Raw genomic sequence first — 115,343 nt, 5'->3', positions numbered from 1 at the left:
GTTCACTCACTGGCTTAAGGTTCAGGAATTTGCACTGGCTAACCCGTGTCAGCCACTCTCTCCTGACGAGCTTTCACTATATCAAGATATAATCAAAGAACTAGATAGGTACACAGGAGCGGTATTTGTACAACTATTTTGGCTCTACCTGAGATTGCTTACTATACCGGCTGAGGATCATAGTGGATATAAGTACGACCACTATACGATCACGAGCTAGCTTGGAATCTTTACACTCGAAGGCTCCGACCTGTGCATCTTACGATCAAATGTATACACAGTATCATTTCTGCCCAACTGGGCGTGTGCAACAATATATGAATCGGTAAACGACAGCGCGCTGGATTGGTAGATGTCAATTGACCTAAGTATAAGCGTCCTGTCTAGGTCAAATTTCTTGAAATTAGCGATACCACTTATGATTTGAGCGATCTCACCTCTATCTTTCCCGTAAGCGGAAGATTGGAGAATGAAGACAATTTCGGCAACTACGAGATCCGGTATGAACAGTGACCCATCCTCACTGCTCTCGAAAAGTCTCTCGGCTGCATCTGCCTGACTTTTAACATCTTGAGTGAGAAAGCGAAGGAGAATGTTAGTGTCGATTAGCGACTTTTTTCTTCTGCTCATGGGCGACCTGTTCAAGTATCAACTTATCTAATTCAGAATCTGTATACTTGCGCTTACTTTTTAGAGTGCCCTTAAGCTGCAGAAAGTCCTTTGATGGCTTTATATAGACTCTACCATTCTCTTTTAGGAACTCGACCTTATCAGATGGCCTTAATCCCAAATGCCTTCTGATACTTACGGGAATCGTTACTTGTCCCTGACTTGTTATGCTTGTAGCTAACTCCACAGTATTATGACGTATATATTAGCATTAGGTATCGTAGCATATTAATAGGTACCCGTCAATGCTAATACAATATGCCCTCACCTCCAATCAATATTCCGAATATACTCAAAAAGAAACTGCCCAGCCCAACCCGCATACTCCCCAAGATAGCTCTCCGACCACTCTCGCATCTGTGAATACTTCGCATTTTCAGGTAGTCCGTAATACTTCTGCACAAAACGCTGCCCCCAGATATCAAACGGTGTGACTTCATGAAATTGCAGCCCATAAACGAGCACGCAGTCGGCCACTTTATCCCCTACTCCTGGGATTTTCATTAATTTTTCACGTGCTTGGGAGGCTGTCCCGCTTTTGGTAATTTCTCCTGATAGATCATGGTCTACCATCTGCTCAGCTGCTGCTTTCAGGTATTTCGCCCTGAAGCCTACCTTTGACTCGCGCAATTCAGCTTCTGAGATTTCATGAAGTCGCTCTAATTTCGGAAAGAGTGAAATTTCATTAAAATATTCATCATTAATAACTACTTTCTCTCCATAACGTGATGCCATTAGCCGAACACACTGCCTGATTCCTGGAATGCTTTTGGTGGATGAGCAGATAAAGCCAACCAGAGTGTCTTCAAAAGGCTGTTCTAACAGTCTCAATCCTGGATAGGCTTCGATCGCGGCAATCAAGTGCTCATCTTTTGCGATCAATTTAATGATCTTTTCATAATTTCGGCTCAAGCCTAGATAATTGCTCAGCCATTCCCAATTGTCGCTTACAGGATATGTCTGCCAGATAAGATTATCTTCATGAATTTTTAACTTTGCAGCACCCTCGGTAGTGAAGCCGTAAAACCACTCCCCGACCTTATCCCAGCCGAAAGATTGCCCACCAAGCAGGGTGGATTGTAAATTGTAATTCTGTATCGGGGTCTGGTTCATTAATTTTTAACGCTCGATGACCTTTTCGAACAGATAGTAAATTTCACCATCATCATCTTGTTTACCTAAAAGAAAACTCCGGCTTTTATCCCGGAGTATTCTATAGCTGAAGAGTCCCTATTCAAGAATTTTAATGAAAAAGCTCCCCAATCTCAAACCTATAATCCACCTTTCACACAAATACCTCTGCAAAAGCAGAATAGACAACACAGTGCGTCGGCAGAACAATCTAGTTTAAATAGGCGGGGTCTACCATCAGACTAGTATGGAAGACCTGCTTTAAATTCTTCTAAGAATTTGTTGTGATACTCGAAGAAGTGGTTGCCATCCTGCTCAGATTTGAGGAAGCAGTGAATGGCGCTTAGCGCAATTGACGGACGCACCAGCCCATCGAAGGCAGATTTCTCATCATCGCTGAGCTTCTCTTTAAACTTACGTATAAGATCCTTTGCTACGTCGGGCAATCTTCCAGCGACATAAGTCTTGGTAAAGAAGTATGCAATGTCGTAATACTTCGGCGAATATGCGCTCGCCTGCTCTGCATCGATCAGAACAATCTTGTCACCCTCTGGAATCATCTCTTTTGGCTCAAACGAATTGTGACAGAGCGAGAAGTCAAATGCCTTCTGGTATTCATCGACAATAGCTAGTAACGGTGCCATATCATTCTCTTTTATCTCGGCAGCATACCCTTTTGCCACATTGAGGAAGCCTTGCATCTCATGCTCTTTTAAGCCATCTTTCTGCTTGTGCTGACTATCAATCGATAGAGGTACAACTCCACCATCATTTATCAGGTGCGCAATGTCGATAATTGTGTCCGCATACTTGGCTATATCCCCGACTTTTGTATAGTTCTTATTGGCTAGCGGTGTGCCAAAGTAGTACTTGGTCAAGAAAAATACACTACCCTCATATTCACCTTGATCCTCTATCCCTGGGACGATAAGCCTGTCGAAGCCTTTTTCTGTGGCTAATTTGTGAATTGTCTCATTCCAGGAGATCTCGTTTTTGATAAGCTCGGAGCTTGCACCGCTGTTCGCCAACTTAAGATAGTACTCAACACCATCTTTCTTTAGGTGGCCGGTGACGCTTTTCCATATCTGGTTGATGCCCATTACTTCATAGCCGCGTTTAATGAAAAATTTGGCAATATCACGAGAATTGGCTGGCTCACCTGGTGATGCCTGCGTGCCAGTTGGCTCGAGAAGATTTGCGATTGCTGGGTCGTTGTACATTTTCCCATAACTAAACTTATTGACTACCCTGCCCCATACTTTCAGCCCGAAGAGCTCACTCTTCCGATTCAGATGTCCCTTCCGACACACTTCTACCGCTGCCCTGTATAAGCAATTCTAGCAGATTTTTGTTCGGGAATAGATTCTTTACAATAATCTGTATTGTGAGAAATGTTTTCACGATTATCGACTCCGCCACAATCAGCACCAGCCACTGCTCTAGCTCGAGCACCCCAAGCCCTGCCAACATTACAAACAAAAACATTACCGCAATCTCAAAAACCAGCAGTGCATAAAGACGGTTAGCATACTTGTCGCGGAGCTGGATGATGCTTCGTAGATATTTCGAGAAATCCTCCTGGAAATATTGAAGGTCGTTGGTACGCTTCGTTTTATTCACAACTGGTAGCGGAGGTGCTACTGGAGTTGGAGCCGACTGTTCAGTCGCAACAGCCATGACCTCATCGCGTATCTGTGGCAATATCTTCTCGGCTACCTTCTGCTTTTCTCTCTTTGTTTCCCCACTAGTTTCTGCCATATATTTACACTCTTATATTAACCCCAATGCGTCAAGGCGTACGACTGCAAGCTTTTTCGGCACTTTAAAGTATTCTGCGATAATGTCCACATTTTTATATTTTCCCCAGGCACTTACTACGAGATCATGCGGCAATAAGATAGCTGCCGCCAATAGTATAGCCTGCATTTTCTCACCATATTGGAGTGTGTCGGAGACCCCTTTATACCTTGGGCGATACTCGACAAGATACTCGTTTGACTGGAGGGAAGCGTGGTGATTTAACACGACATGTGCGACCTGATTGGCAATATTAAAGCGCTTTTCTGACTCGTCGAGCTTCTGATTTACATAGATTGTCTTTTCGCCCTCGTCATCTTCATCGCACAGGGTGCTGACAATATCGTCTACCTCGAATTCTGCATCATATACATCATAACCGAGCGAGTCGGCTAGTTCAGTTACATCTACGAAATTGCTGCTGGGTATATTAAATCGCTCACGCACCTTTGTGGCGAGCTCCTCGATCTGATCCAATGTGTAAGAGTGATTGTTGTCAGACATCCTTAAGTATACTCCACTTCAGCAGGTCAGCCCAGTGTTGCTCCGAGATTAAGAGCTCAGACCCTCCGACCACTCGCCCGACCCACTTGCGAAGCAAGTGGTCGGGTGGTCGGAGGGTCTGAGCAGTTTAGGGCTGACCCAACCAGGGCGTCCCGGTTCCGGGACGCCCCATTCTATATAGCCCTCGAGTACAGGGTAAACATCGCTACAGAGGCGGCCACAGAAAGATTGAGCGATTCCACATTCACAGAATGAGGTATATAAACCGGTGTACCCACCTGCTTATACTCATCACCAAGTCCATTCGTTTCATTACCAAAAATCAGCGCATATGGCGACTTAATTCCAACCTCAACAAGATTTGCCGATCCACCCAGCACAAATGGATAGAGCGCATGTCCACCAAACCGCGTCGAGTACGCCTCAAAGTCCTCGAAATACTCAAACCGATGCTGAAAAAATGCCCCCATCGACCCACGAACCGCCTTCGGGTCAAAGATATCTACCCCAGGGCGGATTATTGCGAGATCATGAAATCCAAATGCCGCCATACTACGCATCACAGTGCCGATATTTCCCATATTCATAGGGTTAACTAGCACCACATGATTGTGCGAAGGGTCTAATTCGGGCTGATACTTATGATAAATCCCAATTACTGAAGTGGTCTTGATATACGAAATCTTATCGATCGCCTTGTAGTTGAACTCATACTCAATCCTATTTTCCACGCAGAATTTCATTACATCTCTCCAACCAGGCTCGTTTTCATCTGCTCCGTCGCGGAAAAGCACTTTCATAACCCGGTCGGGCTGGTGCTTCATCAGATCGAGGGTAGGTTCAATCCCTAATGCATATGAGTAGTCCAGTTTCTTCAGGTATGGCTTTAGTTTGGGTGATCCGCGATTTTCAAATGACATCTACTTGTGATACTTATTGATTAGGTCAATGATAGAAATTGCCACACAATCCTTCTTCGCATATCCAAGCCTTTCTGCCCATTCATACACCTCATCTTCATCATCCGCCTCGATAGTCATAAACTCAGGAATTTTATCGTAATCGCCCTGGTATTTATCAAATGAAACCACAACATCATCCACTTCATAGTCGTATCGATACTTTGAGAATACTTTAAATTCCTGATATCCGAGAGTCTTTAACATCTTGAGCATCTCGTCGTAGTTGCTAACTTCAACCTCTACCTCATGCACAAAGCCCTTTAAACTTTCCAGATATTTATCTCGGAGTGAAAGAGTTGCAACATCAGCCTTCTTTCGTAGCCTGAGCCTTCGACCAGACCTCACAAGATTTTCACTTGGCTTATCGAAATAAGTTGTTACAATTTCGCCTTCAAATATCAGCTTAGCGCCGCTTTTTGCGAGCACACCGGCTATCCATTGGCGATCGACTTCCAAGATTTTGAATTCTGTCCTTTCCTGCATGTTTGTAGACTTGATCTAATTAGCACCTCAACCTCCCGTCACCTCTAATAATATCAAATAGAGGTCTGTTAAGTAGCCACCTATAGCAAATGAGAATGTGAGGAGAAATGCTGATATTAAAACATCGGTGTAAAACATGATTGCTATGCTATCCATGCTTTTATTGCGGTTGGTACGGGCGATACCCCAAATTACACCGATCAGTATGGCGAGCGAGATAAGCAGGAGGTAGCCAACAGACCTCACCTGCTGCCACTGCTCGTACAGAGGCTGTGCTATCTCTATACCGCTCATGCCAGATACCTCGCCGTTCTGGATCAGTACTCGATTGTGATGGAAAACCCATATCGACAAAGTAATAGGCAAGAAGGCAATTATATATCCAACCACCTTAATAACCTCTATCACCCTAGAGAGTTCTTTTTCTTCTGAATTCATAATGCAATTGTATCATACCTAAAGGCTCGGCAACTCTCGCTCAGACCCGATCGGGTCTGAGCACTTAAGGTCTGACCGATTGTGCTCCGAACGATAAGGGTCTGAGCGCTACTGCTTCCCGACCGCATTTAGGAAGAATGCACTGTTGGTAGAATTTAGCAGCACTGGGTAGAAATTAGAATAATCCAGCGGTAGCCCAACAGCCAAATCATGACTATTCAAACTTCCATAATCTACTCCTGACACCACTCCACCCGCAGGATCAATACCCGAGTTATTTCTGGCTATCACATCCCGTATAAGCTCATGCTCCTGTGTCGCTTTACCCAGGGTGAGCTCGGAGGGCAGTCCAATGCTGCCATTTTCAGTGATTACCACCTTCATCCCATTGTCCTCAGCATACTTTAGCACAGGGTTTACGGCACCCTGACTCCGTATATCTCCAGATGCCTGTACCGGACCGCAGTTCATAATCGGGCCACTGTATTCGAAGCTATCGCGTAACTCCCACCATCTAAACCTTGCCTGCGATGCATTAACCACCGCACAGGTTGAGATATTGAAACGGCTTGTGGAGGTCGCACCATTATTGTCGGTTACTGTCAGAACTACACTAAATGACCCAACAGTTGTGAAGGTATGCGTCGCCTGAGCACCGCTTCCATTAGAGGTTCCATCGCCCCAATTCCATGAATAGTTTACAATTGTCCCATCGCTATCAGAAGAGCTGGATCCATTAAATGTCACGATGAAAGGCACAAGCCCAGCACGCTGGTTTACGCGGAAGGATGAAGTCGGAGAAATATTGCTATCTGAGACAATTATACCTTCAGAGTCCGTGCCTATACCCCCGGCATTGTCTGTAACGGTTAAAGTTATCGTATATGTTCCTGGGTTCGTGTACTGATGGGTAGTAGTACTGCCACTCCCGTTTGGTGTGCCATCACCCCAGTTCCAGCTATAGCTAGAAATGCTGCCATCACTATCAGCTGAACCAGTACCGTTAACAGAGACCGTAAGTGGTGAAGAGCCGCTGGTCGGGGATGCAATGAAGCTAGCAACTGGAGGGTTATTATCACCTACAATATATACGGTTCCGTCTGTCACATCTTGCTCACCGTCGATAGCGGTCACTCTCAGCTTTACATTGTAAACCCCAACACCAGTGTAAGTATATGTTCGCGTCGCAGTAGAGCTTGTTGACACATCATAGACACCATCTCCATTAAAATCCCACTCGTACAAGGTAATTCTGGCTGAAGACGGTACCCAAGGCGAAGTTGTTTGCAACATATCACCTGAATAAGGGTGATGCATAAAGTTCATCGTCACAGAGCCATTAACCAATTGCCCATAGTCCAGAGTTGAATTGGCCGCAGAGGAGATATCATAGTTGGCTATCGGGTAGTATAGATGACCACCAACAGAGTTCCGAATAAATGTGAGCGTGTCTATATCCTCCCCACCATCATCGTCGGTCACTTTCAGCGTGACAACATATGTTCCGTCAACCGTTGTTGTGAAGTTTACCGAGTTCCCAGTTGCATCAAATGTCCCATCATTGTTAAAGTCCCACTCTTTTGTGACAATAGTCCCATCTGGATCAAATGAACGGGTGCCGGTAAATACGGTGCGATTATTTGTGGTGCTGTAATTGGCAAAGTATGCTTGTGCTGTGGGATGCATATTTTCACCAGTGGTTGAGGTTGCGGTAACGTTCGTCGTTGCCGTATCTGTGGCACCTCCGTTATCCGTAACTGTCAATGTTATTGTATAACTACCAGGGTCTGCGTATTCGTGGCTTGCATTTACCCCGCTTCCGTTAGATGTTCCATCACCCCAATTCCATGAATAGCTTACAATTGTCCCATCACTATCTGTTGAACCACTACCATTCACCAATACTTCAAGTGGGGCTGTACCACTTTGCGGGTTTGTAGTAAAACTGGCATTTGGGAGCTGATTACCGGCGTTGTTCACAGTAATACTTATTGCAGCTGTATCTGTAGCTCCGCCATTATCTGTTACTGTTAAGGTAATTGTATACGTCCCAGCATTTGTATATTGATGAGTGGTGCTAGCTCCAGTTCCATTGGATGTACCATCTCCCCAGTTCCATGAGTAGCTTGATATCGTTCCGTCACCATCAGTGGATCCACCACCATTCACTGTTACAGTAAGAGGTGCCGTCCCCGATTGTGGATTAGCTGTAAAGCTTGCGTTAGGCGACTGATTGCCACCTCCTCCGCCCTGTGTGACAGTTATTACAGTCGACGATGAATCTTGAATACCTTGATTATCTGTTACGACCAATTCAAGTAGATATGTCCCCGGAATGGTGTAGGTGTGAGAGGAGGTCGAGCCCGAGCCTGCAGACTCACCGTCACCCCACCTCCACTGATATGAAGCGATTGAGCCTCCTGTGTCATATGATCCGGTTCCATCAACATTAATTGAGAATGGAGCAGTACCGCTTGTCGTCGGACTTACAGTGAATACTGATGTTGGATAGCCAACATCGGTAGGTGATACTATTGAAGTAGTTGTATGTGTCGCCCCATCGTCATCAGTGATTGTCAAACGCACTGTGAAATCGTCAATGTGATTATATGTACGTGAGGTGGTAACCCCACTGCCGACACCACCATCACCGAACTCCCATGCGTACGAGACAACAGATCCATCACTATCTACAGATCCAGATGCGTCAAATTGTATAAGCAACGGTATGAAGCCACCAGTAGGAGTTGCAGTAAAGCTTGCTACAGGTGGGATATTATCAACATTTACAGTCACATCATCATATGCCGTGACAGCACTGTCAGACACAGTTAAGCGTAGTACATAGGTACCTTGCTGATCAAAGGTAACCTTGCTATCAGCATCATTTATATTTGAGAAAGTAACTGTACCCGGACCGCTTTGCTTGCTCCAGGTAAAGGTAGCCGTGCCTGGGTAATTTGGCAGACCATCGTCAGTAGCATATCCTTCAAGCTTATACTCCCTGTTTATAGCAGCACTAAATGTACCACCTGCATCGACTTGGGGAGCAGAATTAGAGCCTGGAATCGTATTATTCGTCTCCAAGACTGTAATAATGTTATCAATATAGAACATATCACCGACAGCGAATGCAGGGGTGTCAAGATACTCGTATAGATCAGATGCTGTTGATCCTTCAATATAAGCCTTCGCTTTGAACATCCCTTCATAATTGAACAGTGCGGACCGAACCCCCTCTCCTACCATTCCTTCATACTTTGAAGCAAACCAATATGCCCCAACGATGTCATATTCATGGATTGCTTCCTTCATCTCAATATTTCCTTTGAGATAGGTAGCCATTTCAGGGACCATCCATACGAAGTTACGTGATACATCAAACTCCTTTTTCTGGTAGTTTCTGGTTTCAGTTGGAAGACAGGGCATTGCACCTGGTACATAACTGTTGTCTATCCACCAGCTACCGCGTGTAAATGTATCCTTCTTGTGCTGGATGAGAGCATCCAATTGACTCTGGATATTTGCTGCGGGATACTGCGAGTCATTTGTTTGACCTGCTAATATCTGTAGTTCTCTAAATCCGTAGTACCCTGCAAGATCCTGATTTAGCTCATACGGGTGTTCTCCGTAGTAGTGCCATATCGGTATTGACACATTGTATGAAATCCCAGTCGCTCCGTTTACACACCCTAGAGAGTTCATATAGCTAAACGGATAGCGAATTCTCGCTCTGGCATCATTATAGACGTCAAGAATATCCTGAGAGTCGCCTACCTCTGTATCATCGAGCCATTTTGCGTATTTATACATTGCATATATATTCCTTTGCGGGAAAGTTGTTCGCTGAGTAGTTATTGCTGATCTTAACGAGGCTGCATTCGCATTGATGCTTGCTTGGAAATCATCGGCAAGTGCAAAAGCCTCTCTTTCCGAGCCTTCAATCCATCCGACATCGGTATATGTATTCGTAGCAAAATAAGCAGTGTAGTAGTCTTGAAGGTAGTTGCTAAGCCTCAATTGCAACGGCTCGGATACATGGGGGTAAGCCCTTATCAATGTCACAATGTTGTCTGCAGGATTTTGGAAATATTCACCAACGATACTTTCATAACTCCACTGTGACATAGTGTAATCGCCTGGTCTCAAGAACCTTGCGTTCCCAACCTTGCCAAGTGAGTCGTATACATTGAGTATTTTAGCGACTTCAGTCTCGAGCTTGATCTGCAATGCTGAAGTATTTACAGCCGTAGTAGTCTCAACATCCACAGCTGTAACATGTGGATTTTCAGTAGCAGATCCGCCACCCGGGCCAAAAGCGATGATGGTATTTCCGCGGTGGACATAAAGCCTGCCATTATACGGAATGATTGGATTCTGGTCTCCATGGTTGTTATAGATACCGTTTGTCGCGACATATGTATATTCATCATAGGAGTTGTCGACATATTCATCCTCATAGCCTTGGTACCAATTGTAAAGACCTGATGTAAACGGATATCGTTGCCAATATGCAAGATAGCCATCGTCTGTTTGTAAATTAAGCGAATTATTGTAGTCCCATAATGTTCCAGATTGCCTAGGTAGGTTGCTCGAATTGTATATTGAAGACCAGTCGCCGATTCGATCGCAGCAAAGATTGCGGTATATTACATTCCCACCCCCAGAAAGCGCTTGAGGCTCAGCCATAGCATGCCAACCAGCTCCTTGCCAAGTAATGCCTGTAAATAGCATATTTATTCGCGCCCATGGAGGTTGATTACCCGGGCTACTGCCCACAACTATCCTACCTGTAGCGGTGTCTGTAAGTCCTTCGGGATCGGTTACAGTTAGCGTTACATTGTACGTCCCATTTGATGAGAAGTTATATGAAGGTGCCGAGGCAGTCGAGTCAGTTATAGCATCACCGTTAAAGTCCCAAGCATATGTAAGTGCGTTTGTGTTTAGAGGATCCCAAGAGGTTGAGCCGTTAAAACTTACATTTAGTGGAGCGCTGCCAGAATAGCTATTGGCTGTGAATCTTGCGATCGGATACTGATTTTCACTGGGGTCGTACGGGACTTTGAGCATCTGTGTATCTGTTGAGGAATTACCCTGTGAGTCAGTCACTGTGAGTGTGACATTGTACGTATGCTTTACCGGCTTGTACCCCTTGCTTGGATTTTGCGAAGTAGATGTAGTCCCATCATCAAAATTCCATGAATAGGTCATCGTATCGCCATTTGGATCCACAGAGGTATTACCGCGAAATGCGAAATTTGACGGATACCCAGCTGTCATTGAGAAATTATACGGATAATCTTTATCCCAGCCGTAGATCATTCCCTTCGCATCTGAGCAACATAAAGCAGACTGGGTTGAATAGAAAAGATTTCCTCCGGGGTCAACAAGACCGGGCTGTCTGTTACCCGACCCCGTGCCATCCATGATCGCTGGGAAATACTCCAAGAATCCATCGCTATCATGATCCCACATCCTCACTTCCGTGCCGTTATCCATATCAAGCACTATATAGCCTCGTATATGACTCTTGTGCTGATGCCCGCCAGCAGATGGGTTTGCATTATTGATGTTATCTTCCAAGCACTCAAGAAGCGTATTACCAAATGAAGTTATTGGGTTGCCATTGCTCCAATTTGACGGAGTGGTAATTGTCCCGAGCATTTTCCCCGGAGCGACAGTTCCTGGGTTGTCCTCATTTACATTCCATGTGCAGCTTACACGATTTCCAGTATCTTCATAAACTTCATCATGAGCACGGCTCAGGAAAAGCATGTCATCATAAATGACTGGAAAGTAAGATTGAAATCCATCACCTCTTAGCTTGGGCGATTTCCAGATCTGTGCACCAGTTGAGACATTGTATGCATAGGCATAGTTATCTTGAGCCGCAAAGTAGACGATCCCATCTTTATAGGCCGGTGAAAATGACATCGGAGCACCGATATTTATTGTACGGAATGAATCGCCTTCGTTCGGATGATTCTTCCCACCGATAAAGTATACATATCCATCTCGATTTGGAGCTATTATTACCGTCTGGTTGTTTGTGTGTGAATCTCGGATAACTAGCGGATTGGCGCTGTACCCGGCAGTAGCGTCAGCAAAAGGCCAGCTACCCGATGACAGCTGTGTACCAGTTGAGACATCCAGTGCATATAACTTTTTATCATATCCACCGACATATACTACGTCGTCAAATACCGTTGGCGAATTGCCAATCGGCATCTCGGTATTAAACTTCCATGCAACCAAGCCTGTTGTAGCATCTAAAGCATACAAGCCCTTAGCAGTACTGATGAAAAGCTTCCCATCGCTGGCAATTATTTGCGTATGTTGCGTTATATATGCTTGAACCGGTGTATACCAAAGCATACCAGTTGAGTTTGTAACGCTTTCTCCAACCCACGATGTTCGTTGAGAATTAGCCCCGACTGTATACCAGCCATCGGTATATGTTTCATCTTGCACTACAATTTTCACCGTTCCCGGGGTCGAGGTGTATGTACCGTCAGATACAGTCCATGTAACCGTGTCGGTACCTGAGAAATTGCTACTCGGAGTATAAGTTCTTGTTGAGCCTGTGCCGGAGAGGCTACCATTAGATGGGTTACCCGTAATATTGAATATTCTGTTTGCGCCTGATGAGCCCTCTTTGTAATCAACGTAGCTAAGAGTAATAGACACCGCCTCGTTCATACTGGTGACGGCAAATGTATTGTTGGCCTGCGGTACATCGTTTGGTATATCTACAGGAGCACCCTCTGGACCGCTCTCTCCACGGCCACTGCTATTGCCTGAATCTGAATTTGGTACCCCAGAAGGCACTGGCTCAGCATCGGGCTGAACTACACCACTTTGGGTGTCGTCACTGTTAGATTCACCCTCCTCGCTAGGGTTATTTAGTCCTAAAGTTGATCTGATAAAATTTGAATTAATCCTTGATTGGGTAAGTAGAACACCCCCTAGCGTTACCACGAGCAGGACAGCAATCAGAAGCTGGATTTTTCGATTCTTCAACAGTTTGTTGACCATTATAAGCTTTTCCATACTATCATAATCTAGGCGGTTGAACTAACTCATTAATAATTCTGGGTGAATAGAGTACTGTATAGAAACTCGAGTAGCGAAAATCTTTGGAACTCCTTTCCTCCTTATTTATCAGATAGCTCACATCAGAGGCGGAATCACTGCTTGCACCGACCAGATTTATCATTGCAAGAGTATTCTCTGCGACGCTTCTATCTTCACTATCAGTAGGCTCCTCCACCAACTCAAGCGTCTTAATTATCTCCTCAACATCCGAGCTATTAATAGCCATATTCTCACCATCAGCTGAGCCCATTACTGGCCCACAATTCAGCACATTCCCACTGAACTGATAGTTTGGTCGTATCTTCCACCACCGTCCGCGAGCCTGATTTGCAGGCACTACCTGACAGGTCGATACAAGATAAGTCACGGTTGATTGGGCTCCATCATTGTCGGTTACCGTGAGCGTTACATCATAGCTGTCTGCCCCGTTGAATGTATGGCTCACCTGCTGCCCTGTCCCACTACTACCATCGTCAAAATTCCAACTATAGCTTGCAATCGTACCATCACTATCTGTCGAAGCAGATGCATTGAATGTCACCTGGTATGGTGAGATGCCTACCCTGCCGCTTTGTGTAAATTGAGCGGTCGGAGCCTGGTTTGGAGTTCCCGGCTCACCATACACTATGGTTAATTGAGGCCTAAAATTAGGATCAGACGTTTCAGAGCTCCTAAAATACTTGCCAGAGTGTAGAGGCAGATCGGCTGTATAGACGGCAAATTTCGCGGGTGATCTACTATCTTCATATGCTTCAGCGACAAGCCTTGTCACATCGATGTCGATTCTCGCATGAGCTACACTTCCATCCATCGCCATAGTGAGGTTTGAATTTTCACATTGTGGCTGGTGCACCTCCTGATCGTCATAACCTGCATTATGATATTCACGGATGTCACACGCATAGGCTGCAGCGGCATTCTGGGTAACCTGTGGGGCATTGTTCCAATTCATCGTTGTATCCTCAACATCTCCATTGACCTCATACACTTGCAGCAATGAGACAGCAGCCCAGAGGCCATTGTTCATCGGATGATACTTCAAGAGTTGCCACTGATTCGAGCTGTTAAACGAGTATATGTAGTACTGGTCATCTTGTTCCCCGACAAGAAGGTATTCATCGCTTCCCGACCCATCGTTATGGACGAAGTAATCGGGCTTTGCCTCATCTCCGACATCTTGCAAACCCGAAACTATCGCACTACTTGAAGACCAGGCTGTCCCATTAAATTGATATCCCGTCATCGTCCCATTCTGGTTTCCTATGATCATATAAAGTGTGCCAGAGAGGGTAAATACATCTGGGTCCATCCGGCCTGAAGAGCTGACCGATTCAAGTCCATTAATCATACTTGAGACACCAGTTTGTGCCTCCCAAGTCTGCCCAACACTATTCCATCGATAAGCAAGGAGGCCGTAATTGGAACCACCCGAATTGTAACGACTTACTATCGTGTAAAGGTTGCTGTTGTAGGTAAACAGTGTCGGTGATGTGTACCCACCTAGATCACCTAAACCGGCAATTATCGGAGCCGAAGCCCATGAGTCTCCATCCCACTCAGCGCCGTAGAATGTACCATCTTCTCTGCCCACTAGAAGGAACCGTCCGTTAGCCCCGTCAAAGAGCGTGGTTCTAATGAAGTCGGGATCCGCTTCCTGGCCAAATGTCCCACTCGCAATTCCTGCAGTGATCGGCCCATCTTGATCCCACACACCTCCCGATCGATAAAATCCGCTGAACTCCCCATCCTCATGCCCGGCCAAACCATATGTCTCTCCGTTTAATTCTACAATCGTCGGGGAGGTTTTTGGCGCGCCATAAAGCGATGGCCCCGCATTTCCAAACTGAAATAGCTTCAAAGTCGCCGACTCGATCACTTTGCCGCTAGGTACAGGTGTGGTTGGAAATTTAAAATATGGTCGAGAGAAGCATGGCCAATCTGCGACATTGTTCTGATTTTGTATATTCAGAAATTCGTATTGTGCTGGCAGGGTTGCATCGTCGTAGATACGATAGCCCCATCCATCTGCCGCGAATGCACCACTCGAATACCTGAAGTCATCGACATTCTCCTCTTGGGTGAGTGCACCGCATAGACTACCACCACCTACAGCGATATCTTCTGTGACCGCACCATTCACATTGTTAATGATTGTTACAGTGCCGCTCGTCCCTGCTGTATCCGGCACATACACTTCATCGTCTGCTGTTAAATTGTCATCGCCGAAGCGCATCTGTGCCCATGTCGAGGGGTTAGTGAGATTGGCGCCTGTAGGCCATCTTTCCTGTGACACACTGCCACCAGAGCTATCCTTATCGTTTACCTCTATAGCCCAGCGCCAGATATCACCTGGATCCGGCTTATACATGATGTCGTTCGCGAAGAAATTGAATGGGAGGTCGATCTGCATACGCCAACCACGGTTATCCGATGCAGCATTCGTACCATTGCCCTCGTAATTGCTAAAAACTCTTATATTACAGCCATCCGGACAGTATCCATCAATTGTTTTTGGCTCCCATAAGCCATCATTATTAGCATCTTGCCAAGCCTTCAGATGATTTGTCGTATAGAGGGTCTGATTGCCGTTAAAACCTAACGTTATTTTATATGCATTGCTGTTAAGCGTGCTTCCAGGTGAATTGCTCTTATAGAAGTAGTAGCTAACTGAGTCCCATAATTGTGGATCGTCATAGGGGTTGGTAGTATCGTAATAAAGCCTCCTGTCAATTACATGCGAGAACATCTGCAATCCTCTGTCAAACTCATCATCGCCGTTGGCTCCAGCCCCTTTATCGTAATAGTAGACCCTTGTAAGTACCGAGTTATTCTGTATCGCTTGCGAAGGATCTTCGTGAACATCTCCAAACCATGTCACTGCAGATTTGTACAAGCTATCGTCGGGAAACTTATCAACAACAAATGGTACATTCAATCCTTGAGTTGTCAGAAACTCGCTCACTGTGCCCAATCCGAGGCTCTGCTCCGGTGCCTTCATAAGCTCAGGAGAGTCTAAAACCAGTGAAGGATAAGATAAAAGATAAACAAGAAAACCCAGCGATATTACAGCGGTAGCGACTTTTGCTTTATTATCTAGTCCAATAACCTTCATCCACATGGGCAGAGCAAATAAACCTAGTCCTATGCATATACGGTAAGAAATTTCCCCGATTTTTTCAACCTAGTTAATCAAATCCCTAGGTCCGCACTCCGTATAAGCAGTTATCTGAATATCACGCAGTGTCAATCCAGAATTGATCACATGGTAGAATCTCGATGAAGAAGGTGATACATTGCCACACACGCTTACAGCACGCTGGAAGGTATCTGTATCGCTATCGTTGTCTGTAACTGTGAGTGTGATCAAGAACCTTCCTCCACTTGTGTATGTGTGCGCTGCCGGAGTCACACCACTACTGTTGGATGTGCCATCACCCCAGTTCCAGCTATAGCTAGAAATGCTACCGTCACTATCTGTTGAGCCAGTACCGTTTACTGTAACTGCTAGCGGTGCATTTCCAGTAGTTGTGTTAATCGTAAAGCTGGCTGTAGGAGGTACATTCGGTATCGCTGTTACATTGATATTTGCTGTCTGTGTATCGGTCGCACCTTCATTATCTGTCACGGTCAGAGTGATCATGAAGTTGCCCGCGTTAGTATACTCATGACTCGTGCTTACACCCGAACTGTCTGGCGTGCCATCACCCCAATCCCAACTGTAGCCCGAGATCGTGCCATCACTGTCTGTTGAGGCATTAGCATCTACAGAGACTATTAGAGGCTCCATCCCAGAGGTGGGATTTGGTGTAAATGCCGCTACTGGTGGGCTATTATATTCACTTACTATTATGGTTCTTGAAAATGTACCCGTTGCCGCTTCATCATCCTCCACCGTAAGGGTAAGTAGATAAGTTCCGGCAGATGAATACTGGTGTGTTGCAGTGGCACCACTTCCGTCTGGAGTACCATCACCCCAATCCCAGCTGTATGACACTATTGTGCCATCGCTATCTGAGGAAGCCGATGCATCCACATCCACATCGAGCGGATCATATCCTGATGTAGGCGTTGCAGTAAATGAAGCTGTTGGAGATGCATTTCCGCCTGCATTTGGATCGATTATGTAAAGAGTTCCGGAAAGGATTGATTGATTGCCACTGTTATCGGTTACACGAAGTGTAGGTGTATAAGTTCCTGCAACTGTAAAAGCCACTGTGCGAACTCCAGCTGAGTAACCGGACCAATCGTACGTCCCATCCCCTTGATAGTCCCACTCATACAGAGTGATACAGTTAACCGAAGTTCCCTGACATGTTGTACCGTTACCAGTAGCAGTAGGATTTGCATTCCACGCATCGTTTGCTTGGTTCTGATTAATGTCTGAGGAGTATGGATTGTGCGCGAAGGCAATATTTACAGTACCGCCTACGAGCTCTCCATATCTCACAACAGATGCAGGTGGGCTAGTCGGATAGGCAGGGTTATATATAAAGAAACCTGGTGAAGGGTAGAAGTCGTGCTCCGCAGAAGTCGCTCCTAACTCAAAAGTAATAGTCGTTGTATCTGTAGCCCCTTCATTATCAGTCACCTTAAGCCCTACTGTATGTGTGCCAGCGCCAAGCCCTACCAGATTTACAGTCGTAGTTGTCGGCTCCGCAGGTGTGTCTTCCGTTCCATACAACCCATCATTGTCACGATCCCAAGCCCTACTTGTAATAGATGTACTGTCAGAGTCATATGAGTGGTTCGCAGCCAGTGTCACAGTATTAGTCGACACCGTATATGAGTTTATCGATATTATTGCCGTGGGGAGCATATTTCCCACCTCGCCGCCACCACCACCTCCTCCAGCTGCGTTCACGGTAATATTACTGCTTGCTGTATCTGTAGCTCCATCATCATCAGTCACCGTTAGTACAATTGTATATACACCAGGGTTTGAATACTGGTGACTTGTATTCTGACCTGTACCTAGAGCTGATGCATCACCCCAGTTCCATGAATAACTTGCTATCGTGCCATCTGAATCCGAGGAAGCACTCGCATTGACGTTCACAGTCAGGGCAGCTGTACCACTGCTAGGCGAAGGTGTGAAAGCTGCTGTTGGAGCTTGATTTGCTCCTGCACTACTGACACTGACCTGCACACTTCTTGACGAAACACTTCCATCGTCGTCAGTAACAAAGAGAGAAAGTGTGTAATTTCCAGCCGAATTGTATACATGAGATGTACTTGGACCAGTCCCGTTTGCAGTGTTATCACCCCAAATCCAGCTATATCCTGCAGGATTAGCGATTGTCCCATCTGGATCGGAAGAGGCTCCACCATTAACATTTACAGTAAGTGGGGCTTCACCAGATATCGTATCGATAGTGAAAGATGGTACTGGGACTTGATTCCCTCCATTCTCTGTAACAGTTATCGTTCTATAAAAAGCATCTTGCGCTCCATTGTCATCAATCACGGTCAAAGTGACTGTATATGTACCAGGCTCAGTGAACTGATGAGAAAGGGAACTACCGGTCTGCATCACTCCATCATCAAAGCTCCATCGGTATGTCACAATAGTACCATCACTATCTGTGGATCCCGAGCCGTTAAAATTCACCGTTAATGGAGCATCACCTGTAAGAGCACTTGCTGTAAAAGTCGAATTTGGAGGATTGTTTGTAGAAGTCTCCACAACAGGGCAGAGCGACCACCCATCTATACAAGCCAGCATGAGCCATATAGACTGAGCCGCCCTCTGACCTCCAAGGCCATTAAGGTGACCTGCATCTGTCGAATAGTTCGGACACATAGCTTCGTGCTCCAGGCCATCTGCCGGATTTAGGTATGTGCAAGGCGACCCATCGTCGGGTCTATGTGAAAATATATCCGCCACATCGAAGAGAAACTTATCATTCGTTATCGCATAATTGCGAAGCTGCGCATTAAAAGAGTCGCTAACAGATGTGCCTATCTGTGTACCTAAGCCGAGGGTCCAAAGCGCAATAGTCGCATCTGAACCAGCTGCATCCAAGTCATCATAAAGCTCTTCCAGATCTGAGATATTTGTCTGTGCATGGTTGGGGTTCCAAAAGTTGTCAACAGTATTGCTTCCTGTAATACCATCGACATACCCTAGCTTATACGAATATACATCGTAATCATCTGTCAGATCGCCATCAAGCTCTAGCCCCCTTACACCTCCATCAGTTGTGTCAGCATACAGGTGACTATAATCTTCAAGGTTTTCATCAATTGTACGGCCTGTACCCTCTATAAAATTACTTGTCTTATTATACCAAGGTGGATTCTGTCCACCTTGCGGACTAACAGCAGCATCAGCTGGGTACGGCCATGAAACAATACCGTTGTGCCAGAAAAACATAAAGCCGCTGAGGTCTGCGAAATCACTGTCCCAGAAATCTTGATAGTTTTGATAGGTTATTGTGAATGAATCTCCCACATCCCAGTCATTATCAGTTCCACCTGTAAGCGCCGTAGTCAGTGTTGTTCCTGTGTTTGAGATTACTACCCCACTACTTCCATCTGTATTATTAGTTATTGTTGCAGACCGAAAATAATCTATAATCCCGGTATTTGCTGTCCCAAAATAACCAGAGCTAAGAGTCAAAGTCTGAGAGTTTGCACTCCCCCCGTGTGTACCAGTACGGGTATAACCGATTGTACAGCTATTTGACCGATTACCATTAATGAGAGCTGTGTTGCCGAAACACTTCAGCCCTCTATATATCGTCTCCCCAACAGAAGCATGCCTAAAGTAAAACCGCTTCGTCGCCGCACCATTGATTGCAGACTGGTCAGCATAGAAATCGTCCCAAAGATTATCCACTGCGACGTGGTCGATCACAACAGCATTTGAAGCAAGCGAGGATACTATGTTTATAGTAACGGACACTGTTCCCGAATCAGAATATCCATCATTCACCTTCCATGTAAATGAATCTGTATTTGGTGCAGTAGTTGCAGGATTAGGAGTGTAAGTAACGAAAGACCCTGTAACATTAATAGATCCAAGTGTGGGTTGAGTAACAATAGAGATAGTGTAAGGACCTGGCCCATCAGAATCCGTATACTCAAGAGCGATGTCTACAGCAGTATCTTCAAGTGTATTCACGCTCTTACCCTGAGCAGATGGAGCGATGTTCGCTGGAAGCTCAATATAGAAAGTATTTGAAGCAATTGCACTTGGATCATATCCATTAGCATACGATCTAGCCTTCACAGTCATCGATGTACTGATCTGAAAAGGACCGGTATAGAGAGTAGAGGATTCGGTTGGATCTGTGCCGTTGGTTGTGTAGTATATGCTGTCTTCAGGCTGTGTAGTATTCATATCTATCGTAAGTGGATAGGTTAACGCAACAGAAGGCGTACCAGGTCCATTAGCAGAAGGAGAGTATGTTATCGCTGGCGTCTCTGACGGGTCAAATACTCCGCCTACAGGGTTGTTACCTCTATCGATAAAACTGCCTACTCGTTCGAGAAAACTACCTTCAGCAGTTGCCGAAAGTATAAAGGCGGTTACAAAAAAGATTGCCACAACAAGTAGTGAGGTTGTTACTGCCCGTTCCCTCTTTGAAGAACGGCCATAAAAGGATTTGAATTTACTCACAAATTTCATTAATTGATACTTAGCACAAGTAAACTATTACATGAGAATCATTAACCCTGCTTTGATATCAACTTTTTAACAAATTATCGATCCCATATCTTCCCTTTTTAACATACCCCATGTTCTCCAAATAAGATAGCATGGATAATGAGAAAGATTCAATGATATAGTTGGAAATTATTGAGGTTTAGTCCAGCTTATTGAGTAGTGCCTCTTTAACCGTCGCAGCATCTGCCTGACCCTTCATCTCACGCATCACTTGACCGACCAAGAACATGATCGAATTAGGATTGCTGCCAGATTTATAATCCTGCACTGCCTTCTCATTTGCGGCTATGACTGCATCAACCACCTCTGCCAACTTCCCACTATCTGTCTCAACAGGCTTTGACTGCTTTGCTATAACTTCAACGATCACACCTACTTCTTCCTCCCAATCCACCTTCTTATTTACCATAAGCTTCGCGACAAGCGCACCGGCCTCATTTTCAGATATACCAACCTTCTTCGCATATTCTGTAACAACAGCCTCAAACTTCTCCGCCTGCCCACGATCTCGTGTAATAATCTGAGCATCACTCTCTCTCACACCAAATTCATTTATATATCGCTCAACTTTGGCAAAAGGCATCTCTGGCATTTCAGCACGAATTTCATCTAGCTGCTCATCGGTATACACAAATGTCGGGATATCCGGGTCTGGGAAATACCTATAATCTGCTGCCTCTTCTTTTACACGCTGGGTTACAGTTGTACCAGTGGCAGAATCATATCCTCGAGTTTCCTGCTGTGGAGTACTTCCTTCTTCAAGTATCTCAATATGCCTTGCAGTCTCAAATTCAATTGCTTTTTTCACAAACCTGAAAGAGTTGATATTTTTCACTTCGACTTTGTACGGAGGTAGCTCTGGATATTTCTCTGCGAGCTGCACCGAGATATTTGGCTCGAGACGCATATCACCCTTCTCCATATCTGCATTGGCAATCCCCAAATAGCGGACGATCACCTGCAGCTCTTCCAAAAATGCTTTCACATCCTCACCATTGTCAAAATCTGGCTCCGTCACGATCTCAACAAGTGGCACCCCGCCACGATTAAAGTCGATTAACGACTCCTCACCTTCGTGTGTTAATTTCCCAGTATCTTCTTCAAGGTGTACACGCTTGATTCTAAACTCTTTCACACCACTCTCTGTCTTGATCGGTACGGTACCATGCTCCGCGATCGGTTGGTCATACTGCGATATCTGATAGCCCTTTGGCAGGTCTGGGTATGTGTAATGCTTACGGTCAAACTTGAACTCGTTATTGATGTGGCAATTTAGTGCCTGCCCGAGGAGGATCGTTCGCCTGATAGCCTCTTTATTTGGTACTGGTAGCCCGCCTGGCATGGCGAGACAGACTGGGCACACATGAGTATTCGGATCTTTGCCGAAGTAATCAGCTGGACACTGACAGAACATCTTCGACTTCGTGTTGAGCTCGACATGTATCTCAAGTCCGACGATCGTCTTATATTTTGGATTTGCGTTATCTGCCATTTAATCTTTCCACTTATCTAATCCCTGTTTAATTACACCGTTAAAGTCAGTCTCTTGCTCATACTGGTATGAAATGTCCAATAGATCTGATTCACGGATATAGTTCGCAATTAGCTGCAAGCCAATTGGCAGCCCCTTGCTATCAACACCAACCGGCAAGCTCACTGCTGGAAGCCCTGCGATTGATGAAGGCTCATTCAATTTATCCATCAGTTCACCGAAAAATGGGTACTGCTCGAACTCGCCAAGCTTAATTGCTGTAATTGGCGCAACTGGCCCAGCGATCAGGTCTACTTCTGTAAATGCTCGTTTGAAATCTTCGACAAGCAGCGTCCTCACTTTTAGCGCTTTCTTATAGAAAGCATCATAATAACCATGTGCAAGCGTATAGGCACCAAGCATTATTCTCTTCTTTGCCTCCATACCCATCTTGTCTCGACCTGAGTCGTATCTGACACCATGGAATCCTGCCAAGTTTGAAGATACCTCCGCGCGCTGGATTATTGTATAGATTGAGATCGCGTAATCGGGTGACATCAGGTCAATATCCTTAACTTTGTGCCCCATCTTCTCGAGTGTCTTGATCGATGCTTCAATTGCTGTTTTGACATCGTCTGTAGCACCTTCGAAGTAGGCTTTTGGTACGCCGATTGTAAATTTCTTACCATTTTTCATCTCTGTAGTGTAGTCATCGGTTGGAGCATCGAGCGAGGTGCCATCATAAGGATCTTTGCCTGCAATCACCGAGAGCAGGAGCGCTGCATCTTCAACTGTAGTGGTAAGCGGACCAGGCGAATCGAGTGATGAGCCCATTGCTGCCACTCCATATCTAGAGACTCGACCATATGTCGGCTTGAGACCTATTACTCCGCTCCATGACGCTGGGATTCTGATCGAGCCGGCTGTTTCAGATCCAATAGCTGCAGGAGCTAGGTATGAAGCTACTGCCGCTGCAGAGCCGGATGAAGAGCCGCCAGGTGCATAATCTGTATTCCATGGGTTCTTTGTCGGACCGTAGGCTGATGTTTCCCCCGATGAGCCGTGAGCCCATGCATCCATATTTGTCTTACCTAGAATATCTACACCTGCCTCTTTTAATCTTCTTGCGACTGTTGAGTCATATGGGGGGATGAACTGCTCGAGCACTTTGGATGCCGCTGTAGTGCGGAGATTCTTCGTGCTGAAGTTATCTTTGATTGCGATTGTTAGGCCTGAAAGCGGACCACCTTCCGTGAACGACTGGTCTTCATTAAGCGTGAGATAGATGTTGAGGTCGGGGTTGTGCTTCTCGATTCGTTTCATGAAATATTCACGAAGCTCAGATGGTGAGATCTCTTTTGAATCAATAGCCTTCTTTAGTTGTGTGAGCGACTTGCCGTGAATGTCCAAGCTATTTGTTTAAGATTTTAGAGACAACGAAAAATCCGTTCTTTTTCTTCGGTGCGTTTTTAAGTGCTTCCTCTTGGGTGAAAGTGCGATCTGGAGCGGCGCCATCTTCAAATGTGACGTTCTGCACCGAAACCGCATGCGAGGTTTCTTTAACATTGGATGTGTCTAATTCGTTGAGGTTGTCGATAAAGTCGATCGTCTCAGAAAGCTGTACCTGGAGCTTCTCGACTTCTTCATCTGTGAGCTCAAGCCTGACTAGGTGGGCAAGGTGCAAGACCTCTTCTTTGGTCAAAATCTTCTTATCGTTTTCCTTTTTTGCCTTGCTAGCTGTTGCCATAACTGAAAGGAAGTATAGCTTATCCAAGGCCTTTTGTGAAATATTATTGGGTATATGCAATCGTGTGGGTGGGTTGTACGATCATTTAATGAAGACTGGGAATTCGGTATCATTAGATATTTAGAATTCTTTTAATTTTATCTTCATTAAATCGTGAAAATTAGCTCAAGTTTTTCAAGCTTTGTTAACAGCTTTTCAAGAGTAAGTATCTTTGTGATATATGCTTGGTTCGGGCTGCTAAAAATCTTGCAGCTTAGCCCGGCGATAGAGCTTGTCGAGCAGATGCACAATATGATGCTTCCATTCATCCCATTTAACAGTTTTTACCCAATCCTTGGGCTTATCGAGATTATTATCGGAATCATGTTCCTCGTGCCGCGAGCGACAAAGCTTGCGGTCGTGGCCTTACTACTACATATGGTGGTGACAATGTTGCCATTGATACTACTTCCAGGAGTAACATGGAGTGGCTTCCTTGTGCCGACTCTGGCAGGACAGTATATTATTAAGAACCTAGCGATAATTGCGCTGGCGCTTAATATATACAAAGAAGATGCTGCCTAATGTTGGAAAATCGGGACCTCATCGAGCGTATCGAAAAATTTGGATTAGAGCCATACAAGGTTGGCGAGGAGATCACTGTCGGAAGCCAGCACCTAGTGATGAGATACGGATATGAAAAAGTTATTAAATTGCCCCGAAACAGCCTACGCACACATATAACAGGGAGATTTAATGCAAGTGCTGTCCGCCACCATATTGATCTAATTGATAAGTACTTCACTCAATTTTATGTAGATACTGAGGTACTTTCTACTACTGATGGAAATGATTATCTTATCATTCAGGACTATTTGAGCGATGGAGAATATTTTGGCAAAAGTAATTTCCATCTTGTTAAAGATCAGTTCAGCGAGTTGTTAAAGATTAATAAAAATCTGATGAAAAATGAGGGCAAGAGCCTAGATTTCTTCGGATTTCATGGACTGATGATGACCACTTCATCTTTTTTAACTGGAAAGGCGAAAAACTACCTAATGAGCAATCTTTTCCTTGATAGCCCACATAGCAATCCAAGGCTGCTTATAATGGACACAAACCTTTCAGAGTTGAAGCGTGATCACGACGACGGATATATGAGAGTAGTGTTAGACAGTTTAATGAATAAGGTCTCCTACAATTATATTGGAAAGCTGACTATATAACTCCTTGCGCTAGCATCGCATCCGCGACTTTCTGAAAGCCGGCAATATTTGCACCATCAACATAATCAACTACTCCATTCTTCAATCCGTGCTTGTAGCACTTCGCATGGATATCAGCCATGATTTCAGCAAGTTTCTTATCAACCTCATCATCACTCATGCTCAGCCTCTGACTATTTTGAGACATTTCGAGACCTGAAACCGCGACGCCACCAGCATTCGATGCTTTACCGGGCGCGAACAGGATCTCTTTCTCTCGATACACTTCAATCGCTTCTGCTGTCGAAGGCATATTTGCACCCTCAGCGACGAGCTTCACTCCATTTTTAACGAGGCTGTTTGCGTCCTCGGCGAAGATCTCATTCTCAGTTGCACATGGCAAGGCTATATCTGCCTTCTCCCCCCACGGTTTCTTCCCTTCAAAATATTGCACCTTAAATTTCTCGGCATATTCATGAATTCGGCCACGATTTACATTCTTCAGCTCTTTAATGAATTTCAGCTTATCTTCATTAATTCCTTCATTGTCATATATATACCCATCCGAATCAGAAACAGTAAGCACCTTCGCCCCTTTGGCTATCGCCTTCTCGATTGCATGCTGCGCTACATTTCCTGACCCTGACACCAGAATCTCCTTACCTTTTAGCTGCTCTCCTGCCTGTTTTAGCATCTCTTCAACAAAGTAGATCAATCCATATCCGGTCGCCTCAGTACGTATTGCACTACCGCCCCACCCCAAGCCTTTCCCTGTAAGCACGCCCTCAAATCTTCCTGTGACCCTCTTATATTGGCCAAACATAAACCCTATCTCACGAGCACCGACACCTATATCACCAGCTGGCACATCAACATCGGCGCCAATATATTTGTAAAGCTCACTCATAAATGCCTGACAAAATTTCATTACCTCAGCATCAGATTTGCCATGTGGGTCGAAATCGCTTCCGCCCTTGCCTCCTCCCATCGAGAGCCCTGTGAGGCTGTTCTTGAATATCTGCTCGAAGCCTAGGAATTTTAAGATGCTCAAGTTGACCGACGGATGAAATCTCAGCCCCCCTTTGTATGGACCAATAGCATTATTAAACTGTACACGGTAGCCGCGATTTACCTGGACCTTGCCTTCATCGTCAACCCAGCTGACTCTAAATGACACCACTCGATCTGGCTCGCACATGCGCTCGAGGATTTTTGCGTCAGTATATTTTGGATTGTCGTTTAGAAATTGCGAGAGTGAGCCAACCACCTCTTCCACCGCCTGTATGAATTCGGGTTGGTGGGGATTTTTTGCGTTAATTTCTTTTAGAAACTGTTTTTTGTCGAACATAATTAGGTAATTATAACATTCGCAATCTGTGTGCAACGTCGTGGAACCAGACAACTATGGTGTATAATTTCAGTGACTATGGGAAAAACAGCCGTGAACGGCCGCACAATAGCAAACTACTCACTTTACGCATTTTTCTGGTTAGTAATAATTTTCATGCTCTACTTTGCCCGAGACTCTATCTGGTATTTCGCACTTGGGACACTTTTCGCTTACCTTGGCACCAATTTGGTCACAAGAGCAACTTCTGAACTCTCGCGGACTGGCCTCCCATTAAAAGCATCAAAGGTTACTTCCATCCTGCTATACATTGTAACCTTGTACGCTCTGTTCTTTGCACTGGCATTTGGGTTCGGACACATACTGATAACTCAGATTAAAGGTATCTTAGAGCTTGTAGGGACATCGGTCATATTTGAGGAACTTGGAGAGCTTCTCCCTGAAAGTGGCAACCTGCTTACCCTTACCTTGGACAACAATGTCTATATATTGTCCAACCTGCTCTCAGGTGCTTCTGAGCTACTTGTCGCACTATTCCTCCTACCATTTTGGATGTTCTACCTATTGTATGACCCTAAATCGATCTCAGCTGGCGCACTCAGATTGCTGCCGTCAAATCTGAAAGAGGATGGAAAGGCTTTGTACTATCTGACCGATCGCACGATTAGACGGTATCTGATCGGCGAGGCAAAGCTCGGCTTTGTAGTTGGCAGCATGACCTTCCTGCTCTATTCATTGATTGGTATGCCATATGCGTTGGCGCTTGGGGTGCTCGGGCTGTTTCTAGAATTTATCCCGATTTATGGACCGTGGATACTTTACTTCATCTCGCTGATCGTGGCGTTTGCACAAGGATGGGAGACAGTGGTGCTTGTATCGATCGCTGCAGCAATTATCCAGTTTGTCGAGGGCAACCTGCTCGCGCCAAATATAATTGGAGGGAAGACAAAGCTACGAAATTGGCAGGTGATGCTGCTCGTCCCTATTGGTGGTGCTTTCGCGGGGATGATCGGGATGCTATTGATAATTCCAACTGTAGTTATAACGCTCAACTTCATTCATTACATTCACTTGAGATTGCGCAATCCGAAGGGCGGTACTGTCAGCCCAGAAGTGGCGAAGAGGATTGTACAGGATGAAAGCATTTCGTTCGACGACTTTTAGTTTGATGACTCTTAGTTTGATTTTGCGGTCATAAAGAATGGGCCACTTAAATCTGTCCATCTCACGGGGTTTCACAAAATAGCAGATAACTGAACTCTCTGCGAGCTACATTCAACTGTGACCCCAAAGTGTATCTTTGTAAATCGGGTCGCGTGTGAAACTGACTCCGCCCTTCCCAAGTCGCACTTTATAAGTGCGACTTGGGTGCCGGTCTGTCGCCCTGTCGTTAAAAACAATTCCCCTGCTCGGGCGATGCCGTCGCAGGGGAATCAATCTCAACAAAAACTAGGCTTAGTACCTATTGTTGTCTCGACCACCACCGTAACCACCTCGGTTACCGTATGAGTTTCGAGGTCTCTCCTCTCGAGGTCTTGCGATGTTTACCACAAGTGCTCGACCGTCAACCTCCTGGCCATTCATCTCTTCGATTGCTTTTTGAGCAGCCTCTGGAGAATCAAAGGTAATAAAGGCAAAGCCCTTACCCTCTGGCTTGTATGACTCTACAATCTGGCCATACTTGGAGAAGACTTCCAACAATGTCTCCATTGCAGTTGCATAGGCGACATTGCCTATGAAAATCTTGTTGTTATCCATTGGATTAGATAAAAAATTAAAGGCGTTATCTTTCACAAAGTCACTGTTTGTTGTCAAACTAAGCTTCCTGTTCCAGTAACGCCTTAATTATCGCATATTTGGAGAAAATTGGAATAGTTGACTGTTACATAGTCAACCTAGCCTATCCTGAGTAAAATGGTGATATTTTACAAGGCCTGTAGTATAATCTCAAATCTCCCAAAGCCTTACCTGTACTCATTTCGTAATGTATTGATAGCTCGTATTGAGAGGTGAAATAATAATGTAACTGAAAATCGAGTGGACACATCAAGCCATCAACCGAGAGAAGCTCTTGGTAATAAGGAATGCTTTGAAGTCGAAGAAATTCTGAATGATTGTCGCGCCCTGGCTATTGAATACCCTGGCTATCTTTCCCACCATGCTCCGCAGGATACTACTTATTATGACTACTTCACTACAACTGTCGGTTTCCCAAAAGAGCTTGTGGACTTCTATTTAACACAAGGTGCACAACTACTACAATTTGTTCTTGGCTCCAATAGCGATTCACTACTTGTACCAAAGCCAACCGAAATACAGTACCTTGAACAGCTACACCTCTCATACGACATCCCAACCTTGATTGATTTACTAGTGGAAGGAACCGCTAATCTCGAAGATCCTAAAGAACTTCTCGGACTAATAAACGGAGTCTTAATCGATCAGGAGCGGAGTCACAGGAAGAGAATGAACGAAGTAATGATGGCAATCTTCTGCATTGCTGCTCCAGCTGCCATCTATCTGAAACGACTTGAGAGGAGACTGGTTTGCTCGGAAAACTCAGATACCACTGCAGAAGAAAGGGTTATGGCAATGTCTGTTGGAAGAGATATTCTTGCCCCAATCTGCTATGGAAGGTTGGGAGATATCTCCGCAATCATCTACACTGCCTCGGAGGCAGCAATAAATCCAGAAAAATATCAGGAATACAGATCTTCGTTAGTTGAAAAGTTCTTCGAACCAAACCTTGGCTCAGCTGCGAAGAGATATATCTCTACGCTAACTGTGGCTGAGCTATCTTTGATGATAGCAAGGCATGCATCGTCGCTCCTATCAAATGATAGTAGCACTGAGCCTGAGGCTTCTTTCGCATTTCTCGGATCCAGGGTAGCAGCATTAAGCCCATCTAAGGAAACCATGAAAAAGAGGAGGATGGCTTACTGGATTAGTCAGACTCAAGGGCTTAAGGAGCTGTCGCTTGAGTATTTAGTCGGACCTTTTAACAGAGTCGTAGATTCCCGTAGAAAGCTGCCTCCAATTCTCTCCAGCTTAGGTTATAGTAATTTTGAGCTTCCACTTGACCGAGATATTTGGACCCGGATTAACGAAAGACTAGAGTTGTTCACCAGCATGCAGCCTACGTTGCTTGGTAAGTTTGGACGGACGACATGCTTCCATAACTTGCTTAATATAATGGAGGGAATAGAGAAGATCCCTTCTCATAAGAAATTACACATAAGTGAATTGCGACAGTTGTGTGGTGGAACAATACACCCCCACTTTGCAATGGCGCTTGGACTTGTAAATACGGTGACTCGAGAAACCATATTAAATGCCGTGACCATAATTGGAGAATCATCATATGATTATGATAGATTTGGGATTAGATTTCGCTATAGTGGAGCTCTCTCTAGCAGTGCAGAAGCTTCGTTGGATCAATATTTGTACCAACGTAGACTGGGTCATGTCGTCTCGAAAATAGGTGTACACGATGAAAACTCTCAGGTAGCCAGGTTCATTGGAGCAAATTTCTTATGCGCTTTCTGCATGACGCCACTTACAGTTCTCACCGATGATAATGAAAAGATTGAGCTCAGATTTAGGAAGAATATACCAATCGAGGCACAAATCGTCACCCCTGAAAGTCAGCTGCGAGGGCAAGAGAACAAAACTGCGAGGCACATCAGACAGACTGATACAAGGACGATAATATACCTTGGGAAGCCATGGCGTGTAGACGCTACTCCAAGTAGTACATCGTTTAAAACCTTAGCGGATCTAATAATCGCCCTTCATGGCCTTATGGAAGGGAAATCAGGCTCGGACTCAGATAGAGAGGATGGAGAGTACGGTACCCCAGGAACCTTGTTTAAACTCTTTGGCGAGTGCAGGGCTGATTATCCGAATCTAGGTGCGGTTGTAAATAATGAATTTGGTCAAATTGCGATTCGACATATCGAGCCGCCCACTAGAGCTATGATTGAAAGAGGACTTAAGGAGGCAATTAGAGTAGCAGGAACCGGCCGAATACTGGGACAACCGGTAGGGAGAGTTACGGCTGATCATTCCAAGTATATACTTGAGGAACTCCTGAGATATTACGAGACTGTTGGGTTCCAAATGGAGCGATTGCCAGAAGAATACAGCCATTATCCAGAGCTTCTACTTCTTTCAAGATTGTGTGAATCTTTGTTTGACATAACATCCTTCCGGGAGATATTGGGGAGAAACCCGTATACTGGAGAACTAGATCCAGATGATCCAGATGCAGACAATCTAGATCTTAGAAAAAATGTCATCATCTTAAATACGATAATTTTCCTTGGGCTAGAGAATTTAATCGGTCTGTGCAATGGAAAGATTCGAAGGTATCTCCCGGCTAAGTCGCTTACTGACTTCGATACCGCAATAGATACCTACTATAATAGTACAGGTAATCCAGTACGCATAAATGTATTGGTGAATGATATTCAAAATTCTCTTCGCAGCAACGACCCGTACAAAATTCGAGACGAAAGTCTACTCCTAGATCATTTAAAAAATATGAGGAGTCTTGCTTGGGGTGGGCAAGGTTACGAAGATCTCCATAAATTGTATCATCGCAATCCACGAAGTTTCATATTAAAGATAATAGGAGATTTAAAATCAGTAGTCATTTCTAAACTTATTAGTGGATACTTTGGGAGTAGTGCTGTAAATGATTTTGCGCTATTCACAATAGTGGCGCTGGGGATAAATGAATACAGAGAGAAATATGATCATACGATCTGTGACCCTGTCACGATTAAGAAGGATCACTGGTTGGTTCAGCACTTAGGCAAAGAAGTTTTTGAGCAAATATTAGGTGTTGCAGTTGTATAGGAAGTATTTTGTGAATACTGTCGATAACAGTGACATACACAGGCCCACTTATGCGATAATACAGTGGGGTGCACTAAATCATTTAACCTGTCCAAAATGAAATACAAGACACTCCTATTCGACCTCGACGATACACTTTACGATGGCTCAGGCCCATGGATCTACTCAATAGATAAAACTGCGAAATACCTCTCAGAGAAGTATCCCAACAAAGATTTCTCAGATCTAAACGATGTAGTTAACCAGCTAAAAAAGGAAGCCCGGGCCAGAAACCCAAATACATATGCCTTTGCGATACGCTCCTTACTTCTCAGAGATGCTCTGAACTACTACGACATTGATTACTCATGGGGGGAGCTTGTTGAGATTGAAGGTAAATACTGGGAATATTTCCACGAGGCCATTCAGCCAATCGACGGTGTGAAAAGTTTTATAGCGGAGCTATCAAATGAATACCAGCTATATGTGCTGACTGATTTTACTTTTACACACCAGATCAAGCGCATAAATAAGCTTGGGCTTGGAGACTACTTCGAGGATGTAATCACAGCTCAAGAGGTGGGTGAAATAAAGAAGACGGGAAAGATTTACAGGTACACCCTTGATAAGTATCAGCTTGATCCTGAAAAAACTGTAATGATCGGAGACACAGTTAATGCAGACATTCTTCCTGCAAAGGAGCTTGGGCTTACCACGATACTTGTGCCAAACGCTTTCTTCCCACCCACAGAGGAGGATAAGAAAAGTGCAGACTACTTTTTGGATTCAGTGCTAAACATTAGGTCAGTGCTGGATAGTTGAGAGCTTTACAGTAGGTCGCGGAAAGACTCAACGACAGCATCAGCCGTATCGATGTAATCATCATTTAGTCCAGGGTTATGAAGTCCTATGCAGTAGATGCCTGAGGCTTTGGCTGCTTTGATGCCATTTATAGAATCTTCGTATATCACACACTGCTCTATCGGGTTGCCTGAAAGTTGACGTGCTTTGTTGAATATCTCCGGATCGGGCTTATTTTTCGTAATATCCCGCTCGGTAAGGATAATTTCGAACTTATCGTATATGTGGAATGCTTTCAGAATTTTCATCGTGAAGTCATAGAAGCTTGAAGTGGCGAGGAGAAGTTTCTTTTCTTGCTGCTTGAGATTGTTTAGATACTCCTCGGCGCCATCTTTAACCGTAACGACTTCATAGATGCGGGTATTTAAGATCTCTTCTTTAATGATGCGGTAGCTGTTGACGAGCTCATCGATCGGGTAGTTCAGGTTGTGGTGCTTGGTGTAGGCAATAAAGCCGTTTCGTGAGCCAGCGCCGGAGAAGTATTCTTGGTACTCTTGCTGGGTAAATTGTTTGCGGAATTTTTGCTGGATGGTTTGCTCGAAGGTTGTGAAATTGAGCTCTTCGAGGTTGACTAGTGTGCCGTCCATATCGAAGATGTGGGTGGTGGCTTGTTCTAGCTTCTGTTTGAGCAGTTGGTTGTTCATTAGTTTTTAACAATCCACATAACTATTCTATTGATGGGAAACCTGTGTATTCGCATTCCAAGAGGATCTTTGCTACTATAGGTGTGGGTCAAGAGCCTAGCAAAGTGTTTCTATTTTCATTAAATCCTCTGATGTCACAGATCTGCACAGTATATAGTTTACCAGACGAGAATTCTATTCTCTCTCTTGCGAAGCAGAGTAAACAGGGCGATCTACTCGTTGAGTACCTCCGAGACCCTTCTAGTAAGTCGCAACAGGACAAGGTTGCTGTGGATCCAAATGACTCTTATGAATATCTCCTCTCTTTCCTACAAAGGATATCCACTGTCAAAAGGCTGCAAGTAGATAAATTTTGGTTTGACTTTGAGTACCTCTTTAAATTTCTGACTCCTGGCAAAATTGGATCGGGGTATCTTTTCCCACGCGAAGGGGTAATTGATCAGGATCTAAGTAATACATATATTGTTGATTCAATCCCACACACATCACTGTTTGCTTTCTTTTATAACATACCTAATATTGCCCTGAGTCTTGCATCAACGAAATTTCACCCAGTCAGCCAGGTTGACAATGGTAGGAAAGCAGCAGAGTTTGTTTCAGGTATAAATTTTGTATCTGTCGCTTCGGGCAGCTCGCTAATCCGCCTACCAATGCCGGCAGATTTCACAAAATTGGTTAATGAGTTTAAAGAGATATGCATAAAGGAGTATGAGCAGAACAGTAGCAAGATCGTAGCCTCGAAGCCTGAGTTCGATGCTGTTTACTGGGGTGAATTGGTTGATACGTACGGGGAATTTTTGGAGTTTATGTATGGTGAGTCGGTGGGGATTGTAGATGGTCTACCTGTTTATAAGCCAGTCTCTTTTATTGGGGTGACTGATAAGTAGGGTATTTCTTAATCAAGGGAGCGATTCACTAGTCGGACTCGCATAAATGCTCGTTTCCTCCTAGTATGACGTCGTATCACCCACTCATTCCATTCGTGGGATACGTCCTCACGAACCGACGGTTTTCCATTCTACTCCTCCGATTGCCACCGATCTTCGATCGGGGCCAATCGGAGAGGGAGGGATAACGCTTCGTCGCTCCGCTCCTAGCTAGACACACGAGAAGTAGATTATGCTCGTGTGTTCCGCCCCCTGCCTTGCTTCGCAAGCCATGAGGTTCTCACATAACTCCTCTCCGTCCGACCACTAACCAAAGGTTAGTGGTCGGACGGAGAGGGAGGGATTCGAACCCTCGGTACAGTTGCCCGCACAACGCTTTTCGAGAGCGTCCCTTTCGACCGCTCAGGCACCTCTCCATACAGTTACAACGGTGATTTTACCAGAAATGGCCTGATCCTACACCTTTTCTTGCAAATGAACACTCTTAGATCTTCTCCATCGGGATATACTCCCCATAGGTTGTGCGCTCGATTGAGCCCTGTTTGCGGACGTCGCGGTAAAGCAACCTATCCTGAAGCAATACAAAGATTGCCGACATCTCCTCGCGATTGGCCAGCATGATCAGATTCGGGGGCATGCGCAGACGGGTGCTCACAATTAGCATGTATTGACCATTTTTATTGGTGAACCAGAAATTTTCGAGCATATACCATTCGTACAACTTATCCATAGTGTCGATTCCTCGAGTGGTGATACTGTGCTCAACGTTGATCGGCTCGGTTGTACCGGCTACATATATGAAGAATAGCAGAGCAATTATGGCGAACATCAGGCCATACTGGCCGAGAACCGCGAGGTAGAGAACAAATCCTAAAGCGATCGCCACAACGACCAGAAACAATCGCTTATCAAATACGAATTTGGTGCGGATTGGAGCCTCCCAGCTATACAGCTCGATCTTCTGGACGACTTTCTCAGGGGATGAGATAGGGTTCACATACTGCTCGGGATCGAGGATAAGCTCGCCGCTCTTTACCTGCGAGCGCTGCTTTGCCTTCTGCTTCTGCACTGCTTCCTTCTTCAATCGCTCTATTTCGGCATTCTTCTTCTCAAGTGCCGCTTCGCCTGAAAGAATTTTTGCCAATTCTGAAATTTCGGTTTTGGCTTTGTTGGAAGAGCTCTTCGTTTTTTCTGTTTTTGCTTTAGTTTCGGTTGCCATTTGCTCCTATTTTATCACCTAAAAGTAAAAAAGGATTGCTAATAGGAGTATTACCCCAAAAATTACCACTCCCCAGCTAAGCGTGACAAGTCCAATAACATTCAGCAAGATTAGAGCCACAATTATCAAGCTGAAAATGATTCCTGAGTTTAATGAAAGCTTGCGACCCGGAAATTCTTTCCACCCGAATGCCATAAATTTCTGCAGCAGATAAACGATAGTTGCAATCAACCCCTCAAAGAACATGAAGATTCCGAACAGTACAACCGTGACGTTATACCAATTTACCGTACCATCCGGGTTAGTCGGAAGAAAATAATCCAAGGTGGACAAATAGTACAGAAAAGTTACAGAAACAATTGCTATCAAAATTTGTACCAATAAGTATTTCATCTACTTCGATTATATAGGATGTAAAAAGCTTTTGGCTTGATCGTATGATCATGATTGCCGTTTAAATTATACGTAGAAGCCTATGAAGATAGCAATAATCGAAGATTCTAGAATGTTGGGATCGATACTCTCGACCTGTCTAAAATCGAGCGGCTACGCTCACAAACTTTACTCAAGCAAGCAGATTCAGAGCGGAACTTTCTTCAGTCAGACATTCAATTTACTCATTACCAATACCGAGCTCCAATTTGCAAACGCCCAACGATTTGTCCAACGCCTCCGCAAGGTTGAGAAGAGGGTCTACATTCTAGGCATCTGCAATAAAGGCGACTGGCAAACAAAGGTAAATATTTTGAATTGTGGCGCGGACGACGTGCTCTCATATCCATTTCCATCCCAAGAATTAATCGCACGGATCGAAGCCCTAGCGCGTCGTCCGCGCGAAAGTGTGATGCCTCAACCAATGAAAGCAAAGGGTGTGGTCATCAATCCAGTCCAGCGCAGCGTGAGATATAAAAATATCCCTCTGCCAATTAGAAATAAAGAGTACACCCTGCTCGAATATTTAATGAAGAATAAAAATCGCCCAGTGAGTCGCACGGAATTGATCGGCTCTGTTTGGGAGTACCGCAATACCTCAAACTCAAATACAATCGATGTCCATATAAGTAAGCTGCGAACTCTCTTACCTGTATCAGATATTATTGAGACAATTCATGGAGTTGGCTACAAGCTATGTGACGCACCATCAAAGGAGAAGCGATACAAGCAAACCGACGAGGAAGATCCCCTAGATGTAGATCTAGACGAAATCTGAGCGACTGAGTTGCCCAAAGATTAGAGACGCATCGGCATTATCAGGTGCAGGTATGAGTTGTCACCCTTGATCTTAAAAATGCCGGCAGAGGTGGAAGATGAGCTCTCAAACTGGATCTCTTCACCACCGATATGCGAAAGCATGTCGTTCACAAGCCTAGCGCTGAATGCCATGGTGATTGCTTCACCCTCAACTTCGGCTGCAAACGAGCTCTCATTGCTTCCAACTTCGGCTTGAGATGCTGAGAGAGTGATCACATTCTCTTTCGGGTTCTGGTCTACTACGATCTTATTTCCGACCACAGATCTGGCGATGATATTTGTAACTTTGAGTGCATTCTGGAACTCGCTTCGATTAATTGCCGCCTTGGTCTGATACCCAGTTGGGATCACCTGCTGATATGTTGGATACTGACCATCAATCAATCTTGATGTAAGGTCGATATCGTTATATCTGAAGACGACCTGGTTGCGATCCTCGATAAGGTAGAGGCCGACGGTATTGTTGCTATTCTCGCTGCTAAATTCAGATACAATATATGCAAGCTCCTGGAATGCCTTGGCTGGGATGAGCAACTCTACAGAATCGGTCGCAGGAGTTGGCAGAGTTACGATCTGCCTTGAGAGTCGATACCCATCGGTCCCAACAAATGCGACTGTGTTGTCTTTAACTTCTAGCTTGATTCCTGTCATGACCGGCTTAATATCATCGCTTGCAGCAGCAAATGCTACACGGTTTACTGTGGTGAGCACATCTTCCATAGTCAAAAGCAGAAGCGGCTCATGGTCTTTGATGGCTGCGACAGAAGGATAATCATCTGCAGGAATTGTATTGAACTGTGCGGAGTTATTGAGTGTGCTTACTTTTAATGTCTGCTTGTCGAGCTCGACATCAACTTTCTCTGATGGGATTGAATTTACAAACTCGGAGAGCTGCTTTGCAGGAAGTGTAATCTTGCCATCTGCTTTTACCTCAGTACCGATCCAGCATTGTAGGCTGATCTCGAGGTCTGTAACGGTCATCATTAATTTACCCTGCTTGGTTTCGAAAAGCACATTATTGAGGATTGGTAGACCTGGCTTGCTGCTAACGACTCGGCTGACAACATTGAGGTACTTGGCAAATGTGTCCTGGTTACAAGAAAACTGCATTTGGTAAGGGTAAATAAAGATTAATCCACTTCTGAAATCGAGCTAAGTATACAATATATAGGCTATTGAATTCAAACTGAATTGTACTGAAAAGTGTCGATATTTCGCCCCAGAAACGATATAATATTATAGGATTAAATTACATAGTTTTGGGATTATGACTGAGTTGGTTCAACAAACAACACAGGATGCAGTGACTTATAATGAGTTTCTTCAGGAAATGCTTGCTGGTAAGGGACCCGAGGTCATTATCCTTGGAGACAAGGAAGACGCTGGCCCAGAAGATATAACTGCAATCGTTTGGCCTCCGGAGTCAGATCTTCCACCTATCGTTCAATACGGGTGCAAAGAGCGCGCACAATTCTATCTGATTGCTGCAACGATACTTTTTGTCATTTTTGCGTATGGAGCTGCTGACATTGCAACTGCATACAAAAATGGTCGGTTTGAGAAGGAATTCTTTGAGCGCCTTCCTCTTGTAGATAGTGCTCTTGTTATTGCAAAGAACCTTATTGAGCATGGTAAACCTATTGTAATCTCTCCAATGGATATTAATACTCTATGTCCTCCAGGCGATTCTAGTGAATGTTAAATACCCTTCTTAATATTATTTTTTAGATTTAAATATTTAGTAGCAGTATTAAGTAGTAATGTAGACAGTTTGGATAATTCCACCGCGAGTTCTCATTTAATCCCGCCCCACCCGACTTTCTCTTCTTCACAACCGTGTTGACAACTTTTTCATTAAATTTTCATGAAATTCATTAAAACCCTCGAAGCCTAAAGCCTTTTTAATGAAATATTAATGTGCATAATAAATTGGAATAAGTGACCAACAACCTACCCTACTCCGTTGATAATCTTGCCTCATACAAATCCCTTTACATCAGGATATATAGCACACCTCCGCAGAGCTAAAGGCTTTTTGCTTGTGTAAAAGTATCCAACTTATTCTGAGATATACCCTAACTATCCACCGGTTATCCACAACCGCGAGCGTCGCATTTAAATCATTCTCAAAGGGAAATTCTATTTTGGGCCCAATAAAGCCTTACACCTATCGACTTTCTCCTTGTATCGACTGTCACTCTCCATTAACTCTTTAACTTTGTCGCATGCGTGCAGCACTGTCGTATGGTCTTTACGATTAAGCTCGTGTGCAATCTTTTCCAATGGGAGCTCGAGCTCTTCTCGCAGCAGGTACATTGCTGTCTGTCGTGCGAGTGCAATATATGCGGTTCGACGCTTACCTTTAAGCTCGCGCACAGATATATCGAAGACATTGCATACAGAGTCGATCACCATATTGGGCTTGATTCGTTTGCGCTTAGAGTCGACATCAACCTGGAGCATCTTGGCAACCTCCTCATCTGTAGGCTCAATTCCGGTATACCGTTTCTTCGTGATGACTTTGTTAATCGCTCCTTCTAGCTCTCGAACGCTATTTTCAATGTTGTGTGCAATAAAGCTCAGTACCTCATCGCGAATCGGAATTCCTGACATCTCGACTTGCTGCCTCAGCATAGCTACGCGGGTCTCGTAATCGGGCGGCTGAATATCCACCACCATCCCCCCTTCGAATCTCGTACGCAATCTATCAGGAAGGTTGTCGATTTCTTTCGGTGGGCGGTCGGAGGCAATCACGATCTGTTTATTATTCTGATATAGAGTGTTAAAAGTATTAAAAAGCTCTTCCTGTGTCTTCTTATAGGTGCTAATGAATTGGATGTCGTCGATGATTAGCACGTCGACTGGGCGGTATTTCTGGCGGAACTCTTCATTTTTGCGGGTACGGATTGCCTCGATCATCTCATTCATGAAAGTCTCGATCGATACATATAGTATTTTCAGATTTGGGTTTTGGGCGAGCACATGGTTTCCAATAGCTTGCATCAGGTGGGTCTTCCCTACTCCACTCGGCCCGTAATAGAAAAGAGGGTTATAGCTTGCACCAAGATTGGAGACCACTCCCTCTGCGACTGCGTGGGCGAGCTGGTTGCTGCTACCAACTACGAAGTTCTCTAGCGTGTATTTCGGATTTAGATTGTTGTTGTAAATCTGTGCGGCCGGCTGCTGAGGAGCGCTTTGGAGTGGTTGGCCAATTGACTGGCTATCACGAGGCACGCTCTGAGCTTGGCCGCTAAAGATATTGGTCTGGTCTCCTGAATTGCCGCTTTGGGTTGGGTCAAAATACTCATACTGTCTCCCCTCCCCTTCCTCGCGTTTGACCGACTTGCGGACATTTATCATTAATTCCGGCTTATAGCCTATTACCGACTCGATCTTATTGCAGACTAAGTTGCGGTTGTTGTCCTGGATCCAATCTTTCTGGATTGCGTTACTTACAGAGAGGTATGCTACCCCATTCTCGATTCTCTCGAGGTAGGCATCTCGGTACCAGAGGCTCATTGTGCGCTCAGAGTTGTGCATCTTGATCATCTCATAGACGATCTTCCAGATCTGATCTACCTCGGTGAGTGGAGAGGCAGCTACCTGGATATCATTCACTGAATAGTTGTCTGAATTTTGTTGAGTAGTTTGCTGGGCGTCTTGGGCAATTGGAGCTTGCGGAGAAAGCTTGTCGGACATAGGGCTGGTGCTGCCAGTTGTAGTTGGCTCATCCACGAGATTGCTGATATGTGCCTTTAGGTCTACTCTATCCATGCCAGATTTAATTAAATAGATTTAATATCGCTTATAGTGTGGGGCGTGTATGAAATTGGTTTGTAGGATCCCGCTACTCGTATCTAGATGGTCGAAAGTTGGAATAGATCTGCCGATTATATTAGATCTCTAGTTGAGTGTGGATAACTTTTATTGCAGGAGGTATTAATGCCAGACAGAAGGCACTTCTTAAGACTAGATAGGAGTATTATTTGAGTAGAGCCGCTATTTATTTCTATTTATAACAAACTCGCAAATACCAAGTAGGAAATTGAAGTATTTCTCATCCCAATGACCACCTTTGCCTTTCTCAAGAGCCATTTTTGCCTTCTCTGTATAATCGCGTGCAACCTGTTCAGTGTATTCTTTTGCCCCTGTCCTTAACATAATTTCTTTAACCTCTTTATGCATATCTTCTGTAAGTATCCGATTTCCGATTGCCTCTTGAAGGACTCTTCTGCTCCGCAGAGTTAGCCATCTCAAGTGCTTTAACCGAAAGCAGAGTCATCTTGCCTTCTCGTATATCATCCATGTTTGATTTGCCGGTCTCATCAACCTCTCCAAATGTTCCCAAAATATCGTCTTTAATCTGAAAGGCTATGCCACCCCAGTAGGAGTACTCCGACAGAGTATCGAGTTCTTTTAGACTTGCCCCTGCAAGAATTGCGCCTGAATGAAGTGGGTTCTCGTAAGTATATGCGGAAGTTTTCCAAAGTAACACATTTATGACATCTTTCTCTGTAACCTGATGGAGGCTCTCATTGAAAACATCATTGATCTGCCCTTGCGAAGTAACCACAAGCATTCGATTCAGGTTCTGAGCAAGAGCAACTCGAGTCTCAGGAGCAACATTCAGCTCGCTCAACCATTGCATTGCCATGTGCGAGCCCATAATGCCTGCTGTCACTGCAATCGCATTGCCGAAGTGGGTTGAGTCATGTTTTAATCTCGCATCTACATGATACTTTTTAATAATCTCGTGTGCAGTTGGTCCTCCCCTTCTAGTTGCTGAGACATCCATAAAATCATCTTCTACTAATAGATAGGCATGGATAAGCTCAATGATTGCTGCCAGCTCCAAGGAGTGAGATGTATCTGTACCTGCGAGCATCTGATATGCGTAATGCACAAAGGCTGCCCGAAGTCGCTTACCACCCCGCACAGATATGTCATGGAGAGCTTCGATGGAGAGTTTCGAGTGAGGTGTATATTTATCCTCTGCTTCAGCGATCTGCTTGGCAAGAAAAGTGTTTAAGACATCTTCTACTTGGGGCTGAAGGGTTTTCAGCATTGAGTAGGCTTTTTGGTCTAATGGCTCCATGTTGGCGGGTCAATAAGTTATGACTGTATTCTTTCGGGTACAGTATTATAGCGCCAAAAAGAGAAATGTGTACTGCTCCTTAAGATTTTGGTCATGTTGGCGTTTGGTGATCTGTTTGAGCAAATGACTATGCGACAGTGGGTGTCGCCGGTGGTTGTCAGAGGTGACGCTGTATCCGGCCAAGTCGCGTACGCATGGATTTCGATAGCGTTTCCAAGGGCACTTGGCTCAAAAGTAATATCATGTCGGCGTTTATGGTCGATGCGAATCCTGCCTCTGTATTAATAATTACTACGATAAGAGAAGTTTGAGGATTCAAATGACGGCGATATGCGCTTGATCTGATGGGTATTATAGGGTATAATTACTCATTAGCTCTTTACATCTGAGCTCATTTGAACCAAGTTTGCACAAACCGTGCCAAGCGAAGGTTTAATGAATTTCTTTTTATTTTTGGTGTGCAATCGGGCGTCCGAGTAATTATTCAATTCCCAAATCTTAGAGGAATTGAAAAATTATGGGGCGCCAAGGGGGTCGCCCAAAAATGTTAAAGTTTAAAATTTACATTTGGCTAACGCCTGCAGTTTTGGCGTTAGCCATTTTAGGGGCGTTTGCCCTGTTGGTTTTGCTGCAGCACATGCAGCTAGCCACAGGGTCCGTCATTGGCCCAGGTCCCTACGGACTTGGCCGATGACAGCCCCACCCCGCACAACTCTTATCTCCTTCAAGGAGAAATCCAAAAAAAGAGAGATGAGAAAGTGTGCGGGGTAAAAATTTTTATAGAGAGTCCCTTGAGAGAATATCACCCCAGCAGTTAATCAATAGGTATCCCTTTTGCAGGGACAAAATCCTCGTTAATTAGGTAGTTGTAAATGTCTCTTTGCGGAAGTGTAGCACCAGGTATCTTTTGATCGTTGAAATACACGCACGATGCATTTGGACCAAGGCCACCGTATGGCAAGAAGCCGCGCTCAACAACGTGCAGATCAGTATTGTGTAAGATGTTTTCCTTGTTGTGTATCTCCTTATTGGCTAGTTCGTTGACGTACTTACTTTCTCCAAAGACTGTTACATACATAGCGTTGGGATAATATTGCTGATCTTCGAAGTATAGCTGAAGATCAGCGTCTGATTCGTAAGGCTGCAGCATTATCACAGGGGCATAAAACTCGTCGAAATTCCCACCCAACTCAAGTCGCTTCTCAAATACTGTTGGCTTGATTATATTCGTAATAATATTTACCTCCCCGCCACGTATACAATAGTCCTTGTCTCTATAAAGTAACTCGAAGATCTCAAGCAGCCTGCTAGGATTGCTATTTGGACCAAGAATATTCTTCCTATCTTTATAATCGCCGACGAGCATTTCAATCTCATCAAGCTTTGGCATTAACTCATTCTTTAGTTCGTTCAGCTTCTCTTTGTGTACTAGTATTGAGTTAGGAGCTGCGCAATCTTGCCCTTGGTTTTGTAAGCAAACTCTCAATATACTTTCAGTCGCCTTTTTAACGTCAGCACTCTCACTGACGACAATCGGGTTATGACCTGACCCGTTGAAGATAAATAACTTACACTCGTACTCAGAGTAAATCCGTTTGGCATTCTCCGGTCTTCCGGTAAAAATCACGACATCGATATCGCCTTTTGTTAGCTCTCGATAGCTTGGTCTGTCACCAAGATGTACAGTAATGTTAGGGAAGAACTCTTGTATATTTAATGTGTTTGCGAGCTTCACAAAATGTGGCTGGACAATTTCCGGAGGCCTCACAAAGGAAAGCTCCGACATAAGTGATGGAATTACACCAAAGCAAACAAAGGCGTAAAGTGGCTGATTTAGGGGTAAGAATGATACTGTTTTGTAGACCTTCTTTTTGAAGTACTCTCTGTTTTTGGAGATGTTTCTAAGGTGGTCTACTGATCTTGCTATCTCATCTAGCACGACGTTGTAAGTCTCGAATCCTTGAAGGGCAGATGCAATCTCTTCTCTATTATTCTCTAAGAAATCGCAGAAGTCTGAAGTAACTTTTTCTACTTCAGAAAATTCGATGGGCTCGTCGTAAAGGTAATTTCTTATCGGGCGCACATCTTGTAGTTCAATTGGTTTCGAGATCTTCCTGGCGATCTCAGGATATTTATCCCAAGGTATGCCTTTAAGAATCAAAGTGGTGAACCCATCTTCTTCTACATATTCTAATTCGCAACTGGAAATCAAATTCAAAACAGCCTGTTGGATCGAGGAGTCTAACCCTGAAAAGTTGAGTATATATAACCCCTGGTTTCGGTACACCAAACGACCTGGCTTTGGTGTCTTTTTATTTGCCATCAAAAATATGGTACCATATTAATGTGGGCCCCCTAGGATTCGAACCTAGAACCTTCGGATAAAGGATCCGATGCTCTCCCAAACAATTGAGCTAGAGACCCATACCTTCTGCCCTATAGTAGTTAAATGAGTTAACCTTGTCAACACTATAATGACTACATACAACATTACAACACCTGGTACGGTTGGACAACAGATGGGGGAATCGGTCCAATCAAGTGAGAGATCGAAAAGAGTAATCGATGTGAAGGAAGGAAATAATGCTCACTTATCTACATTAAGTGAGAGTGATTGGGGGTATATTAGACAGAGTGCTCACGAATCTGGCGAAGGTATAAACACACCGTTATGCTACGTGGAGTTACAGAACGGTGCCAAAGTTTACTACGTAAACTTCGGGGCGGATAGCGAGGAGGTACAATCGACGTTAAGTAGTATTTCGACCGTGTCATGGCTCTCGAAAAGAGCACTAGGTTTAGATCAGATCAGTGATGGTCCTTCAAATATATATCAAGGACTCACACAAACTGATAATAGACTCGTCAAGAAGCTAAGGAGCCCTTACTATTTTGGGTCTGCCGCCATTACCGTCTTAGCACCGAAATTAAAAGGCATTGGCGCAAAGCATGCTCGATTAAACAAGATTGTTGATGGGTTAGTAGGTGCTTCAGGTGGGGAGGTGTTTCGTCCTGGTGAACTAATCTTTCGTAACGAGAGCAGTTTCCCCGAAAAGGCACAGCTACTTTATGACGGGAAGTTGGCATATATTGTGGGTCTTGAAGGCGGTAACAATGGAGAGGTAAATCTGAAGGATGTACAAGAACGAATAGGTAAACAGTTCGATGGTGACTACCTGCTTGGATGCGAGTATAGCCTTTCTCAAATTATGCGACCTAATACACTTGATGATCGTCTTGCGGTAGAAATAGCGGGAGATACAAGCACAGATGTACTGTCAATACAACACTACTTCTATCTGAACATTGGACAACTGGATCTTATTAATGGTGCTCGAAACTTAAAACTTGTTCTGAATAGCGGGAAATACGATAGATATAGAGAAGCCGTAAAGGGTGTAGCCAATAAGGGACTTATTAAGGCGCAAAGAGAGCAGGAGAAAGATGGTGTCATATTAAATCTTGTACTAGAGGCAAAGCCTTACGATCCTTTAGAGTTTACAGAAGAGCTTCAGTTGAAAGTCTTGGACGCGTACAGTAAAGCCTTTCACGCTGACGCTGGGATGAGGGACACGCTGTCAGTTCCTGATCAGAGTATGGATGAAGAGACTTTGCGCGATATCATGATAGATCCTAAATCGATTAAGTATCTTGTAATCGACAAGAGTGATCTCAACAACCCTAAGGTAGTATCTTTTCTTTTCCTGAACTCTGATGTTGGACATAAAGCTGGGGTATGGCACACTGAGAATCCAGGCTATGTAATTAATAACAGTGAGATTGGTGAAAGACGTGATGTAGCCATCACCCTTACTTTTGGTACTCACCCAGACTATCAGGGAACCATAAAAATGCAAGATTATGCCGCGTGGTTGATTACAATTGTAAAAACGTTTGGAATCAACTGGTTTGGTGGAGATCTATCTGCAGCGATGGGAAACACCTCGCTACTTTCCCTCGGTAAGATTTTACATATTGACACCCAAGTAGGCGACGTTCATTATTATTGCATGAAGCATGTGCATAATAACGATGTTAAAGAGGGATGAATGAATTAACTGCCACAAATATCGGTTATCTTATTTCGTTAGCCACCAGTGTTGTGCTGGGAATGTACCTCTTGATCGTAGGTAGGAACAATATCTCAAAGTTGTTTGCTCTTATTATTTACACGGTCTCTTTCTGGATTCTTGCAAACCTCATGAGTGAGATATTGCGGGATGAGCAGCAGGTACTATTTTGGACTCGAGCAGCCATGATAGGCCCCATTCTTCTCATGCCTTTGATGTACGAGTTCTCAAAGGCATTTCCCGATGGAGAGAAGAAGTTTAAGTGGACTCAAGTTGGTAAGAGTTTGTTATTTTCAATACCGCTACTAGTTCTAGTGCCAACCTCATACAATGTGAGTTCGGTCGAGTTGAAGCCAGAAGGTGGGGCAAACTTTGAGCCGGGCTTTTTGTATGCAATCTTTCTCGTCTACTCAGTCATATTTGTCGGTCTCACGATTCGAAACCTATGGAAAAAGTATGAGACACTTCACGGATTGGATAGAGTTAAAGTGCTTTATATCTTCGTGGGTTTTACTCTATCCTTCTCCTTGGGTCTAATATTTTCAGTAGTATTGCCCATATTAGGAATCCCAGGAGCTGCTGTATTTGGACCGATATCGTCAGTTATCTTCTTCATTATTGTAGCCTATGTGTTGATTAGGTATAGGCTGTTTGGAATACGGTTTGTGTTAACAGGGCTACTGTATATTTTCTTAATCTCAGTGTTTGTACTTGTAAGCTTCTACGCAGCGTTCTTCATCCAGTCATATATATGGGGATCAGTTTACGATCCTAGAGCCATCATATCTGGCTTCTTTATAGCGGTTCTGTTCTACTTTACATTCCAGGCGCTTGAAAGCTATTTCAGAAAGATTGCTTTTGATCTCCTCGGTGGTAGGAAGCGTTTGGATGATGCTAGAAATAAGTACCAAAAAAGTGTTTCAACATCTCTAAGCCTCGAGGATATAGAGAAGCAGCTGGGCGCAATGCTTTCCGAGATTTATGATGCGAAGTTCATGCTGTGGGCTGATCCCTCACAAGAACTTTTTCTCTCAAATTTTGAAAAGAGCGTAGATGTTCAGAGTTTACGCAGTGGCTTTGCGAACCTAAAAGAGGCGGTGATTATTGATGAGATCAACGCACTCGATTATCTCTCGACAGAGGGTAAAGACACACTGGAATATGCGATGAGGCTGCATGGAATTAATCTCGCAATACCGTTCCAGTACGGAGAGGGAACCTTTGGATGGTTGTTCATTTCAGAAAGCTCTAATGGGAGCGCTTATTCTATTCAAGATTTGGAATACTTGACATCTATTGTAGAGATGACCTCAGTTGCAATAAGCAGATCTATACTTTATTCCGAAGTGCAGAAGTTCAATTTAACCCTTCAGAAGAAGATTGATCAGGCAACAAGTGAGTTAAACGAAAGATACGACGAACTCCGCGAAATCCGCGCTAAAGAACGAGACATGATGGATATTATGGGTCATGAACTACGTACCCCCCTCTCCATCATCAAAATCTCCCTCGGCGCCCTCGACATGCAGGCCGAAAAACACCCCGACAAATTCAACGCTGAGACCTATCTCCACCACCAAGAACGCCTACGTGACGCTATTCATAGAGAGATCAAGCTGCTCGAGACAATGCTCACCTCGACCAAGATCGATGCGGCTCGTATTGAGCTAGTCAAAGAGAAGGTAAATCTTGTGACTACAATTAATGATGCGATCCTCAGTCAGAAAGAGAAAGCCGACGACAAGAAGCTTGAGCTTAAAGTGGAGGGATTGCCGGCTGAGTTGCCTGTCTTTGGTGATAAGGTGAGGCTTGGTGAGGTCATGGATAATCTGGTGAGCAATGCGGTTAAGTATACTGAGCAGGGCTCGGTGATTGTTAATGTAGATGTGAACGATCCGAAGATGGTCGCCGTCTCAATTACTGATACAGGCCCTGGAATCCCCAAGGAAGCCCTCCCAAGGTTGGGTGAGAAGTTCTTCAGGGTTGGGCAGTATCTTGATCGTCAGGCGGGTAATGGGACGCCTAAGAGCCCCGAAATTGTGCGGCCAGGTGGTACTGGTCTCGGTCTATATGTGACTTTTGGTTTGGTGAAGCTGATGGGTGGTAAATTGAGCGTGACCAGTGAGGTTGGTAAAGGCTCAGTGTTCACCTTTACTATTCCTAAGTTTACAGGTCAGAAAGAGGATGTGGGGTATGGTGATGAGAAGGATCTATTTAGCAGGCTTGGCTTGATGAGGAATGCTGATGGTGAGGTTGTTGAGAGAAGTAAGGCTGAAGAAGGTACTACGGTGGTTGAGGAGATAGGTGCAACTAAGGTTGATTCGGGTGAGGTAGTTGCGGAGGCTGTGGATCCTGCTGCGACGTTGGAGGGGTCTGTAGCAGTTATAGATCCAGTTAATGCCGTAACCCCTACAACACCTGCCTCTGTTGCCCCGGTCGATACAGCTCCAGTCGCTGATAACGCAGTAAGTGAGCGGGTAGCCGCTCCTAATGCTGAAGTTCAACCACCTATCGCTGATGCCATAGCTCAGGCTGCGGCTGCAAATCAGCAGGCTGTCGGTCAAGAGACAGCAGAGGTTGAAGAAGAGCCTGCGGCCGACGAATCGTTGCTAGATAAGGAGAGTTAGTATATAATCCGAAGGATTTCAACTTTGCATGCCATGTCGGTAGCGAGTTGCACATCTAAAGACTTTGACGTACAAATTTAGGCGAAATGAAGAGAACATACCAACCAAAAAAGATGAAGCGAATCAAGAAGCTTGGCTTCAGAGCTAGGATGTCCACCAAAGGTGGTCGAAGAGTTCTTAGCCGAAGAAGGGCCAAGGGTCGCAAGAAGCTCACAGTAAGTAGCGAATTCAAGCTTCTCCGTAAGAAGCCAAAGTCAAAAGCCCGCTAGTTTATTCATATTACTTCACTTTGATTGCTCTCCTTTGTGGCGGTTTTGTTGACCATCACAATAGTAGCGTGTTTAATTGGGTATATTTAGGTAACTATCTCTGACTATGCTTCCAAAGCAGTACCGTCTCAAGTCTACAGCTGATTTTCAGAAAATTTACAGAAACGGAATGAAATACCGTGGCAAATATGGCATGCTGATTGCCCTGTCCCCCGCTCCGCATAATGAGTCTTCGACCGACGTACCGCCTCAATTTGGCTTTGTTGTAAGTAAGAAAATTGGAAATGCTGTGACGCGGCATAAGATGACCCGCTGGCTGAGAAGCATTATCACCGAATTTATGGCAGAAAATCCTGAATATGGAGCAAATTGTAAGTACTCATATGTTGCATACGAAATGCCACAAGAAATTGCAAGTCTTAAAAAAGAACTGATTGAGTCTTTAAAATTGGCTTCGTAGCGAGGTTTCCTTTGCGTTTTTGCTGTGGTTAAAACTCCACTTCGTTACACGTGGAATGGCGTAGTAATTTAAAATAGATACGAACTGGTATAATTAGATATGAAATACCTCCTTATGGGACTGATAAAACTGTACCAAGCTACACTGTCGTTCGATCATGGTTTCACGGGTAAGCTGTTTCCTAACACTCGTTATTGTCGATATACCCCAAGCTGTTCACAATACGGCTATGAGGCTATTGAGCGTTTTGGGGCTGTGCGAGGTGGTTGGTTGGCAATAAAAAGGGTTGGTAGTTGTCATGAGTGGAGTACTAGGCCTCACTACGATCCTGTGCCGGAGAAACTGTAAGTTGTTCATTAATATTGCCTGTTTGTGTGGTTGAAGGCTGCCTTGATGAGAGAGCACTCCCGATGTATAATCCATGCAGATATTGATAGCAGCGAGACATTAGCTCAGAGCTTGTAAGAACGCTTCTGAACTGTTCAGACATCTTATACCGAGTTCTGAGATCATCCTACCCACTTGAGAATATCGGGTGCGCGTATCATAGTCGGATATTTAACGATTAATGAAATTTTAATGATAGAGTTTTTAAGCACGGCTTGGCATACATTAATAATCGGCCCGTTCCTGAACGTAATGCTCCTGTTTTACGCTGTTTTGGGTGATAACCTCGGGTTGGCTGTTATTGCTGTTGCTGTAATTGTAAGGGTGGCCCTTATCCCGTCAACGAAGAAACAGATGGAGATGACCAGCAAGATGTCCGAGATGCAGCCACGCCTGAAAAAGCTTCAGGAGCAGTATAAGCATAATCAGCAGAAGCTAAGTCAGGAGCAGATGAAGCTTTATCGCGAGGTTGGTTACAATCCTGTTGGTTGTCTTGGCTCGATGCTTCCACAATTTGTAGTTCTGGCAGCGATGATTGGAGTGATTCGAGCTGTGACAGATGGTAATACTGATGGAATTTACCCTTGGGTAGAGAATTTTGTATTTGGCAGTGGTGATATAAAGATTAATACACAATTCCTTTTCCTTGACCTTTCGACTCAGTACACAACCTTGGCTAAAGAGGTTGGGTATTTCTCACTTCAATCGATTCCATACCTGTTGCTAGGTGTAGCAGTTGGTATTGCTCAGTGGTTTAGCACCAAATTTATGTCGTCGATCCAGAATGCTAAAAAGCCTGCCGTAGCGGAGAAAAAGGGTAACAAGAATGAGCCTATGGATCCACAAGAGATGCAGGCTCAGATGATGAAGTCAATGAATCTGATATTCCCACTTCTTACTGTGTGGATTTCATTAAGTGCACCAGCGGTGCTTGGATTATACTGGTTGGTACAATCATTAATGATGTTTGTGCAGTATATAGTGGTGGATAAAGATAAGAGCATTGAAGTTATGAAAAAGATTGTGAGCAGAGTTCGTCCCGCCAAGAAAGCAAGTAGTAAAGAGTAAAGTTGGATGTTGTGCCTTCTGCCCTAGAAATCATATCAGGTACTTGTATAAATTATCGAGAATTGACCTTAGGTCACTTAAAGAGAATTTATACAGGTACCTGAGAGATGAAAAATTTTTAATTTAATATTCATTAAAATAATTATGAATGAGCAAGAATTGTTAAATAAGGCTCAGCAGATTGTAGGAGATCTTTCGTCAATGATGAACATTGATGCAAAGATTACCTATGCTATTGAGGCTTCAGACGACGGTGACGCCAAAGTCATCAAGGTTGAGTTTGAAGGCGATGATTTGGGCTATATGATTGGCCAGCACGGTAGGCATCTAAAGGCCTTGCAGTATATTGTCAGCCTCTTGATAAATCGAGAGCTTGCGGACGGTGGAGATAGTACGGTGTATGTAAACGTCGATGTAGGTGGGTATAGAAGGTCGCGCTTCGACAAGATCGAGAGAATTGCTCTTCAGAAAGCTGAAGATGCAAGAATCCTTGGCGATTATGTTGATATGGAGCCTCTTCCACCAGCAGAGCGAAGGGTGGTTCATATGATTTTGTCACAGTTCCCTGATATCCGAACTGAGAGCCAGGGAGAAGCCCCAGATCGATTTGTGCGAATCATCCCAGTTATCGAGGGCGCTAGTGAGGAATCAAATGCAGATGACGCAAACAGTGAGTCTGAAGCGGACGATGTGCTGAATGACGAAGCATTAGAATAGCTTATTAGACTGCTATTTCTTGGACTCAGCCGATTTAATCGCGCCATGAAGTTGCGGATGCGCTACAATAGTGCTCATGAAAACTATTTCATTAATTCATAGATATCTTGTATGGGTCGTTTTAGCTCTTGGTCTCACGCTTTGTATCTTTTTAATGAAGGAGAGTTATGAGCGAGCAGCCATTGTCGCATTTTCACTTATAGGATGGGCATATATTGTATGGAAGGGAAAAAGCTATGCTTTTGCTGGCCTGATAACTCTATTCTTGGCTCTACCCTTCAATATCACCTATCAGCTACCTCAAGGGATTTTCGAATACGACCCATATGCAAATTTAATAATTAGTAACTACCTTATTCCGACTTTATCAATTCTAGATATTTTTCTTTTGCTTGCACTTATAGGTGTTCTCGTGGATTTTGGACGCAGTTTATCCCGTTGGAGTGTTTTTTTAGTGGTTATATCGCTTGGATACCTACTGGTGCACTACCTTCTACACCCAGAATGGATAACCTTTATTTCTGGAGTACGCTATTTAGTGGCTGTCAATCTTATCGGACTTGCTCTGTTTGATAAAGATGAAATATTCATGAAGTTTAAAAAAGTTAATGAATATTTCATTAAATATCTGTTCGTTTGGCTTGGACTTCTGATTTTGCTGTTCGAGGTTGGACTTGGGCTGGCACAGATAAATAGAGGGGCAGATATGGGATTAAGCTTTCTTGGAGAATCAAATTTAATGACTGGAATAATGGGTGTGAGCTTCTGGAGCTATAGCGGGCAAGATTTTCTTAGAGCTTATGGCACTTTCCCTCATCCTAATATTTTTGCTGGTTATTTACTGCTTGCAGCCTATCTGTTTGGGCAGAGCAGTTTTAGGCCGTTTAAACGTGCTGATATTTCATTAATATTTAATGTGGCTGTTTACTCTATAATCGCACTCGGAATAGCTATCACATTATCACGTTCAGCAGCTTTAGCATTTGCCGTTTTTGCATTTCTAATGTTAATGAAATTTACATTAGAGAAAGTTAATGAAAAGAAAGTTAACCTTGCTGTAATAGGAATTCCTGTGTTTATGCAACGACTCTCGCCATCGAATATACAAGACGAGAGCTTTGAAGATCGGTTGAAGCTTTCTCAAGCAGCAATTTCGGGCATTAAAGAGAATTGGCTTGTAGGCACAGGAATTGGAAGATCGGTTGAAATTTACGAGAAGATTAAGCTTCAAACGACTGGTGGATTTACATTAAACCAACCTGTTCACAACATCTTCTTGCTCTTGATCTTAGAGAATGGATTGTTCGCCGGGGTCGCTACGATCCTTTTCATGATCGCCTTTTGGGGGTACAGTCTGTTGAGGAGTAAAGACTTCTACTACACAGTATCGATTATTTCATCAATATTAATAATCGGTCTTCTAGATCATTATCTTTTAACCCTACCTCAGGGCATAACAATATTTCTTTTCATGAATCTTTCGCTTGTTTACCTAACTATAAGTAGGAAATCTTAAGCGAGCCAGGATTTCATAACTTTGTGAAGCTCAGTTGACCTGTAAACTGGCTGGGCTGGGTACTCAAACTGCTTTGGAAACATGATGAACGGCTTTGTCTGACCACCACCTATGCCACCATGGCTGCTAATAAACTCTTCAAACGCTGCTACTTCATCGGTGTTTCTGTAAAGTGTGCTGTTAATAATAATGTCCGCAGCTGTATCGTAAGTATTTACCTGCTTAAGCTGGTCAACAGCATATTTATCAAAGTTTAGGAGTGGATCTTGGCCTTTAAGCTTGTCGGAATCTAGGTATCTTGTACCTTTTTTGCCAATCACTAGCGGGCCATCTTTCTCGCTGACTACCGATATAAAACCGACGCCTGGGTGGCTGCTCAGCAAGTTTATAAGCTTAGGATATTTTTCATTAATCTCCTCTACTGTTACTCGCTTTTTATTGCCTTTAAAGTAGAGCTCGGCTTGGTTGCCCGAGAAGAGGCATACGATCTTATTTATGTCAGCACGGCTACTTGACCCATCACTCAACACCTTTTTCACTTTCTTATTTGATGGTAGTGGCCTTGTTTTTTGCCTGAAAAGCTTCCCAATTGCCTTGTGAATCTTACCGCTTTCATAGGACTGTTCAGTCAATATGAGGCTTAGCTGATCAACAGCTTCAGGCTCTGAAAGCTCCAATGCCTCGATTCCTGCCGAATGACCAACAATCTCAGAAATATACTTATCAATAGAGTAGCCGTAGCGCTGCTTAAAGCTTGCTCCCTGGCTTTGCCCATGATCCGACAGAAACACAAACCGATATTTTCTAGGGGTCGTTTGTGCCGCTTTCATTATATTGCTGATCTTTCTATCGGTCTGCGTCAAGGCCTTAATCGCCTCACCTCTCTCCAACCCGTTTTCATGGGCAATAAAATCGTACCCAGCATAAACGATATATACATTTTTAATCCCTTCATACATCTTCCCAATAAGCACGCTGGTAAGCATATCCCTCATAAAGATAGAGAGAAAACCTCGTATGAATGGCATAGTCCACTGTTTTCTGATTCGAGGTTGAATGTTATAAGCCTGAAGATATAGCTGATCTTTAATCTCCGAGAGAACATCAATCCAGAAAAGTACAAACGACCTTAAGTAGTTATCAGGATTTAGGAAATAGTAGTAAAAATAATTTAGACCTCGATCTTTCTTATTTAGAAGCGTACTAAATGTTGCAACACTCTCTTCTGCGTCACCTGTAAAAATATTACCGATGCTAATTCCATGATCAGCTAACAGCCCTTTACCATTCGATATCTCTTTTAATACCTCTGCAGAGTGCTGAGGATTGTTTCCTGTCTTCACTTTCTGCTCGGATCGGTCGAACCACCTGAATGCTGGTAGATTTTTATTCTTTCCTTGGAGTATTCCTGCCTGGCATACCGGTGTGGATGCACCGTACTCGCAGACCCATTCACGAATCTTATAGCCCTGTTCCATCATCAGCTGTTGTAAAGTTGGCATATAGCCATTTCTGACAGCAAATTTAAGGACATCGGCGGACAATCCGTCGATCTCTATAAAAATTGTCCCATCATCTAATTCTTTTGACGACTCAAGCTGTTCTTTTATAGGGCTATTCTTATAGGCGACACGCTTGGTGTATAGACGGTAAAACGAGCCCTCTTCATCTATATTTAAAATAGCGTCGGCCAACATACGAAAACCCATTATTAAGATACTCACCATAAAGGCACTCCATAGTGTCTCAATTTGAACGCCAGGGAATAACTGGGCGAGTAGCCAGATGATTAATGTATTAAGTAGGAGGTTTAAGATGCCAGCGGAGTAGAGAAGGATTGTTAAAAGATACTTCGCAATGATTGGCCAAATCAGTGCAAAGACAGCAGAAGTTAATGTGATAAGAATGGCTAGCTGCAGATAGCTATCAATTGACACACCGGGAAGAAACAGCGCAACAATAGGGATTGCTATCAACTCGAAAAACAGCTTATACAGCATTCGGGCGGGTTTGTACTCCTTGAGAAGAATTCCTTTCATTAAATTCCTGCAAAGCTAAATTTTAAGTTCATTAAGATTTCATTAATATTATCGCACAAAAGTCGCTTGGTAGGGAGGATGAAGGGGGTAGTTTTGAGTAGAGAGAGAATGTTTTAACATGGAGTACAAATTTCCCAGATTTCACAAATTTTTAACATCTACTTTTTATAATCGAATATAATCAACTAAGTTTATATTGATTGCGATATGGCTCTTACAAAGAAAGACCTACAATTAATTGATGCTTTGATGGAGAAAAGGTTTACAACGCAGGACTTAAAGTTTGCAAGTATTGACGCTCGTTTTGATGAACTAGAAGAGAGATTTGATAAACTTGAGACTGCATTTGCAGACTTCAAGGTCAACTTCGGAAGCCTACAGGATCTTGTAATGCAGATCCACAGTTACGTAATGGCAGAGCTGCCACTAACCCAAGCCCAGGTTGATGGGAATAGTGCTCGCCTCGATAAGGTTGAGAAGCATCTCTTCAAATAGTCGCAATTACCACGATCCAAGCTTCTTTAAGCCAAACAGTACTTTTGATATACTCTTGATGCTCTTTCTAAGGCTCAAATGAGCTAAAAGAAAGCAAAGGAGAGATGCCTGAGTGGTCGAAAGGACACGCTTGGAGTGCGTGCGCGCAGGAAACTGTGCCAAGGGTTCGAGCGGACATGCTCCGCGAGCGAAGTGAGTGGGAAGCATGACGGACAGCGAAGTTGCCACGAAGTGGCACACGTAGATATCCCTTTCTCTCCAAATCCCCAAAACCAATCCTTCATCTCCGCCGTGATATAATCCAGTAATAATAAATTAACACCACACAATAATGGGTAGATTATTAAGAGCAGCAGTTACTGCACAGGCGGTTAGCAGTGCACGAACAAACCGAGCAATCCGCAAGAATATCGAGGGAAGTAACCAGGCGCAGCAGCAGGCACAGGCTGCACCACAAGATCCGCAGATGCAGCAAGCACCAATGCCAGCAGCAGACGCTCCAGTGGCAGATGCTCCTGCAGTTGATTATGCAGCAGAGCTTCAGAAATTAGCAGATCTTAGAGATAAAGGAATCCTCACAGAGGAAGAATTTACACAGAAGAAGCAAGAAATTCTTGCGAAGATGTAGTATCTAAACGGTATAGATCTTAGGCCCAAGATCTTCTTGGGCTTTTTTCTATTGATACAATCGGAACTTGCGAAGCTCTCTAATGATTCAATGGCACTATTGTGCAGCCTCGATAAGGTTGAGAAGCATCTCTTCAAATAGTTGCAATTATCATGATCCAAGCTTCTTTAAGCCAAACAGTACTTTTGATATACTCTTGATGCTCTTTCTGAGGCTCATATTAGCCAAAAGAAAGCAGAGGAGAGATGCCTGAGTGGTCGAAAGGACACGCTTGGAGTGCGTGCGCGCAGGAAACTGTGCCAAGGGTTCGAATCCCTTTCTCTCCGTTGACCTGTAACCCATCGGGTTGCAGGTCAACGGAGAAGATTATTGTGAGAACCTCTGCTTCGCGAAGCGAGCAGGGGTACGTATATCAGGGAGCAGTTTAACTCCCTGATATCTAGAGAGGGAGCAAAGCGACCGAGCGTCCATCCCTTTCTCTCCGAGTTCAAAAATTATTTATGAATATTTATAAACATGATCAACGAGAAATATCTTAAAAAATTTAATGGCAACCCAGGAGTCGATAAAAAACTCCTATTAGATCTAAACTTGCCGGATAATACACCCTCTGATTATTTATCATTTCTACAGCTACATAATGGTGGGGAAGGATTTATTGGTGAGGAATATTTAATACTGTACAAAGTCGAAGATCTAAAGCAAATGAATGCCAATTATGAGGTAGAAAAGTTTACTCCTGGAATCTTTTTAATAGGATCAAATGGTGGAGGTGAAGCTATAGCCTTCGATCTAAGAGAAAATCAATCGAAAGTTATTCTTATTCCATTTATGTTCGAATACGACGCAATTATTGAACTAGGTAAAAATATGGAGGAATTTTTTCAAAAGGTATATGAAAAGGGTTATTTCGGGTAACGCATCAAAATCTTACTTTGAGCTATACGAACTGTTGTATCTTTTGCACTAACTATAAGAGTAGTTTTGCATTTAATCTCCGAAAGCCTCTGGATGGTTGGAGATCAATGAAGAAGATTATTGTGAGAACCTCTGCTTCGCGAAGCGAGCGGGGGTACGTATATCAGGGAGCAGCTCAACTCCCTGATTTATTGAGAGGGTCGAAGTGACACGCATAAACATCCCTTTCTCTCCGTAGGATAAAGTGTATAAGCAGTATATAATACAAAAATGGTAAGCAATATTGTCCCAGATAACTGGGTTGAACAAATTGAAAAATATACATATGAGCGAACGGGCCAGGCACGTAAAACCTTAGAAGCGACTGATTTTGACGCTAATAGTACTGTTGAGGTTTTATTCCCAGATGACTCAACTATGAAATTGAGATATGCCTTTTATATTAAGAATGAGCTCTTAGGGGAAATAGGGATATTTACAGAGCACTGTGGGTATTTTTTTTACAAATCAGAGGATCTGAAGGTGTCCAATGTTCGGTCAGAGGATTAGACCAACCTTTTTACACACTAGATTTGTTAAGAGTAATCGATAGTTGGGCATCGACCGAGCGTCCATCCATTTCTCTCCGTGTGAACCTAAGTGCCAACCTACATCTCCAGTTCGCTCTTCTCACTAAATTTCACAAAAAATAGATCCAGCCTCTCAATAAGCGCTTTGTCACTAATTTCACCGTTCATGTACTCCTTAAGAATTGGAGAGACTCGCCTAATCGCCTTCCACAATTTAACCATGTGTCGGTTTACTCCTCAGTCGCCTCACTCGTATTCTCCTCGGCAGGTCTCTCAACTTCTTCGACTACGAGCTTGATCCGGCCCTGCTTTGATGGGAATCTCCACAAGAATCCTGGGAACCAGGTAGGGGAGAACTCATATTGAGGGTCCTTAGATGTGAAGTTAAGATCTTCAAGATACTTTGTACCATTTTCCCAGCCCATGCCCTTTAGGTCAGCAATGATCTGATTCTTGTCGACGTCGGGCTTAACTGAGCCGGAAGATTTCACTTTTATTGTCACTGTCGTGTCCTCGACTTTTTCCACACTTACCTCAGTTAAAATATCATCACCAAGCTTCAGCTCAAGATCTTCATCTGAATCGAACAGATTCTGCTCACGAGCAGCCTCGAGTAGAAGCTCTTCACCCACATCTTTTATCTCATCCTCCTTATAATAAAGCGCGGTTGATTTAGTCTCCAAAGACACATTAACTATTTCCGCCTCTGCACCGACAGGGTAATCGCTTTTCACACCACCAACAACCTCGTTCTTGATCGTTGAATCAATAATTTTCCAGCCATCTTTTGCCATCTCTTGAAGCTCACTATTAGCCTCTTCGAAGGCTGATTCCTGTAGATCTTTGCTGGCGTTGTCGATGTCGACCTGTCCAACCACCTGGTACTCCTCGCTTGAGCCACCTGTAAATGCCGAAAGATCATTTTGCATAACCACCTGGTTTACATTGTAGTTTGGTACCGAGAACAGTGTACCCGATTGCATGTTGTATTCGCTTCCAACAGCCAGTGCTTCGACTGCGACAGTTTCCTGCCATGGGCAGATCATAGTCACTGTGGCTAAGGTCTGGAACTGGAGACCGTTTGGCGCAGTTATCACTGTACCCTCGGCTAGCTCTAGAGATCCATTTAGATAGCATCTCACATTTGCTATACCATCGGCCTTCTCACCACGACGTGCTGTCTGGGTGGTCTCACGAGAGTCGGAGCGACCCTTTTCTACCACTTCCTGCTTGATCTGGACCATTCTATCTTCGACATTAAATTCTGTGACATCTGGCTTACCGGTGAATGATTCCTCGACCTCGACTGGACGACTCTCAATATAGATCTTGGCAGAAGCAAAAGGAGCGTTTGCATACACGATGTAGACGATGAATAGGGCAACTAAAGCAATGGGGATCGCAACAATAGGACCTTTCTTCTTTAGGGCGGCCATATTTATCTTTGGTAGCTTCAAATTTGCGAAATTGAACTTGGCTCCAGATGTAGCTTTGCCACCAGGTGCTTTAAACATCTGTGCGCCAGACATTGCAGGGATCTTTGATGGTGCCTTTGCCATCCCACCCGGCGTCATTGCATTGAAATCTTTACCGACCATAGAATTTGCACTACCAGCTGATTGATCGTCAATGTCGCTGTCGAGTGCGATCGCAACTCCGCTTTCGCTTACAACCTTCTTGCTGCTGCTCTTGCGGATTAGCTCTTCCTGTGAGCGTTTAATCGCGCTGTTTACTCGCTTGCTAAATGCTGTCTCGGGCTGATTTGTCTGGCTTTGCATGTCCGGTGTATTCTCCTCACCTGCAACCTCTTCAGCTTTATGGCTCATATCATCTACCTGTAGATCGCTCATCTCATCTGGAGACGATTCAGTGGTTAGCTCCTCAACATGGGTCAGCTCAGGGTTCTGATCTTCAAATTCAATCTCGGTGACAGGATTTTTGACTGTGTCGGTGAGGTCTACAATAATATCTGCTTCAGGATCAGCATGTGTATCTGTGTCCTGATGGGTTGTACGGTTTGACTTAAGCTGACTCTGAAATGCTGCGACACGATTTGAGAAGGTCTCTTCTGCTTTACTCCACATATCCTCGTCAACTGCACCAGAGCTGTCGGTTGTGATAATTCCCGCCGCTTTCGAGTTGCGGATACCGGCCGGGTTTTGGATGATCTGGGTTACAAGTAGCTTGCTATTTGCATCGGCCTCTTCGAGAAGCACCTTCATATTGATAGGGCTAACAAGCATGTCAGATTTCTCTGTGAATGTGAGGACAATGCGATCCTCCTTCGCATTCTTGACTTGGCGAATCACATCCGTAAGCTCGTGATCGGGCTTTATTACAATTTTTTTAACATTCGAATTCAGGTTCATGATCCTCTATTATTCTTGCGACTTGGCGAATTAATACCAAAGTAGCGTTAAATTCTTAATTGAGCATAGTAAATTCTTTAACCGTTGGCAATCGTGGGCAGGCTGTCGCAATTAATGCACTCACTTGGAATCATTAATTGTGCTGAAGTAGTAGTTTTCGGGCTTTGTTATCTTATCATATGCAAAACGAGCAAGTGCGGCTGGTGTAACATCAAATGCATTTTTCAGCTCGCCAGACTCATCTGTAATCTCATAAAGTCTCTCAGGGAGGAAGATATTGATCTTCGGTACTGTCGGGAAGGGTAGCAGCTGAGTCCACGGATACTCTAGCATACTATTCTTAATATCTGGTAAAAGTGCGCCACCACCACAGAGATAGATCTGGGTCGGCATCACCTCTACATCCTCGATGCTCTCGATTGCAGCCTTCAATCCTTTGATCCACACTGAGGTTGTCTCTCTCATATGCTTTTTAACCTCGTTTTTAATCTTGTCGTCTAGCTCATTATTTGAATATTTAATCTTGCGCATCTCTGCATGCCTATAATCGAGGTTCATGGCTGCGGCAAGCTCTTTAGTAAATACACGCCCACCAAATCCAAACATTTGGGTGTCTAGGACATTTCCATTTTTAACGACTGCGACATCGGTTGTGCCACCGCCGATATCGACAAAGATTGCTGAGAAGTCTTTGTTGCGCGCGCCTGCATAGGCGCGCGCAACAGCAAACGGCTGTGCAACGATCCCCATTAGTGACATGTTTAACCCATTAGCCACCGATTTCAACGCTTCGATATATGTCTTTGGTGCGAAAGAGGCATAGAAGTAAAGCCTGACACTTTTCCCACGGAATCCCTGGAGTGATTCTACATTCATCCCACCGATTTCCATGCCGGTCACGGTTATATGTAGAATCTCAATATCTTCACGCATTAGGCCTGTGCGGCGTGCCAGATCTTCTTTGCCCTCTTCGGATATTTGCTGGTGTACTTTGCTAATTATGCGTGCCTCTTCTTTCTCCGTAACTTCGAAGTCATACTTTTCTTCCCGTTCATAGTTCACAATGATTGAAACGCCTTGAACATACTCGCCTGCGATGCCCATTACTGAGTGCTTTGGCAATTGTTCTTCGGGTAACTCGTTAGTGAGTTGGTTTATGGCAAGGTTGCAATTCTCCATTACCGTGTTTAGGTTTTGGATTACACCTTTGCTGACTGCGTTTTGCTGCTGGTTGATGCGCGCCACTTTTTTAACGTGGACGCCGAACTGATCGATCGTGAAAAGTATCGTTTTAAGCGCTTCTGTCCCGATATCAATCGCAACAAGATGTGTATCAGGCGTTATCTGGATTTTCTCATCTTTCTGGCCAAGGAAAGGCAGCTTGAACATAACTTAGTATATCATGCCGCTAACTTATAGCCAGTGGATAGGTGAAATTTTAATCGAATTTAACACCTCTCCTCCATAATTAAATGTGTACTTCGTATATGTGCTCAAATCAATTAAACCAAGGCGGTATCCATTTTACATTGGTGTAACATCTAATCTTCTACTACGCCTCAATCAGCACAATTCATTATTAAACAGAGGCTACACCAAGAAACATAGGTGGGAGCTTGTATATGTGGAGGGTTACATGATAATGCTTGCCGCGTACGACCGCGAGAAGAAACTGAAGCAACATGGGAATGTCTGGTATGCCGCGATGAAAAGAGTTAAGTAGAGCCTACCGATTTCCCACATTTAATACTCACACGGGTTATACTTGCCTATTAATTATGCCAAATGAGCCGTGAAATGCTACGCATTATAGGCTAGCGGCCTACTTTTTGATTGCAACTTTCTCTGTCGCGTAATACTTCTTATTGAACCTGTTGAGCAACATCTCAGTTTGAGCATGAATTTTCGGGATAAAGCCGATTGTAAGCATGTTGATACTTACCAATACAACCTCAAAGAAATCCAAGATTTTCCTCCACAGCGGCCAATTAGAAGGGGAAGGGGTGATTTTCTGCCTAATCATGAAGATAGGGATATTGAAGAACATCAAAACAGTAAGAATGTAGCGCATCATTCGTGCGAGATTGTATGAGGCGGCGCTGTACTGATACTCAATACTGAAGATCTGCAAAATAGGTAATGAGAGGGTGATGGTATATACAACGGTTAGAAAGAGTAGCTGATTCTCAGTTACTCGGAAGATCATCCGCATCTTTGTCATAAATGGCACATCCTTATTCTTGTAAAGCCCCGCAAAAGTCATTGGGAAGACGATAATTCCCCAGCCCCAACGGTGCTGCTGTTTATACAGAGATTTGTGGCTTTTCCAGAAGGTCTGGTTCTCGACAGCATCATTATATGTAGGGATGTAGACCTCTTTTCCGCTGAAGTCACCAGCGAAGCGTATCAAGGCATTCCAGTAGAATGTAGTGTCGTCGATTCCGATCTGCGGATCCCAATAGCCGACGTCGTGCACTGTTTGCAGGTTCACAACATATGATGAGAAGGTCTCACGCTTCTTTCCGCGGACAACCCAGTCATGGAATAGGGCCATGGTTAATGAAATTGAGAATACACGATTGATTGGCGGAACTCGCCATACATTATTATTGAATGTGTGAATCGCGGTAGAGTAGAAGCGTCGGAGCGGTTTGTCGTCTGTTAGGTATTTCCAGGTGATTGCTGAGAGATATTTTGGATGTGGTCTCATGTCGCTATCAGCTGTGATCAAAAGGTAATCTGCAATATCCTCTCCTCGAGCTTTCACGATTTTGACGAAATTCCTTGTCGCCCAGTTAATATTTGCACCTTTAACTCCCAGCACTTCGCCCTCGATATCATTTGGATGTACCGAAATCATTGATTCCCTAAAATTGCTTCCAAACTTCTCGATAATTTTCTCCGCATTCGGTTTACTTACAGCTTCGAATCTTTCCTCAAGAGCAAATACAACTGAGATTCTTTTGGGATCTATATCCTGTTTGGCAAATGCCTCAAACGTGGGTTCGAGGACGTCCATTCCTTCATTTACAACTGGGCAGATATAGACATAGTAGGGTAGTTCTTGACCCGACTCTTTAGCCACCTTCACCATCTCTCCAGCAAAATCAAACGCCATATCGTGCTTATACCTGCTATATCCCATAAAAAGACTGACCAGAAATTTCACACCTCGATATGACCAGTAAATCGTTAAAAACGATACATATATAATAATGACCTGCGGGTAACCCATTAGTGCCGTTATAAACGGCAGTAGGATCATAAGCCATGTGAATATTCCGGGCACAATTTCAACTGTCCTAGTAAACCAGCGTGGCACATGTGTAGGATAGCCGCTGTTCCTGTCCTTTGGTTTGGTGTCTTCAATTGTAGCCTTACCTTTTTCAAGTAGAGCTAGCTCATCCAGCTCCTGCTTGGTCTTGTCGATAGCCTCGTCTATTGGTTTGTCGAAGTCAGCGCTCCTCATTGAATTGCTCTGTTTTAAAGCGGTTTACCCTTATTTAAATGCGAAAGTTTAATGATTATCACTAATTTAATGAAATTTAACAAGGATGTGTGTGGCATTCACGACTTAAGTGCGTATGAAAATTCGTGGGGGTGCCGCACCCGAACTGATCAGCCACCTGGGGTAGAGGTGACTGCTACGTGGGGTACATTCGGGCGCAGCACCACAGACTACGCCCGTCACAATCTAATGTAACAGAACTGTCACAGCTGGGTTAAACAACCCTTAATTGGTATCGTTAAGCCCATCTCCTGTAATCATTTACAATGCTACGGCCATCACGATCGGCTCGCGCTCAGTGCGCTTATAGAGCAGCTTCCCAATCGCATCTTCAACTTCACGGGTCAATTCACGAGTGTCTTTCGAACCAGCCCGTCCGATCCAGTCGCGGTGAATATCGCGAACCATCTGTTCGACCTCGGCGAATAGCTCGCCCGATGTCTTCACATATACGAAGCCCCTCGATACGAAGCGGGGATTTCCAATCAGCTGCTTATTCTTCGAGCTTAGGTTCATAATCACTGTGAGCATGCCGTACTCTGCTAACTGCTGGCGATCTTTGATAACTGCGTCACCAATATCACCAACACCGAGTCCGTCGATCAATATCGGCTTGGAAGGGATCTGCTTGCCACGCCTCCAGCTACCGTTTTCGCCATTTCCAGTGTGGATCCATACCTGGCCATCTTTGGTGAGGTGCACCTGGTCGTCGCGCATTCCCCAATTCACATAGTTGCGCTTATTCTTGTAGCGCATGGTGAGGCTGCCGTGGATCGGGATGATCTCACGTGGCTTTACCATGTCGTACATCATCTGCATATCCATCTGAAGCGCGTGACCGCTCTCATGGATCTGCTCGTAATCTTTCTGGATCAATACGACCCCCATGCTGATCAGGCGGTCGGTCATCTTCTCAATCTGAACCACATTTGATGGGATCTCCGATGCTGAAAGCACGACCATATCGCCCTCTTTCGCTTTGAAGTACTTATGCTCACCAAGTGAAATCCTGTTTAGTGCGGCATATCTTTCGCCTTGACTGCCGGTACAAAGGAATAGCACCTTGTTATCAGGGAATTCGGAAAGCCTGCGCTCGTCTAAGATCAGCCCATCGGGTACATTTATATATCCCTGCTCACGAGCGATCTGGATAGATAGATTTATACTTCTACCCGAGATAAATACTTTGCGACCAGTCTTTTCTGCGATTTTAATCACAGAATAGAGTCGTGACACCAGTGAGGAGAATGCTGCCAGTACAATTCTACCGTCGTGGCCGGTGATCACTCTCTCGAGATTTCCTGCGATCTCCTGCTCAGATTTTGACTTGCCAGTTGAATCGGCATTTGTGCTTTCCATCAACGCTAGGTCTACTTTTCCTTGCAGCTCTTTCAATGCAGTGTAGTCGGTCTCCGGCTCGTTGGCTGGTGCCTCGTCAATCTTATAGTCTCCTGAGAAAAATACATTTCCGTCAGATGAGGATACGAAGATTGAGAATGCATTTGGGATGCTGTGGGTCACACCGATGAATTTGGCCTTTAAGCTGCCAAGCTCGATCTCGGTATTCCTGCCAATGTCGACAAACTTCACTTTCTGATCCAGATTAAATTCTTTTAACCTAGCCTTGATCAGGGCGTTTGCAAATTTCCCACCATATATAGTTGGGAAATCGAGCTCAGGCAAGATGTAGGGGAGTGACCCAGTGTGATCTAGGTGGCCGTGTGTGATCAAAATTCCACGTATCTTATCCCTATGCTTGCGTAGGTAGCTGATATTTGGGATAAGGTAATCGATTCCGTACAATTCTTGTCCAGGGAATGAGAATCCAGCATCGATCATAATGATGTCGTCGCCAAACTCTACGAAATTACAGTTACGACCTACTTCGCCTGTACCTGAGAGGGTGCACACTTTGAGGTGTCGCTTGCTCTCTATATCGTCAGGGGCAATTGGCTCATGCTCGATAAATACCTTTGGAGTTATGAATTTACGTTCGCCATATACCCGTGGGTTGTTTCGGCGGTGAGCCGGTCGTGGGGTCTGGAAGTTGCGCGAGCCTGAATAGCCTGATGTAGATCGGTTTGAACTACGCGATCTGTTTCTATCACCAGAGTGACCTCGATTACTACCTCTTCGATCGCTGCCACCTTGTGGACGGCTAGAACGACCGCGAGGATTACTCCCTCGATTAGGGGAATAGGTACGCGGACGATCGTCTGAATACCGATTCTCAGTTGGTCTGCCTTCCGTGGGACGGCTCGTGTAGGAGCTGTGCCTTGGCCGGCTACTGTTGTTGTCTGGGCGCCTATTGCGGCCAGAGCCTCCGGACCTATGTCCAGAGTTATTTCTGGGTCTACGCCCAGAGCTTCCTCCGGATCGATATCCGGAACTATTGCCAGGAGCATTTTGCCCTGGTCTTCTATTTCTATTTTCCATATTTAAAATTCTTTCTTAATTACTAAATTAATTTATTGTAGGCTTATGCGACAATTTCGCCAAGCCTTAATTTATAACCACTTACAAGAAGTGGTAAGTTTCTGACACGTGAAGTGAATTTGTGCGTAACTCACATTGATGTCTGGGAAATTCATGCTTTTGCATGAGCTTTCAAAGCAACTTCACTTTAAAGTTGCAATCGGTGGACTCAATAAGCTTGAAGTCTATTCGATACTCCATAATGATCTTAGATGATTATACTTTGCTCTTGAGTCATTGTCGAGGAAAGTTATAACCAGTGATCTACGGTCGTATACTATCTAACATTTATTCCAGTACATGTGCTAGAAGGGCTGTCTCCTATCGCTAGAGGATCAACTGATGTATAAGTTATAAGTGGAGGTTGAAGGTAAGAGTCGGCAAGTTCATCAAGATCGGGTATCTGATTAGGGGGATTAGGGGGATTAGGAATGGTTGGATTAACTTCTAGATCGAGAAATCCGGATGAATGTTGCCCTATCCCTCGACTCGGAGCACGTGGCGAGATATCGATTACCCATCCAGAGTTACCTGGTAATCCCAATGTTAGGTTTGTACCTGGTGGTGCAGTCAGTTCGCGCCTAAACCCCCCAATAGTTCCCGTGCCTGTACCCTGTGTATAAAGGGTGAGCTCATAACCGTTACTACAAACAACATAATTGTATGGAGGTGTAGATGGAGTTGCACAGGCAACTGCTATCAATAGCACCATTGTCAATGTGCCAAGACTTTTAGCGATATGAGGGTAGATTTCACGAGATTGACTTACTGATCTCATAAGCTTCTTTTTATCCATCGGCCAGATATTGGAGACCGAGAGCGTATTGATCTCTATAGCGGAGATAACTGCTAATGATAGGGCAATCATATTTGATTCATCTGGGTCGCTCAAAGCACTTCTAAATTGCTCTGCCGCTTCAAATCCAAATAGCTCTTGGAATACCTCTCCCTCGTGTATTGAATCTAGGTACTCCAGCCATTCGAGTGTCCTGTAGGCTATAGCTTTGTGTCTCTCTGCATGGTCATTGAATTCTTGGTGCACCGTGCCGAGGTCGTCTGATCTAAAATGTTGGATATTGTTCGATGCTAAAATCGCCTGCTGTTCGAGGTGTGGGTATTTTTGAATAAGCATAAGCAAATTCTCGGGGAGTTGGTTACAGTCGTTATTATTAATCTCTTCTCTAATTGTTTCGGTGGTCATTACTGATAGATTGTGTACTGTTAAGGTAGAGTTGGTGGAATCATCACACCTACACATTTTTTGCTTGGATCATCAGGGCTAACAGTCGCCTCAAATACGACCTTTTTTGGATCGAATAGATACTCCAAATAGCCAAGAATTCTTCCTAATGGGTCTGTACTTGTGGATCCTCTGTGTGCGACCACTCCTTCGATATTAGTACCTTGAGGTAGAGGTGGTGTGCCATTGCCAGCGGGTGTTAAGTAAAGAGGATGAGTTGTGCCTGATCCAAAGCTTAATGTTATCCATGGGTCTTCAATCCCACTTGATGTGTAACTCACTGTCCCGTCCGATCCTTGCACTGGATAGAAATCTTCCAAGGAGTCGCCAACTCTACAAACTATATGGTCAAACTCTGGTTGTGAGTCGCCACTCGCGCATGAAGCAAGAATTAGCGCAAGGCAGATAGCTGTACCCACTCTTAGCGCATGCTTTGTGAGAGTTCTATTACCCTTTCTCTGATCGAAGAGTATTCTTGATCTCTTGATTGCTTCATGCACTGCTGAAAGATCGCTTCTCCATATATCTGCACAGCTGAGAGTGTCAATTTCCTGAGCTGAAAGCCGAACCAATGTATTGAGAAGGATAGCCTCGAATTCTTTATCACCTTCAAACTCCTTAAGCTTCGACACTAATGTGAAAGAGCCTGCAGAGGACTGATCCTCTGATGTAATGTATAATTTCTCCTCCTCTAGATAGTCCAGCCATTCTTTTACCCTGTAGTGAATTGCTTTTGCCCGCTCGGATCGTGTAAACGGATTATCAGAACCGTATTGGTAATTCTCTGTAAAAGGGTCTAATCCATGATAATGCGGTGCCTCGTCGATAAGTCTGTATATTAGTGAGTCGATGGGATCGACCTCAGGCTGTGCTGTTGTATTGCAAGGGTCGTTTTCAGGCGAAATTTGTTCGTCGGTTATGCTTTGTACTTTGTTGGTAGTCATTTATTTAGTATATCGTTATTGACGGGGTAATGTTTATAAGTGGTTTCTCGTCTTGTGAAATTGTTTAGGCACCCGGAATGGAAATTGTATTTTGATAAGAAGACTCTTTTGCAAGAGAAATTTTATAAAATATTTTCCCAAACCGAGTGCCCCAGCCCTAGGCAGGCGTTAGCGCTATCGCCACCGCAAGCCCTAGGGCTGTAAGAGTAAGTCCCGCGTATATTGATGGGCGGGACTTACCCATTATGCCGACAGCGACGACTATAACCCCCGAAAGGGCCGCTGCCGCGCCGGCGATGAATAATCCTTGCATGTTTAACCTCCTTGTTGTTAAAAGATTTAGCAAAACAGACAACCACGGTTATCTATTCCCGCTAAATCTTCTTATGCAGGCATAAAGCCTGATGGAGGTGAAAATGATCCCTCATATTAAAGAGCAGATTTTCGATGAACTTTCGTCACATCTACAATCAATTGAGCGAGATTATACTATAGGGTTATATAAATGGCAACACGCCACGCCGCCGCACACTTGAGGCCGCTAATAGATCGATCCCTGCGCTAATATATGGTATAATTCATGAAATTTAAATAGAGAACCGCTTGAGAGGGCTTGTCACCCTCGAGGTCCGGAAGGAAATCTGATAGGCACACTGTAGCTTCAGAAGAGAGTAGAGTCCGGCGGAAACTCAACCGTAAATAGAGGGTGTATGTTGAATTCAAAGTACACATTAAGCCTGTGTGGGCAACCGTGCAGGGAAATAAGGTGGTACCACGGTGAAGACCGTCCTTAGAGAATAAAAGAGTTATGCTTTTTTATTTTTCGAGGACGGTTTTTATTTGACCGTTTGCAAGAGATTAAATTAAACAGACTGAACAGTGGAAAAACAGAATAAAGCGGAACAGATCCCAAAAGCATTCGACTCCAACACGATGGAGCCAGAAATCTATAAAATGTGGGAGGAGAACGACCTATTCCGCCCAGAGACGCTAGAGAAAAAATTAAAAGAGCAAGGCATGGAGCCGAAAACGCCTTTCACGATCCCGCTTCCACCTCCAAACGCCAACGGCAATCTTCACCTAGGCCATACATGTGGTTACTCTTTCCAGGACGCGATGGGGCGATTTAACCGAATGCGCGGACATCCAACCCTTCTGCTACCGGGCAAAGATCACGCCAGCATCCAGACCGAGTCTGTCTTTGCGCGAATACTTGAGAAGCAGGGCGAGAGCAAATGGGAGCTGGGTCGCGAGGAGTTTTATAAGCGATGCTATGAATTCTGTATGGAGGCGGCGAAAAATGCTCAGGAGCAGGAGAAGCGCATAGGACTTTCAGCCGATTGGAGCAGAGATTTCTTTACCCTCGACCCGAGGCTGACTGAGATAATTTACGATACGTTTTATAAATTGCTCGACGAGGGGCTGATCTATCGAGGCAAATATATCATCAACTGGTGCTCGTACGACCGAACTGCGCTCGCCGATATAGACACAATCAAAGAAGAGCAGCGTGGAATTTTCGCATACATTATATATCCGTTTGCCGATGAGGCTGATAATGATGCCGCCGATAAGAAGCTGGGATATCGCGGAATTATGGTCGCAACGACGCGACCTGAGACGATGCTGGGTGATACGGCTGTTGCTGTCCATCCGGATGATGAGCGATACAAAGAATTTGTTGGAAAGATGCTTAGATTGCCGATCGCCGATCGGGAGATTCCACTGATTGCCGATGAGGAGATCGATCCTGAATTTGGTACCGGTGCGTTGAAGGCGACTCCTGCTCATGCGGCTGTAGACTTCGAGATGGGGGAGAGGCATGGGCTCGAGATTATCAATGTAATAAATGAAGAAGGGAAGATGGACGGCCCGATCCCTGAGCGATTTAAGGGTATGGATACGATTGAGTGCTCAAAAGCCCTGGTCAAAGAGCTTGAGGAGCTTGGGTTGCTTCATAAAATGGAGAAAATTAAGCATGAGGTCTCTGTCTGCGAGCGATGCGGTACAACAATTCAGCCAATTATCTCGCACCAGTGGTTTCTAAATGTAAAGCCGCTAGCCGAGAAGGGCATTGAAGCAATCAACAATGGTGAGACTACGATAATGCCGGCTGGAAAGCAGCGTGCGCTGATTCATTTCTTTGAAAATATCAAGCCGTGGTGCATCTCGCGCCAGCTTTGGTGGGGGCAAAGAATCCCTGTCTGGTATAGCGGTGGAAAGGCTTTGTACGACTGGATGCAGGAGAATCCAGGAAGGAGCTTGACCGCTTATGAGGCTGAGACTGGAGAGAAAGCTCGAGGAAGCGGGAAATTGATCAAGGGGCTAGAAAAGCCTGATGGCGATCCAGATTGGACGGGTAGTGCAGACGATCTCTTGCTGGAGCAGGAAGAAGATATCTTTGACACATGGTTTAGCTCGGGGCAGTGGCCATACTCGACTTTGGGTGGTCCAGGAGCAGATGACTTTGAGAAGTACTATCCGACCCAGGCTATGGAGACTATGCACGACATACTGTTCTGGTGGGTTGCACGTATGATGATGCTCGGGATATATCGCACAGGTAAGACGCCTTTTTCGAGGGTATTTCTGCACGGGATGATCTTGGCTCCTGATGGAACTAAGATGTCGAAATCAAAGGGTAATGGTGTTGAGCCGGGTGAGATATTCGAGAAATATGGTGCTGATGCATTGAGAATGTGGTATTACAGCGATGCATTGCCAGGCTCAAATACTCCACTTCAGGAGGAGAAGATTAAAGGGCATCGATTCTTTGTTAATAAGATCTGGAATGCAAGTCGGTTTGTTTTAATGAATCTTGATGACTCAGAGATAGAGGCCATTTCATTAAAAATTAATGAAATCCATGAAAATGATAGCGAACGGCTTAGGCAGTTTGCGGATTATAAGACACGCATCATTAAATATATGGATGATATGAAATTCCACCTCGGTGCAGAGGCAATCCGCGAGTATTTCTGGGGTGAGTATTGTGACAAGCATATCGAGGCTGTCAAAACCGAGATCGCTGACGAAGAGATAGGGTCGAATAAACGAATTGCAGCCCTCGCAGAGATGATCCATTTAATGAAAGAGAGCATGAAAATTATGCATCCGTTCATGCCGTATGTCACAGAGGCTGTCTGGCAGGAGCTGAAGAAACTGGAGCTGGCGGATGGTTGGTTGACGGTTGAGCAGATAGGGGAGTAGAACTATAGAATAACTTGCGAAAGATCTAAAAGATGTCGGGAGAAACGAGTGGTGGATCCTATATGCCCACACAGAAACTTGAAACTAGAGCTACGGCCGAGACATATAATGGTCTTATGATTTTCACGGTGAGTGGTTTGCGCCTGCCTGAGTTAGCCGGGGTAAATGATGTGCCTGTAACCTACATTAATATTGGGATCGAAAAGAAGGGATCTCCAATCGAAGAGGCAGAAGTGCATGGGATAATAAGGCGTGAAATATCTAGGGTAGATGATACTGCAGATCAAATGTGGCAAGATCTACAAGGCGAGCCGGTTAAAGAGATAATCGTTGGTTTATTTAAGCCGAAAGGAGTTATTAACGAAAAAGCTATGAGAATGCTGGAACAAGATGTACGGTCTAGTGATAAGCCACTTCTAGTGGTATCGGGTCATGGTGGTTCAATTGGTGGTTTCTTAGGATTGCCTTCGACTGTCCTGAAAGTAGGTGCGACTGATGGTCCGCTTGTCAGAGTTGATGATTTGCTAAATAAATTACTGGAAAAGGGACAGTATTGCGCTGTTATTTTTCAACTCTGTGGAGGTAAGAATTGGGGTGATAGATATAAAGGTAGTACGCCTATATATGGTTCAACAGGAGTAGTTCGCGCACATGTGAATCTTGGAAAAGTAGTGCGAATACAATCTAATAAAATGTCGATAATAGAGAATTGATTTTGCTATTCCCCTTTGTCCTGCTTCTCTAGCTCCTCGCTATACTCAAACTTCGGGAACAAGATCTCAGCCTTCCCAATCTGATGGCCGACAGGTAGATCGTTGGTATCTTTCTTAACAAACCAGGTATCGATAAGGTGACTTACTTTCCCGGTTCGCTCAAGATCGGCGTTGGCATCGTAAATATACTCTTGGTCACGCTTTATATTGGTGTAGTTCAGCATATCTGAGAGTTTATCAGCAGCAAATGGAGTAAATGGCTTTAGCAGCACCCGGAACGCGTTCACAATCTGTACACAATTGTGAATGGTCTGAGCGGCTTTGCTTGAGTCATCTTTCACCGCAACCCATGGCTCGCTGTCATTAAAGTATTTATTTGCAAAGAAACCCAATGCTAAGAGCTCTTCTGTGGCTTTCACAAACTTGGCCTTCTCGATTGCACCACCAACTTCATTAAATGCAGATCTAACTGCTTTCTCGACTTCTGCATCCAAGCTCCCTTCCGGCACTCGACCCTCAAAATACCTCTCCACAAATATCAAAGTACGGTTAATGAAATTACCAAGATTTGCAACCAGCTCATTATTATTTGCATCAATAAAGTCTTTCCAGATAAACTCGCGGTCCTGATTCTCGGGGGCATATCTCGCAAAGAAGAACCGCAGCGCATCCGGTCCAAAGAGATCCAAGATCTGATCTACTGTAATTCCTGTTCCATCACCCTTTGACATCTTCTTGCCGCGGTAGAAAAGCATATTGTTCGCAGGCACATCAAAAGGCAGCTGCAGAGGCTCTTTACTATCCTCGCCTGGAAGCTTATTGGCTTCATATAAGGCATCATTCTGATATTTCTCGTTGTAGCCGATGATTTCACCTGGCCACATGATCGTATGGAACGGAACATTGCCGCCTGCGATGAAGTAGTAGTGCTTAGCCTCGGGATTTTTCCAGAAGTCCTGCCACTTGCCAGGCTCGCCCTGATTGTCTGCCCACTCGATAGCGGCTGACAGGTAGCCGATGACTGCCTCAAACCAGACATACATCGATTTCTTCTCCCAGCCCTCGACAGGTACTGGAACTCCGTATGTGGTATCTCGTGTGATAGGGCGGGGCTCTAATCCCTGCCTTAGCCATCCAAGCGAGAACTCGCGAACCCATTTGCGCCAGTTTTTGCTTGTTGCGTCTGCATACTCTTGTAGTTTTGGCTCGAGCGATTTAAGGTCGACATAGAAGTGCTCGGTTTCTTTCATAATTGGAGTGGCATCGGATAGGGTGCTGTATGGGTCGATTAGCTGCTCTGGCTCTAGGTATGTGCCACACTCTGGGCATTCGTCGCCGCGGGCGTTTGTTGCCTTGCAGTTTGGGCATGTACCACGGACATAGCGGTCGGGGAGGAAGCGGTCAACCTTCGGGTCGTAGTACTGTTTCGAGGTCTGGGTGATTAAATATCCGTTTTCTTTGAGTACCGTGAAAAGATTTTGTGCGACGACCTTATGGTTTTCTGTAGCGGTTTTTGTGTAACACTCGTATAGGAAGCCTAGTCTCTTATATGTATCAAGGATTGTGTCGTGAGATTTCTGCGCCAATTCTTCTGGGGAAATTCCTTGTTCTTCTGCTTTAAATTCGACCGGTGCTCCATGGCAGTCACTCCCTGACACCATCAACACCTGATTTCCTTTTAGCCTGTGGTATCTCGCAAATATGTCGCAAACAACATACTGCCCAGCGAGGTGACCCATATGGATGTTGCCGCTGGCGTATGGCCAGGATACACCTATAAATATCTTCTGCGGGGTAGTTGGGGCTTGTGATAAATGGTTATTTTCTGCGGGAGGAAATTTAATATTTTACTAGGAGTGATTTTACATTACTGCAGAGCTTTTTTGAAGGTGCTGCCAGTCGAGTGACATTTCTGTTCAAAACTCGTAGTATGAAGTAGTTAAGATTTCATTAATTAGCATATGGATCCGAAAGAGAGTACAAAGCAGGGTGGTACAGTTGTAAATAGCGCAGCGCCAGTCTCAGATAAACCTCAGATGGACAGTGTAAAGGATACAGCTGTAGAAACTCCAGCTTTCGATGCAGATACAAACACTCCAGCAGGAGATGTTAAGACACCTACCGATGATGAAGCTAAGAAAAAGAAGAAAATGATGGTTCTATTGTTGGTGATTCTGTTACTTCTGCTTGGATTGCTTGGCTACATAGGTTACACGATGTATCAGCAATCTCAAGAGGATAATAATCCCACGATTGTCGTAGATGTTGAGGATGACGAAGACGAGAACGAGGATACAACAGATGAGGGTACAGATGAAAGTACGGACGATGAAGATGACGAAACTACACCACCGGTGGATGAGCCAGAACTTACTGCCTATGATTATACATTCTATACATATGAGCTCGGCACGGGAGAAGCATTGGGTCAATATGATGTAGTGTTTACTTCGTCCCGTTCTGACTTTGTGGTACAGCAGAATGGGCCAGACTCAGATAGCTCCCCAGAGGTAGGAAAGTTGCTTCTTGGCGCTGGTAATACAGATTTAAAATTCTCTGTCTGGTATGAAGGCTTTAGTGGCTCATTCGAGGGTGTCGCGTTGACTGAAGTAGCACAAAATCCGAACATAGGGATAATCCATAGACATGAGTCTATTGGAACAGCAACTCTGGATACAAATTATGTTTCCGACCTAACAATGTCTGGCACATGCTTGGTTATGGGAGAGAACGTTCCAGCACCGTGTGGTCCGAGTGCACTCCAAATTTCTTATGATGGGGATGCTAAGTGGGTTTGGATGTCTTGTGACGATGATCCTGGATATACGATATGCGATGAAGTAGCTAGAAGTCTTGATATTACATTCACCCCGGCTGTAGGTGTAAACCCTCTGTAACTAGCTCAGACCTTAATGCTCGGACCCGATCGGGTCCGAGCAATTCTAGATCAGGCTTACTCCCGAACTTTTTCCTCTTCCTTTTGGTGACTTTCTGATGGTTTCAGCTTCCAGCCTAGCGCGAAGCCGATCCCAAGTGTTACCGCAAAATAAAGTAGGTGATCTATTATTAAATCCATTTAAGATTCTTAATCAGCTTATTAATTCCATTGTAACAAACCCCGACTTTCCAGCCCAGAGTAGCGTAATACGAACCAGGGCGTCCGACCACTTTGAAGTGGTCGGACGCCCTGCGGAGGGCTGACCCGTATAGTTGTTTAAATCTCGACTTTTCTTTATACTTTTTATAGTTAGATTTCGTACTGCCCAGACATGGCCAATGAGGTCCCACAATCAATAAACCTGCTCACCCCCGTAAACACCCCGGAGGACTCTTGGGAGAGGCTTTACGAGTGGCTTTTTAGCTTCGGCAAATATATCCTAATCGCAGTTCTAGGCATAGTATTGGTAGTATTCGGATTCAGATTTGCGTTTGACCGCATTAACAACGACCTCACCGGCGAGGTTAACACAATGTCTGCAACACTTGCTGACGACTTCTTCAGAAATAATGAGATTAAATATAACAACTGGCACAGACTTCTCTCGGATATGAATAGGATTTCGGCCGAGCAGCAGAAAAACTCTACCGTGGTCGCTTCAATTACAGAAAGCGTGCCGTCTGATGTTGAATTAGTGGACATGTCGTATGTTGGAGGTAGGGTGTCGATGAATTTCATCGCTAATGATTTCCAGGCAGTTCAAGGCTATGAATCATTGCTCAAGAAAAATCCAAATTATGACCAGAGTAGTCTCAAGGTGTTGCTCAATAAATCGGGTAGCTCAAGCAATAAGATCGAGTTCTCGGTTGGTTTTAATATAAATCAGGAGGAGGCTGCAGAAAGCGCTGCTGCTGCAAGCGACACCTCAGCTCCATCGGAGGCATCAAACTAATGGCAATTGAAAAAGACCAAAAAATAATCGAACAGGTTGAATCCATCAAGGATTCCAAGAAGAAGGTGTATGGGTTTACAGTCTTTACCTTTATTGTTGTAATTATCTGCGTCGTATTCGCAATCCGCCCATCGGTGGCCACGATCATCCGTGTTCAGAGTGAGATCAAGACCAAAAGGCAGTATAAAGAGCAGCTCGAGGCAAAGATAAATGCAATTGGCTCACTTTATGCTCAATTTACACAATTCGAGGATACAGCCAAGGAAGTGACCCTGATCTTCCCGCACACCGGCGACTTTAGCCTATTTATGTCCAATATTGAGGGCCTGGCCGAGAAGAATAATTTCGTGCTCAACAATATCAGCTTCGACGAGCCCGACCGCGAGCCTCCAATCCAGACCGTGGTTCTTGAGAACTGGAGGGCAAACATAACTGTGATTGGTAAGGAGGAAGACATCATCCCATTCATGAAGGATATCGAGGCGATGCCAATGTACCCAATCATCGACAAAATCACCTACTCGACAGAGGAGGATTCCGATGGAAATATCCGCGCCTCTATATCGATTTTGATATATAAGATTGATGACCCGCTCTTCTATGAATAGAGTCTTTTTGACACTCATAATTGTGCTCCTGACAGTCGTGGCTATCGCCTGGTCAGGAATCACTTTGTACGATACTGTTTCTTCTGTTGAGGTGACTCCGGGTGTTGAATCTCAGCTTCGCCCGATTAGCAGCAGCTTCGACTCGGAAATCTTGGACGAGATTGAAACCAGAACGGATAATTTAGAGGTCCCCCCAGAGGATCTTCTGAAGATTGAAGAGGAAACGCTGCAGAGAATCGAAGAACTTAAAAGTGAAGTGGAGTAAAATTTTCTCGACGTTGCGAGCAAAGTCTCGAAAATCTTCCCCCACGTCACTGATGAATACCTTGTTCGTATATCCCTCTGTTAACCTACAAGTCTTGTGAGTGAGAATTGAGCTCACCTCGAATGAAGCTTCGTGGAAGCAGAATTCTTCGACGTGGTTCCCAAGTCTCGTGTATATTACTCCTCTTCGCTATGGAGGTCATTGCCCTCACGTTACTTGTGTAAGTGAGCCACCATTTATGCAACGGCATGCTAATTTTGGTGACTTGTGAGCGAGACTTTTCGTTCTGCAACCCATGTTAGGTTTCCTGAATTTAGAGCGAGAATTGAGCTTGGCATTTATATTTCGACCCAAGCTCACCTCGAGCGAGAAAATCAGGAAACCTAATCGATAGATATATAATCCTCCAACTGCTTCTGCATAGACCTCTCTTTAAGCTTCTTCAGGGCTTTTGCTTCGATCTGACGAATACGCTCACGAGTTACACCGAACTCGCGGCCAACCTCTTCCAAGGTTCGAGTCACACCATCATCCAGACCAAATCGCAAAGACAACACTCGGCGCTCACGATCTTGGAGAGTGTCCAAGATAAGCTTCATCTGGTTTCGGAGGTACTCGGTAGTTGCTATCTGCTCAGGTGATTTTGACCAGTCATCTGACAAAATGTCTGCAAGCTCGTTTTCCTTATCCTCGCCGATAGGGGTAGAGAGGGAGGTTGGGTTTTGAGAAATCTTCTTAATCTCGGCGACCTTTGCGAGGTCGATGCCCATCTCTTTGGCGATCTCGTCATCTGTAGGCTTGCGGCCAAGCTTGCTGGTTAAAGTCGCTTGAACCTTGTTGAATTTGTTGATTGTCTCGATCATATGTACAGGGATACGGATCGTGCGGGCCTGGTCGGCGATTGCACGGGTGATAGCTTGTCGGATCCACCAAGTTGCATAGGTGGAGAATTTGAAGCCCTTCTTATAGTTGAATTTCTCGACGGCTCGCATCAGGCCCATGTTGCCTTCCTGGATCAGGTCGAGTAGCTCGAGGCCACGCTTTGCATATTTCTTGGCGATGCTCACTACCAATCGGAGGTTGGCTGTGATCAGCAATTGGGTTGCCTCCCTGTCGCCGGCTTCGATTCTCTTGGCTAGGATAACCTCTTCTTCAGCGGTCAATAGAGGGATCTTGCCGATCTCATGCAGGTATGAGCGGATTGCGTCGGTTGAGATGGTTGATTGGATTGTCTTGAGGATACGGATCTTCTTCTCGAGTGTTAATGTCTCCTCGTCGCGGCTGGTCTCCTGGACCTCTTCGCCTTCGAGGACGGCTATCGACTCATCTTGTAGCAATGTGAAAATCTCGTCGAGGAGCTCAAGATCATCTTCAGCATGAGGAACCTCCATCAGGATATCATCCTGAGTTAAGAAACCCTGGTCTCTTCCTTTGACCAGTAGCTGCTTGATTACTTCCTCTTTTTTTCTTTGCTGCATATTAACCTCTCTATGATATAATTTTAAATAGTATGGAAAATAACGATAAGACCCACAAAAATAGTAACAACTTAAATGGTTCTGCCTCCAATAGTAAAAAGAAATACTTTATAGATACGGTTGCGAAATTCTGTGACAGGTGCGGTACTGAATATGGTACTGACGATGTTCATATTGTTCAGGAGTCAAATTTCTCGAGTATTATACACTTCTCGTGCAGCAATTGTAAATCTAATCATATTGCCACGTTTATTAGGCCGATGGGCATGAGCAGCCGAGTTCCTGTTAATTGCGATCTACTAATTGACGAGATTGGCCGATTTGCCAAGCTCCCCAAAATCTCAAGTGACGAGGTGCTAGATCTTTTTGCACAGCTCGAAGAGATCGATAGGGCAGTTAGCTTCTAATATCCTTTAGCGCCATTTCCACGCGATCCCAGACTTGTCAAAGTTCTCAGAATTCCCAAATTCAAGAGCTTAACGGTACTCCCACAGTAGATCTACCTCAATGTCGCTCTCCAGTTCATATCTATTGCTCAGCTTAGAGACTCCCTCCTGCATATCACCATTTTCAATAATTGCCCAAGTGTCAGGGTAGCTTACGTCTAGCTGGTATACATCATCGAATATCCCAGGCTGTTTATACAGCTTGATCTCGGTACTGATACTGTTGTTTGCTATATTTATCGGGAATGGGTCGGTTGAGCTTTCATCGCGGGTTAGTGTGTAGTTAACTTCCACCTGGTTTGTTGATTGAATTTCGGTAGTAAACCAGCCCGCGACCACCGTAAATCTATCCTCTAGGTATACGGTGTAATCGTCGTCGTCAAAGCCAATCACGCTCTTAACGTCGGCATTCTCAGGTAGATACACCCTAAACCAATTTCGATACTCACCCTCTGGATACTTATCCTCTTCTGACTCGTTCTTCACCGCCAGTACATATGTATAGTTAACAGTGTCTTCATTTTTAATATCCATATTTAGCGAGTGGGTTTTCTCCAGATAGAGGTTGGCCTTGTTGGCTCCCCAGTTCCACTCGACAGGGATCGGTGTGCCCACATACCCCTCGGTAATTGTGCCGCTCCAGCCCTGGTCAGAGAAATATTGGTTGGCCTCGCGGTTATTCAAGGTGATCAAGATATTTTTCTGATCTAATGCCTGCAGGAATACTTCTGACATATCTCGGTATCCATCTGAGCCCGATGAGATCACTTTCTTCAGCACTGCATCTGCCAAGTTAGCGATAAATGTTGCCTTCTGCCTTGATCCCGGCGTGAACTCATCGTGGATTGCAAAAATCTTCGAATAGAGGTTGTCAGCTGTGACCTCTTCATCTTCTCCCTGTACCTCAATTCCTCCCCATTTCTCCAGAAGCATCTGTATAAATGTAACGTCTAGTGCGATTACACCATCAACTTCATATGCTTTGCCAGATTCCTGGATGAAAAACTTGGCATTTTCAGCTGTAGTGGGGAAGTGAGGACTCCAGTTTGAGGTGGACATGCTCCATTCATCGATGTCGAGAGCCTCTTGCATATCTTCTGGGGCGCTGTAGCTCTTATCTGCGAGCGATAGCTGACCATCCAGATTGTAGATGTCATCGACATCTAGCTGCCTTACCTGACCGTTCTCGATCCCGAGGATTGCATAGCTTGAAAGCCATCCACCAGTTGAGCGGAGCTCTGAAGGATTTTGTAGCAGTATTAGGTATCGCTGTCTTCCTTCACTGCCAAGCAGCTCTGGCAAGAAGATCAATGTCTTCTGGAATGGGGTAATTAGTTCGCTTGCCTCGCGGTTCATTGATTTCAATTCGGCGACTCTTGGCTGGATTGCCTTTGGAAATTCCTGTATCTCAAGAGAATCTACGATACTAGATGCCAGAGTGAGGTTGTATGAGGCTGTCTCGAGCTTAGACCTGTTCTCTTTCATCTGCTCTAGATACTGGGTATATTCGACCGGGTTGGTTCTATTCTCTCCGCCAAACGAAACCGCTGGCTCAAACTCTTTCATATACATGGCAAACGGCTCCAATGCCGAGACCATATCTTCAGCTCCCTGCAGTGCATAGCCTGTCGCAAATAGTAGTTGATTTACATTTTTATACAGCTCTTCCTGTCGCGTTACTATAAATACCCATTCAAGCCTCTTAGTGCTTGTTTCCACGCGCTCAAAGTCGTTGCTCATAGAGTTAACAGTCTCCTCTGCGCCTTCGAAGTCTAATTCCTGAATCTGTGCATAGGTCTGCTTAGTATTTCTGGCGATACGGTAGCCGTCGATGCCTAACACAGCGACTGGAGTTATAAAGAAGTATGACACCAAGCCTAGTAGAATCACTCCGACTGTGAAGAAAGCTATATTGCGGAAGTTGAAAACATCCAGCTCATTGCCACCAATCTTGGCAAATAGGGCTCGAAATGGAGAGAGTATCTTGTCGAAAAATCGACCCAATGATGTCTTCTCAACCTTAGCAGTATGCTTAGTTTTTATCTTGTCGGCCTCGGCGGCGCTTTCGATCTCGATCTCTCTATCTTTCTCAATATCCCATTTCTTATTCTCGGCTTTGTAGAGGGCTTTAATTGCCTCTGTAAATGATTCATCAATTGTTCTTTGAGCAGACCATCCATACTCAGTAGCGAATGGTGCAGGTGTGTATATCTCCTGGAATAGAAAATCGTTATCTTTTGACTTGGCAAATTTGATCTTCGTCGCAGAGACATTTAATTCAAGCAGCTTATATGCAATCGAAAGAGTGGTAAGTGGTCTCTCCTGTGCCAATGTGATAACCTCACCATTGGTCTCTCCGGTGAAGGTAAGCTTCAAAATGCCGTAAACGGCATCCTCTGGGTGTACAAGGTAATGGTTTGTCAGTCCTTCGCCCTGGATTACGATCTCAGATTTAGTTACACCTTCATGGATTAATGTGCTTAGCTCTTTATCCTCGGTTGTATGATATTTGTCACCCAAGAGAGCACCGAGCCGCAAGATTCTTACATTCAACTTTGATTTATCGTGAAATTCAGCGGTGACCGTCTCGGAATATTTCTGAATCTCCTCGGCGGAGTAGGGGGATGGATGGTAATCTTTGTTACGGAAGCTATTTTCAATTGCAATCTTGTTAAAGTGCACAGTTGTGACAAGACTCACCTTTGCCTTATATTTTTGGGCATTCTTGAGTACTATGTTTAGGTTGTTTGATTCGGCAAGGAACTGTGTGCTATTGAATTCGGTTGTGTTATTTAGATACTGATTCTGCAGGTAGAAGAGATAATCGAATCGCCCAAGTGTTGTGAAAAGCTCTTCAATACCCTGGAAGTCTACGAAATCGCACCTCTCGAGTCGCTTCAGCTTGGTGACCCAGTTTTTGCTATCTTTATTGAAATTATCAACGACAATAACCCTGCTGCCTTGCTCGGCCAATGTTCGAGAAAGCTTGTATCCGAAGTCATTTGCCCCGTGAATAACCACAGAGATTAGCGTAGAAGTTTTTACATGTTTAAATTCATCTTTTGCCATTTACTCGGCACCTCCTTCATCCTGCGCTTCAGCATCCGAGTCGCTATTCTCGCTTTCTGGCTGGGCAGGCTTCTCTAAATTAGTTGGGATAGGTAGTAGAAATGTACTTACATTCAGATTGTATCCCTGTCTGATAATAATAGGAACTTCAACAGATTCATACCCTGTTGATTCAATTTTCATTTTATACTCACCCTCCTCGAGCTCATCAACTGAGATCGGGAGGTCGCTATAATAATCTCCATCTAGCAGCATTCTGCTCTTAGAGCTGTTTGATTCCACAGTAATAAATCCTGTCTGTGCCTCAGCTTGTGGTGCGGGAGTGTAGTAAAGTACATATCCTGCCTTGTAACCACCCGGTGCAATCTCTAGATCGATGATAGCCTCAGTATTCCTGTATAAATCCAAGAATAGTGCAATCGGCTCATAAAATGAGCTGTCATCTTCTGAGCTTTTCTTTTCTAGGATTACCTCATACCTGCCCTCTGTTAGCTCTTCAATCGCCAGCGGGGTCTCACCATACTCTTTGTCGTTTATCATAATATCGGCAACGCCATTTCGCGATGTGATCGATAAAGATGTGTTTTTATAAGACTCTTTGAAATAAGGGAGGTTCTTTAATAGTGACTCCTGCGACCTTGTGAAGAGGACCACGGATAGGAACAGCGTCACGACTATTACAATTATTAGTAGTGGCAGATATTTTTTCATCGGTTCATTATATATGAGCTGGCTGGCTCTCTCAACTCGCGGTGGGTTCATGTCGAGCCTCTGACATTATTGATGAACCCAATGCTCTTTTCGAGAGCCAGCCAGCTCAAAGAAATTACTTATAAATGAGTCCAAATCTCGTAGTCTTATAAAGAAGCCTACCTGAGTATATATTTATCTTAAGTATTGTTCACTCTCAACTCGCGGTGGGTTCATGTCGAGCCTCTGACATTATTGATGAACCCAATGCTCTTTTCGAGAGCCAGCCAGCTCAAAGAAATTACTTATAAATGAGTCCAAGTCTCGTAGTCTTATAAAGAAGCCTACCTGAGAATATGTATCAATCCGTGCGGATAATACTGCATAGCTGATTAATAAATGGCAAACTTCTTCCTCAGGCTTGCGGCTGATTTGTCATGTGTGCGAACGAACGTTGAGCTTGGCATTTGTATAGCTCGACCCAAGCTCACAGTGAGAGAGCACACATGACAAATCAATAAGAATACCGCGACTCCGGGGATCCCTTTGGAGGCTCAGGTGGTCTCTTTTCCGGCTTGTCCTCTTTCTCCTCGACCGGCTTCTGGATCTTCGAAGTCTTCACATGAAGAATGGTAAGGAAAAGCAGCATTAAAGTACCACCCACGAGGATAAAGAACAGCCTATACGCCTCTGTCGTGAGCACCGCGATAGAGCCAGCCAGCAAGGTGATGCTGGTTTCGAGCAGCAAGATCTGCTTTGTCGAGAAGCCAAGCTTAAGAAGCTGGTGGTGGATATGGTTTGTATCAGAGATTCTAAGCAGTCTGAAAGGTGTAAGAATGGTCTCCTTGAAAGATTTAGGACGGTTGACGATAAACCTCTTGGTTACGACAAATAGGAAGTCGACCAGTGGCAGCAGCATTATCAAAATCGTAATTGCGAGCTTAGTGTCGTTAAGCAGTGCTAGGGCAGCGACCAAGAAGCCGTATACAGTCTTGCCAGTGGCGGCCGACATAATCTTGGCGGGTGGGAAGTTGTAGAAGGTAAATCCGGCAAGCCCACCTGTGAGCATGGCGCTGAGCAGGAGCACTAGTGCAGCCTCACCACGCGCAGCAATGATAAATATCATAAAGAAGCCTACTATCAGATTTGACTCCATGAGCGCGTCTAATCCCGATACCCATTTAATAGCATTGATAGCTACAACTACCCAAAACATTGCGATCAGATCTCCCGGGAACACGAATTCCCATGGCAAGCCCATGATATTGCCGTTCCAAGTGTACATGGAGAGGTCGATAAACCCATCAAAAGGTATCTTGATTACTTCAAGATTGACTACAGAGGCTGCAAATATGAAGGCGGCTGCTAGCTGTGCGAGCAGCTGAATGCTGCCTGGAAGATTGTAGATATCGTCGATAATCCCAGCAATTGTAAGAATAGATATTGCTATAAGTATAGGTATAGTAATTTCATTAAATCCGAAGAATAGAGGAATTAGAACCAGGAGCGGGAGAATAACCGCAAGCCCTCCTAGCAGTGGGATCCGAGTCTTCTTAACCCTTCTGGAGTTATTTTCATATCGATTGAGCTTATTTTTCGTGAATGTTTTTGTATCGTTGCGAATATCTAGGTCGTTGGCAATCTTGCCGATGATAGGGGTGAGGACGAGAGCAAGTAGGCAAGGGATTATGAAGAAAAGTGCGTACTGGAGATAACGGGCATATTCGACTGGAATCTGTGGGTGCTGGAACTGAAGAATGAGTGATTGGGCTATTTCGGTTATCTGATCGTTATACATTGTAGTATGCGATTATCTGGAATAGGCCGAGCGTTAGCATTGTGATTGAGAGGATTGCTATGACAAAAGTGTAGTTAGATAAAATCTTGATAAGATAATAGAACTTGGAGGTTACTATAAATGAAGCTACAAAGATAATTCCAGAAAAGATTGGGAATATGTAGATATGCATCTTTGGGGCAAGTCTTTCTGCGAGATCTCGCTGATTTAGGTAGATTGGCACCTGCGAAGGCATTTCCGGAAGGGCATAGTATATCCAGTAGACCTGCACAGCTATTAAAGCAATCGAGAGAAATATAAAGAACCATGGATAAGGACTGCGCAGATATCCTTTGGTCTCGAGGAATCTGAGCTTTAACATAATCTTCTGGCGGTACTGTCTGAGTGCGTTTGTCTTGGGCTGTTTAAGTCCGAGGTCGTATTGCGGTTGTTCTTCTTCTTTCCTAAACATTTGGGCGATTATATCAAATATCTCTTAAAGGTTTGCTTGTCTGGTAGTTTAGTCGGTCTGGATTATCTTTTCAACTGATTGAATAATTCTACATACTGGTCGAGGGTAAGTTGAGAGGGTCGCATCTGTAGTAGCTCTTTGTCATGAATCTCTTCTGAATAGTTTTTAAGGTTGTTGTTTAATGTTTTGCGCGGGTGGGAGAATGAGCTGCTAATGAATTTGCAAAGCTCCTCGGCATTTTCATGAATTTCACCTGTTGCGTTTAATGTAAATTTAATGAAGCTGCTGGTGACTTTTGGCGGTGGGTTGAAGGAGCCTGGGCTAATATCAAAGAGTTTGTTGCATTGTGAGTACACCTCTGAGGTTAAAGAGAGGATATTATTTTGTGGGGCATTCGCAATATATTTCTCAGCGACCTCTTTCTGAATAATGTAGTACTGGTTTTGTATTAGACTAGACCTTAAATTGTTGGCGATAATCCGTTTAGAGATGTTGTAGGGTAGGGATCCAAAAATCACAACTTTCTCAGCCTCGAGTTCCCATTTCATTAAAATTTCATGAAAATCAGTCTCTAGGATATCTTGATACAGCACCTCTAAGTTATCAATCTGACTCAGCACCATCTCAAATTGATGATCCTTCTCTATCGCAATCACCTGGGCTCGTTCGGCGAGCAGATTGGTAAATGTGCCTGGCCCGGGCCCGATCTCAATGATATGGCTTGGGTCACTCTCGACTACAATATCTACAATCTTTCTGGCAAGCGATGCGTTTGTGAAAAAGTTCTGTCCGAGCGATTTATTGGGTGTAATGCTTTGCATTTTGGCTTTAGCTTACTCTAAAATCCCAAACAGTCGAATGCTTCTTGTACTCCATACCGCATTTGGAGCAGCGAGCCTGGTCAAGCTCAAACTGCAACTCTCCTTTGCATTCTGGACATACGAGGATTTCATTAAAACTTTTCTCTAGATTGTTCTTTTCTGCCTCTTTCTCCATTCGTGCTTTGTAGAAAACACTTGGAGCAATATTGGTGCCTCCGATAATGAGCTGTGCTGCCTTCTCTAGACCCATCATCATGCTCAGAGGTAACATCTTCTTTAGCTTGGGTACACGCAAAAATGAGCTGCTACTTTTGCCGACAATCTTGAAGTCGACATCTCTCAGCATCTCCTTAATATGATTTGGATGAAAGTTCATGAAAATGCCTCCATCTTTCTTTGCCTTATCGCTTCCTTCGAAGCTCTCCTGTGTGGGCTGCTCATACGGCTCTTCGCCAAGCATTTTAAATTGCCCTTTCAACATCCACTTTAGTCGTGCCTTGAGGTGAATCTTGTTTGCGAATTCCTGTACATAAATCCCCTTGTCGGCCATTATTTCCGCGAGCTCCTCGTAATAGATCTCTGGGTCATTGACGTGGTGCAGAACTCTGACCATCAGGGCGCCATCAAAAGAATTTTCCCGAAATGGCAGATGGTAAACGTTTGCCGCGACCAGCTTTGTGTTGGGGTATTTTTCAAGGATACCTTTCTCATATTTAAGTAGAGTATTTAATGAATAGTCGAGAATTACTGGCTGCTCGAATTTGTCATAGTAGATCGGAAGCAGTCGCCCATATGAGCCACCGATGTCTACGATTCGTTTGCCGCGGACTTTCTTGAGAAGCCGCGATAGAGCTGAGTCTTCTGCGAGATTCTCATACTCGCGACCTTGCCAATACTCTTTATAGTCGTAATTGTACTTGTCGTACTCTGCTACATCTGCCTTGCTGTCTGTAGAGTCGGAAACATCATCTATAACAGCGTCGCCCTGTCGACCGTTTACTTCTTCTTCGGTGTTGAATTCTTCTGCCACTCCTCAAGCTCCCTAATATTACTTGTTACCTGGATTATTTTATCAGTAAATCGATCTGCTGTATTGGTGTCACCAGCCTCCTCTGCGATTGCCTGCTGCTTGCGGTAATGGTTTCGCACTCGCTCGTAGTATCCGATCCTGACTAGGCGATAGATATTGTTTAGCTCCTGTTTGTCGACAAGTCTCGCACTCGCCAGCTCAGGTGAGAAGTAGATTCTCTCTAGCTCGGCGACTACCTCTGCTGGCGTCTCATCAGACTCATATATTGCTTTCACATCCAGGTCCGCATCGGCTTCCAATGAGCCTTGTATCAGTTCAATCAACTCTTTAAGCGCCGGCTTGGTGAAATATTTCTTGTCCATCTTTCGGAATGATTCGTCAAACTTTTGCACCAATGCTTGGCTGACCAGATACTCCTCGCGCGAGAGTACCGATTGCTCAACTTTGCCTGTGGCGGCCTGTGGAGCATCATCTGCAGGCTTCACATTCTCTGCACTACCATCGACCGAGATTCCTGATAGTTTCTTTACTTTCTGCCTGTAATATTCACCTTTCCGCTTATCGGTAACAAAAGTTAGCAGCCCTTCGCAGTAGCTTATAAACTCCTCGCGTCCCTTCAGTCCAGTGGTATCAAGTCGGCTCAGCTGCTGCGAGATGAGGAATGTGAATGCATCAACCTTCGGTTTGACCAGCTTTACAACCTTCTCTGGCTCGGATTGAATAAACTCGTCGATATCCTTGTATGGCTTCGGTGCAATCATCGCAAACAGGTTGAGGCCAAGAGGGGAGGCAAGCTCAAATCCACGCTCAACAGCTTTGTGCCCAGCGGTATCATTATCAAAAAAGAACAAAATATTTTTAGTGTAGCGCGATATCAGCTCGAGCTGCTGGAGTGTGAGCCCCGTCCCAAGTGGGGCAACGCAGTAATTTAGCCCGATTTTATGAGCAGAGATCACATCCATCTGCCCTTCAACCATGACGCATAGATCTTCTTTTCGCATATAGTTCTTGCTCTCAAATATCCCGAAAACAGTCTCCCGCTTATGGAATATCGCTGTCTCTGGAGAGTTGAGATACTTTGGCCCGAAATCATCGCCCGGGAGCTGTCTCCCAGAGAATGCAATCACCTTGCCGGTAGAGGATTTGATTGGAAACATTAGGCGATTGATAAACCTGTCTTTTAATCGCCCACTTTTATCAGTAAACAGACCCGATGCGGCCAGATCGGCATTGCTATATTTGGACGCGCGTAATTTCCCCAGCAAAGTATCGCGCCCATAAGCATATCCAACCTGAAATTTCTTTGCCTCGCTATGATCAAGCCCGCGCTTTACGAAGTACTCTTTGGCCTTCTTGCCATTAACTGACTCAAGCTGCTGTTGGTAAAACTGTGTAGCGATCTCGTTGAGCTCCTCGAGCTTGGCATACTTGCTGTTTTTCTGGTGGGTGGTGATCTCTACGCCGACCTCCTTGGCCAACTTCTGGAGCGCCTCGAAGAATTCTATATTCTCAATTTTCTGGACAAAGCTGATGACGTCACCAGACTCGCCACAGCCGAAGCACTTGTAATGCTGAAGATCGGGGCTGACCATGAAAGACGGGGTTTTCTCTTGGTGGAAAGGGCAGGGGGCTCCATAATTTTTCCCCATCTGTCTTAATTTCACGTATCGCTCTACGACAGCGACAATATCTGCTTTGCTTTTTACCAGCTCTATTGTATCTCGATTATCCATCTACTCTTATCTACGCTTAATCTAGTCTTGGCAAGATAAAGTATCTCCACTAATTGAGCAGTTCAATTTGGCAGTCCCCGACTCAGAGTCGAGTACCATCTCTCGCGCTTCACCATTTACATATACATTGGTAATGGTCGGGCGGCCGGAGATCACCTCGAAGCTGGATTTTACAGTGAACTCTTCGCTAAAGCCAGGAGGCAGGATCTGGGCATACTGCTGAGTATCATCAACCACGATTTTGATCCAAGCCTCGTCGTCGACCACTTCGACCTTCAGCTTGTACTCGGTAGCTGGTGGTGGCGCCTCTTCGGGTGGAGGGTTTTCTTCTGCCTGCTGTGCTGCCTCTTCCTCTGTGATATATTTTACCTCAAGCACCTTGAGGGTCTCGCTTCGCTTATTGTTATTCCTAACTGCTTTTACGATGATGGTGTTGTTGCCTTCTTGCAGATCGTACTCATACTCGAATTTGTCCTGATCATCCAAAGGTACAGTATCTTCATTTACGGTAAGTATAGTTCCACTCTCTGTTTGACCTTTGATAAGTAGGATCTCATCTGTGGTCTCAAATGTAAGCTCGGTAGGGGAGGCGATTATCAGGTATGGCTCTTTTTGGAATCTATAAAATTGCACCCCGATATAGCTGAACAAGCCAACGATTGTCGCGGCAACCAGAAGCAGCACTAATGTCTGCGGGGTGAGATAATCCTTCAGGCTTTGCGTCTCGACCTCTTTTGCTGCTTTCTTTGCCTGGTCAGCCTTGGTGCTGCTGTTTCGTCTGTAGAGGGCGAGCACTTTATCTACATTAAGAGAGAGGTATTCGGCATAGATTTTAATGAATCCAGAGATGAATACAGTGCTCTCGAGCTGGTCATAATCATCGGCCTCGATGATCTCAATATATCGCTTCTGAATCTTGGTCTCGGCGGAGACGCGGTCAATGCTTAATCGAAGCTCTTTACGGCGCGATTTAAGCACCTGGCCTGCGGTGAGCATATTGGCAGTGCTTATTGGCGCTGCCGGTTTTTTCGGCTCTCTAATTTTGGTCTTTTTTCTTAATTTCATATTTCATCTATTCTAATATTCTATGCAGGCCTTGCGATTGTATCATTTTGCAGATTTGCATTTGATGAATTAATCTCTATCGGGCAGAAATTTCAATGTAGAGAGTCTGATGACCTCTAGAAGTCGGACTTGTCGTCCTGGTTGTCTGCAAAATCATCAACGTCACTGCTGCCTGCGCCTAAGATCTGATCACTGCTGGAGACTAGCACTTTTCGTGGTGAACTACCCTCCTGTGGGCCTATTGCTCCTGCCTCATGCAATTCATCAATCAATCTGGCAGCCCGGTTATAACCGATCCTCAATCTCCTCTGGAGTAGGGAGGCCGATGCCTTTTGAGCATTTACAACTACCTCGAGTGCATCTGCGAACATTGCGTCATCTGAATGACCCGAAGCAGCTCCTCCGCCTTCTGACTTCTCTTCTTTCGGCTGGGTGATTGCGTCGCTATACTTAAGCTCTTTCGTCTGGTCTTTGATAAAGCTGATGATCGCCTCGGTGTCGACTGTGTCAGTCCAAGCACCCTGCATACGGATAGGTCTGCCTGTAGAAGGTGATTTAAACATCATATCTCCCTTGCCGATCAGTGTCTCTGCGCCAGTCTGGTCGATGATTACTCGTGAGTCGATAGCTGTCGATACGCTGTATGCGATTCGACCCGGCACGTTTGCCTTGATCAAGCCAGTGATTACATCTACAGAAGGTCTCTGGGTTGCCAATATTAGGTGAATACCCACTGCTCGTGCCATCTGAGCTAGTCGTACAATCTTTGACTCTACATCTACTCCAGTCGTAAGCATAAGGTCAGCCATCTCATCGATTACTACTATTATGTATGGCATTGTTAGATCGCCAACCTTGTCGTTGTACTCGGTGATATTCCTGGCTCCGATCTGCTTCAATACCCTATACCGCTTCAACATCTCCTCGACAGTCCATTGTAGCGCATTTACTACCAGCTCCATATCTGTGATGACCGGAGTGAGTAGGTGAGGGATGCCATTATAAGGCGCCATCTCAACCATCTTTGGGTCGACGAGAATAAGCTTTAGCTCATCAGGAGACTTGGTCATAAGTAGACCAGTTAGTAGCGAGTTGATACCTACAGATTTACCGGTACCAGTCGCGCCTGCGACCAAGAGGTGGGGGAGACTTGTGAGGTCTTTGATGATTGGTTGGCCAGCGACATTCTTACCAAGAATGATAGGTAGTCTATATTTGTCGTGCTCTTCATTCAGCTTCTCGACCAGCTCACGGATGAATACAAAATTCGGGGTAGGGTTGGGGATCTCGATACCAATTAATGAGGTGCCAGGGATCGGAGCCTCGATGCGGATTTGTGACTCAGGTGTCGCTAGAGCCAATGCGATGTCATTTGAGAGGTTGCGCACTTTTGCGACCTTGGTGCCTACGGTAATGCTTAGAGCGTACTGGACGACTGTTGGGCCGATTGTGACTTTGCTGATACGTGACTCAATATTGAAGCTGCGCAGAGGTTTTCTCGATGACGCTGGCGTTGCGCTTGTGTAGGTTTGGGTCTTGCGGGCTGACCTGTGGCTTCTGGAGCAGGTTTACTGGTGGGAATTTCCAGTTTGGATATAGTGGCTCGCTAAGTGTACTGCTTTCCTCTTCACTGCTTTCTTTGCTGTTTGACTTTGGTGATTCTACGAACTCTTTGCCTGTTGCTTCACGGATCTCTGCCTCGACGTTGGCACTCATATTTGGCTCGGTTTTTGCCCTCATATTCGCGATCGGCTCGGCTCCATTTTCAATCTCTGGCTCAATTGCTTCATCTATAGCCTCATCGTCGTCGCCGCCTTTGAACATACTATCTACAATGCTGATTCCGTCGTCATCCTCACCTTTTGGAAGCTTCAGTTTATTGCGGCTTTCAAATAGCTTGTCGAATAGGTTGCCCACACTATTTGAGATCCGTTCGAGGCTTACACCTGAGATGAGGGAGAAGGCTACAATTATTAATACAATAATAAGTACAAATTCGATGAAGTCTCCTACCATGGCATTTAGCTGTGTGTGCAATATATATCCGAGTTGGCCACCTTCATTGGAGAAGTCTGTCTGGCTGCTTAATATCTCCTCGGGGATCCAAAATGTGAAGAGGATGTTGAGAATTAGAGCGATAAGAAGCGTACCTGTAATGGTTTTCCAGTTTGTAAACTTGCTCGGGCCTTTGATGACGCGGATTGCCATGAGGAGTATGAGGATTCCCCAGGCCACTGATGGTACCCCAAGATAGAATACAATCGGCTCGAAGACAGCCTCTGTGCTGAACGGTGCAGCGATAAGCGTAAGCGCTATAAGTATGAGGAATAAACCAAGTATAATCCTGGTTTCTTTACTATGAATAGTTATTTCCGATGTCGCTTTTTTTCGTCTTCCCATTTTTGTGATTTAGTTGATTGTACAGATCTTTCATGCGATTGGGAAGGTGACTCAATATTGTAGTTAATAATTTCATTAAGTGAAGATTAAGGTGGCTCAGATTTTATAGACTTGGATGGTCAAAAAGCTTGTTAGTGGAGCCGGAATTTGTTATTATTACTGAACCTCTTTGAGGCTCGATCGTATTGTTAAAAATGCCCGTTTGACATCGGTGGCGTACTGTGCTAGTATCCATTCGATTTTTAGCGATTGTACTTATATTTAGGCCAAAAGTTCATCTTCATTATGGTGGCATTGACCCATCAACCCGATAGTAGTTTGAGATAGCGTTTTCGGCGTGGAGCTTTTTCTACGCTTTTTTTATTTATCTTAAATAATTAGGCTCACACAAAGTATGGCAGCAAAGCAAATCTTGAGTAACCGGGCGGGCAGAGTCAACCTCGGTGCTACAGATCTGTCAAAGATTCAATTTCCGAATCTTATCGAAGCACAGATCAAATCGTTTGAAGAATTTAAGAAGGATGGCCTTGAGTACCTCTTCTCCGAAATCACCCCGGTGAAAGACACTATGGAGAGGATGTGGACCCTCGACTTTAAGGATTTTCGATATGGGAAGCCAAATCGCACAGTAGAAGAAGCCTCTGACAAGGGGCTTTCTTATGATGCGCCTGTATACGTGACTTCGCAGCTGCTGAACAACAGGACTGGTGAGCTCAAGGAGCAGGAGATATTCGTGGCAGATATGCCTCTAATGACTGAAGATGGCTACTTTGTTATTAATGGTGTACGCAGAGTAGTTACCCATCAGGTAGTGCGAGCAGAGGGAGTGCTTTTCGACATCAGTGATAAATCTCCAGCAAGAAACCTTTACTCGGCAAAGCTGATGCCAGCACGAGGACAGTGGTATGAATTTGAAGTAAACAAGCACGATGTAATCTCAATTAGATTGGTACAGAAGAGACCAAAGGTACTCCTTACCGAGCTTCTCCGTATTTTGGGTTATGAGTCAGACGATGAGATAAGGGATCTTTTCAAAGATGTAGATACAAGTGAAGACCACAAATATATAGAAGCTACATTGGCAAGAGATTTCACAAGATCACGAGAAGAGGCGGTAATCAATGTCTACAACAAGCTCCGACCTGATGAGAATGTAACCCTGGAGAGTGCAGAGAAGTATGTTAAGGGACATTTCTTCAATGACAGAAGGTTTGACCTCGGAAAGGTTGGTCGTTACCAGCTCAACCGAAAGCTTGGCACAGAGTATCCTCTTGAGGGTCCAGAGTGCAGGCTTTACACAGATGATCTGATCTTGATAATCAAGAAGCTTATCCAGATCAACAACGGCGTTGAAACAGCGGACGATATCGACTCATTGTCAAATCGAAGAATTCGAAGCGTCGGTGAGGTATTGATCGACCAGCTCAGAGTAGGTGTACGAAGAGTAGAGAAGAATATTAAGGATAAGATGAGCATGTACGGTGAGGATTCAAAACTTACACCATCAATGCTTGTCAGCACCAAGCCTATCTCGGCTGCGATCCTCAACTTCTTCGGCTCAAACCAGCTTTCAATGTTCATGGATCAGGCAAATATCCTTTCAGAGCTTGAGAATAAGCGAAAAGTAACCGCATCAGGCCCAGGTGGTATCACCAAGGAGAGAGCTACATTCTCAATCCGTGAGGTTCACCACACACACTACTCACGTATCGACCCTATCACCAGCCCAGAAAGCGCATCGATCGGTGTTGTAAACCAGCTGGCAATGTTCGCAAAGATCAACGACTTTGGTTTTATCGAGGCTCCATACTACGTAGTCCGCAATCATGTAAAGAACAATGGCAAGGATGCAGTTGGAAGATTAGCCGCAGAAGATATCAAAGAGGCTGGCAAACTTATCGTAAAAGAGGGTGAGGTAATCACAGCCGCAATTGCGACAAAGTTGGCTAAGAATAAGGATATGAAGGAGCTAGAGGTTCGATCGTTCATCACAGAGTCGATCGAGTATCTAGATGCAGCAAGTGAGAAAGATGCGCATGTTACTTTGCAAGGCATCAAGGTGGACGGAGATGGCAACATCCTTGAGAAGATCGTACCTGTAAGGTATAGGGGAGACTTCTTGATGCAGGATGTACAGATGGTGAACTATATCGACCTGGTTGCTGCACAGCAGGCAGGTGTAGGTATGGCTCTTATCCCATTTGTTCACCACGACGACTCGAAGCGAGCGCTTACCGGTTCAAACCAGCAAAGACAGGCTGTCCCTCTGCTTAAGCAGCAGGCACCTATGGTTGGTACAGGATATGAAGAGATCGTTGCTCGACAGTCAGGTTGGGGTGTATTCGCAGAAGATGATGGTGTAGTACTGACACTTGATGCAGACCATATCTTGGTTGATTATAAGAAGCTTGGAAAGAAGGAGTACAAGATCACCAAATTCTTCAGGTCGAACTATGACACAGCTTTCTCAGAGAGGCCACGTGTCGATGTAGGACAGAAATTTAAGAAAGATGATGTGCTCGTTGACGGTCCAACTATGGACAATGGTGAGCTAGCACTTGGTACAAATATTCGAGCAGCATTGATGTTCTACGAGGGTTATAACTATGAGGACTCAACAGTTATCTCAGAGAGCATTGTGCGTGATGACACTTTGACATCAATCCATATCCGAGAATATATGCAAGATCTCCGAGATACAGATCTCGGACCTGAGGTACTTACTGCAGATATCCCACATGTGAGCGATCAGAATCTTGCACAATCTTGATATCGAGGGTGTTGTACGAGTAGGTGCACGTGTAAATGGTGGAGATATCCTCGCCGGTATCGTAGCACCAAGAGGTGAGCAGGAGCTTACAGCTGAGGAAAGGCTCTTGAGAGCAATCTTCGGAAAAGCTGCAAGCGAAGTAAGAGATGTATCACTCAGAGTTCCCCACGGATCGAAAGGTATTGTTGTTAAGACGCAGATGCTATCAGTCGAGAATGACGATAAGTTGAAGCCAGGCGTGCTAAAGCAGGTGAAGGTATGGGTCGCAGAGACCAAGAAAGTAGACTACGGTGATAAGCTGTCGGGTAGGCACGGAGACAAGAACACAATCGCAGCTATCAGGCCAGTTGAGGATATGCCTTTCACGGCAGATGGACAGCCAGTTGATATTGTCCTGACACCTACATTTGTAAAGCGTATGAACATGGGTCAGGCGCTTGAGGTGCACTTCGGGCACTATGCCGAGATGCTTGGAATCAAGCTCTCAATCCCAACATTTGAGGATGTAAACAGCGAGTGGATTGCAGAAGAATTGAAGAAGAACGGATTTGAGATGGCAGAGAAGGTTGATCTGTATGACGGTAGGACAGGTGAGAAGTTCCCAAGGAAAGTAGCCGTAGGTATGAAGTATGTGTTGAAGCTGAAGCATATCGCTGACGAGAAGGTACATGCTAGATCTACAGGACCATACACATTGGTAACACAGCAGCCTCTTGGTGGTAAGGCACAGATGGGTGGTCAGAGATTCGGAGAAATGGAAGTATGGGCTCTCGAGGCACACGGGACACCGTATGCACTTCAGGAGATGCTCACTATCAAATCAGACGATGTCCAGGGACGTGCCCAGGCTTACAAAGCAATTATCCATGGTGAGAAGATTGAAAATATCAACTTACCGGAGTCATTCAAGGTACTCGTAAAAGAGTTGAATGCACTCTGCATAAACCTTGATCTAATTTCTAACGCGAAGAGCGAGGAGACCAATGAAAACCAAGAAGAACTTTAGACAGGACTACTCCGACTTCGATGCATTGAAGCTCACGCTTGCATCGCCGGAGCAGATCAAAGGGTGGTCATATGGTGAGGTTACAAAAGCCGAGACCATTAACTACCGAACATATAGGATGGAGCCAGAGGGTCTCTTCTGTGAGAAGATCTTCGGTCCTACCAAGAATTATGAATGCTTCTGTGGTAAGTATAAGAAAGTACGATACAAGGGCATTATCTGTGATAAGTGTGGTGTAGAGGTAACTCGAAAAGATGTGCGACGCGAGCGAATGGGTCACATCGACCTCGCAGTACCTGTAACACATGTATGGTTTGCATACGGTGTCCCAAACAAGATGTCTATCGTTCTCGATATGTCACACAAGAAGATGCTCTCAGTTGTTTACTACACCAGATATATGGTTGTTGAAGTGGACAATGAGTCCCGAGAGGTGAAGGTAAAGGCTGCTGAAGAGTATCTCGCAGAAGATCGAAAGACACTGGATACAGAATTGGAAGCTGCGCTTAAGGAAGTGAACGATGAATTTGATGGTCAGATCAAGCAGAGTGGCAAGAAAGAGAAAGATAAGTCAAAGGCAGAATTTAAGGCAAGTCAGATCGAGCATAAGAGGAGCCAGAAAGTTGCGAAGGTTCGACGCGAGTTTGCAGAGCGAGAGGAGTCGATCGAGACCTTCTATACAAAACTGATGAAGCTTCTAAAAGAGGTAACAGTAGGCACAATAATTACAGAAGATGAGTATGTTGACCTTGAGGATCGTGACCTGCTCTTCTTCAAAGCAAAGATGGGTGCTGAGGCTATTCAGGAGCTTTTGGATAAGATTGACCTCGATGGAGAGGTCTCAAACCTTAAGCACCAGATCAAGAATCAGAAATCAAAGGCAAAGAAGATGTCTTTGATCCGAAGATTGCAGTATGTTGAAGGCTTCTACCAGAACAAGATCGATCCATCATGGATGATAATCAAGACATTGCCAGTCATCCCACCAGAGTTGCGACCTATTATCGCCCTATCAGGTGGTAAATTTGCAACTTCAGACCTTAACGACCTCTACCGCAGGATCATCAACCGAAATAATCGTCTTAAGAGACTTATTGAGATTGGTGCGCCTGATGTAATTCTCCGAAACGAGAAGCGCATGCTCCAGGAGTCAGTAGATGCATTGATCGACAACAGTCACCGACCAAGCAAGCCGATGATGAACAACAAGAAGCTCCCTTATAAGTCATTGACAGATGACTTGAGAGGTAAGAAGGGTATCTTCCGAAGAAACCTCCTCGGTAAGCGTGTTGACTACTCAGGTCGTGCTGTTATCGTTGGTGACACAAGATTGAAGCTGCACCAGTGCGGTCTGCCAAAGGCAGTCGCATTGGAGATGTTCAAGCCATTCCTGATCCACGATCTTATTGAGACTGAGCTTGCACCAAACATCAAGGTTGCAAAGGAGATGATCGATGCAGAAGAAGATATTGTATGGGACATCCTTGAGAAGATTATCAAGAATAAGCCTGTGCTTCTAAACCGTGCCCCAACATTGCACAAGTATTCAATCCAGGCATTCTACCCAGTATTGGTAGAGGGAGATTCAATCCGAATCCACCCATTGGTATGTAAGGCTTATAACGCCGACTTCGACGGTGACCAGATGGCTGTGCATGTATTGTTGACAGAAGAGGCTATTAAAGAGGGTGTTGAGAAGATGCTCTCTACCTACAACATTATCGACATCAAGAACGGTGGTGTTCTAGCTAGCCCAACCAACGATATGTTGCTTGGATACTTCCTGATGACTGACTATAAGGAGAGCGATAAGCCAAGGATGTTCGGAAGCTTCGAGGAAGCAGTACGTGCATACGATAGAGGCTTGCTTGAGATTGACGAGGCAATATTTGTAAAGGGTAAGGGCAAAGTTCACAATACTTCGGTAGGGCGAGTAATGTTTAACCAGGTACTGCCAGAGGATTACAAGTTTATCAACCAGAGAATCGGCAAGTCAGATGTAGATGAGATTATCCGCGAGATCAAGGATCAATACTCACTCGATGAAGTTGTGCGATTGCTCGACGACCTGAAGATGCTTGGATTCAAATTTGCAACGACACTAGGATTCTCATTCTCGATGGAAGACTGTAAGGTCGACATCGATCTTAAGAAGAGGATTCAAGAGGTTGAGCAGAAAGATTTGCATCTCCAGGAGAACTACCTACAGGGTTTGCTAACCGAGCAGGAGAAGACAAATCTCTCGGTCACAATGTGGAATGAGTTCACAGACGAGCTTGCTGCTGAGGCATGGGCAAGTCTTGATAAGAACAACCCAGTGTTTGAGATGGTTACGTCAGGAGCAAACGGTGGTCAGATCCAGGCTCGACAGATTATGTCGATCAAGGGTATGGCAAGAAATGCTTCAGGTGATTGGATCAAGCTTCCATTGAAGGGTAACTACCGAGAGGGTCTTGGTACATTTGAATACTTCGTGGCAACAGGTGCAGGACGTAAGGGCGTGGCTGACACAGCCTTGAGAACTGCATCATCAGGCTACCTCACAAGGAAGCTTCACGACGTAGCACACGATGTAATCGTAAGAATGGAAGATTGTGGTTATGATGGTGATGGTTATATTATCCGAAGAGCCGACGAGCGAAGGCTTTCATTTGAGAAGACAATCGAGGGTCGCGTGCTCGCACAGGATCTTAAAGATGGGAAGGGTAAAGTAGTCCTGAAGAAGAATGAAATTATCTCCCGTGAGGTTGCCGAGAACTCAGAAGAGCTTGGAATCAACGAGGTATTCGTCCGATCACCAATCGTATGTGAGGCTCCACTTGGTATCTGCCAGATGTGTTATGGACACGATATTGAGCAGAACAAGCTGGTGGAGATCGGAAAAGCTGCAGGAGTAATCGCTGCGCAATCGATCGGAGAGCCAGGTACACAGATGACGTTGAAGCAGTTCCACTTCGGTGGTGCTAAGAAGGTAGACATCACACAGGGTCTCCCAAGAGTCGAAGAGTTGTTTGAAGCACGAACACCTAAGGCAGAGGCAGAGATTGCTTCAGTTGATGGTAAGGTAAGCATCACAACAGCAGACGATGGCTCATCACAGATCTTGATCACTGGTAAGAAGTTGTCAGAGCGCCACTATATTGTTGGAAATGCAAAGAAGGTAAGTGTAGCCGATGGTGACAAGGTGACAATTGGACAAACACTCTTCATTGACTCGCATGAGAAAGAGAAGCAGGCTCCATTTACAGGTGTCGTAAAGATCGACCACGGCATTATGACCGTAACAGGTAAGTTGGATGCAGAGGAGCTGATCTCAGTGCTCTCAGGATTCGATATCCTCGTCATTGATGGCCAGGAGGTCACAGCAGGTACACAGATCACAGTAGGCTCAGTTGATCCTAAGAAGCTCGCAGAATATGCATCGATCACTAGGGCACAGGAGTATGTGATTCGTGAAGTTCAGGGTGTGTTCTCTGAGCAGGGTGTAACCATCGACGATGTACACATTGAGGTAATCGTGCGACAGATGGCCAAGCTTGGAATGGTAATGGATGCTGGTGATTCAGAGTATCTGATCGGATCATTGGTAAATAGGTATGGTGCTGAGCTTTTGAATGATGGATTGCGAGAAGAGGGCAAGAATGTTGCACTGATCGCACCAAAGCTACTTGGTATCAAGACTACAGCTTTGAAGACCGAGAGCTTCCTATCTGCTATGTCATTCCAGGAGCAGGTAAGAGTGTTGACCGAGTCGGCAATCACCGGTCGAGTCGATACTTTGCAGGGTATGAAGGAGAATGTGATCATTGGACGCCGAATCCCAGTTGGAGACGAGGCAAGGATCGATATTGAAGAAGCGAAAGAGCTTTATGCAGAGCCGGAGGTAATTACGGCAACGGAGTAGGAAAACTTGCCCCGCTAACTCATAGTCTGATCCGGACTATAAGTTAGCGGGGCAACAAAAGGTAGCGCGAGTGGAGTTTTTATTGTATAATCCGAAGGATTTTAAGACTCCCACAGTAGATATTTAATAGAATTAAGAGTTATTCAGGCAATGCCAACAATAAATCAACTAGTTCGAAAACCAAGAAAAAGCAAGCGACAGAAGAGTCGACATATTGCTTTGGCGACAAACTTCAACCCATTGAGAAATCGCTATTCAACAGCAAACAACCCATTCAAGCGTGGTGTATGTCTTCAGGTTAAGACAATGACACCTAAGAAGCCTAACTCAGCTTTGCGAAAAGTCGCAAGGGTAAGGCTCTCAAACGGTATGGAGGTAACAGCCTATATCCCAGGTGAGGGTCACAACTTGCAGGAGCACTCAGTAGTAATGGTGAAGGCAGGTCGAAAGCGAGACCTCCCAGGTGTTAAGTACACAGTTGTAAGAGGTCGATATGACACTCAGGGCGTAAAAGGCCGCAAGAAGGCTCGATCTAAGTATGGAGCCAAGGTTGACGCTCAGTAATTTTAAGTAATGAATTTGTTCTGATATGAGAGGTAAAGCCGCAAAACAGAGACAGTTAAGAAAAGATCCTAAGTATGGTAGCCAGCTGGTTACCCGCTTCATTAGCCAGATCATGCACGATGGTAAGCGCCAGAAGGCTGAGAAGATCTTTTATGCAGCGATGGAGAAGGGTGCAAAGAATGTGAAAGTTGACCCTATGGACTTCCTCAACCAGGCCGTCGACAATGTACGTCCTTCATTGGAGGTTAAGTCACGACGAGTAGGTGGTGCAAACTACCAAGTACCAGTTCCTGTAAGTGGTGAGCGTCAAGAAGCATTGGTTGTTCGATGGATCGTCGGCATTACCCGCAAGAACAGTGGTGATAGCTTTGACAAGTTGCTCGAGCGACAGCTTATGGATGCCTTCAACAACGCAGGTGAGGCTGTAAAGAAGAAGGAAGAGGTCGAGCGTATGGCCGAGGCCAACAAGGCGTTTGCGCACTTTAGGTGGTAAGAGTCTCTGTAATGGATTTGTAATTGGACCCTCCGCAAGGAGGGTTTTATTTGAGTGTTCAACTGGCTATGCTCCTATGCAGCTGCTTGGTCCTTACAACTCACTAAACCGCGTACGGGTTTAACCTCTTCAGCTCCTCAGAGCCAAACCTCTCCAACAAAGCGTTTACCGCATCACGATCGACTAACTCTTTGTAGAATGCATAGTTGACCCTGTTCGCCGTTCCTGCTGGGGCTTCAGATAAGCCGAGCGCTCCAAGTATATGCATTGCTTGCTCCTCGGTACTCATCCGCTTGTCACCATTATGCTGGTCGTATAGATGTAATCTCTCAGGGTGAGCCTCGGCGACGATTCTATACAATTTTCTCGCTAGACCCTGCACGCTTGCAGTCTCATACATATCTACTCCGCTTCTGGATTGGTCGTTTAGTAGACTTTCCATAGAAATCCGCTCGTCTAACATCGGTACAAATACTACTGCATCGCTCACCCCCAATATTTGCATAAATTCTGCGTCTATCTGCATCATATGGTCGTACATAGGCAGGATCCAATCCTTTAGGCTGCTCTGCTCGTCAGCTGGATTTTCAAGAGGAAATGTTCTCCACTTGTCTTGCACCAGTTTGTAGTAATAGGCGGCAGTGATAATATTAGAAGTCGCAAATCGGTCAAATATCAGATTGATCTTTATATCAGGTACGATCCTAGTCTTCTCCATATGCCACCTGAGTTGATGGGCTGTCTCGAGCCGGTTGAGTGCATATACCAACATGCGATCATTAATGCTGAGTCCCTGATCATTCTCGTGGAGAAGGCTGTAGAGAACTTTACCCCACGGCAATCCATATTGTGGATAGTCTACGATGAAGTTGTATCCCTCAAGTCCACGGTTGGCTAGATATTCAGCAAGAGTTCCTTTTCCTGAGCCGTCAAGACCATCAATCACAATGCATATGTCGGCTAGGCTTGGAAGCTCTTTTTCTGGCTCAAAATCTGCACCACCTGGCTGCCCAGGTTGTTGTGTCTCAATATCCATACTCATGAAAATTTTGGGGGTTACTCCTCTGCTGCTGCTTCACCCTCTGGAGCTGCTTCTGCTGCGCCTTCAGCGCCCTCTTCACCTTCAACAACCTCACCAGCCTCTGCTGCTGCGGCTGCCTCTTCGGCAATCTCTTCCTCAACAGATTTCTGGAGATCGGTAATTGTGGCGATAGCTTTGTCTTCTACATCTTTCTGGACGAATTCAACACCCTCAGGAAGCTGAATCTCGCTCAGGTTGATGCTCTGACCAGGATGCTCAAGACCCGAAATATCGAGCTCGAGAACCGGCTTCATGGCACTCAATGTAGAACGTACGTGCAATGTCTTTGTTGGCTGTACCAATACACCGAGGTTGTTCTTAACCGCGATAGAGGTGCCGATAAGTGCAACAGGAAGCTCGTATGTGATGATATCCTTGTCGTTAACCTCGAAGAATGAGATATGAACCACTGAGTCTGTGATAGGGTCTTTCTCAATCTCTTTGATAAATGTCTTGTGAACTGTACCGTCAAGCTCTGCTTCGATAACTGTTGTAGTTGTAGCATTCTCGAGGATTCTTACAAAATCTCCCAATACTCCTTGTACCATTGTGGAATTGCCTGTCTTATCGTAGATGACAGCAGGGATGATTCCTTCTCGGCGGAGCTGCTTGGTCTTTTTTCCTTTTAATTCTCTTTTTTCGAGCTTGATCTTTGTCATAACGGTTGTGATTGTACCAGAAGAGCGGTAGATTAGCAACAATTCTGTGCGATGAAGCTTGTTAAATGGGTTGACCGTAGCCATACTATAGGGTATAGTTGCGTAACTAGTTAAGATTATCGCCAATAAATCCAATGAGTGTAATTAACGCCGAGACTCCTAAAGCTCAACATTTTGTAGAAGTGTCTAGTAATACTGGAATGGGAAAAGTGTATCATGCTGATCCGGATAATAAGGTAATCTTACAGGAGGCGCCAGGTGTTTTAACAATGGATTGGAGATTTGGTGGGCGGATGGAGGAGAGTGCTGATTATATAGTTGTCAAGCCGAGTGATTCTGCCGCTGAGGTGAGAGTATCTATGATCTATCGGCTCCCAACGCGCGAAGGGGTAAGCATTACTCTATATGCACATATACGAGGGAATGAGTGGACTCCTGTCCAGCAGGCAAAGATAACTGGTGATGCTGTAGACATAATTGAGACAGATGAGCGTGAATGGTTGGGTTGCTCCACAGCTCTACCGATGTGGCATGATTACAGTAGAACAGTAACTCATAGAATTGGTGGACTCGTTTACCCTCTAATGATCGAGGTCAAGGTTGATGGCAGTTCTGACAGTAAAGGTGGAAATGTAACACAAGTTACATTGCATCAAATCACAAAGATCACCGACTAGGTAGCAATCTTGCTCTTCACTAATCGTTAACCATTTCCTTGACAGCTTTTTGCTCATCCACTATTATTTAGCAGTTAATTAAGTGGAGTGCTAAATGACGCTTACCGAAAGACAGAAGGATATACTGCTAGCGATAATTGAAGAGTATATGCAAGAGCCCGAAGAGGTTGGCTCTGCGCAGATCATCAACAAGTACGGTTTTAATGTGAGCTCAGCTACCGTCCGCAACGAGATGGTGAAGCTGATGGAGCTTGGGTATCTAGACAAGCCCCATGCTTCAGCAGGTAGGCTTCCAACTGATATGGCATTTAGGCTCTATATAAATGAGCGGGTTGATAAGTCGCTGCAAGACTCGATCCGAATGGTGCAGATAAGGCAAGGAATTTTCAGTGTGCGCTTCTACCCAGAGAAATTGATCAAGACTATCTTGGAGCTGCTGGTGCAGAATAGCGGATGCGCATCTTTCATATTGATGGACGATATGTCGAGGCATTATGGAGTCTCTTCGCTTATGAACTATGAAGAGTTGAAGAATGTAGATTTCCTCCAGCGGATTCTAGATCTGCTTGAAGATGAGAATCTGTTGCGCAGCGTGTTTACACGTGCCGGTAGCGATGATGTAACTGTGCTTATTGGCGGTGAGTTGGGTATTAAAGATCTGAACGAGTGTGCAGTTGCTTTTACAACCATGAAGTTTTGGGATAACCGGGTGGGGCACATGGGTGTTATCGGCTCACGTAGAATGGATTATAGGAATGTGATTCCGATGTTATCAGAGGTTCGTACTTCAGTTGAGGAATCGCTTAAAGGCTGGAGTTAGCCACTATCAATATTATGAAAAAAGATACAAAACAGAAAAAAACTACTATTACAAAAGAGAGCAACACAGTAGCTGTTGAGAAGATTCAAGAGCTTGAAGCTAGGTTAGAAAGTGTGACTCGTGATAGTAAGAAAATAGGTGAAGAAAAAGAGGCCCTGTTAACGCAGTTGAAGAAAAGCTTGGCCGACTACCAAAACCTGGAACAGGCTATAGACAGAAGGGTCGAGCTGAGGATGTTTCAAATGCGTAAGGAAATGGCTTCAGAGCTTATCACAATTGCCGAGGATATGAATTATGCAATCGGCGAGAGTAGGGAGATGCATCTTGATGTTGCCGGCAAGGCTTGGCTAGAAGGGGTGGTCAATATATTGGGTAAGTTGAGAAGCGCTATGAGCCAGATTGGGATTAGAGCAATTGAGGTGAAACCAGGAGATCGATTTGACCCAGAGCTACATGAGGCAATTGCCATAGTGAATCTCGGTGAAGACAATACTATTCATGCATTGGCCGAAGGCGGATATGTATTAGATGATCTCGTAATCAGGCCAGCAAAGGTGGTTGTAAATAAAGTACCTGCTAATTAATAATGCCAGGAATTTTTCAGCATATGTGCGAAGTCATTCTTGGCAATATAAATCAGCATGTAATATAAATTATTAAATAATAAACAATGGCAAAAATAATCGGAATAGATCTGGGTACAACAAACTCAGCAATGGCATACCTCTCGGGTGGTAAGCCAGAGGTGATCGCAAGCAGCGAGGGTGGTCGACTTATACCATCTGTAGTTGCACAGGATGAGAAAGGCCAGGTGCTTGTCGGTACACCGGCAAAGAACCAGGCTGTAACCAATCCTACTGGGACTATCTACTCGGTCAAGAGATTGATCGGACGTAGATGGGATGACCCAGCAGTCCAGAAAGACAAAGGGCTGCTTCCATTCGAGATGCAGAAAGCCAAGAATGGTGGCGTCGAAGTAAAAATGGGCGATAAATGGATGTCACCTCAGGAGGTCTCGGCTAAAGTCTTGGCCAAGCTTAAGAAAGATGCAGAAGCATTTCTGGGTGAAGAGGTCACCGAAGCCGTGATTACTGTTCCAGCATACTTCGACGATGCACAGCGTAAAGCTACAAAAGACGCAGGCAAGATTGCAGGTCTAGATGTGAAGCGCGTGGTAAATGAGCCTACAGCTGCAGCACTTGCATATGGCTTAGACAAGAAGAATGATGAGATCATTGCTGTATACGACCTTGGTGGCGGTACATTTGATATCTCAATCCTCGAGATCGGTGATGGCGTTTTTGAAGTGCTTTCAACAAATGGTGATACACACCTTGGCGGTGACAATTTCGACCAGGTATTGATTGATCATATTGCCGAGCAGTTCAAGAAGGATAACGGAATCGACCTCCGAGAAGATAAGACAGCTTTGCAAAGATTGAAAGAAGCAGCGGAGAAATCAAAGATTGAGCTCTCATCATCGGAGAAAAGCGAGATCAATATCCCTTACATTACAGCAGATGCCTCAGGTCCAAAGCACCTGCGCATGGATCTCACACGGGCTGAATTAGAGAAGCTGGTGTCCGACCTGATCGACAGCACCATCGAGCCAATGAAGAAAGCATTGGCTGATGCGAAGCTGGAAAAGAGTGATATAAAAGAGATCCTCCTAGTCGGTGGTATGACAAGAATGCCGGCAGTTCAGAAGAAAGTTGCTGAATTCTTCGGTAAAGAACCAAATAAATCGGTCAACCCAGATGAGGTTGTAGCCGTAGGAGCAGCAATCCAGGGTGGGGTACTCGCTGGAGATGTGCACGACATCACTTTGCTCGATGTGACACCATTGACCTTAGGTATCGAGACGGCCGGTGGAGTTCGCACCGTGATGATCCCACGAAACACCACAATCCCTACTGAGAAGACACAGACTTTTACAACCTATGCTGACAATCAGCCATCGGTCGAAGTGCACGTGCTTCAGGGTGAGCGAGAAATGGCGTCAGACAATAAGACGCTTGGCAAATTCATGCTAGACGGAATTCCACCCGCACCACGCGGAGTGCCACAGATCGAGGTTACATTTGCACTAGACGCAAACGGAATCCTCAATGTGAAAGCTGTTGACAAGGCTACGGGCAAGGAGCAGAAGATTACAATAACTGCGAATACCGGTTTGTCCGACGACGAGATCGGAAAGATGGTAGACGACGCAGCAAAATTCGCGAAGGAAGATAAGGAGAAGAAAGAGAAAGCAGAAGCAAAGAATGACGCCGACTCATTGATATTTAACACAGAGAAGCTGTTTAGCGAGAACAAAGATAAGATCGACGCAGATAAGCAGAAAGAGGCTGAGAAGGTGATCGAAGAGCTGAAAAAGCTAATCGAGGCTGACCCAATCGATGTAGAGAAGGTGAAGGAGAAGACATCTGAGCTACAGAAGTTGGTTGGTGAAATCAGCCAGAAGATGTATCAGCAGGCAGCCCAAGAGGTTGAGAAAGAGGAGGGTGAGAAGAAAGAGGGTGGAGAAGATAAAGATGCTAAAGGGAAAGAGAAGAAGTCTGACGACGATAAGGAGAAGGCTCAAGACGCCGAGATAGTAGAGTAGTCAGTTGGTACAGGTTGGGAAGGGGCAGCGCGCTTATTGAAGTAAGCCCTGCCCCTAAACAGTGCCATACAATTTATCTCGGGTTGTGTGCTTCGATTTATTGAATACCATTCTGATATAGTCGCGATTGCCTCGCTTACAGTCGAGCCAGTTGTGATGACATCGTCGACAATCAGTATCTTCGGACAATCTTTCGCAACGATCTCATTCATCTGGTACACACCTTTCACATTTGTTCTCCTCTCTTCAACTGTAGAGCTGCTCTGGTGCTGGTTTGCAGATAGCTTGTGCAGCAGTGGTACAACTTTCAGGTCGAAACCGTACTCTTTCCAAGCAAATTGGGTGATTATTCGTGCCAAGATCTCCGATTGGTTAAATCCACGCTCATTCTGCCTTGTGCGATGGAGCGGGATCGGGACAATCGTGCTTTCCTTTACCAACTCGCGTATCTCAGGTATATGACTTAGCCGCTGTTTGATAATTGCAGCAAAAGTACTCTGCAGATCAAAGTAGCCTTTAAATTTGAAATCGCGCATCAGGTCACGACCTAGATCGCTATATCTCCAGAGCGGGATTGCGCGAGTAGGGGAACTCGGTCGAACGCAGGTGGTATGAGTTCGATAACCGCCCGAAATTCGCCTGCACACAAAACACTCGGGAACTGTTGGAATCAGTCGCTTCGCGCATCTCGAGCAAAGCCAGCCTCCACTCTTGCCACAGCCAATGCAAAATACTGGAAAAAGAAGGTTAAGGAGGGTTTTGAGCATACTGCTCTAATTGTAATTCCCAAAGGTTAATTTCGTATGAAAATAGTGAGTTGATAAAAGTTATTGGAACGTATATCATAATTCCCGATGCTTAATTTTCGCTAAATGACACGCATTTTAAGCAAACTACTACGTTGAAACTTATATTCTACAACTATTTATTTAACCAAAAGTCATGAGTTTTCTTAAGAAGCTTTTTGCCAGACGGGATACTGTAATCATCATTTCGATAATCCTCTTCTTTACCAAGCTGTTTGGTTTTTTCAAGCTACGCCTTATTGCAGATCAGTTCGGTATAGATTCAGAGCTCGACATATTCTGGGCAGCCTTTCTTGTGCCCGAGACGATTTTCAACATTATCATTGCAGGTACAATTAATGCCGCTGTGATCCCTGTATTCATGGATGTGAGGGTGAAGCGCGGCGAACAGAAGCTGCTCAAGTTGTTCTTGGTTACGAGTGGTGCGATAGCGATATTCTCGATGTTTATGGTGTTTGTCCTCTATGTACTTACGCCTGGAATGAGTGAGTTTATACTAGAATCGGGCTATCTGGGTAGCAACCTGCGTGTAAGTGCGGGTGAAGAAGAGAAGGCGCTTCTCCTGCTCCTGGTAAGAATCATGTTGCTCTCGCCGCTGTTCCTTAGCGTGAGCTCAATAATTACGGCGTTCTTACAGGTCCACAGGAGATTCTTCGTAACGGCTTTAGCGCCGCTGCTCTATAACGTAGGTATGATTTTCGGTTCAATCATATTTGTGGGGTATTACGACATGGGGGTCGAAGGGCTAGCTTGGGCTATGGTTCTTGGGTCGATGCTCCATGTTGCAGTGCAGATTCCGATAGTCGTCAAATTCGTGAAGATCCACCTGAAGATCGAGCATCTTGAAGATATACAGGTGAGGACTAAGTTTTATGTAACAGGACTTTGGGAAATCATCCGTCTCGCCGTCCCAAGGATGCTTGCCTTCCTTGGTGAGCAGATTAGCAGCGTCATCAACACCCTGATCGCATTTAACATCGCATCGGGTGCATTGAGTGCCTTTGAATATGCGATGAGCCTGCATCTTTTCCCTGTGCAGATCTTTGTGAGTGCTTTCTCACTTGTGGCCTTGCCAAACTTAGCCGAGTATTTCTCCCGTGATAAGCTTGATCAGTTCGTAACCGAGTTTAATAAATCTCTGAAGCAGATGATGTTCATTATCCTGCCATGCGTTGTGGCTATGGTTGTGCTTAGATTGCCAATCGTGAGGTTGGTTTTCTCATTTGAGGGAAACTGGACAGCAACGGTTGTAACAGCATGGTCGCTAGCTCTGTTGGCGGGCTCAATGATCGCCCAGGCGGGAAATGCAATCACTCTAAGGGGCTTGTTTGCATTGCACGAAACTAAGCTACCGCTGCTTGTTACGGTGATTACAATAGTTGTAAACATTGTCTGTAGCTACTACCTCACCAATTTCTTCAGCCACTATGTTGACTGGCGTCCAATCTTGTCTGAGCTGCTGATCCAGATAGGGAGTGGACTGTCTCCAGAGAGTAGCGCATCATTGCTGGACATTGCCTCTTCAATCCAAGGGGATATATGGACCTGGATGACCACAAGGAGTGCATCAAATGCCTCGGTTGGTGGACTGGCACTTAGCCTCAGCATCGCATTTGTTGTAGAGATGACTCTAAATATGTTCTTCTTGAATAGGAAGGTTGCAGTGCTTAGCTGGGCGCGCACTTTCAAGCCGATCTCATTGATGATGGTAAACGCATTTGTCATGGGTGCGGTAATGTACTTCATCTACCGTTTGACAGACTTCTCTCTCGACACAACTCGAACAGCCAACATTATCCTCTTGTTTATTGTTACAGCAATAGTTGGTGGATCTGTTTACCTTTTGCTCAGTTATCTATCGGGACTAAGTGAGGTCTCGATGGTCAATAAAGGGATAGATTTCGTCAGACGTAAACTGAAATTCGCCGTTTAAGATGGAGCCCCAAGCTACACAGCACAACCCGGTTCCACAGGTTGAGCAGGTGGCGCCAAAGGTGCAGGAGAGTGAACCAGTCGCACAGGTAGAGCCAGTCGAAGTGATTGACCGGCCTGCAGAAGTTAAGGCCGCCAGCCCAAAGAGAAAGAAGAAAAGGCGAGGCTGCTGTGGAGTGATATTTTTGCTACTAACTATACTCTTCCTAATCATCGTGGGTGTAGTTGCATACCTGATCTATAGCTACATGCAGTGGGAAGAAGGCTTCAACAGGGATCTCGCGACAAGCAATGTGATTGAGGTAGATATCGCAGCTTTCGATTACACCCCCCAACGTAATAGTGCACTTGTGAAGATCGACAGCTTTGTTGATAGTGAAGAGGAGCTGAATTTTGTAGAACTAACCAAGGAAGAAGCGGCTGTTCTGTTTGCTGATACTATCGCCGATGCACTCCCGGAGTATCTCGAGCTTGAGAAATTTTACCTCGAGACAGCAGATGGGGAGTGGAACGTCTATATTCAACTATCTGCTCAAGAGGAGGCACTGCCTGTGCTGCATCTTGTGGTGGTAAAGGATGCGGTTGAGGGTGCTGAAATATTTGTAGAGGATATCTATGTTGGTCCGGTAAATCTGGAGAATCTTGGACTGAATTCATTAAAACATACGATTAATCGGGCTTACTATGACGCTGTGCTCACGGTAAATGATAATAATTACGCTTCGCATACGATCGAGAACATAGAGCTTGAAGAAGGCTCTATAATTATCAAAGGGAGAAGGAATTAGCTGGCTTAATATCTGATAAATTAGGCTTGACGATTCTGCCATATGACATTAAAATCTTCTAGCAACATCAAATGGTGTTTGCTAATTCATGTATATATCTAATTAAATTTTTATTCATAAAAAATGGCAAAAGATGCAAAACTTCAGCCACTCGGATCAAGAGTCGTCGTAATGCCTGATGAGGCAGAGGAGACAACATCGGGAGGTTTGATAATTCCACCTACAGCACAGGGCGATAAGAAGCCTGAGGTAGGCGTAGTTGTTAAGCTTGGTACTGGCAAGAAAGATTTTACTTTCTCAGTAAAAGTTGGTGACAGAGTGTTCTTTAAGAAATATGCACCGGACGAGATCGAGATTGATGGTCAGCTTTACTACATCCTCGAGGAAGAGGAGATTTTGGCAGTTCTTGCTAAATAAGAGTTAATTTATTAAATATTCATTAAAAATGGCAAAGCAGATTATATTCGACGAAGAGGCACGCAAGAAGCTTAAAGAGGGAATTGATGCGATCGCAAATGCGGTCAAAGTAACCCTCGGTCCAAAAGGCCGTAACGTAGCCCTCGCTAAGAAATATGGCACACAGGTTGTAACCAAGGATGGTGTCACAGTTGCAAAGGAGATCGAGCTCTCAGACCCATTCATGAACTTGGGTGTAGAGATGCTCAAAGAGGCCGCATCAAAGACAGCTGATAAAGCAGGTGATGGTACAACAACAGCAACAGTTATCGCGCAGGCAATTGCAACCGAAGGCTTGCGAAATGTAACTGCCGGCGGCAATCCAATCGCTATCAAGCGTGGTATCGACAAAGGCGTTGAAGCAGTTGTAAAGAATCTCAAAGATTCTGCAAAGAAGATCTCAACAAGAGATGAGATAGAGCAGGCTGCAACAATCTCAGCAAACAACGATGCTGATCTGGGCAAGCTGATCGCCGATGTATTCGACAAGGTTGGTAAGGATGGAGTAATCACAGTTGAAGATGCCAAAGGCTTCGAAGACGAGGTTGTATTCACCGAGGGTATGCAGTTCGATAGAGGATATGTAAGCCCTTACTTCGTAACCGATGCAGAGACATTGGAGGCAGTGATGGACGACCCATATATCTTCATCACAGATAAGAAGCTCTCGACATTGCAGGATATTCAGGCAATGGCAGAGAAGGTATTGCAAGCAGCAGACAGACCACTGCTTATCATCGCAGAAGAGATTGAGAATCAGGCAATGGCAACTTTGGTTGTAAACAAGCTCCGAGGGACCCTAAATGTTGTAGCAGTTAAGGCTCCAGGATTTGGTGATCGAAGGAAAGATATGCTCAAGGACATTGCAGTCCTTACAGGCGGTACATATATCTCTGAAGAGGTCGGCAAGACCTTGGATTCAGTAGATCTGACAGATCTTGGTTCTGCTAAGAAAGTGATTGTCGACAAGGACAACACTATCATTGTAGATGGCGCCGGTGAGAAATCAGCAATCGAGGCTCGAATCGCAGAGATCAAGGCTCAGGTTGCAAATACTACATCTGACTATGACAAGGAGAAGCTCCAGGAGAGATTGGCCAAGCTTTCAGGTGGTGTAGCTGTAATCAAAGTAGGTGCAGCATCTGAAGTTGAGATGAAGGAGAAGAAAGACCGTGTAGAGGATGCACTCCATGCAGCCCGCGCTGCTCTCGAAGAGGGTGTAGTGGCAGGTGGTGGTTTGGCACTTCACAACGCACGCAAGGTATTGGATAAGGTAAAGGTAGAGGACGAAGATGAGCAGATAGGTATCGAGATCTTGCGAAAGGTATTGAGCGAGCCTATGAAGCAGATTGCTGAAAATGCTGGCTTCGATGGCGCAGTTGTAGCCGACAAATCAGATGAGAAGAAAGGCTTCAACGCCCGAACAGGCAAGTTTGAAGATCTTATGGCAGCAGGCGTTTCTGACCCTGTAAAGGTTACTCGATCTGCTCTTACATATGGCGCATCTGTCGCAACTATGTTGATCACTACCGAAGCAGTAGTAGCTGACGAGCCTGAGAAGGAAGGCGCAGCAGCTGGCGGTATGGGTGACATGGGTGGTGGAATGCCAGGTATGATGTAATCGAGGATGGGTATGGAGAAAGAAAAGGGGCTGAAAAGCCCCTTTTTGTTTGACCTTTGAAGGGATGATTATTCGACGAAACGGCGCTCCTGTGCAAGTACTATACCGACGACCGTCGAAGACTCAATCGTACCACTGAACTTGTCCACCACCAGTTTAGAGCCATCTTTATAGACCACAAGGTCTCCTTCTGTAGGCTGTGAGGTAGGGCTTATAAACAGAGGACCATTTCCACTTATTTGTACATTCTTCGCTTCTACAATAGTTGGGTCGATAGCAAAGGCTTCTTTGTCAGTCTGGATAATCCACTCTGGGGCCGAGTAGTAGTAACCAACCTTGTTTGAGAAATCAAAGCCGCGTGGGATTGTTGTGAACAATGGAATCTGTGAGGAGAGTGTGCCTTCGCGAACTGAGCTTTGTACCTCGGTAAGGAGGTCAACCGGTCCGACAGAGAGTGCTTCGGCTAGCTTGTTAATTTTAGCCAAAGGGCTACTAGCACCTCGCTCGTACCTTGAAATCATTTCCCAGGATACCCCAATCTCCTTTCCCAATTGTTGCTGAGTTAATCCTAGCCTCTTGCGATATTTACGGATCTGCTCACCTATTAACTTGTAGTTCATATACTAGAAATTCTAGTTGGGGTTTCTTCTACCGTATATAGATTCCTAGTGTCCTTATATAGAAGCCGTTTCTATATTGTGAGTGAGATTATATCTAAAATTCATTAAAATGTAAGACTAAATTAATTCTAATCATGCCCATGAAAGATCCTGGGGAGACAATTGTATACAAAGTGGGGATAGTGCTGTCGGAAGTTGTCGAGACAATACAGGAGATGTTCGCAGTAATTAACGAAGATGGTGCCACAAACAGCGCTCGTAAATATGCGATGATGAAATTGGAGGAGTGTATCCTCCAACTTCAAAATCTTAAGAACTACTTAAAGCAAAGTGACTAGCACTTGACGGCCGTGTCTGCTAATTGTTATATTATATAACCTTGGTGCGGCTGGGAGTCTCTAGTCTGTGCCAATGGACCCGACCACTTAGTACTGATAGATTAAGTGATAAGTCAATTATTTGGATTTATGGCTTATTTCGAGCATTTTTGAGCTCTACTAATGCTAAGTGGTCGGGTCCCATTACAATTTACATATTTAATTTTTAACAAAATTGACTATGTCAAGAATTGCAGTATGGAACCCGTGGAAAGGTGTACCACGAGACTTCTGGGATTGGGATGTAGATTTCCAATCTTATGATGATGTCCAGATGGACATTTATGAAGATAAAGATAATGTCGTCGTCAAGGTTAAAGCGCCAGGCTTCAGCAAGGATGATCTTAAGATACAGATTGAGTCTAATATGATAACTGTTTCTGGATCAGTGCAGGAGGAAAATGAGGAGGACAATAAAGATAAAAAGTTTTACCGCAAGGAGATACGCTCATTGTCTTTCTCACGTGCATCTGATCTTCCTGTTGCTGTTAACGCTGATAAGGCAGAGGCAACCTTTAAAGATGGGATTCTCCAAGTAACTCTCCCGAAGCGAGAAGAGGTTAAGCCGAAAAGCATTGAAGTAAAGGTAGGGTAGTCGTTACTGGATTATATCCCTCGGTAGTTTGTAAATGTATGTGGCCCACTTGCTTGCAAGTGGGCCACATCTTTCTCTGATGGTGTGGGTAGCTCTTTTCATACCCATATACTATTATGATGGGAATGGAAAAGAAGCTGTCCAAGACTGGGAAGATCCGTAGGACATTTCACACAATTTTCAAAACAGTTTCCTATGTCTACAAGAAGGCTCCGGCTTCTGCATTGACTAGAGATACTGCTTTTTTGATAATCACAATCCTTGAGCTTTACCTTATCCGCGTTGGTGGCCAGTTTATTGATGCTACGGCGGATGTTCTGCATAGCTGGGAGAGTTTCGATATCACACAATATTTTTTTACAGATTCGTTTTATTTCCTGATGATCGGGCTCGCTATTTGGATTGTAGTGAAGGGGCTTAACAACCTCAGGGTGTGGCTCCTCGACAGGATTAGCAGGGAAGTATTGCTAGAAGGGGAGAAAGAGGTGCTAGATAAGGTGTCGACAGAGAATATGCAGGAGGTTGAGAGGGTTGATTTCCAGGAGCTGCTTGCATTTGTGCCCAATTACTCTATTGAACGACTCATCACATCATATGACACGTTTACTACTGTCGTGCAGCAGCTTATTAGAACGGTAAGCTCGATGGTGATTCTGTATGAGGTGATAGGGTGGCCGAGCGTGACCTTGGTGTTGATTAGTATCGCTGAGCCAGTAGTGATGTATTTCGGAGAGAATAAGATTAGGAAATTTCGAAAGAGGCAAATCGGTGGGATTAAGTTCGTTAACTATCTCAGGTATATAGCGCTTGAGATACCAAATTTCCCCGAATTACGTGTTAACAACGTGTACAAATATATTAAGCAGAAGTATTGGGATGGGAATTTCTCATTCAACAAGGAGCTGACCGAGCTTCAGAAGCACTTCTATATCGATAATTCGTTTTTCGCGATGATTGGTCGACTTCTTTTTGTCGTGTTTATCATCTATACACTGTTTGTGTCGATTACGAAGAGACTCACAATCGGTGATTTTAAAGCACTTTATGACTATGCGGAGAGCGCATATAATGGTAGCTTCTCGGTAATTAGGAATCTATTCAGACTGCTCGACGATATATCCTATACAGACGAGTTTTTTGCACTGCTTGAATATGAGGGTTTTAGCGACCTAGAATCCGGGAATATGAAATTAAGCAAGCGCGACACGCCAACCCTGAAGCTGTATAAGGTCGACTTCACCTATCCTGGTGATAAAGAGAAGTCTCTGGAAAACATAAGTATGGTGGTAAATCCAGGGGAGAAGGTAGCAATCGTCGGTGGTGATGGCTCAGGCAAAAGCTCACTAGTCAAAATCTTGTCTGGTCTTTATGCGCTCCAGACTGGTGAGTATTTTTTGGGTGATTATTCGGTGCGCGAGTTAGAAAGGGGTGAGCTTAAGAATCAGGTAGCTGTGGTATTCCAGGATTTTGTCAGATACAACTTCACGATAGAACGAAATATCATGCTGACTGGTGAGTCTGTCAAGGTAAATCGTAGTAGGTATGAATTTGCTAAGGAGGTCGCAGGGGTGAGCAAATTCATGAAATCGGAAGGCTTGAAAGATGATCAGCTGCTTGGAAAATATTTCAGCGGTGGTCGTGAGATCCCGGCAGGCTATTGGCAGCGAATCGCAATCGCCCGAATGGTCTACCGTGACCGCAACATTATGTTAATGGATGAGCCGTTCACCTACGTTGATAGTGTGTCGCGGAAGAATATTTTGGACAATATTTTCAAATTGGTAAACAGCGATGATCGAATCCTGCTTTACATCACTCGAAATGTCGATAATCTGGAGGAGTTTGACCGGATTTACTATTTGCGGCACGGCAAGATTGTGGAGTCTGGCTCGTACAAGGAGTTGATGAAGAAGAAAGGGGCATTTTTCAAGGAGGTAGAAGCTTCTTAAGGGCACCCGACCACCCGACCACTTGCTTCGCAAGTGGGTCGGGCAAGTGGGTCGGGTGGTCGGGTGATCTCCACAAAAGGGCTGTCAAACCGTATAATAGCCATATCATATATTAGTTGACTCTCACACCCATGTCGAAAGAGCTTATTGCACTGCTTATCATGATCCCTTTTTACGGATTGGCGCTATTTATGATCGGTAGAACCTTGATAGTAGCCTTTTCTTTTAGAGATCCAGTACCATTTGTACCCGTTGAGAAGAAACTGCTCAAGAAAGCTGTCCAACTGTTGGAGATAAAGCCTGGCGATAGAGTTATAGATATAGGGTCGGGGAGTGGTCGTTTCTTGATAACTGCAGCCA

Annotated in this window: 94 protein-coding genes and 3 tRNA genes (2 of these 97 only partly in view); 47 read left to right on the top strand and 50 right to left on the bottom strand. The window is 44.7% G+C overall.

What is annotated here, in order from left to right:
* Positions 1-220: the final stretch of a hypothetical protein gene (locus QY318_02315; protein WKZ30660.1), read on the top strand. 371 nt of this gene lie to the left of the window's left edge; only the last 220 of its 591 coding nucleotides appear in the window; its start codon lies off the left edge, out of view; its stop codon occupies positions 218-220.
* Here the strand turns inward: QY318_02315 and QY318_02310 are convergent.
* The 14 genes from QY318_02310 to gatC form a co-directional block, all read right to left on the bottom strand.
* A complete protein-coding gene (locus QY318_02310; protein ID WKZ30659.1) occupies positions 217-630 on the bottom strand; it encodes a PIN domain-containing protein in 414 nt (137 codons plus the stop codon). The genes QY318_02315 and QY318_02310 overlap by 4 nt on opposite strands.
* 303 nt (positions 631-933) lie before the next feature.
* Positions 934-1,782: a DNA glycosylase gene (locus QY318_02305; GenBank protein WKZ31571.1), complete on the bottom strand. Its 849-nt coding sequence runs from the start codon at positions 1,780-1,782 to the stop codon at positions 934-936.
* Positions 1,783-2,042: 260 nt separating this feature from the next.
* Positions 2,043-3,020 (bottom strand): hypothetical protein, encoded by a 978-nt coding sequence (locus QY318_02300; protein ID WKZ31570.1) that lies wholly within the window; start codon positions 3,018-3,020, stop codon positions 2,043-2,045.
* Between the two features lie 55 nt (positions 3,021-3,075).
* Positions 3,076-3,558, bottom strand: coding sequence for a hypothetical protein (locus tag QY318_02295; protein WKZ31569.1), 483 nt, complete (start codon positions 3,556-3,558; stop codon positions 3,076-3,078).
* Positions 3,559-3,570: 12 nt separating this feature from the next.
* On the bottom strand, positions 3,571-4,101 hold the full coding sequence (locus QY318_02290) for an ImmA/IrrE family metallo-endopeptidase (GenBank protein ID WKZ31568.1): 531 nt from the start codon (positions 4,099-4,101) through the stop codon (positions 3,571-3,573).
* 173 nt (positions 4,102-4,274) lie between these two features.
* Positions 4,275-5,021, bottom strand: coding sequence for a TrmH family RNA methyltransferase (locus QY318_02285; GenBank protein WKZ31567.1), 747 nt, complete (start codon positions 5,019-5,021; stop codon positions 4,275-4,277).
* A complete protein-coding gene (locus QY318_02280) occupies positions 5,022-5,546 on the bottom strand; it encodes a CYTH domain-containing protein (protein WKZ31566.1) in 525 nt (174 codons plus the stop codon). It abuts the gene before it with no gap.
* 27 nt (positions 5,547-5,573) lie between these two features.
* On the bottom strand, positions 5,574-5,984 hold the full coding sequence (locus QY318_02275; GenBank protein WKZ31565.1) for a hypothetical protein: 411 nt from the start codon (positions 5,982-5,984) through the stop codon (positions 5,574-5,576).
* 108 nt (positions 5,985-6,092) lie between these two features.
* A complete protein-coding gene (locus QY318_02270; GenBank protein WKZ31564.1) occupies positions 6,093-13,034 on the bottom strand; it encodes a PKD domain-containing protein in 6,942 nt (2,313 codons plus the stop codon).
* Between the two features lie 4 nt (positions 13,035-13,038).
* Complete coding sequence (locus QY318_02265; protein ID WKZ31563.1) at positions 13,039-16,191, bottom strand: PKD domain-containing protein; 3,153 nt, start codon at positions 16,189-16,191, stop codon at positions 13,039-13,041.
* Positions 16,192-16,260: 69 nt separating this feature from the next.
* A complete protein-coding gene (locus QY318_02260) occupies positions 16,261-20,700 on the bottom strand; it encodes a PKD domain-containing protein (GenBank protein WKZ31562.1) in 4,440 nt (1,479 codons plus the stop codon).
* 187 nt (positions 20,701-20,887) lie between these two features.
* A complete protein-coding gene (gatB, locus tag QY318_02255) occupies positions 20,888-22,240 on the bottom strand; it encodes an Asp-tRNA(Asn)/Glu-tRNA(Gln) amidotransferase subunit GatB (protein ID WKZ31561.1) in 1,353 nt (450 codons plus the stop codon).
* The gene (locus QY318_02250) at positions 22,241-23,629 is read right to left on the bottom strand and encodes an amidase family protein (GenBank protein WKZ31560.1); all 1,389 of its coding nucleotides are present in this window, start codon (positions 23,627-23,629) and stop codon (positions 22,241-22,243) included.
* A 1-nt stretch (position 23,630) separates the two neighbouring features.
* Positions 23,631-23,966 carry an Asp-tRNA(Asn)/Glu-tRNA(Gln) amidotransferase subunit GatC gene (gene gatC, locus QY318_02245; GenBank protein ID WKZ31559.1) on the bottom strand — a complete coding sequence of 112 codons (336 nt, stop codon included), beginning with the start codon at positions 23,964-23,966 and terminating at the stop codon, positions 23,631-23,633.
* Between the two features lie 153 nt (positions 23,967-24,119).
* On the opposite strand from gatC, the gene QY318_02240 reads away from it, so the two are divergent.
* Both QY318_02240 and QY318_02235 read left to right on the top strand, forming a co-directional pair.
* Positions 24,120-24,530, top strand: coding sequence for a hypothetical protein (locus QY318_02240; GenBank protein WKZ31558.1), 411 nt, complete (start codon positions 24,120-24,122; stop codon positions 24,528-24,530).
* On the top strand, positions 24,530-25,171 hold the full coding sequence (locus tag QY318_02235) for a hypothetical protein (GenBank protein WKZ31557.1): 642 nt from the start codon (positions 24,530-24,532) through the stop codon (positions 25,169-25,171). The genes QY318_02240 and QY318_02235 overlap by 1 nt, the downstream gene beginning before the upstream one ends.
* Here the strand turns inward: QY318_02235 and gdhA are convergent.
* The gene (gdhA, locus tag QY318_02230; protein WKZ31556.1) at positions 25,164-26,498 is read right to left on the bottom strand and encodes an NADP-specific glutamate dehydrogenase; all 1,335 of its coding nucleotides are present in this window, start codon (positions 26,496-26,498) and stop codon (positions 25,164-25,166) included. The genes QY318_02235 and gdhA overlap by 8 nt on opposite strands.
* A 78-nt stretch (positions 26,499-26,576) precedes the next feature.
* On the opposite strand from gdhA, the gene QY318_02225 reads away from it, so the two are divergent.
* Positions 26,577-27,662: an AI-2E family transporter gene (locus QY318_02225; GenBank protein ID WKZ31555.1), complete on the top strand. Its 1,086-nt coding sequence runs from the start codon at positions 26,577-26,579 to the stop codon at positions 27,660-27,662.
* A 291-nt stretch (positions 27,663-27,953) separates the two neighbouring features.
* On the opposite strand, the gene QY318_02220 is transcribed toward QY318_02225, so the two are convergent.
* Positions 27,954-28,256, bottom strand: coding sequence for an RNA-binding protein (locus QY318_02220; GenBank protein WKZ31554.1), 303 nt, complete (start codon positions 28,254-28,256; stop codon positions 27,954-27,956).
* A 279-nt stretch (positions 28,257-28,535) separates the two neighbouring features.
* Here QY318_02220 and QY318_02215 point away from each other — a divergent pair, with 279 nt between their 5' ends.
* Positions 28,536-31,358 carry a hypothetical protein gene (locus QY318_02215; GenBank protein ID WKZ31553.1) on the top strand — a complete coding sequence of 941 codons (2,823 nt, stop codon included), beginning with the start codon at positions 28,536-28,538 and terminating at the stop codon, positions 31,356-31,358.
* A gap of 96 nt (positions 31,359-31,454) precedes the next feature.
* Entirely contained in the window at positions 31,455-32,159 is a 705-nt protein-coding gene (locus QY318_02210; protein ID WKZ31552.1) for an HAD family hydrolase, read from the top strand.
* A 5-nt stretch (positions 32,160-32,164) separates the two neighbouring features.
* Here QY318_02210 and QY318_02205 read toward each other — a convergent pair whose 3' ends face one another.
* Complete coding sequence (locus tag QY318_02205) at positions 32,165-32,842, bottom strand: HAD family phosphatase (protein WKZ31551.1); 678 nt, start codon at positions 32,840-32,842, stop codon at positions 32,165-32,167.
* A gap of 131 nt (positions 32,843-32,973) precedes the next feature.
* On the opposite strand from QY318_02205, the gene QY318_02200 reads away from it, so the two are divergent.
* Positions 32,974-33,729, top strand: coding sequence for a hypothetical protein (locus QY318_02200; protein ID WKZ31550.1), 756 nt, complete (start codon positions 32,974-32,976; stop codon positions 33,727-33,729).
* A 329-nt stretch (positions 33,730-34,058) separates the two neighbouring features.
* On the opposite strand, the gene QY318_02195 is transcribed toward QY318_02200, so the two are convergent.
* The 3 genes from QY318_02195 to QY318_02185 form a co-directional block, all read right to left on the bottom strand.
* Positions 34,059-34,145, bottom strand: a tRNA-Ser gene (locus tag QY318_02195).
* 68 nt (positions 34,146-34,213) lie between these two features.
* Positions 34,214-34,948, bottom strand: a complete 735-nt coding sequence (locus tag QY318_02190) for a hypothetical protein (GenBank protein WKZ31549.1) — start codon at positions 34,946-34,948, stop codon at positions 34,214-34,216.
* Positions 34,949-34,966: 18 nt separating this feature from the next.
* The gene (locus QY318_02185; GenBank protein ID WKZ31548.1) at positions 34,967-35,341 is read right to left on the bottom strand and encodes a hypothetical protein; all 375 of its coding nucleotides are present in this window, start codon (positions 35,339-35,341) and stop codon (positions 34,967-34,969) included.
* Positions 35,342-35,423: 82 nt separating this feature from the next.
* On the opposite strand from QY318_02185, the gene QY318_02180 reads away from it, so the two are divergent.
* Positions 35,424-36,158 (top strand): response regulator transcription factor, encoded by a 735-nt coding sequence (locus tag QY318_02180; GenBank protein ID WKZ31547.1) that lies wholly within the window; start codon positions 35,424-35,426, stop codon positions 36,156-36,158.
* Positions 36,159-36,178: 20 nt separating this feature from the next.
* Here QY318_02180 and dnaN read toward each other — a convergent pair whose 3' ends face one another.
* A complete protein-coding gene (gene dnaN / locus QY318_02175) occupies positions 36,179-37,309 on the bottom strand; it encodes a DNA polymerase III subunit beta (protein ID WKZ31546.1) in 1,131 nt (376 codons plus the stop codon).
* 157 nt (positions 37,310-37,466) lie between these two features.
* Between dnaN and QY318_02170 the strand changes: the two genes are divergently transcribed.
* A complete protein-coding gene (locus QY318_02170) occupies positions 37,467-37,901 on the top strand; it encodes a hypothetical protein (GenBank protein WKZ31545.1) in 435 nt (144 codons plus the stop codon).
* 437 nt (positions 37,902-38,338) lie between these two features.
* Here the strand turns inward: QY318_02170 and dnaA are convergent, their stop codons facing one another.
* From dnaA to QY318_02145, 5 genes are all read right to left on the bottom strand, one after another.
* Positions 38,339-39,973, bottom strand: a complete 1,635-nt coding sequence (dnaA, locus tag QY318_02165; GenBank protein ID WKZ31544.1) for a chromosomal replication initiator protein DnaA — start codon at positions 39,971-39,973, stop codon at positions 38,339-38,341.
* Between the two features lie 225 nt (positions 39,974-40,198).
* Positions 40,199-40,360 (bottom strand): hypothetical protein, encoded by a 162-nt coding sequence (locus QY318_02160; protein ID WKZ31543.1) that lies wholly within the window; start codon positions 40,358-40,360, stop codon positions 40,199-40,201.
* A 16-nt stretch (positions 40,361-40,376) separates the two neighbouring features.
* Complete coding sequence (locus QY318_02155; GenBank protein ID WKZ31542.1) at positions 40,377-41,294, bottom strand: polyprenyl synthetase family protein; 918 nt, start codon at positions 41,292-41,294, stop codon at positions 40,377-40,379.
* Positions 41,295-42,108: 814 nt separating this feature from the next.
* Complete coding sequence (locus tag QY318_02150; protein ID WKZ31541.1) at positions 42,109-43,617, bottom strand: aldehyde dehydrogenase family protein; 1,509 nt, start codon at positions 43,615-43,617, stop codon at positions 42,109-42,111.
* A gap of 24 nt (positions 43,618-43,641) precedes the next feature.
* A tRNA-Lys gene (locus tag QY318_02145) sits at positions 43,642-43,718 on the bottom strand.
* Positions 43,719-43,768: 50 nt separating this feature from the next.
* On the opposite strand from QY318_02145, the gene QY318_02140 reads away from it, so the two are divergent.
* The 8 genes from QY318_02140 (at position 43,769) to QY318_02105 (ending at position 52,408) form a co-directional block, all read left to right on the top strand.
* Positions 43,769-45,343 carry a hypothetical protein gene (locus tag QY318_02140; GenBank protein WKZ31540.1) on the top strand — a complete coding sequence of 525 codons (1,575 nt, stop codon included), beginning with the start codon at positions 43,769-43,771 and terminating at the stop codon, positions 45,341-45,343.
* Complete coding sequence (locus QY318_02135; protein WKZ31539.1) at positions 45,340-47,991, top strand: ATP-binding protein; 2,652 nt, start codon at positions 45,340-45,342, stop codon at positions 47,989-47,991. Before QY318_02140 ends, QY318_02135 begins: the two co-directional genes overlap by 4 nt.
* Positions 47,992-48,077: 86 nt before the next feature.
* Positions 48,078-48,260 (top strand): 50S ribosomal protein L34, encoded by a 183-nt coding sequence (rpmH, locus tag QY318_02130; GenBank protein WKZ31538.1) that lies wholly within the window; start codon positions 48,078-48,080, stop codon positions 48,258-48,260.
* Positions 48,261-48,366: 106 nt separating this feature from the next.
* Entirely contained in the window at positions 48,367-48,720 is a 354-nt protein-coding gene (rnpA, locus tag QY318_02125; protein WKZ31537.1) for a ribonuclease P protein component, read from the top strand.
* A gap of 99 nt (positions 48,721-48,819) precedes the next feature.
* Positions 48,820-49,068 (top strand): membrane protein insertion efficiency factor YidD, encoded by a 249-nt coding sequence (yidD, locus tag QY318_02120; protein ID WKZ31536.1) that lies wholly within the window; start codon positions 48,820-48,822, stop codon positions 49,066-49,068.
* A 231-nt stretch (positions 49,069-49,299) separates the two neighbouring features.
* A complete protein-coding gene (locus QY318_02115) occupies positions 49,300-50,175 on the top strand; it encodes a YidC/Oxa1 family membrane protein insertase (protein WKZ31535.1) in 876 nt (291 codons plus the stop codon).
* A 144-nt stretch (positions 50,176-50,319) separates the two neighbouring features.
* On the top strand, positions 50,320-50,892 hold the full coding sequence (locus tag QY318_02110; protein WKZ31534.1) for a KH domain-containing protein: 573 nt from the start codon (positions 50,320-50,322) through the stop codon (positions 50,890-50,892).
* 154 nt (positions 50,893-51,046) lie between these two features.
* Positions 51,047-52,408 carry an O-antigen ligase family protein gene (locus QY318_02105; protein WKZ31533.1) on the top strand — a complete coding sequence of 454 codons (1,362 nt, stop codon included), beginning with the start codon at positions 51,047-51,049 and terminating at the stop codon, positions 52,406-52,408.
* On the opposite strand, the gene QY318_02100 is transcribed toward QY318_02105, so the two are convergent.
* Entirely contained in the window at positions 52,405-54,447 is a 2,043-nt protein-coding gene (locus QY318_02100; GenBank protein WKZ31532.1) for a phage holin family protein, read from the bottom strand. The genes QY318_02105 and QY318_02100 overlap by 4 nt on opposite strands.
* A gap of 207 nt (positions 54,448-54,654) precedes the next feature.
* On the opposite strand from QY318_02100, the gene QY318_02095 reads away from it, so the two are divergent.
* The 5 genes from QY318_02095 to QY318_02075 all read left to right on the top strand — a co-directional run bounded on the left by QY318_02095 (position 54,655) and on the right by QY318_02075 (position 57,037).
* Entirely contained in the window at positions 54,655-54,942 is a 288-nt protein-coding gene (locus QY318_02095) for a hypothetical protein (protein WKZ31531.1), read from the top strand.
* 331 nt (positions 54,943-55,273) lie between these two features.
* Positions 55,274-55,570, top strand: a complete 297-nt coding sequence (locus QY318_02090) for an SHOCT domain-containing protein (GenBank protein WKZ31530.1) — start codon at positions 55,274-55,276, stop codon at positions 55,568-55,570.
* A gap of 239 nt (positions 55,571-55,809) precedes the next feature.
* Positions 55,810-55,896, top strand: a tRNA-Ser gene (locus tag QY318_02085).
* A gap of 190 nt (positions 55,897-56,086) precedes the next feature.
* Positions 56,087-56,488, top strand: a complete 402-nt coding sequence (locus QY318_02080; protein WKZ31529.1) for an SMI1/KNR4 family protein — start codon at positions 56,087-56,089, stop codon at positions 56,486-56,488.
* A 270-nt stretch (positions 56,489-56,758) separates the two neighbouring features.
* Entirely contained in the window at positions 56,759-57,037 is a 279-nt protein-coding gene (locus tag QY318_02075; protein WKZ31528.1) for a hypothetical protein, read from the top strand.
* Positions 57,038-57,135: 98 nt separating this feature from the next.
* Here the strand turns inward: QY318_02075 and QY318_02070 are convergent, their stop codons facing one another.
* The 3 genes from QY318_02070 to QY318_02060 all read right to left on the bottom strand — a co-directional run bounded on the left by QY318_02070 (position 57,136) and on the right by QY318_02060 (position 60,815).
* A complete protein-coding gene (locus tag QY318_02070; protein WKZ31527.1) occupies positions 57,136-57,279 on the bottom strand; it encodes a hypothetical protein in 144 nt (47 codons plus the stop codon).
* Positions 57,280-57,287: 8 nt separating this feature from the next.
* Complete coding sequence (locus tag QY318_02065) at positions 57,288-59,426, bottom strand: baseplate J/gp47 family protein (protein ID WKZ31526.1); 2,139 nt, start codon at positions 59,424-59,426, stop codon at positions 57,288-57,290.
* A 120-nt stretch (positions 59,427-59,546) separates the two neighbouring features.
* Positions 59,547-60,815: a cell division FtsA domain-containing protein gene (locus QY318_02060; GenBank protein WKZ31525.1), complete on the bottom strand. Its 1,269-nt coding sequence runs from the start codon at positions 60,813-60,815 to the stop codon at positions 59,547-59,549.
* Between the two features lie 100 nt (positions 60,816-60,915).
* Between QY318_02060 and QY318_02055 the strand changes: the two genes are divergently transcribed.
* Positions 60,916-61,149, top strand: coding sequence for a GIY-YIG nuclease family protein (locus QY318_02055; GenBank protein WKZ31524.1), 234 nt, complete (start codon positions 60,916-60,918; stop codon positions 61,147-61,149).
* Between the two features lie 99 nt (positions 61,150-61,248).
* Here QY318_02055 and QY318_02050 read toward each other — a convergent pair whose 3' ends face one another.
* The 4 genes from QY318_02050 to QY318_02035 form a co-directional block, all read right to left on the bottom strand.
* Positions 61,249-62,895 (bottom strand): glycosyltransferase family 2 protein, encoded by a 1,647-nt coding sequence (locus QY318_02050; GenBank protein ID WKZ31523.1) that lies wholly within the window; start codon positions 62,893-62,895, stop codon positions 61,249-61,251.
* 300 nt (positions 62,896-63,195) lie between these two features.
* Positions 63,196-65,370: a ribonuclease J gene (locus QY318_02045; protein WKZ31522.1), complete on the bottom strand. Its 2,175-nt coding sequence runs from the start codon at positions 65,368-65,370 to the stop codon at positions 63,196-63,198.
* A 316-nt stretch (positions 65,371-65,686) separates the two neighbouring features.
* Positions 65,687-66,541, bottom strand: coding sequence for a hypothetical protein (locus QY318_02040; GenBank protein WKZ31521.1), 855 nt, complete (start codon positions 66,539-66,541; stop codon positions 65,687-65,689).
* 89 nt (positions 66,542-66,630) lie between these two features.
* On the bottom strand, positions 66,631-67,593 hold the full coding sequence (locus QY318_02035; protein WKZ31520.1) for a hypothetical protein: 963 nt from the start codon (positions 67,591-67,593) through the stop codon (positions 66,631-66,633).
* 879 nt (positions 67,594-68,472) lie between these two features.
* Between QY318_02035 and QY318_02030 the strand changes: the two genes are divergently transcribed.
* Together QY318_02030 and QY318_02025 are read left to right on the top strand one after the other, a co-directional pair.
* Positions 68,473-70,803, top strand: a complete 2,331-nt coding sequence (locus QY318_02030; GenBank protein ID WKZ31519.1) for a valine--tRNA ligase — start codon at positions 68,473-68,475, stop codon at positions 70,801-70,803.
* 62 nt (positions 70,804-70,865) lie between these two features.
* Positions 70,866-71,516 carry a hypothetical protein gene (locus QY318_02025; GenBank protein WKZ31518.1) on the top strand — a complete coding sequence of 217 codons (651 nt, stop codon included), beginning with the start codon at positions 70,866-70,868 and terminating at the stop codon, positions 71,514-71,516.
* A 5-nt stretch (positions 71,517-71,521) separates the two neighbouring features.
* Here the strand turns inward: QY318_02025 and QY318_02020 are convergent, their stop codons facing one another.
* On the bottom strand, positions 71,522-73,294 hold the full coding sequence (locus QY318_02020) for a class I tRNA ligase family protein (protein ID WKZ31574.1): 1,773 nt from the start codon (positions 73,292-73,294) through the stop codon (positions 71,522-71,524).
* A gap of 183 nt (positions 73,295-73,477) precedes the next feature.
* Here QY318_02020 and QY318_02015 point away from each other — a divergent pair, with 183 nt between their 5' ends.
* From QY318_02015 to QY318_02000, 4 genes are all read left to right on the top strand, one after another.
* Complete coding sequence (locus QY318_02015) at positions 73,478-74,413, top strand: hypothetical protein (protein ID WKZ31517.1); 936 nt, start codon at positions 73,478-73,480, stop codon at positions 74,411-74,413.
* 372 nt (positions 74,414-74,785) lie between these two features.
* On the top strand, positions 74,786-75,406 hold the full coding sequence (locus QY318_02010; protein WKZ31516.1) for a hypothetical protein: 621 nt from the start codon (positions 74,786-74,788) through the stop codon (positions 75,404-75,406).
* Entirely contained in the window at positions 75,406-76,014 is a 609-nt protein-coding gene (locus QY318_02005) for a hypothetical protein (protein WKZ31515.1), read from the top strand. The genes QY318_02010 and QY318_02005 overlap by 1 nt, the downstream gene beginning before the upstream one ends.
* Entirely contained in the window at positions 76,007-76,279 is a 273-nt protein-coding gene (locus QY318_02000; GenBank protein WKZ31514.1) for a hypothetical protein, read from the top strand. Before QY318_02005 ends, QY318_02000 begins: the two co-directional genes overlap by 8 nt.
* 383 nt (positions 76,280-76,662) lie before the next feature.
* Here QY318_02000 and rpoD read toward each other — a convergent pair whose 3' ends face one another.
* Entirely contained in the window at positions 76,663-77,757 is a 1,095-nt protein-coding gene (rpoD, locus tag QY318_01995; GenBank protein ID WKZ31513.1) for an RNA polymerase sigma factor RpoD, read from the bottom strand.
* Between the two features lie 32 nt (positions 77,758-77,789).
* Between rpoD and QY318_01990 the strand changes: the two genes are divergently transcribed.
* Positions 77,790-78,164 (top strand): hypothetical protein, encoded by a 375-nt coding sequence (locus tag QY318_01990; GenBank protein WKZ31512.1) that lies wholly within the window; start codon positions 77,790-77,792, stop codon positions 78,162-78,164.
* Positions 78,165-78,233: 69 nt separating this feature from the next.
* Here QY318_01990 and QY318_01985 read toward each other — a convergent pair whose 3' ends face one another.
* The 10 genes from QY318_01985 to QY318_01940 all read right to left on the bottom strand — a co-directional run bounded on the left by QY318_01985 (position 78,234) and on the right by QY318_01940 (position 91,260).
* Complete coding sequence (locus tag QY318_01985; GenBank protein ID WKZ31511.1) at positions 78,234-81,272, bottom strand: DUF4012 domain-containing protein; 3,039 nt, start codon at positions 81,270-81,272, stop codon at positions 78,234-78,236.
* The gene (locus QY318_01980) at positions 81,273-82,034 is read right to left on the bottom strand and encodes a PEGA domain-containing protein (GenBank protein WKZ31510.1); all 762 of its coding nucleotides are present in this window, start codon (positions 82,032-82,034) and stop codon (positions 81,273-81,275) included.
* A 442-nt stretch (positions 82,035-82,476) separates the two neighbouring features.
* A complete protein-coding gene (locus QY318_01975) occupies positions 82,477-83,760 on the bottom strand; it encodes an MraY family glycosyltransferase (protein WKZ31509.1) in 1,284 nt (427 codons plus the stop codon).
* On the bottom strand, positions 83,753-84,211 hold the full coding sequence (locus QY318_01970; protein WKZ31508.1) for a hypothetical protein: 459 nt from the start codon (positions 84,209-84,211) through the stop codon (positions 83,753-83,755). The genes QY318_01975 and QY318_01970 overlap by 8 nt, the downstream gene beginning before the upstream one ends.
* Positions 84,212-84,273: 62 nt before the next feature.
* A complete protein-coding gene (rsmA, locus tag QY318_01965; GenBank protein ID WKZ31507.1) occupies positions 84,274-85,032 on the bottom strand; it encodes a 16S rRNA (adenine(1518)-N(6)/adenine(1519)-N(6))-dimethyltransferase RsmA in 759 nt (252 codons plus the stop codon).
* 7 nt (positions 85,033-85,039) lie between these two features.
* Positions 85,040-86,062 carry a class I SAM-dependent methyltransferase gene (locus QY318_01960; GenBank protein WKZ31506.1) on the bottom strand — a complete coding sequence of 341 codons (1,023 nt, stop codon included), beginning with the start codon at positions 86,060-86,062 and terminating at the stop codon, positions 85,040-85,042.
* The gene (gene dnaG / locus QY318_01955) at positions 86,029-87,795 is read right to left on the bottom strand and encodes a DNA primase (protein WKZ31505.1); all 1,767 of its coding nucleotides are present in this window, start codon (positions 87,793-87,795) and stop codon (positions 86,029-86,031) included. The genes QY318_01960 and dnaG overlap by 34 nt, the downstream gene beginning before the upstream one ends.
* A 21-nt stretch (positions 87,796-87,816) precedes the next feature.
* Positions 87,817-88,860, bottom strand: a complete 1,044-nt coding sequence (locus QY318_01950; protein WKZ31504.1) for a helix-turn-helix domain-containing protein — start codon at positions 88,858-88,860, stop codon at positions 87,817-87,819.
* Positions 88,861-88,976: 116 nt separating this feature from the next.
* Positions 88,977-90,350, bottom strand: a complete 1,374-nt coding sequence (locus QY318_01945; protein WKZ31573.1) for a DNA translocase FtsK — start codon at positions 90,348-90,350, stop codon at positions 88,977-88,979.
* Entirely contained in the window at positions 90,331-91,260 is a 930-nt protein-coding gene (locus QY318_01940) for a DNA translocase FtsK 4TM domain-containing protein (protein WKZ31503.1), read from the bottom strand. The genes QY318_01945 and QY318_01940 overlap by 20 nt, the downstream gene beginning before the upstream one ends.
* 394 nt (positions 91,261-91,654) lie before the next feature.
* Between QY318_01940 and QY318_01935 the strand changes: the two genes are divergently transcribed.
* From QY318_01935 to rpsG, 5 genes are all read left to right on the top strand, one after another.
* A complete protein-coding gene (locus QY318_01935; protein ID WKZ31502.1) occupies positions 91,655-94,030 on the top strand; it encodes a hypothetical protein in 2,376 nt (791 codons plus the stop codon).
* Positions 94,017-95,036, top strand: coding sequence for a hypothetical protein (locus tag QY318_01930; protein ID WKZ31501.1), 1,020 nt, complete (start codon positions 94,017-94,019; stop codon positions 95,034-95,036). The genes QY318_01935 and QY318_01930 overlap by 14 nt, the downstream gene beginning before the upstream one ends.
* Complete coding sequence (gene rpoC / locus QY318_01925) at positions 95,014-98,940, top strand: DNA-directed RNA polymerase subunit beta' (GenBank protein ID WKZ31500.1); 3,927 nt, start codon at positions 95,014-95,016, stop codon at positions 98,938-98,940. Before QY318_01930 ends, rpoC begins: the two co-directional genes overlap by 23 nt.
* A gap of 150 nt (positions 98,941-99,090) precedes the next feature.
* Positions 99,091-99,504, top strand: a complete 414-nt coding sequence (gene rpsL, locus QY318_01920; GenBank protein ID WKZ31499.1) for a 30S ribosomal protein S12 — start codon at positions 99,091-99,093, stop codon at positions 99,502-99,504.
* Between the two features lie 25 nt (positions 99,505-99,529).
* Positions 99,530-99,997 (top strand): 30S ribosomal protein S7, encoded by a 468-nt coding sequence (gene rpsG, locus QY318_01915; GenBank protein WKZ31498.1) that lies wholly within the window; start codon positions 99,530-99,532, stop codon positions 99,995-99,997.
* 103 nt (positions 99,998-100,100) lie between these two features.
* On the opposite strand, the gene QY318_01910 is transcribed toward rpsG, so the two are convergent.
* Both QY318_01910 and QY318_01905 read right to left on the bottom strand, forming a co-directional pair.
* On the bottom strand, positions 100,101-101,033 hold the full coding sequence (locus QY318_01910; GenBank protein ID WKZ31497.1) for a hypothetical protein: 933 nt from the start codon (positions 101,031-101,033) through the stop codon (positions 100,101-100,103).
* A 20-nt stretch (positions 101,034-101,053) separates the two neighbouring features.
* On the bottom strand, positions 101,054-101,821 hold the full coding sequence (locus tag QY318_01905) for a 50S ribosomal protein L25 (GenBank protein WKZ31496.1): 768 nt from the start codon (positions 101,819-101,821) through the stop codon (positions 101,054-101,056).
* A 50-nt stretch (positions 101,822-101,871) separates the two neighbouring features.
* Between QY318_01905 and QY318_01900 the strand changes: the two genes are divergently transcribed.
* The 4 genes from QY318_01900 (at position 101,872) to dnaK (ending at position 105,839) form a co-directional block, all read left to right on the top strand.
* Positions 101,872-102,414, top strand: coding sequence for a hypothetical protein (locus QY318_01900; protein WKZ31495.1), 543 nt, complete (start codon positions 101,872-101,874; stop codon positions 102,412-102,414).
* 94 nt (positions 102,415-102,508) lie between these two features.
* A complete protein-coding gene (locus tag QY318_01895) occupies positions 102,509-103,234 on the top strand; it encodes a hypothetical protein (GenBank protein WKZ31494.1) in 726 nt (241 codons plus the stop codon).
* Between the two features lie 14 nt (positions 103,235-103,248).
* Positions 103,249-103,818 carry a nucleotide exchange factor GrpE gene (gene grpE / locus QY318_01890; protein ID WKZ31493.1) on the top strand — a complete coding sequence of 190 codons (570 nt, stop codon included), beginning with the start codon at positions 103,249-103,251 and terminating at the stop codon, positions 103,816-103,818.
* A gap of 86 nt (positions 103,819-103,904) precedes the next feature.
* Entirely contained in the window at positions 103,905-105,839 is a 1,935-nt protein-coding gene (dnaK, locus tag QY318_01885) for a molecular chaperone DnaK (protein WKZ31492.1), read from the top strand.
* On the opposite strand, the gene QY318_01880 is transcribed toward dnaK, so the two are convergent.
* Positions 105,815-106,375 carry a hypothetical protein gene (locus tag QY318_01880; protein ID WKZ31491.1) on the bottom strand — a complete coding sequence of 187 codons (561 nt, stop codon included), beginning with the start codon at positions 106,373-106,375 and terminating at the stop codon, positions 105,815-105,817. The two genes, dnaK and QY318_01880, sit on opposite strands and share 25 nt — an antisense overlap.
* 406 nt (positions 106,376-106,781) lie before the next feature.
* On the opposite strand from QY318_01880, the gene QY318_01875 reads away from it, so the two are divergent.
* The 4 genes from QY318_01875 to groL all read left to right on the top strand — a co-directional run bounded on the left by QY318_01875 (position 106,782) and on the right by groL (position 111,442).
* A complete protein-coding gene (locus tag QY318_01875; GenBank protein ID WKZ31490.1) occupies positions 106,782-108,578 on the top strand; it encodes a lipid II flippase MurJ in 1,797 nt (598 codons plus the stop codon).
* A gap of 1 nt (position 108,579) precedes the next feature.
* Positions 108,580-109,365 (top strand): hypothetical protein, encoded by a 786-nt coding sequence (locus QY318_01870; protein ID WKZ31489.1) that lies wholly within the window; start codon positions 108,580-108,582, stop codon positions 109,363-109,365.
* Positions 109,366-109,488: 123 nt separating this feature from the next.
* On the top strand, positions 109,489-109,782 hold the full coding sequence (locus tag QY318_01865; GenBank protein WKZ31488.1) for a co-chaperone GroES: 294 nt from the start codon (positions 109,489-109,491) through the stop codon (positions 109,780-109,782).
* 28 nt (positions 109,783-109,810) lie between these two features.
* The gene (groL, locus tag QY318_01860) at positions 109,811-111,442 is read left to right on the top strand and encodes a chaperonin GroEL (protein WKZ31487.1); all 1,632 of its coding nucleotides are present in this window, start codon (positions 109,811-109,813) and stop codon (positions 111,440-111,442) included.
* A 68-nt stretch (positions 111,443-111,510) separates the two neighbouring features.
* Here the strand turns inward: groL and QY318_01855 are convergent, their stop codons facing one another.
* On the bottom strand, positions 111,511-112,062 hold the full coding sequence (locus tag QY318_01855) for a helix-turn-helix transcriptional regulator (GenBank protein ID WKZ31486.1): 552 nt from the start codon (positions 112,060-112,062) through the stop codon (positions 111,511-111,513).
* 140 nt (positions 112,063-112,202) lie between these two features.
* Here QY318_01855 and QY318_01850 point away from each other — a divergent pair, with 140 nt between their 5' ends.
* The 4 genes from QY318_01850 to QY318_01835 all read left to right on the top strand — a co-directional run.
* Entirely contained in the window at positions 112,203-112,400 is a 198-nt protein-coding gene (locus QY318_01850; protein WKZ31485.1) for a hypothetical protein, read from the top strand.
* Positions 112,401-112,620: 220 nt separating this feature from the next.
* On the top strand, positions 112,621-113,034 hold the full coding sequence (locus tag QY318_01845; protein ID WKZ31484.1) for an Hsp20/alpha crystallin family protein: 414 nt from the start codon (positions 112,621-112,623) through the stop codon (positions 113,032-113,034).
* 125 nt (positions 113,035-113,159) lie between these two features.
* Entirely contained in the window at positions 113,160-114,983 is a 1,824-nt protein-coding gene (locus QY318_01840; GenBank protein ID WKZ31483.1) for an ABC transporter ATP-binding protein, read from the top strand.
* Positions 114,984-115,114: 131 nt separating this feature from the next.
* Positions 115,115-115,343, top strand: partial view of a methyltransferase domain-containing protein gene (locus QY318_01835; protein WKZ31482.1) — the 5' portion only. Its footprint extends 341 nt past the window's final position; only the first 229 of its 570 coding nucleotides appear in the window; the start codon lies at positions 115,115-115,117; the stop codon falls past the right edge of the window.

The organism is Candidatus Dojkabacteria bacterium (assembly GCA_030583845.1).
Classification (GTDB): Bacteria; Patescibacteriota; Dojkabacteria; order SC72; family JAHDCA01.
The sequence above is the reverse complement of the archived record's forward strand: the minus strand, read 5'-3'. Positions and strand labels throughout refer to the sequence as shown.

Excerpts from the sequence above, each read along its gene's own strand:
- QY318_02105 (WKZ31533.1), top strand. The coding sequence starts at position 51,047 with ATGAAGGAGAGTTATGAGCGAGCAGCCATTGTCGCATTTTCACTTATA.
- QY318_02000 (WKZ31514.1), top strand. The coding sequence starts at position 76,007 with ATGAATAGAGTCTTTTTGACACTCATAATTGTGCTCCTGACAGTCGTG.
- QY318_02310 (WKZ30659.1), bottom strand. The coding sequence starts at position 630 with ATGAGCAGAAGAAAAAAGTCGCTAATCGACACTAACATTCTCCTTCGC.
- QY318_02295 (WKZ31569.1), bottom strand. The coding sequence starts at position 3,558 with ATGGCAGAAACTAGTGGGGAAACAAAGAGAGAAAAGCAGAAGGTAGCC.
- groL (WKZ31487.1), top strand. The coding sequence starts at position 109,811 with ATGGCAAAGCAGATTATATTCGACGAAGAGGCACGCAAGAAGCTTAAA.
- QY318_02060 (WKZ31525.1), bottom strand. The coding sequence starts at position 60,815 with ATGTTCAAGCTGCCTTTCCTTGGCCAGAAAGATGAGAAAATCCAGATA.
- QY318_02070 (WKZ31527.1), bottom strand. The coding sequence starts at position 57,279 with ATGGTTAAATTGTGGAAGGCGATTAGGCGAGTCTCTCCAATTCTTAAG.
- QY318_02015 (WKZ31517.1), top strand. The coding sequence starts at position 73,478 with ATGGATCCGAAAGAGAGTACAAAGCAGGGTGGTACAGTTGTAAATAGC.
- gdhA (WKZ31556.1), bottom strand. The coding sequence starts at position 26,498 with ATGTTCGACAAAAAACAGTTTCTAAAAGAAATTAACGCAAAAAATCCC.
- QY318_02210 (WKZ31552.1), top strand. The coding sequence starts at position 31,455 with ATGAAATACAAGACACTCCTATTCGACCTCGACGATACACTTTACGAT.
- QY318_01840 (WKZ31483.1), top strand. The coding sequence starts at position 113,160 with ATGGAAAAGAAGCTGTCCAAGACTGGGAAGATCCGTAGGACATTTCAC.
- QY318_02050 (WKZ31523.1), bottom strand. The coding sequence starts at position 62,895 with ATGAGGAGCGCTGACTTCGACAAACCAATAGACGAGGCTATCGACAAG.
- gatB (WKZ31561.1), bottom strand. The coding sequence starts at position 22,240 with ATGGCAGATAACGCAAATCCAAAATATAAGACGATCGTCGGACTTGAG.
- QY318_02115 (WKZ31535.1), top strand. The coding sequence starts at position 49,300 with ATGATAGAGTTTTTAAGCACGGCTTGGCATACATTAATAATCGGCCCG.
- QY318_01910 (WKZ31497.1), bottom strand. The coding sequence starts at position 101,033 with ATGGATATTGAGACACAACAACCTGGGCAGCCAGGTGGTGCAGATTTT.
- QY318_02040 (WKZ31521.1), bottom strand. The coding sequence starts at position 66,541 with ATGCTTATTCAAAAATACCCACACCTCGAACAGCAGGCGATTTTAGCA.
- QY318_01865 (WKZ31488.1), top strand. The coding sequence starts at position 109,489 with ATGGCAAAAGATGCAAAACTTCAGCCACTCGGATCAAGAGTCGTCGTA.
- QY318_02300 (WKZ31570.1), bottom strand. The coding sequence starts at position 3,020 with ATGTACAACGACCCAGCAATCGCAAATCTTCTCGAGCCAACTGGCACG.
- QY318_01980 (WKZ31510.1), bottom strand. The coding sequence starts at position 82,034 with ATGAACCCACCGCGAGTTGAGAGAGCCAGCCAGCTCATATATAATGAA.
- QY318_02135 (WKZ31539.1), top strand. The coding sequence starts at position 45,340 with ATGAATGAATTAACTGCCACAAATATCGGTTATCTTATTTCGTTAGCC.
- dnaN (WKZ31546.1), bottom strand. The coding sequence starts at position 37,309 with ATGCAGTTTTCTTGTAACCAGGACACATTTGCCAAGTACCTCAATGTT.
- QY318_02110 (WKZ31534.1), top strand. The coding sequence starts at position 50,320 with ATGAATGAGCAAGAATTGTTAAATAAGGCTCAGCAGATTGTAGGAGAT.
- QY318_01850 (WKZ31485.1), top strand. The coding sequence starts at position 112,203 with ATGAAAGATCCTGGGGAGACAATTGTATACAAAGTGGGGATAGTGCTG.
- QY318_01895 (WKZ31494.1), top strand. The coding sequence starts at position 102,509 with ATGACGCTTACCGAAAGACAGAAGGATATACTGCTAGCGATAATTGAA.
- QY318_02160 (WKZ31543.1), bottom strand. The coding sequence starts at position 40,360 with ATGTTAAGGACAGGGGCAAAAGAATACACTGAACAGGTTGCACGCGAT.
- QY318_02095 (WKZ31531.1), top strand. The coding sequence starts at position 54,655 with ATGGCTCTTACAAAGAAAGACCTACAATTAATTGATGCTTTGATGGAG.
- QY318_02150 (WKZ31541.1), bottom strand. The coding sequence starts at position 43,617 with ATGGCAAATAAAAAGACACCAAAGCCAGGTCGTTTGGTGTACCGAAAC.
- QY318_02065 (WKZ31526.1), bottom strand. The coding sequence starts at position 59,426 with ATGAACCTGAATTCGAATGTTAAAAAAATTGTAATAAAGCCCGATCAC.
- dnaK (WKZ31492.1), top strand. The coding sequence starts at position 103,905 with ATGGCAAAAATAATCGGAATAGATCTGGGTACAACAAACTCAGCAATG.
- dnaG (WKZ31505.1), bottom strand. The coding sequence starts at position 87,795 with ATGGATAATCGAGATACAATAGAGCTGGTAAAAAGCAAAGCAGATATT.
- QY318_02100 (WKZ31532.1), bottom strand. The coding sequence starts at position 54,447 with ATGAAAGGAATTCTTCTCAAGGAGTACAAACCCGCCCGAATGCTGTAT.
- rpoC (WKZ31500.1), top strand. The coding sequence starts at position 95,014 with ATGAAAACCAAGAAGAACTTTAGACAGGACTACTCCGACTTCGATGCA.
- QY318_02170 (WKZ31545.1), top strand. The coding sequence starts at position 37,467 with ATGACTGAGTTGGTTCAACAAACAACACAGGATGCAGTGACTTATAAT.
- rsmA (WKZ31507.1), bottom strand. The coding sequence starts at position 85,032 with ATGCAAAGCATTACACCCAATAAATCGCTCGGACAGAACTTTTTCACA.
- QY318_02220 (WKZ31554.1), bottom strand. The coding sequence starts at position 28,256 with ATGGATAACAACAAGATTTTCATAGGCAATGTCGCCTATGCAACTGCA.
- QY318_02205 (WKZ31551.1), bottom strand. The coding sequence starts at position 32,842 with ATGAACAACCAACTGCTCAAACAGAAGCTAGAACAAGCCACCACCCAC.
- QY318_01845 (WKZ31484.1), top strand. The coding sequence starts at position 112,621 with ATGTCAAGAATTGCAGTATGGAACCCGTGGAAAGGTGTACCACGAGAC.
- rpsG (WKZ31498.1), top strand. The coding sequence starts at position 99,530 with ATGAGAGGTAAAGCCGCAAAACAGAGACAGTTAAGAAAAGATCCTAAG.
- QY318_01870 (WKZ31489.1), top strand. The coding sequence starts at position 108,580 with ATGGAGCCCCAAGCTACACAGCACAACCCGGTTCCACAGGTTGAGCAG.
- QY318_02265 (WKZ31563.1), bottom strand. The coding sequence starts at position 16,191 with ATGAAGGTTATTGGACTAGATAATAAAGCAAAAGTCGCTACCGCTGTA.
- QY318_01900 (WKZ31495.1), top strand. The coding sequence starts at position 101,872 with ATGAGTGTAATTAACGCCGAGACTCCTAAAGCTCAACATTTTGTAGAA.
- dnaA (WKZ31544.1), bottom strand. The coding sequence starts at position 39,973 with ATGGATAGAGTAGACCTAAAGGCACATATCAGCAATCTCGTGGATGAG.
- QY318_01905 (WKZ31496.1), bottom strand. The coding sequence starts at position 101,821 with ATGGCTACGGTCAACCCATTTAACAAGCTTCATCGCACAGAATTGTTG.
- QY318_02190 (WKZ31549.1), bottom strand. The coding sequence starts at position 34,948 with ATGGCAACCGAAACTAAAGCAAAAACAGAAAAAACGAAGAGCTCTTCC.
- QY318_01855 (WKZ31486.1), bottom strand. The coding sequence starts at position 112,062 with ATGAACTACAAGTTAATAGGTGAGCAGATCCGTAAATATCGCAAGAGG.
- QY318_02140 (WKZ31540.1), top strand. The coding sequence starts at position 43,769 with ATGACTACATACAACATTACAACACCTGGTACGGTTGGACAACAGATG.
- gatC (WKZ31559.1), bottom strand. The coding sequence starts at position 23,966 with ATGGCAACAGCTAGCAAGGCAAAAAAGGAAAACGATAAGAAGATTTTG.
- QY318_01970 (WKZ31508.1), bottom strand. The coding sequence starts at position 84,211 with ATGTTTAGGAAAGAAGAAGAACAACCGCAATACGACCTCGGACTTAAA.
- grpE (WKZ31493.1), top strand. The coding sequence starts at position 103,249 with ATGAAAAAAGATACAAAACAGAAAAAAACTACTATTACAAAAGAGAGC.
- QY318_02280 (WKZ31566.1), bottom strand. The coding sequence starts at position 5,546 with ATGCAGGAAAGGACAGAATTCAAAATCTTGGAAGTCGATCGCCAATGG.
- QY318_02185 (WKZ31548.1), bottom strand. The coding sequence starts at position 35,341 with ATGAAATACTTATTGGTACAAATTTTGATAGCAATTGTTTCTGTAACT.
- rpsL (WKZ31499.1), top strand. The coding sequence starts at position 99,091 with ATGCCAACAATAAATCAACTAGTTCGAAAACCAAGAAAAAGCAAGCGA.
- QY318_02025 (WKZ31518.1), top strand. The coding sequence starts at position 70,866 with ATGCCCACACAGAAACTTGAAACTAGAGCTACGGCCGAGACATATAAT.
- QY318_01990 (WKZ31512.1), top strand. The coding sequence starts at position 77,790 with ATGGAAAATAACGATAAGACCCACAAAAATAGTAACAACTTAAATGGT.
- QY318_01950 (WKZ31504.1), bottom strand. The coding sequence starts at position 88,860 with ATGAAATTAAGAAAAAAGACCAAAATTAGAGAGCCGAAAAAACCGGCA.
- yidD (WKZ31536.1), top strand. The coding sequence starts at position 48,820 with ATGAAATACCTCCTTATGGGACTGATAAAACTGTACCAAGCTACACTG.
- QY318_02155 (WKZ31542.1), bottom strand. The coding sequence starts at position 41,294 with ATGGAGCCATTAGACCAAAAAGCCTACTCAATGCTGAAAACCCTTCAG.
- QY318_02275 (WKZ31565.1), bottom strand. The coding sequence starts at position 5,984 with ATGAATTCAGAAGAAAAAGAACTCTCTAGGGTGATAGAGGTTATTAAG.
- QY318_02200 (WKZ31550.1), top strand. The coding sequence starts at position 32,974 with ATGTCACAGATCTGCACAGTATATAGTTTACCAGACGAGAATTCTATT.
- rpmH (WKZ31538.1), top strand. The coding sequence starts at position 48,078 with ATGAAGAGAACATACCAACCAAAAAAGATGAAGCGAATCAAGAAGCTT.
- QY318_02270 (WKZ31564.1), bottom strand. The coding sequence starts at position 13,034 with ATGGAAAAGCTTATAATGGTCAACAAACTGTTGAAGAATCGAAAAATC.
- QY318_02305 (WKZ31571.1), bottom strand. The coding sequence starts at position 1,782 with ATGAACCAGACCCCGATACAGAATTACAATTTACAATCCACCCTGCTT.
- QY318_02180 (WKZ31547.1), top strand. The coding sequence starts at position 35,424 with ATGAAGATAGCAATAATCGAAGATTCTAGAATGTTGGGATCGATACTC.
- QY318_02235 (WKZ31557.1), top strand. The coding sequence starts at position 24,530 with ATGTTGGAAAATCGGGACCTCATCGAGCGTATCGAAAAATTTGGATTA.
- rnpA (WKZ31537.1), top strand. The coding sequence starts at position 48,367 with ATGCTTCCAAAGCAGTACCGTCTCAAGTCTACAGCTGATTTTCAGAAA.
- QY318_02285 (WKZ31567.1), bottom strand. The coding sequence starts at position 5,021 with ATGTCATTTGAAAATCGCGGATCACCCAAACTAAAGCCATACCTGAAG.
- QY318_01935 (WKZ31502.1), top strand. The coding sequence starts at position 91,655 with ATGGCAGCAAAGCAAATCTTGAGTAACCGGGCGGGCAGAGTCAACCTC.
- QY318_02010 (WKZ31516.1), top strand. The coding sequence starts at position 74,786 with ATGGCCAATGAGGTCCCACAATCAATAAACCTGCTCACCCCCGTAAAC.
- QY318_02045 (WKZ31522.1), bottom strand. The coding sequence starts at position 65,370 with ATGGAAAATAGAAATAGAAGACCAGGGCAAAATGCTCCTGGCAATAGT.
- QY318_01875 (WKZ31490.1), top strand. The coding sequence starts at position 106,782 with ATGAGTTTTCTTAAGAAGCTTTTTGCCAGACGGGATACTGTAATCATC.
- QY318_02075 (WKZ31528.1), top strand. The coding sequence starts at position 56,759 with ATGGTAAGCAATATTGTCCCAGATAACTGGGTTGAACAAATTGAAAAA.
- QY318_01880 (WKZ31491.1), bottom strand. The coding sequence starts at position 106,375 with ATGCGCGATTTCAAATTTAAAGGCTACTTTGATCTGCAGAGTACTTTT.
- QY318_01985 (WKZ31511.1), bottom strand. The coding sequence starts at position 81,272 with ATGGCAAAAGATGAATTTAAACATGTAAAAACTTCTACGCTAATCTCT.
- QY318_02035 (WKZ31520.1), bottom strand. The coding sequence starts at position 67,593 with ATGACTACCAACAAAGTACAAAGCATAACCGACGAACAAATTTCGCCT.
- QY318_01975 (WKZ31509.1), bottom strand. The coding sequence starts at position 83,760 with ATGTATAACGATCAGATAACCGAAATAGCCCAATCACTCATTCTTCAG.
- QY318_02290 (WKZ31568.1), bottom strand. The coding sequence starts at position 4,101 with ATGTCTGACAACAATCACTCTTACACATTGGATCAGATCGAGGAGCTC.
- QY318_02080 (WKZ31529.1), top strand. The coding sequence starts at position 56,087 with ATGATCAACGAGAAATATCTTAAAAAATTTAATGGCAACCCAGGAGTC.
- QY318_02005 (WKZ31515.1), top strand. The coding sequence starts at position 75,406 with ATGGCAATTGAAAAAGACCAAAAAATAATCGAACAGGTTGAATCCATC.
- rpoD (WKZ31513.1), bottom strand. The coding sequence starts at position 77,757 with ATGCAGCAAAGAAAAAAAGAGGAAGTAATCAAGCAGCTACTGGTCAAA.
- QY318_01940 (WKZ31503.1), bottom strand. The coding sequence starts at position 91,260 with ATGGGAAGACGAAAAAAAGCGACATCGGAAATAACTATTCATAGTAAA.
- QY318_02090 (WKZ31530.1), top strand. The coding sequence starts at position 55,274 with ATGGGTAGATTATTAAGAGCAGCAGTTACTGCACAGGCGGTTAGCAGT.
- QY318_02225 (WKZ31555.1), top strand. The coding sequence starts at position 26,577 with ATGGGAAAAACAGCCGTGAACGGCCGCACAATAGCAAACTACTCACTT.